Consider the following 110253-nt stretch of genomic DNA (forward strand, 5'->3'; position numbering starts at 1 on the left):
AAGAAGATCGGCGAGGACGCGATCCGCGAGCTGATGGCTGCGGTCGACGCCTACATCCCGACGCCGGTTCGTCCGCTCGACAAGCCGTTCCTGATGCCGATCGAGGACGTGTTCTCGATCTCGGGCCGCGGCACGGTCGTCACCGGCCGCGTCGAGCGCGGCGTGGTCAAGGTCGGCGAGGAACTGGAGATCATCGGCATCCGTCCGACGACCAAGACGACCTGCACGGGCGTGGAAATGTTCCGCAAGCTGCTCGACCAGGGCCAGGCTGGCGACAACATCGGCGCGCTGCTGCGCGGCGTTGATCGTGAAGGTGTCGAGCGCGGCCAGGTTCTGGCCAAGCCGGGCACGGTGAAGCCGCACAAGAAGTTCGTGGCCGAAGCCTACATCCTGACCAAGGACGAAGGTGGCCGTCATACGCCGTTCTTCACCAACTACCGTCCGCAGTTCTACTTCCGCACGACCGACGTGACCGGCATCGTGTCGCTGCCGGAAGGCACCGAGATGGTGATGCCCGGCGACAACATCACGGTCGATGTCGAGCTGATCGTGCCGATCGCCATGGAAGAGAAGCTGCGCTTCGCCATCCGTGAAGGCGGCCGCACCGTCGGTGCCGGCATCGTCGTCACCATCAAAGAGTAATTTGGACTTAAACCGATCTGTCGCGGGCGCCGGAGTAGCCCGCGCCGCGCCAGAACAAGGAAGTGACGCATGAACGGACAGAATATCCGCATCCGCCTGAAGGCGTTTGATCACCGCGTGCTCGACGCCTCGACGAAGGAAATCGTGTCGACGGCCAAGCGCACCGGGGCAAACGTCCGCGGCCCCATTCCGCTGCCGACGCGGATCGAAAAGTTCACGGTCAACCGGTCGCCCCACGTCGACAAGAAGAGCCGCGAGCAGTTCGAGATGCGCACGCACAAGCGTCTGCTCGACATCGTCGATCCGACCCCGCAGACGGTCGATGCTTTGATGAAGCTCGATCTAGCCGCCGGCGTCGACGTCGAGATCAAGCTCTAAGGGAATGAGAGCGCGGTAAGGGGCGGTGCCCCTGGCCCGGAACTCTAAAGGAATTGAACCGATGCGTTCAGGTGTGATTGCAAAGAAGGTGGGAATGACCCGCATCTATAATGATGCCGGGGAACATGTTCCCGTCACCGTTCTCCAGATGGAGAACTGCCAGGTCGTGGCACAGCGCACGCAGGAGAAGAATGGCTACACCGCCGTTCAGCTCGGCGTTGGCCTCGCCAAGGTGAAGAACACGTCGAAGGCGATGCGCGGCCATTTCGCGACCGCCTCCGTCGAGCCGAAGGCGAAGGTCGCCGAGTTCCGCGTCTCCGCCGACAACATGATCGACGTCGGCGCCGAGATCACCGTCGACCATTTTGTCGCCGGCCAGAAGGTCGATGTGACGGGCACGACGATCGGCAAGGGTTTCCAGGGCGTCATCAAGCGCCACCATATGGGTGGTGGCCGCGCGACCCACGGTAACTCGGTCTCGCACCGTACACATGGCTCGACCGGTCAGCGCCAGGACCCGGGCAAGGTGTTCAAGGGCAAGCATATGGCTGGTCACATGGGCGACACCCGCGTGACGACACAGAATGTCGAGGTCGTTTCGACCGATGCCGACCGCGGCCTGATCCTGATCCGCGGTGCGGTTCCCGGATCGAAGGGCGCCTGGATCCTGGTCCGCGACGCGGCCAAGGTGGCACTGCCGGCCAATGCGCCGAAGCCCGCCGCGATCCGCGCCGTTGCGGCAGCTGCTAAGAACGAGGCTCCGGCCACAGAGGGAGCGGAATAATGGATCTCAAGATCACAACGCTCGGCGGCAAAGACGCCGGCAAGGTGGAACTTTCCGACGGAATTTTCGGCCTTGATCCGCGCGAGGACATCCTGCAGCGCGTCGTGCGCTGGCAGCTTGCCAAGAAGCAGCAGGGCACGCACAAGGCCAAGGGCCGCGCCGAAATCGCGCGCACCGGTGCCAAGATGTACAAGCAGAAGGGTACGGGCCGCGCCCGTCACCACTCGGCACGCGCTCCGCAGTTCCGCGGCGGCGGCAAGGCCCACGGCCCGGTCGTTCGCAGCCATGAGCATGAACTGCCCAAGAAGGTTCGTGCGCTCGGCCTCAAGCATGCCCTTTCGGCCAAGGCCAAGAGCGCGTCGATCATCATCATCGACGAGCTGAAGCTGACCGAGGCCAAGACCAAGGCGCTGATCGCGAATTTCGCGACGCTGGGCCTGACCAACGCCCTGGTGATTGGCGGCGCCGAGCTTGACAAGAACTTCAAGCTGGCAGCCACCAACATCCCCAACATCGACGTGCTGCCCATCCAGGGCATCAACGTCTACGACATTCTGCGCCGCGGCACGCTGGTCCTTTCGAAGGCCGCCGTCGAGGCTCTCGAGGAGCGCTTTAAATGACCGACCTTCGTCACTACGACGTGATCGTCTCGCCGGCGATCACTGAAAAGTCGACCATGGCCTCCGAGCAGAACCAGGTCGTCTTCAACGTCGCCAAGAAGGCGTCGAAGCCCGAAATCAAGGCCGCCGTCGAAGCGCTGTTCGGCGTCAAGGTGATGGCCGTGAACACGCTTGTCCGCAAGGGCAAGATCAAGCGCTTCCGCGGCACGATCGGCCGCCAGAGCGACGTCAAGAAGGCGATCGTGACGCTGGCCGACGGCCAGTCGATCGACGTCGCGACGGGTCTCTGAGCAAGGCCGCGAGGACAACAACAATGGCACTGAAAAAATTCAACCCGGTAACGCCGAGCACCCGCCAGCTGGTCATCGTCGACCGCTCGGGCCTCTACAAGGGCAAGCCCGTCAAGGGCCTGACCGAGGGTCTGACTAAGTCGGGCGGCCGCAACAATCACGGCCGTATCACCGCCCGCTTCATTGGTGGTGGCCACAAGCGTTCGTACCGCATCATCGACTTCAAGCGTCGCAAGTTCGACGTTGTCGGCACGGTCGAGCGCATTGAATACGATCCGAACCGCACCGCCTTCATCGCACTGATCAAGTATGATGATGGTGAGCTGTCCTACATCATCGCTCCGCAGCGCCTGGCTCCCGGCGACAAGATCGTGGCTGGCGAAGCGGTCGACGTTAAGCCCGGCAATGCGATGCCGCTGGCCTCGATGCCGGTCGGCACCATCGTCCACAACATCGAGCTGAAGCCGGGCAAGGGCGCCCAGGTCGCCCGGTCGGCAGGTGGTTACGGCCAGTTGGTCGGCCGTGACCAGGGCATGGCGATCCTGCGCCTCAACTCGGGCGAGCAGCGTGTCGTTCACGGCTCCTGCATGGCCACCGTCGGTGCCGTGTCCAATCCGGACCACGGCAACATCAACGACGGCAAGGCCGGCCGCACGGTTTGGCGTGGCAAGCGTCCGCACAATCGCGGCGTGACCATGAACCCGGTCGACCACCCGCATGGCGGTGGTGAAGGCCGCACCTCCGGTGGCCGTCATCCGGTCAGCCCGTGGGGCAAGCCGACCAAGGGCAAGAAGACGCGGTCCAACAAGGCGACCGACAAGTTCATCCTGCGCTCGCGCCATCAGCGCAAGAGCTAAGAAGAGGTAACGCCAAGTGACTCGTTCTATTTGGAAAGGCCCCTTCATCGACGGCTACCTTCTCAAGAAGGTGGACAAGGTTCGTGAAGGCGGTCGCAATGAGGTGATCAAGATGTGGAGCCGTCGCTCCACCATCCTGCCGCAGTTCGTCGGCCTCACCTTCGGTGTCTACAACGGCCAGAAGCATGTTCCCGTTTCGGTGAACGAGGACATGGTCGGTCACAAGTTCGGTGAATTCGCTCCGACCCGGACCTATTACGGTCACGGCGCGGATAAGAAGGCGAAGAGGAAATAATCATGGGCAAGGCCAAAGCTCCGCGCAGGCTTGCTGACAACGAAGCGCGCGCCGTGTTGCGCACGATCCGTATCAGCCCGCAGAAGCTGAACCTGGTTGCCGCGCTGATCCGCGGCAAGAAGGTCGCGACAGCGCTTTCCGATCTCGAATTCTCGGCCAAGCGGATTTCCGGCACGGTCAAGAAGACGCTGGAATCGGCAATCGCCAACGCGGAAAACAACCACGACCTCGATGTCGATGCGCTGGTGGTGGCGGAAGCCTATGTCGGCAAGTCGATCGTCATGAAGCGGTTCCACGCTCGTGGCCGTGGTCGCGCCAGCCGTATCGAGAAGCCGTTCTCGCACCTCACGATCGTCGTTCGTGAAGTCGAAGAAAAAGGGGAGGCCGCATAATGGGCCAGAAAGTCAATCCGATCGGTCTTCGCCTCGGCATCAACCGCACCTGGGATTCGCGCTGGTTCGCGAACACCGGCGAGTACGGCAAGCTGCTGCATGAGGACATCAAGATCCGCAAGTATCTTGAGAAGGAACTCAAGCAGGCCGCGATCTCGAAGGTCGTGATCGAGCGTCCGCACAAGAAGTGCCGCGTCACCATCCATGCCGCGCGCCCGGGTCTGATCATCGGCAAGAAGGGCGCCGACATCGAGAAGCTTCGCAAGAAGCTGATGGAGATGACGAAGTCCGAGACGCACCTCAACATCGTTGAAGTGCGCAAGCCGGAAATCGACGCGACCCTGGTCGCCCAGTCGATTGCCCAGCAGCTCGAGCGCCGTATCGCGTTCCGCCGCGCCATGAAGCGTGCCGTGCAGTCGGCCATGCGCCTCGGTGCCGAAGGCATCCGCATCAACTGCGCCGGCCGTCTTGGCGGCGCCGAGATCGCGCGCATGGAATGGTACCGTGAAGGTCGCGTGCCGCTGCATACGCTGCGCGCCGATGTCGACTACGGCACGGCCGAGGCGAACACGGCGTATGGCATCTGCGGCGTCAAGGTCTGGGTATTCAAGGGCGAGATCCTCGAGCACGATCCGATGGCTTCGGAACGCCGCGCGACCGAGGGTGATGCCGCGCATGGCGGTGGTGGTGATCGCGAACGCGGTCGTCGTCGCGAAAACGCCTGAGACATTTAGGAATTTGGAGTTAGAACGATGCTGCAGCCAAAGCGCACAAAGTTCCGCAAGCAGTTCAAGGGCCGTATCCATGGTACCGCAAAGGGCGGCACCAACCTGGATTTCGGTGGTTTCGGGCTGAAGGCGCTTGAGCCGAACCGCGTCACCGCGCGTGAGATCGAGGCGGCCCGCCGCGCGATCACTCGCGAAATGAAGCGTGCCGGCCGCGTCTGGATCCGCATTTTCCCGGACGTGCCGGTCACTTCGAAGCCGACCGAAGTCCGCATGGGCAAGGGCAAGGGCGCGGTCGATTACTGGGCGGCGCGCGTCAAGCCGGGCCGCATCATGTTCGAGATCGACGGCGTCAATGAAGAAACCGCCCGTGAGGCGCTGCGTCTCGGCGCGGCCAAGCTCTCGGTCAGGACGCGCTTCGTACAGCGCATCGCAGAATAAGGACGGGCTGATCATGAAAGCCGAAGACATCCGGACCAAGACCCAGGACCAGCTGACCGACGACCTGGCCAGCCTGAAGAAGGAGCAGTTCAACCTGCGCTTCCAGAAGGCCACCGGCCAGCTCGAGAAGACCGCGCGCGTGAGGCAGGTCCGCAAGGACATTGCGCGTATCAAGACCATCGCTGCGGAAAAGTCCGCGGCCAAGAAGGCTTAAGGACGAAAACCATGCCAAAGCGCATTCTGCAGGGCACCGTCGTCAGCGACAAGAACGAGAAGACGGTTGTCGTCAAGGTCGAACGGCGCTTCACGCATCCCGTGATGAAGAAGACCGTGCGCATGACCAAGAAGTACAAGGCGCACGACGAGAACAACGCCCACAAGGTCGGCGATCAGGTGTTCATCCAGGAATCGAAGCCGATTTCCAAGGATAAGCGCTGGATCGTCGTATCCTCGGATCAGGCGTAAACAAACGAATTTTGGACAGACCGGGGAGGGGCTTCGAGCCCATCCCGTTAGAAAAGAAGAAGGCGGCCAGTCATGATTCAGATGCAAACAAACCTCGACGTGGCGGATAATTCCGGCGCGCGTCGTGTCATGTGCATCAAGGTGCTGGGCGGCTCGAAGCGGAAATACGCTTCCGTGGGCGACATCATCGTGGTGTCGATCAAGGAAGCCATTCCGCGCGGCCGCGTTAAGAAGGGCGATGTGATGAAGGCGGTCGTGGTTCGCACGGCCAAGGACATCCGCCGCCCGGACGGCAGCGTGATCCGTTTCGACAAGAACGCGGCCGTTCTCGTCGACAACAAGAAAGAGCCGATCGGCACGCGTATCTTCGGACCGGTTCCGCGCGAACTTCGCGCCAAGAACCACATGAAGATCATCTCGCTCGCGCCTGAAGTGCTGTAAGGAGCCGGACCAATGCAAAAGATTAGAAAAGGCGACAAGGTCGTCGTGCTGGCCGGCAAGGACAAGGGCCGTTCGGGCGAAGTCCTCTCGGTTCAGCCGAAGGATGACACCGCGCTGGTGCGCGGCGTCAACATGATCCGTCGTCACCAGAAGCAGTCCCAGTCCCAAGAGGGCGGGATCATCACCAAGGAAGCGCCGATCCAGCTGTCGAACATCGCGCTGGCCGACCCGAAGGATGGCAAGCCGACCCGCGTCGGTTTCGTCTTCCAGAAGGACGGCAAGAAGGTGCGCGTCGCCAAGCGCTCGGGAGAAGTCATCAATGGCTAAGGCTCAAACCAAGCAGGCGACTGCCAACAACACGCCGCGTCTCAAGCAGGTCTACAACGAGACCATCCGCAAGGCGCTGCAGGAGCAGTTCGGCTACGACAACGAGATGCAGGTTCCGCGCCTCGACAAGATCGTGCTGAACATGGGTGTGGGCGAAGCGACCGCCGATTCGAAGAAGCCTTCGGTCGCGGCCGAGGACCTGGCGATGATCGCCGGCCAGAAGGCCGTCGTCACCCGCGCCCGCAATTCGATCGCGGGCTTCAAGGTTCGCGAGAAGATGCCGATCGGCGCCAAGGTCACGCTGCGCAAGGAACGCATGTACGAGTTCCTCGACCGCCTCGTGAACATCGCGCTGCCGCGCGTCCGCGACTTCCGCGGACTGAACCCCAAGAGCTTCGATGGCCGTGGCAACTACGCCATGGGCATCAAGGAGCACATCGTGTTCCCGGAGATCAACTACGACAAGGTTGATCAGATCTGGGGCATGGACGTCATCGTTTGTACGACTGCGAAGACGGACGACGAAGCCAGGGCTTTGCTCAAGGCTTTCAACTTCCCCTTCCGCCAGTAACGGCAGCGAGAAAAGGAAAAATCTGAAATGGCAAAGACCAGCTCAGTCGAGAAGAACAACAGGCGCCGCAAGCTTGCCGACCAGTACGGTCCCAAGCGCGCTGCGCTCAAGGCGATCATCATGGATCAATCCAAGCCGATGGAAGAGCGCTTCCGCGCTCAGCTCAAGCTTGCCGCCATGCCGCGCAACTCGGCCAAAATCCGCATCCGCAACCGCTGCGAAGTCACCGGCCGCCCGCGTGCCTACTATCGCAAGCTCAAAGTATCGCGCATCGCGCTTCGGGACCTCGGCAATAACGGCCAGATCCCGGGCCTGGTCAAGTCGAGCTGGTAAGGAGGACATAACATGTCATTGAGCGATCCTCTCGGCGATATGCTGACCCGCATCCGCAACGCCTATGGCCGCAAGAAGTCGAGTGTCTCGACGCCGGCCTCGCGTCTGCGCACCCGCGTCCTCGACGTGCTGAAGGCTGAAGGCTATATCCGCGATTACAGCCAGACCGATTTCGACAACGGCAAGTCCGAGATCGAAATCGAGCTGAAGTATTTCGACGGTGCCCCGGTCGTGCGCGAAATCGCCCGCGTTTCGAAGCCCGGCCGCCGCGTTTACGTCTCGGCCAAGTCGATTCCGCACGTTGCCAACGGCCTCGGCATTGCCATCCTTTCGACACCGAAGGGCGTGATGGCCGACCATGAAGCACGCGAACAGAACGTCGGCGGCGAGATCCTCTGCCAGATCTTCTGATCCGGCAGCTTACCGCACGTGGAATTCGGTCTTCGGATCGTTCCCGAAGACAGAGACCTGAAACAAGAGAAGTGACGAGGACAACCTAATGTCTCGTATTGGAAAGAAACCCGTTTCGCTGCCGCAGGGCGTGACCGCGACCGTCAATGGCCAGACCGTGACGGCGAAGGGCCCCAAGGGCGAGCTGAAGTTCGTGGTGAACGACGAAGTCCTGGTCAAGATGGAAGGCAGCGAAATCGCTGTCCAGCCGCGCGATCAGACCAAGACCGCCCGCTCCAAGTGGGGCATGTCGCGCACGCAGATCGTCAACATCCTGCAGGGCGTGAAGGACGGTTTCGAGAAGAAGCTCGAGATCACCGGCGTCGGCTATCGCGCCGCCTTGCAGGGCAAGAACCTGCAACTGGCCCTTGGCTTCAGCCATGATGTCGTCTACGAGACGCCGGCCGGCATCACGATCACCGTGCCGAAGCCGACCGAAATCACCGTGGCCGGCATCGATAAGCAGCAGGTCGGCCAGGTCGCGGCGGAGATCCGCGAATACCGCGGTCCCGAGCCCTACAAGGGCAAGGGCGTCCGCTACGCTGGCGAGAAGATCGTCCGCAAGGAAGGCAAGAAGAAGTAATCGGCTTGGCCCTGAAAAGTTGCAGACTTTTCGCACAGGGACCAAGCCACGGAAGTTAACGCCGCGGGGAGCGGTCGCGGGAGGCGCTTCGCCTACCGCATATGGCGGCCCCCGTTTTTTGAAGGCAAGGGACTATCATGGCTATCAAGGAATCCATCCAGCGCCGCGCGCAGCGCGTGCGCCGTCAGATCAAGAAAGTCGCCGGCGAGCGTCCGCGTCTGTCGGTTCATCGCACGTCGAAGAACATCTACGTTCAGGTCATCGACGACGCCAAAGGCCACACCATTGCCGCCGCCTCGACGCTCGAGAAGGACCTCAAGGGGTCGCTCAAGACCGGCGCTGACACTGCTGCCGCCGCTGCGATCGGCAAGCTGATCGCCGAGCGCGCCACTAAGGCTGGCGTCAAGGAAGTCGTCTTCGATCGCGGCGCCTACATCTATCACGGCCGCGTCAAGGCGCTGGCTGAAGCGGCCCGCGAAGGCGGTCTCAGCTTCTAAGCATGACCCCGAAAAGTTGCAGACTTTTCGGATAAGATCATGCAAGGGAAGAAATGATTTTCACCGTCGGCGACCCAAAGCGGCGCCGGCAATCAGCAACCCGTGCTTCCGGAAAAGAACAAGGAACAGGATATGGCACAGGAACGTAGGGATGGCGGCCGCGGCCGCGATCGTGAAGAACGCGATGACGGCATGGTGGACAAGCTTGTCCACATCAACCGGGTCGCCAAGGTCGTCAAGGGCGGCCGTCGCTTTGGTTTTGCCGCGCTCGTCGTCGTCGGCGACCAGAAGGGCCGCGTTGGCTTTGGTCACGGCAAGGCGCGCGAAGTGCCGGAAGCTATCCGCAAGGCAACTGAATCCGCAAAGCGCGACATGATCTTCGTGCCGTTGCGCTCGGGCCGCACGCTGCACCATGACGTCGAGGGACGTTGGGGCGCTGGCCGCGTTCTGCTGCGCGCTGCCAAGCAGGGTACTGGCATCATCGCCGGCGGCCCGATGCGCGCCGTCTTCGAGACGCTCGGCATGCACGACGTGGTTGCCAAGTCGATGGGTTCGTCGAACCCGTACAACATGGTTCGCGCCACCTTCGACGCGCTGAAGAGCCAGATGCATCCCAAGGATGTGGCTGCCGCGCGTGGCATCAAGTATTCGACCCTTCAGGCCCGCCGCGGCACCGCCGTTGCGGCTGAAGAATAGTCGATCTGACCAGGGATTTTGACCATGGCCAAGAAAGCAACCAAGACCATCACCGTTGAGCAGATCGGTTCGCCGATCCGCCGCCCGAAGGAACAGCGCGCAACGCTGGTCGGCCTCGGCCTCAACAAGATGCACAAGCAGCGCACGCTGGAAGATACGCCTTCCGTGCGCGGCATGATCGCTGCCGTCCAGCATCTCGTCCGCGTCGTGGACGAGGGCTGAGCAAGAGCGCAGGAGAACCCAGATGAAACTCAATGATCTGCGTGACAAGGACGGCGCGACGCACTCCAAGAAGCGTCTCGGCCGCGGCATCGGCTCCGGCTCGGGCAAGACCGCCGGTCGCGGCGTCAAGGGCCAGAAGGCGCGCTCCGGCGTCGCAGTCAACGGCTTCGAGGGTGGCCAGATGCCGCTCTACAGGCGTCTGCCGAAGCGTGGCTTCAACAACATCTTCGCCAAGAGCTTCACCGTCGTGTCGCTGGCCCGCATCCAGGAAGCCGTCGATGCCAAGAAGCTTGACGTCAAGGCGACCGTGACGGCCGAGGCGCTTGTCGCCGCCGGCGTCATCCGTCGCGTCAAGGATGGCGTGCGCGTGCTGTCCGATGGCGAACTCAAAGCCAAGCTCGCCTTCGACGTCGCCGGCGCCTCCAAGGCCGCGATCGAGAAGATCGAAAAGGCCGGCGGTTCGGTCAAGCTGCCGGAAAAGGCAGCCGCCGAGTAACGGCAATTTGAAGAGCGGTCGGCAAGAGTGGTATCCGTTTTTGCTTCCGATCGCGCTTTGACCTGCTCAATTTAGCGGCCGCGTCGACGCGGCCGCTTGCATGTTTACAGCCCGGAGCTTATCTCGTGAGCTTCGGTGAAACGCACCGCCTGACCTCACGGGCCATCAAGCGTTACCAAGCGGAGAATCAGGCATGGCTTCGGCTGCTGAACAACTAGCCTCGAATCTGAATTTCTCGGCCTTCGCCAAGGCGGAGGACCTTAAGAAACGCATCTGGTTCACCATCGGCGCGTTGCTCGTCTATCGTCTCGGCACCTACATCCCGCTTCCCGGCATCAATCCCGACGCTTTCGCCCAGGCCTTCTCCTCGCAGAGCAAGGGCGTGCTCGGCATGTTCAACATGTTCGCCGGCGGTGCCGTGCAGCGCATGGCGATCTTTGCACTCGGCATCATGCCCTACATCTCCGCTTCCATCATCATGCAGCTGATGACCTCGGTCATTCCCTCGCTGGAAGCGCTGAAGAAGGAAGGCGAGCAGGGCCGCAAGGTCATCAACCAGTACACGCGCTACGGCACCGTGCTCCTGGCGCTGGTGCAGGCCTATGGCATTTCGGTGGGACTGGAGAACGGCAACGGCATCGTCAGCGATCCCGGCATGTTCTTCCGCATCTCCACCGTCGTCACGCTGGTCGGCGGCACCATGTTCCTGATGTGGCTGGGCGAGCAGATCACCGCGCGCGGCATCGGCAACGGCATTTCGCTGATCATCTTCTCCGGCATCGTCGCCGGCTTGCCGCATGCCATTTCCGGCACACTGGAACTCGGCCGTACCGGCGCCCTGTCGACCGGCCTGATCCTGGCGATCATCGTGCTGGCCATCGTCGTCATAGCGCTTATCGTGTTCTTCGAGCGCGCCCAGCGCCGCCTGCTGATCCAGTATCCGAAGCGCCAGGTCGGCAATCGCATGTTCCAGGGCGATACCTCGCATCTGCCGCTTAAGCTCAACACCTCGGGCGTCATCCCGCCGATCTTCGCGTCGTCGCTGCTTCTGCTGCCGGCCACCGTCGCCGGCTTCTCGCAGACGACCAACATGCCGGCCTGGGCCAGCACGATCCTGGCCTCGCTTGGCCACGGCCAGCCGCTCTACATGGCATTCTATGCGGCGATGATCGTGTTCTTCGCCTTCTTCTACACAGCGATCGTGTTCAACCCGAAGGACACCGCCGACCAGCTCAAGAAGCATTCGGGCTTCATCCCTGGCTATCGTCCGGGCGAGCGCACCGCCGATTACATCGACTACGTTCTCACCCGCATCACCGTCGTCGGCGCCATCTATCTGGTGCTGGTGTGCCTGTTGCCGGAGTTCCTGATCTCGGCCACTGGCGTACCATTCTACCTCGGTGGCACATCGCTTCTGATCGTGGTCAGTGTAACGCTCGATACGGTTGCGCAGATTCAGGGTCACCTGATCGCGCACCAGTATGAAGGCCTGATCAAGAAGTCGAAGCTGCGCGGGGGGAAGAAAGCCAGATGAGGTTGATTTTGCTTGGGCCGCCAGGAGCGGGCAAGGGGACACAAGCACAAAGACTGGTAGAAAAACACGGCATACCCCAGCTCTCGACGGGTGATATGCTGCGCGCCGCCGTTCAGGCCGGTACCGAGGTCGGCAAGCGTGCCAAGGCGGTGATGGATGCCGGCGAGCTGGTGTCCGACGCCATCGTCAACGCCATCGTCGCCGAGCGTATCGATCAGGCTGACTGCGCCAAGGGTTTTATCCTCGACGGCTATCCGCGCACGCTGGTGCAGGCGGATGCGGTTGAATCGATGCTTTCAGCGCGTGGCATTGATCTCGACACCGTCATCGAACTGGTTGTCGACGACAGGGCCCTGGTTGGTCGAATCGTCAAGCGCGCCGATGATGCAAAGGCCGCCGGCCAGCCGGTGCGCAAGGACGACAATCCCGCCGTGTTCGAAGAGCGGCTGCGGGAGTACTACAAAAAGACCGCTCCGCTGACCGGCTACTATTACGCCAAAGGCAAGCTCAAGACTGTGGACGGCATGGCCAGTATCGACGCGGTAACCGCCGAGATTGAAGCCGTTCTCGCGGCGGCCGAGAAGGCGCGGTAAGGGAATTTAAAGATTAAGCTTGACGGAGACGACTTGCTGCGGTATGGCGGCCCGTCTTCCTATCAGATGCGCGCTTTGCCTGTCCGCAAGGGCAGGGCAGTCGCTTTGAACTGGAAACTCCCGCAAGGGCCGGCCTCCACCGGACGCGGGGCAATCTGAATAATGCCGGCTTGTCCGGCCCACATGGAGAAGAGAAGATATGGCTCGTATAGCCGGCGTCAACATTCCGACCAACAAGCGCGTCGTCATCGCGCTTCAGTACATTCACGGCATTGGCAAGAAGTTCGCCCAGGAGATCGTCGACAAGGTCGGCATCCCGGCCGAGCGCCGCGTCAACCAGTTGACCGATGCGGAAGTGCTGCAGATCCGCGAGACCATCGACCGCGACTATCAGGTCGAAGGCGACCTGCGCCGCGAAGTGTCGATGAACATCAAGCGGCTCATGGACCTTGGCTGCTACCGCGGCCTGCGTCACCGCCGCTCGCTACCGGTTCGCGGCCAGCGCACGCACACCAATGCACGTACCCGCAAGGGCCCGGCCAAGTCGATCGCCGGCAAGAAGAAGTAATAAGAGTGAGTGGTTGGTAGTGGGTGGTGAGGACGTCATCGCTACTCATTAATTCACTATTCACTTTTCCAGGTGGAGCCGCTGGCATTACGGCGGTGTAGAGATCAACTGAAAGGACTATCATGGCCAAGGAAGCCGCTCGTGTTCGCCGTCGCGAACGCAAGAACATTTCGTCGGGCGTTGCCCACGTCAATTCGACCTTCAACAACACGATGATCACCATCACCGACGCGCAGGGCAATTCGATTGCCTGGTCGTCGGCCGGTGCCCAGGGCTTCAAGGGTTCGCGCAAGTCGACCCCGTTCGCCGCCCAGATGGCTGCCGAGGACGTTGCCAAGAAGGCCCAGGAACACGGCATGCGCATGCTCGAAGTCGAGGTCTGCGGACCGGGCTCCGGTCGTGAATCGGCGCTGCGCGCCCTGCAGGCGGCCGGCTTCACCATCACCTCGATCCGTGATGTGACGCCAATCCCGCACAATGGCTGCCGCCCGCGCAAGAAGCGCCGCGTCTAAGCAATTTATCGAACGCCGCGTGAGCGCCCAAGGGCGTTCCTCCACGGTATTCCAGGTCGCCCGCCACGATTGGATGGTGGCGGGTCAACGGAAGGAAAGCATCATGATCCAGAAAAATTGGCAGGAACTGATCAAGCCGAACAAGATCGAGTTCTCGTCGAAGAAGAAGACGCTGACCACGCTGGTCGCCGAGCCGCTCGAGCGTGGCTTTGGCCTGACGCTTGGCAACGCGCTGCGCCGCGTGCTTCTGTCTTCGCTGCGCGGGGCGGCCGTCACCGCCGTGCAGATCGACGGTGTTCTGCATGAATTCTCGTCCATCGCCGGCGTGCGCGAGGACGTGACCGACATCGTCCTGAACATCAAGGAAATCGCAATCCGCATGGAAGGCGATGGCCCCAAGCGCATGGTCGTTCGCAAGCAGGGCCCGGGTGCGGTTCTTGCCGGCGACATCCAGACGGTTGGCGACGTCGAGATCCTCAACCCCGACCACGTCATCTGCACGCTGGACGAAGGCGCGGAAATCCGCATGGAATTCACCGTCGACACCGGCAAGGGCTACGTGCCTGCCGAGCGCAACCGCGCCGAGGACGCGCCGATCGGCCTGATCCCGGTCGACAGCCTCTATTCGCCGGTGAAGAAGGTCTCCTACAAGGTCGAGAACACCCGCGAGGGCCAGGTTCTCGACTATGACAAGCTGACCATGACCATCGAGACCGACGGTTCGATCTCGGGCGAGGACGCGGTGGCTTTCGCCGCCCGCATCCTGCAGGACCAGCTTGGCCTGTTCGTCAACTTCGACGAGCCGCAGAAGGAAGTCGCCGCCGAAGCCGTCACCGAGCTCGCCTTCAACCCGGCGCTGCTCAAGAAAGTCGACGAACTCGAGCTTTCGGTGCGTTCGGCCAACTGCCTGAAGAACGACAACATCGTCTATATCGGCGATCTCATCCAGAAGACCGAAGCCGAGATGCTGCGCACCCCGAACTTCGGCCGCAAGTCGCTGAACGAGATCAAGGAAGTGCTGGCGGCGATGGGCCTGCACCTCGGCATGGAAGTGCCGGACTGGCCGCCGGAAAACATCGAAGACCTCGCCAAGCGTTACGAAGACCAATATTGAGCATGAATTCCAAGGATTGGCGGCGTGAGCCGCTCGATCCGACGGTCATGCGGAAAACCCTCGGAGGCCGTGGCCTCTTGAACAACTGAAGAAGGAAAAGAGCCATGCGCCACGGTTTCAAAGGCCGCCGCTTCGCCCGCAGCATAAGCCACCGCAAGTCGATGTTCGCCAACCTGGCGGTGTCGCTGCTCGAGCACGAGCAGATCGTCACCACCTTGCCGAAGGCGAAGGACCTGCGTCCGATCGTCGAGAAGCTGGTGACGCTCGGCAAGCGCGGCGACCTGCACGCGCGCCGCCAGGTGATCGCGCAGATCGGCAATGAGGGCGTCGTCAAGCGCCTGTTCGACACCATCGCCCCGCGCTATGCCACCCGCAACGGCGGCTATCTGCGCATCATGAAGGCCGGCTTCCGTCACGGCGACAATGCCGCGATGGCGGTCATCGAGTTCGTCGATCGCGACACCTCGGCCAAGGGCGCCGGCGACCGCGCCCGCATCGAAGCCGAAGCCACCGACGCGGATGCCGCGGCCGCATAAGGCTCGGTCTTTCCGAATTGAATTGAAGGGGCCTGCGGGCCCCTTTTTGCGTCTGCCGATGTTTTACCGTCCGCTGGCAAGCGCCAGATACTGGCTTCCACTCAACAGCTTCCAATTGAATGCGCCCGGTACCTCTTCAGTCTTCGGGCTGGGGTAAGAATAGATACTGTCGAGGACGGCCCGAGAATCGATCTCCCTCATCGATTGCGACGTGGAGGACGCGCCCAAATACGCTTCGGTGTCCTGATCGCCGATGAAGTCAGTAGCCACATGAAAATGAATCTGAATCAGTCCGGCGCAGATATTCATCCCGATGTCATGGCCAGACGTAGCGTAGAAAACTTTAGCCTGATCTGGAAGCCAAAGGCCGGCCCCCAGGAACTCTGATGGCTTTGTCTTTCCGCTGAGCCCATCTAGAGCAAGCGCAAAGCAATCGGTGACAGTCTCCGACTGGCCTTTGAGATAACCGGCCTCTTCGATTTGAAACCAGTTCATCTGGTGCGGTGGCTCGATATCAAAGGAAATTTCGAGCTTTCCGAACGTCCAATAGTCCGGGTCAGCATGCTCAGGCGTGCCGAGCACCTCGACAATCTCGGCCATTGTCATGTCGGGGCGGATCGGCCCCAAGCTGCCGGTCTTCAAAAAGTCACGGAATGACAGGAGTTGTTTTTTCATGTGAGCTGACGAGCTTTTCGGCTTCAGGTTCAGCTTTAGCTGCTTTTACTGCTTAAAAAATCGGATTTCAGCGGCTTAGCCTTTCATTTTGCACATTCGTCGGGACAATGCGCCCGAACTCGCTTGGAGGATTCGCAATGCGCGCCAAAAGACTGTCCCTTGTTCTGCTCTGCGCCTTCATTGTGTTCGCAGCCGCACCGGCAGTTCGGCAGGCGCAGGCCGAAGACGTCGCCAAGCCCGCCGATCCAGGCCTCTCCGATGTGTTGACGGACTTGCTGCATGGCGTCGAAGGCGAGAATGCCACTTCAGGTCCGGACAAGCGCGTACCTTTCGGCCGCGAGGAGGTCCAGCTTTCATTCGCGCCGCTGGTCAAGCAAACGGCACCCGCGGTGGTCAACGTCTATGCCTCGCAGACCGCCAAGGTGACATCGCCTTTCGAAGGCGATCCGTTCTTCGAGGAATTCTTCGGCCGTGCCCAGCCGCGTGCGCAGTCTTCGCTCGGCTCGGGCGTGCTCGTCGATCCGAGCGGTGTCATCGTCACCAATTTCCACGTCATCAAGGATGCCGACGAGGTCAAGGTAGCGACCGCCGACGGCCGCGAATTCACCAGCAAGGTGATGCTGAAGGACGAAACGCTCGATCTTGCCGTGCTCAAGATCGAGTCCGACAAGCCGTTCCCGGTCATCGCCATCGGGGATTCCGACGCGCTCGAGGTCGGCGACCTGGTGCTGGCCATCGGCAACCCGTTCGGTGTTGGCCAGACCACCACCAGCGGCATCGTTTCCGCGCTTGCCCGCAGCCATATCGGCGTTTCGGATTCGGGTTATTTCATCCAGACAGACGCCGCCATCAACCCCGGCAATTCCGGCGGCGCGCTGATCAACATGGGCGGCCAGCTGGTCGGCATCAACACCGCCATCTACAGCCGCAGCGGCGGCTCGATCGGCATCGGGTTCGCCATCCCCGCCAATATGGTGCGGGCTTTCGCCGATGCCGCCAAGGCCGGTCTCGATTTCTTCGAGCGGCCCTATATCGGCGCCGAATTCGAAGCGGTGACGCCGCAGATCGCCGAATCGCTGGGCATGGAAAAGCCGACCGGGGCGCTGGTCTCCTCGGTCGACGCGACGGGTCCCGCCGGCAAGGCAGGGCTGAAGCCGGGCGATGTCGTGCTGCAGATCAATGGCAAGCCGGTCGAGAGCATCGAGGCGCTCGACTACCGCATGGCGACGCTGTCGATCGGCACCAAGGCGAATTTCGCGATCCTGACCAAGGGCCAGCAAGCGGCGATGGACATTGCGCTGGAGCGCGCGCCGGAGGGGGCAAAAGCCTCGGAAGTGACGCTGCATGGCCGCAGCCCGTTCTCGGGCGCGAAGGTCTCGGAACTGTCGCCGCGGCTTGCCCAGAAGCTTGGCTTGCGTACCGACCTCAAGGGTGTGACGGTGATCGATATCAATCGCGATTCGCCGGCCGCCGATTTCGGCTTTCAGCCAGGCGACATCGTGCGCGAGGTCAACGGCACCACCATCGACACCGCCGCAGTGCTGGCGCAGGTAGCCCAGCAGGATACGCGCTGGTGGCGCTTTACCGTCGAGCGCGGCGGGCAGATACTGCGCCAGGTTTTGCGTTACTGAGTTCGACCCTGAAGGGATCGCGCTCCAAACTTGGAGCAGGTCGGCGTTTCACCAAAACGCCGACCTGCCCTATATCCTTGTTTTGACGCAATCCCGGACGGAAAATGCTTCACACTTTTCCTGGAATTGCTCTGAGGGAGTGCATGGCCGATCTGTTCAGCGTTGACGAACCGGAAAAGGTGCCGCCCGGACGGCCGCTGGCCGACAGGCTGCGTCCGAGGAATCTTGGGGAGGTCGTTGGCCAGGAACATCTGACGGGACCCGATGGCGCGCTGACTCGGCTGATCGGCTCCGGTTCGCTGGGATCGATGATCTTCTGGGGGCCGCCAGGCACCGGCAAGACCACGGTGGCGAGGCTGCTTGCCGGCGAGACCAGCCTTGCATTCGAGCAGATATCGGCGGTCTTTTCCGGCGTCGCCGACCTGAAGAAAGTGTTCGAGGCGGCCAAGCTGCGCCGTGCCAACGGCCGCCAGACGTTGCTTTTCGTCGACGAGATTCATCGCTTCAACCGCGCTCAGCAGGATTCATTCCTTCCCGTCATGGAGGATGGGACGGTCGTGCTGGTGGGCGCCACCACCGAAAACCCGTCCTTCGAACTCAACGCGGCCTTGTTGTCGCGCGCACGGGTCATGGTCTTTCATTCGCTGGGTGAGGACAGCATCGCCAAGCTGATGACGCGGGCGGAAGAGGCGGAGGGCAGGGCGCTGCCGCTTGATGATGAAGCACGCACGATGCTCATTCGTATGAGCGATGGCGACGGACGCGCATCGCTGACCCTGGCGGAAGAGGTCTGGCGCGCGGCCAAGCCGGGCGAGATATTCGATCCCGAAGGGCTTCAGCGCATCGTCCAGCGCCGTGCGCCGATCTACGACAAGGGCCAGGACGGCCATTACAACCTGATCTCGGCGCTGCACAAGTCGGTGCGCGGCTCGGATCCCGATGCCGCCCTCTACTATCTCGCGCGCATGTTCGATGCCGGGGAGGATCCGCTCTATCTCGGCCGCCGGCTGGTTCGCATGGCGATGGAGGACATTGGTCTGGCCGATCCGCAGGCCCTGGTCGTCGCCAACGCGGCCAAGGATGCCTATGACTATCTCGGCTCTCCGGAGGGCGAACTCGCCTTTGCCGAGGCCACCGTCTATCTCGCCACCGCGCCCAAATCCAATGCCGTTTACACTGCCTTCAAGGCTGCCACGCGGGCCGCCAAGGAACATGGCTCGCTGCTGCCGCCGAAGCACATTCTCAACGCGCCGACCAAGCTGATGAAGGAAGAGGATTACGGCGCCGGCTACCGCTACGACCATGATGAGCCAGATGCCTTTTCAGGCCAGGATTATTTTCCGGAAAAGATGGGCCGCCAGACCTTCTACGATCCGCCCGAGCGTGGTTTCGAGCGCGACATCAGGAAGCGGCTCGACTACTGGGCAAAGCTGCGCAAAGAGCGGGAATAGCCGGCTTGCGGAGCCCGGTGGCCTTGTCAGTGCGAAACGAGGCCTCGCCCTGGGGGATTTCCACTTCGGTTCTCCTGCATGGGCTGCTCGCCGCCAGCGTTATGTTGTTACCATCGCCGAAGCGCTCGAGCGGGCCAGAGGAGGAGCGCGTGTCGGTCGCCATCCTGACGCCACGGCAATTCGAGGTTTCGACAAGGCCGCCCGCACCTCCCATCGAGGAGGCACCCCGCGCACCCATGCCCGAGGCACCGGCGCCTGCTCCAAGCGCTCCTCGATTTCCCGCCACGCCCGCCATGATCCGCCCAACGCGGATGCTGTCGGCCAAGACCCTCGCCGATCCGCGCAGCAAGCAGGCCCGCGCCGATCTCAGGACCTTCGCATCCGATGAGCGCATGGTGCAGCTTTGCAATCTGGAGGCCATGGACCAAATCCGCCAATGGCATGCGGATTTCCAGCCGGAGCGGGTGGTGCCCTACGCGACCGCGGAGGAGAAGATCACCGGCACGACGATCGCCGCTAATGGTGCGGCCTTTCGCAGCCGTAAAAACTGGTACAGTCTGAAGTTCAAATGCCAGCTCGCCAAGGACGGCGAAAGCGTCATTGGCTTTGAATTTCTGGTCGGCGATCCCGTGGCCAGGGACAAATGGGACGAGCTTGGCTTGCCGGCAGTGCATTGACGGCCCGGCAAACTCCACCAGGCAACCAGCCCGGCCAGACACCATGGCCGTTGTGCGGTGACCCAAAAAACCTTATCAAGGCGCACGGTCGGGCGGTGGCCGTTGCCATGATTGGGCACCTCATTCGCAACAGGATCGCGCTTCGCGCGTGGAAAAATGACAAAAACCCTTCGCAAATCCCTTCGCAAATTCGCCATTGCCATCCCGCTTCTCGCCCTTGGCTTCTATTTCATCCCCATCCTGACGACGATCTTCATCGTCTGTGGTCTGATCGACGTGTTGCGCAACGACAGGAAGGATTTGGCGCTGTTCAGTGGCTACTTCCTTGGCAACGGGCTCTTCACCTGGTTGCTGTCGCCCTTCAACCTGCTGGTCGATCTCCTGTGCTACAGAAATCCGGGCGTGTGGAAGCTGGAGCAGTTTCCCGCCGACTACCAGCGTGAGGTCAATGAGGTCCTTGATATCTTCAAGGCGCGCAAAGATGAGATCATCGCCGACATCGACGCCAATTTCGGCGCCGGCCGGCGCGGCATGTATGTCTACCAGTGGTACGGCAAGCACAGGATCGACAACGTCGAGGAATTCAACAAGGACTTCAAATACATCAAAACGATTGCCGTTTCCGTCTTCAGCAAGCGCGAATCGACCTCCTGGCATTTCGGACCGCTGCGGCTCAGCCTGCGTATCCTCTACAATCTGATCCCGGTGAAAGCGGAGATTTTCGTCGAATGCGGCAACGTCAAGAACTACTGGTACGACAATCCGCAGTTCATTTTCGACGACACGCTGCTGCATCGCTCGGTCAACGAGTATGATGGCCGCCGCTATTGCGTGTTCATGGATATTATCAGGCCGTCCCCGGTGCCCCGCCTGATCGCCGGCATGCTTGCGGTCGTCTCGGTGAGCGTCGAGCGCATCAACTCGATGTTCTACAAGAACTGGAAGATGATCGGCTCCACAAAGCCAAAGAAGGTCGAAACCACCTAAGTTGAAGATCTGTCGATACTGCCGGCGGAGCCGGCAGTATCCTGAATGTGTCACGGCAGTGATTGCGCTACGTGAGTTGGAAGCCCGGTTCTTGATAGGTCGACTATCTCTGCCATCCCCGAAGCTGCGTCACCTCGCTCAAGGGATTGACGCCGGCGTCCTCGCGGGGGCAGTAACGTTCTATGTTCAATCTGCTTCTCGTAGCCGTCGGCGGCGGCATCGGTGCCGGCATCCGCCATCTGACCAGCATGGGCGCGCTGCGCCTCGTCGGTCCCAACTATCCCTGGGGCACGATGGCGATCAACATCGTCGGCTCGTTTGCGATGGGGCTGTTCATCGCCATCCTTGCGCGTCGCAGCGGGTCCGATGAGGTCAGGCTGTTCGTTGCTACCGGCATTCTCGGAGGCTTCACCACCTTCTCCGCCTTTTCGCTCGACTTCGCCGCCCTGTGGGAACGAGGCTCGACACTGCCGGCATTCGGATATGCGCTTGCCAGCGTCGTTGGCGCGATCATTGCCCTGTTTCTGGGACTTTGGCTCGCAAGAACCGTTTCATAATGTTATTGCCGCGCCAAGCGCAGGCCAAGAGCCCTGCTCGGGAAACGGATAAGCGAAGAAGACATGGCAGGCGTTGAACAGATCACTGTGGAGGCCGGCGAGGCGGGCATGCGGCTCGATCGCTGGTTCAAGACGCATTTCCCGGGCCTTGGCTTCGGCCATCTACAGAAGCTGCTGCGCTCCGGCCAGATCCGCGTAGATGGCGGCCGGGTCAAGGCCGACACCCGCGTCGAGCCGGGGCAGATGGTCCGCGTTCCGCCGCTCGAGGTGGACAAGAAGGGCGAGAGCGCGCTCACCGGCCACTCGATCCGGAACCAGGGCGACGCCGATGTGCTCGCCAAGATGCTGATCCACGAGGACCCAAAGGTCTTCGTCTTCAACAAGCCGGCGGGCCTCGCCGTTCAGGGCGGCTCCGGCGTTACCCGCAATGTCGACGACATGCTGGAAGCCTGGCGCAGCCAGAAAGGCGAGAAGCCGCGGCTGGTGCACCGGCTCGACCGCGACACGTCGGGCGTGCTGGTGGTGGCCCGCACCAGGCTGGCCGCGATGAAGCTTTCAGAGGCGTTCCGGGCGCGGGAAACCAAGAAGACCTACTGGGCGCTGGTCAAGGGCGTGCCGCCCAAGCGCGAGGACAAGATCTCGACCTGGTTGATCAAGGAGGCTACGCCGGACGGCGACCGCGTGCGCATTGCCGCGCATGGCGAAAAAGGCGCCGACCATGCCGTGTCCTATTATCGCATTATCGAGCAGGCGGCGCAGACCATGACCTGGCTGGAGATGGAACCTTATACCGGCCGCACACACCAGCTTCGCGTCCATGCCGCCCATATCGGCTGCCCGATCATCGGCGACCCGAAATACTTCGAGGCCGACACCAACTGGGATTTTCCTGGCGGCATTCAAAACCGCCTGCATCTGCACGCGCGCCGCATCATTATCCCGCACCCGGACAAGGGCGTCATCGACGTCACCGCTCCGATGCCGCCGCATATGCGCCAGAGCTGGAACCTGATCGGCTTCGACGACGCCAGCGCGGAGGACTAACCGTGAGCGGCGCCACCGATGCGCTCGATCGGCGCGACGCGGTCGACATGGCCGCAGCCGCCATCATGGTCGGCCTGACCTTTTCCTGGGGGCTGAACTACGTCGCCGCCAAGATCTCCTATGCAGGCTATGATCCCGTCTTCCTATCGATCGCGCGTTCGGTCATCGGTGGTTTCTGCGTCTTTCTCTGGTGCCGCTGGCGCGGCATTGCGCTGTTCAGCAGGGATGGGACATTGCCGGCGGGCATTGCGGTCGGCGTGCTTTTCGGCGTCGAGTTCCTTTGTCTCTACGTTGGCCTGGAGCATACGACCGTGGCGCGCAATACGCTGCTGGTCAACTCAATGCCGTTCTGGATGCTGATCGGCGGCCATTTCCTGCTCGGCGAACAGATCACCATGCGCAAGTTTCTCGGCCTGCTGTTGGCCTTCGCCGGTCTTGCCACGGTCTTTTCCGACAAGCTCGGCGGTAGCGGAGACATGCTGTTCGGTGATCTCCTGAGCCTCGGTTCGGGGTTTTTCTGGGCCCTGACCAATATCCTTATCAAACGATCAAAACTGGTCGAGGCGAGTGCGGAAAAACTGCTGCTCTATCAACTCGCCGGCGCGGCGATCGTTGGCATGATGGTGCTGCCTCTTGCCGGCCCACCGGTGCGCGATCCGTCCCTGTTGCCGACATTGGCGCTGCTTTTCCAGGCGGTCTATATCGTCGCTTTCACCTATGTGCTCTGGTTCTGGCTGCTGCGCCGCTATCCGGCTTCAGGCTTGTCCAGCTTCACCTTCCTGTCGCCGGTCTTCGGTGTCCTGTGCGGTGCGATCATCTTGAACGAGCCGCTGACCATTCGCATTTTTCTCGCACTTGGCTTGATTGCGGCCGGCCTGATCATCGTCAACCGGCCGGCACGCAAGCTGATACCGGTGTAAGAAAGGCACTTCATGCGTGATATCCTCAACGACCTCGAAGCGGGCAAGTATCTTTCCGATCCGGATCCGGTGCGTCGCGCCCAGATCCAGATGAAGACGCCGCTGCCCAAGCGCTTCTATAAGGAGGTCTCGGTCGCGTCGGCGGAAGGTGGCTTTGCCGTCCATCTCGACGGCAAGCCGGTGCGCACGCCGGGCAAGGCAATGCTGGCGCTGCCGACCGAGGCGGCCGCGACGCTGGTTGCCGGCGAGTTCGCGGAACAGGGCGAGACGATCAATCCGATGACGATGCCGGTGATGCGGCTGGTCAACACCGCAATCGATGGCGTGGCCAGCGATCCGCAGGCGGTGCTGGAAGACATTCTGCGTTTTGCCTCGTCGGATCTGCTCTGTTATCGCGCCGATGCACCGCAAGAGCTGGTCGAGCGCCAGAACGAGCGGTGGGATCCCGTCATCGACTGGGCCCGCGCAGCACTTGGGGCCCGTTTCAAGCTTGCCGAGGGCATCATCCATGTCGAGCAGCCACGCGAAACCATTGCCGTGCTGGGCAGCCATCTGGCGCAACGCGCCGAACCGCTGCGCCTTGCCGCCATCCATGTCATGACATCGTTGACCGGCTCGGCATTGCTGGCGTTGGCGGTCGATTTCGGCGAGCTCGACGGCGAGGAGGCCTGGGCCGCCGGCCATGTCGATGAGGACTGGCAGATCGCACAGTGGGGACAGGACGCCGAAGCCGTCGCGCGCCGCGCCGCTCGCAAACGGGACATGATGGCCGCCGTCAGCTTGCTCGAAGCGCTGCGGGCCTGAGGGCTTCGCTCCGCCTTCGCACTGCACCTAATACGAAAGTCATAATCCCATCGTCGCGGTGCCCTTTCCTCGCCCTTTCTGCCATTTTTCCTGTGTTGGTTGCGTCTTTGAGTCCGCGTTCGGAGGAGAACGCGGACGTCGGCGCACAGCATCGAAGTCTCACGGGAGGATAGCTCTATGGCAATGGCATCGACCGCCGGCGGAACGAGCCGCGGCATGACGCGGGAGGAGAAGAAAGTCATCTTCGCTTCCTCGCTCGGCACTGTTTTCGAATGGTACGATTTCTATCTCTACGGCTCACTGGCGGCTTTCATCGGCTCGACCTTTTTCAGTCCGACCATTCCCGAGGCAACGCGCAACATCTTCGCGCTGCTGGCCTTTGCCGCAGGCTTCCTGGTTCGCCCGTTCGGCGCGCTGCTGTTCGGTCGCATCGGCGACCTCGTCGGCCGCAAATACACGTTCCTGGTCACAATGACGATCATGGGCCTGTCGACCTTCCTGGTCGGTCTGCTGCCCGGCTATGCAACCTTGGGCATCGCGGCTCCGGTGATCCTTATCGTCCTGCGTATGCTGCAGGGTTTGGCGCTGGGCGGCGAATATGGCGGCGCTGCGACCTATGTCGCCGAACATGCACCCGATGACCGCCGTGGCTTCTACACCTCATGGATCCAGACAACAGCGACGCTCGGCCTGTTCCTGTCGCTGATCGTCATCCTGATCGTACAGGGATCGCTGAGCAAGGAGACCTACGCCGCCTGGGGCTGGCGCATTCCGTTCATCGTCTCTTTCCTGCTGCTCGCCGTTTCGATCTGGATCCGGTTGTCACTCTCGGAGTCTCCGACCTTCCAGAAGATGAAGGACGAAGGCAAGGGCTCAAAGGCGCCGCTCTCGGAAGCCTTTGGTCAGTGGAAGAACGCCAAGATCGCGCTCCTGGCGCTGCTCGGCCTCACCGCCGGTCAGGCCGTGGTTTGGTACAATGGCCAGTTCTACGCGCTGTTCTTCCTGCAGAACGTGCTGAAGGTCGACGCGCAGTCGGTCAACATCATGATCGCCATCGCGCTGGCTATCGGCTCGATCTTCTTCGTCGTCTTCGGCTGGCTCTCCGACAGGATCGGCCGCAAGCCGATCATCATGGCTGGCCTTGCGCTGGCCATCGTCTGTACATTCCCGCTGTTCAAGGCGTTGACCTGGGCCGCTAATCCGGCGCTCGCCAAGGCTCAGCAGAGCACTCGGGCAACGGTGACGGCAGCTCCCGGCGACTGCAAGTTCCAGTTCAATCCGGTCGGCACGGCGAAGTTCACGACGTCCTGCGACATCGCGACTTCGTTCCTGACCAAGAACTCGGTTCCCTATGAAGTGGTGTCGACGGCTGCGGCCGGGACGCCTGCGTCAGTCAAGATCGGTACAGAGACAGTGGCGTCCTACGATGCGGTCGCCGCCGGCGATCAGGCCAAGGCTAAGGACGCCGCCTTCGTCAAGGCAGTCAACATGTCCTTGCAGGACGGCGGCTATCCGCTGAAGCGAGCGCCGATCAAGGTCGCGGACCAGAAACTCGATGCCTTCATCGCAGCCAATCCTGAACTTAAGCTCGACGCGGCCGCCATCCGCGGCGGTGAAAAGGCAGCGGTGCCGACCGACCAGGCGGTTAAGGACAAGCTCTTGACCGCCGATGAGGCAGCGGGCGCCCCCGAGGTCACCGTCTACAACATACCGGGCGGCGGTGCCTTTGCCATGTTCGCCGATCCGGCGGCGGTTAACTGGCCGATGACGATCGGCATCCTGTTCATCCTGGTCCTGTTCGTGACCATGGTCTATGGGCCGATCGCGGCGATCCTTGTCGAGATGTTCCCGACTCGCATTCGGTACACGGGCATGTCATTGCCCTACCACATCGGCAATGGCTGGTTCGGCGGCCTGCTGCCGGCGACGGTGTTCGCGCTCAGCGCCTACAAGGGCGACATCTACTACGGCCTTTGGTATCCGGTGGTCATCGCGGCGATGACGCTGATCATCGGCATGATCTTCGTCAAGGACACGCTCGGCACCGACCTGCACGCCAAGGAATAGTCGGTAGGCCAGAACGAAAAGCCCGGCGCGAGCGATCGCGCCGGGCTTTTTTATTCAAGATCGACGTGGAAGGGTTCAGCCCTTCCGCCGCGGGTCTTCTTCCTCGACGGCGGCCTCGTGATACCAGCCATCGAAATCGGCGTGCTCGCCGCGAAGCGCGGCAAGCTCTGCCGCGAATTTGGCCTTGGCGCCTAAATTTAAGGCAGTCCTGCGCGCTGCCAGCGGGAACATCAGGATTTTCGCCGACGGACGCGATTGCGTGACTTGCATTGCCGGTCTCCCTGCTTTTTCAGACGCTCGTTGATTCAGCTTGCATCAAAATAGGTCCTGCGATCCATTTAGGCAATATGCCTATGAAAAGATCATGACTTGCCTATGATTTAAGCAATATTGCCGCCTGGATCATCCGCAAGCATTGCTGATGCGGCTCATTAAAATAATCGCCTGGGCACGATCATTTTGCCGCACCCTGCGAGAGCCGAATGGCACACGAATTGCTTTTTATCCATCGGCAGGCCGGCCTGTTTCGGCCATGCATCGACATCCGCCTGCTTGCGGTGTCCAAGCAACGAGAGGCTCTAGAATGACCAAATACAAGCTCGAGTATATCTGGCTCGATGGATACACCCCGGTCCCGAATCTTCGCGGCAAGACGCAGATCAAGGAATTCGCTGAGTTCCCGACGCTCGAGCAGCTGCCGCTGTGGGGTTTCGACGGATCCTCGACGCAGCAGGCCGAGGGCCACAGCTCCGATTGCGTGCTGAAGCCGGTCGCGGTCTATCCCGATCCGGCCCGCACCAACGGCGTGCTCGTCATGTGCGAAGTCATGATGCCCGACGGTGTTACGCCGCATGCATCCAACAAGCGCGCCACCATCCTCGACGACGAAGGCGCCTGGTTCGGCTTCGAGCAGGAATATTTCTTCTACCAGGACGGCCGTCCGCTCGGCTTCCCCGAGAGCGGCTATCCCGCACCACAGGGGCCGTACTATACCGGCGTCGGCTACTCGAATGTCGGCTCCGTTGCGCGCCAGATCGTCGAGGAACATCTTGATCTCTGCCTCGCGGCCGGCATCAACCATGAAGGCATCAACGCCGAAGTGGCGAAGGGGCAGTGGGAATTCCAGATATTCGGCAAGGGTTCCAAAAAGGCCGCCGACCAGATGTGGATGGCCCGCTATCTGATGCAGCGCTTGACCGAAAAGTACGGCATCGACATCGAATACCACTGCAAGCCCCTCGGCGACACCGACTGGAACGGCTCGGGCATGCATGCCAATTTCTCGACCACCTATATGCGTGAAGTCGGCGGCAAGGCCTATTTCGAAGCGCTGATGGCGGCTTTCGACAAGAACCTGATGGACCACATCGCCGTCTACGGCCCGGACAACGACAAACGTCTGACCGGCAAACACGAGACCGCGCCGTGGAACAGGTTCAGCTACGGCATCGCCGATCGCGGCGCCTCGATCCGCGTCCCGCATTCGTTCGTCAAGAACGATTACAAGGGCTATCTGGAAGACCGCCGTCCGAACTCGCAGGGCGACCCCTACCAGATCGCCTCGCAGATCCTGAAGACGATCGCTTCGGTGCCGGCGAGCGCAGAGATTTCGGCCGCCGCCTGATCCGTTTTGCGGGCGCTTCAATGCGCGGCAGATGGATGTTCTTGCAATAAAGGCCCGGGCGGAAGCGCCCGGGCCTTTCTTTTTACCGACCCGACATGACGCCACGCGCGGTCAGCGTCGTCACCGACTGCCCCGGAGCGGCGAATTCCCCCAAAAAAAGTCAGGTTGAAAAACAACGAGCGGTTTCACCGAAACGAGCGGCTTTGGCTGACGCTCCTTGCCGCTACTCGTCTCGTGCGGTTCCAAGTTTTCATTGAAAAAGCCCGGAAAACAGCCTGTTTCAGCTCGGTTCGTACGCGGCGGTCCTTTATATAAGCCACTGTTCATACATTGAAATCGGCGATTTATGCCTCCGTGTGGCGGCGTTGACAGGCTACGCCGCGGCATGCGTATTCGTGGCCTTGGGGTTACGCCAAGCGATGCTGTTCGAACGGGGCGGGGGTTTCGTGAACGACGGCATTGGCGGGGGCGCCGGACGAGCGGGCATTGCAGCCTGAGGCAGTGTGCCGCTCGCTCCTGGCGATTGATTGCGTCCCCCAAAAAAGCAAGTTGACCATCGTTGTGTGGCTGGCCGCACGCAATCCATCGATGAGCCTTTGGATCAGCAAAAAGCCCTTGAAGGGGGAAAACCTTCAAGGGCCTTAAAACATTATTCGAGCGGAATCCTAGACCGAATAGTACATGTCGTACTCGACCGGATGCGGGGTCATTTCGAAGCGCATCACTTCGGCCATCTTGAGCTCGATATAGCTGTCGATCTGGTCGTCGTCGAAGACGCCGCCGGCCTTCAGGAAGCCGCGGTCCTTGTCGAGGCTCTGGAGCGCTTCGCGCAGCGAACCGCAGACGGTCGGGATCTTCTTCAGTTCCTTCGGCGGCAGGTCATAGAGATCCTTGTCCATCGGCTGTCCCGGATGGATCTTGTTCTTGATGCCGTCGAGACCTGCCATCAGCATGGCGGCGAAAGCGAGGTAGGGGTTCGCGCCCGGATCGGGGAAGCGGACTTCGACGCGCTTGGCCTTTGGTGAGCTGCCGAACGGGATGCGGCAGGAAGCCGAACGGTTGCGCGCCGAATAGGCGAGCAGCACCGGCGCCTCGTAGCCCGGCACCAGGCGCTTGTAGGAGTTGGTCAGCGGGTTGGTGAAGGCGTTGATCGCCTTGGCATGCTTGATGATGCCGCCGATGTAGAACAGGCAGCTCTCCGAAAGACCGGCATATTCATTGCCGGCGAAAGTCGGCTTGCCGCCTTTCCAGATCGACTGGTGAACGTGCATGCCCGAGCCGTTATCGCCGAAGATCGGCTTCGGCATGAAGGTGGCCGTCTTGCCATAGGCATTGGCGACCTGGTGCACGACGTACTTGTAGATCAGCATCTTGTCGGCGTTGCGGACAAGCGTGTCGAACTTGATGCCGAGCTCGTGCTGGGCGGCTGCCACCTCGTGGTGGTGCTTTTCGACGCGCACCCCCATTTCAGCGAGCACCGTCAGCATCTCGGAGCGCATGTCCTGCGCCGAATCGATCGGCGGCACCGGGAAATAGCCACCCTTGATGCGCGGGCGGTGGCCGAGGTTGCCGGTCTCGTAATCGGTGTCATCGTTCGACGGCAGTTCCGTCGAATCGAGCTTGAAGCCGGTGTTATAGGGATCGGCCTTGTATTTCACGTCGTCGAACACGAAGAACTCGGCTTCCGGGCCGACATAGATGGTGTCGCCGATGCCTTCCGACTTCATGTAGGCCTCGGCCTTCTTGGCGGTACCGCGCGGGTCGCGGTTGTAGGATTCGCCCGAGACCGGATCGAGAATGTCGCACAGGATGGCCATGGTCGACTGCGCGAAGAACGGGTCCATGTGGACGGTGTCCGGATCGGGCATCAGCACCATGTCGGACTCGTTGATGGCCTTCCAGCCGGCGATCGAGGAGCCGTCGAACATGACACCGTCGGCGAACATGTCTTCCTCGACCTCGACGACATCCATGGTGACGTGCTGCAGCTTGCCCTTCGGGTCGGTGAAGCGCAGGTCGACGAATTTCACGTCGTTGTCCTTGATCTGCTTCATGATGTCTTTGGCTGTCGTCATGTCATGTAATCCCTGTGTGCTGACGTTTTTTGATGGATGACGTTTCTTAGAGGATGACCGGTTCGGATCAAACCGCGTCCATTCCGGTTTCGCCGGTGCGGATGCGCACCACTTCCTCGATGTTGGAGACGAAGATCTTGCCGTCGCCGATCCGGCCGGTCTGGGCCGCCTTGCGGATAGCCTCGATCGCGCCTTCCACGGCATCGTCGCCGAGCACGACCTCGATTTTCACCTTGGGCAGGAAGTCGACGACATATTCGGCGCCGCGGTAGAGTTCGGTATGACCCTTCTGGCGGCCGAAGCCTTTGGCCTCGGTCACCGTAATGCCTTGCAGTCCGGCCTCCTGAAGCGCTTCCTTCACTTCGTCCAGCTTGAATGGCTTGATGATCGCTTCGATCTTTTTCATGTAAAAAGTGGCCTCCACTGCCAAAAAAACGGGTTGTGAGCCCCCGCTTGCGCCTCAATCAAGCACGAACTGTGCCAGTCGAAGGGAACAGAAGCGGTGTCATACGATTTCAAAGTCATGTCACCCCCATATGCAAATTCGCGTCATTCGCTGCATCGGAACCGGCATAGATGGCTGCAGCCTACCCGGCAGGACTGTGCATGTCTGCCCAATATTCGGGCAAATTGCTCATCCTGCGGGCAGATCGGTGCCTGCAATCTTCGCGCCGATCGACGTGCTCATGACAGCGCCAACTCCTCCCCGTTTGCGTCGAGCCGAAAACTGGACAATGCTTGATCGAATGCGGATCGGCAATCCATGAGCCACGAACTTCTTACCTCCGCCGAGATGGGCGAGGCGGATCGGCTGACAATTGCAGCAGGTCCAACCGACGGCGTTGGATTGATGCGCCGTGCCGGGCAGGCCGTCGCGACCGAAGTGCTCAGCCGCTATCCCTCGGCAGCGCATGTCCATGTGTTATGCGGCCCGGGCAACAATGGCGGCGACGGTTATGTCGTCGCTCGCATTCTGGCCGGCAGCGGTGTCGCCACCACGGTCTGGACGTCTGGCCCGCCGAGGCCGGGTAGCGACGCGGCAGTCGCCGCCGCGGAATGCCCCATCAAGCCCCGACCGCTATCGGACTTTGATCCCGGTCCCCGCTCGATCGTGGTCGATGCGCTTTATGGGGCAGGGCTGTCCAAGCCGCTGTCCGGCGACGCCGCCAGGGCGGTCGATCTGGCCGCCAAGCTGCATTTGCGGGTTGTCGCCGTCGACCTGCCTTCCGGCATTTCCGGTGACAGCGGCAAAGTGCTCGGAACGTCGTTTTCAGCAGACCTCACAGTGACCTTCGCGCGCAAGAAACCCGGCCATCTGCTGCTGCCGGGCCGGGAAAGATGCGGCGAGATCGTGCTTGCCGATATCGGCATAGTGGCGGAGATCATCGCAAGGCTGCAGCCCCGCACGTTCGAGAACGGTCCAGCGCTTTGGTTGCGCGATTTACCGGTGCCGGCAATCGATGCCCACAAATACAAGCGCGGTCATGTCGGCGTCTTTTCCGGCGGGCCGAGCGCCACTGGCGCGGCGCGGCTCTCAGCCCTTGCCGCTGCCCGAAGCGGGGCAGGGGCGGTGACGGTTCTGTCGCCGGGCAACGCCATGCAGGTCAATGCCGCGCACCTGACCTCGATCATGCTGCGCAAGGCCGACGAAGCTGCCGACATAGAAGCATTCGTCGGGGAGCGCCGGCCATCGGCCTTCGTTCTCGGGCCCGGCTTTGGCATCGGCGAAAAAACCCGGGCGTTCGCACTTGCGCTACTCGCGTCGGGCAAGCCGGCCGCGTCCACCGGAATTGACGGCCTGGTCTTCGACGCCGACGCGATCACCTCGTTTCGTGAGGCGCCGGATGTCTTGTTCGAAGCCGCCCGCAGGCCGGACGCGCCCGCGCTGGTGATGACACCGCACGAAGGCGAGTTCGCCAGGCTGTTCGCGGACATCGCCGATGACAATGTCTCGTCCAAGCTGGACAAGGCACGCGTGGCGGCCGCGCGCGCCAATGCCGTCATCGTCTACAAGGGCGCCGACACGGTGATCGCCGCTCCCGATGGCAGAGCGGCGATCAATTCCAACGGCGTGGCCTGGCTTGCCACCGCAGGATCGGGCGATGTGTTGTCCGGCATCACGGCCGGCCTGCTTGCCCAAGGCATGCCGGCTTTCGAAGCGGCCTGCGCGGCGGTCTGGATCCATGCCGAGGCCGGCAGTCGGTTCGGGCCGGGGTTGATCGCCGAGGATTTGCCGCTGGCGATGGTGCCGGTGCTGCGCGAACTGGTGGCTGCCAGAGGAGGGCGCTGATCAACCGCACTTGAGCGATGACCTCGACACCGTTCACAGTGGGATGTTGTCGTGCTTCTTCCAGGGGTTCTGCATATCCTTGTTGCGCAGCATGCGAAGCGCCCGGGCCATGCGGCGGCGGGTCGAATGCGGCATGATCACCTCGTCGACATAGCCGCGCTCGGCGGCCACGAAAGGCGACAGGAAGCGGTCCTCGTAAGCCTTTGTATGAGCCGCGATCTTTTCGGCATCGCCGATGTCCTTGCGGTAGATGATCTCGACCGCGCCTCTCGCCCCCATGACGGCGATCTGCGCCGTCGGCCAGGCATAGTTCATGTCGCCGCGCAGATGTTTTGACGCCATCACATCATAGGCGCCGCCATAGGCCTTGCGGGTGATCACGGTGATCTTCGGCACGGTCGCCTCGGCATAGGCGAAAAGCAGCTTGGCGCCGTGCTTGATCAGCCCGCCATATTCCTGCGCCGTGCCCGGCAAAAAGCCTGGAACATCGACAAAGGTAACGATGGGAATAGAAAAACAGTCGCAGAAGCGCACGAAGCGCGCCGCCTTGCGGCTGGCGTCGGAATCGAGCACGCCGGCCAGCACCATCGGCTGGTTGGCGACAAAGCCAACGGTACGGCCTTCGACCCGGCCGAAACCGGTGACGATGTTCTTGGCAAAACTCTGCTGGATCTCGAAGAAGTCACCTTCGTCGGCGACCTTCAGGATCAATTCCTTGATGTCGTAAGGCTTGTTGGCGTTGTCGGGGATCAGCCGGTCGAGCGACATGTCATGGTCGGTGACCGACTGGAAGCATTCGATCTCGGGGATCTCCGACGTGTTGGAAGCTGGCAACAGGTCGATCAGCCGCCGCATCTGCAGGAGCGCCTCGACGTCATTGTCATAGGCGCCGTCGGCGATCGAGGACTTCGTCGTGTGCACCGACGCGCCGCCGAGGCTCTCGGCGGTCACCGTCTCATTGGTTACGGTCTTCACCACGTCCGGTCCGGTGACGAACATGTAGGAGGTGTCGCGCACCATGAAGATGAAGTCGGTCATGGCGGGCGAATAGACGTCACCGCCGGCGCATGGGCCCATGATGACCGAAATCTGCGGAATGACGCCGGACGCAAGCACGTTGCGCTGAAAGATCTCGGCATAGCCGCCGAGGGCTGCCACGCCCTCCTGGATACGCGCCCCGCCGGCATCGTAGAGGCCGATGATTGGCGCACGGTTGCGCAGCGCCATCTCCTGCACCTTGATGACCTTCTCGGCATGGGCTTCCGACAGCGAACCGCCGAACACGGTGAAATCCTTGGCGAAGAGGTAAACGGGACGGCCATTGACCGTGCCCCAGCCGGTGACGACGCCATCGCCGGCGATCTTTGTCTTCTCCATGCCGAAATCGGTCGAGCGGTGCTCGACATACATGTCGAATTCCTCGAACGAGCCTTCGTCGAGAAACACTTCGATGCGTTCGCGCGCGGTGAGCTTGCCCTTCTTGTGCTGCGCATCGATACGGGCCTGGCCACCACCCATGCGGGCGATGTCGCGCCGCCGCTCGAGTTCCTTCAGCACGTCCTTCATCGTTCGATCCCCAAAATCGGAAGCTGCGTTTGTGGTAATGATGCCGGTCGGGGAGTGCAAGCGTCGGCTTTTTGGCTGGTTTTTGCTGCACCGCAACATTGCGCCCCTTGCATTCCAGGCCGAACTCAGCCATATGCAGCCCATAGGCGCTTGGGCCGGGAGATTCCGGCCTTCTCGACAAATGAGACTGGTTGCGTCTGTTTTCCCTCTTTCCGGTATATCGGCCCTCTTCCGATACATCACAAAGTGGCGAAAAAGCCCCGTGGCATGATGCCTGCGGGCACGACAGCGCAGCCGAGTGGACGCACGCGTCCGCCCGCCTTGTCGTTTCATATAAAATTTTCGACGGCAGGTTGCGCCCTGCCGCCATTGACGTTTGCGGCCAGAGGCCGCGTGAAAGAAGATTATTTTGACCAACGAAAACACATTGCCCGGCAACGACACCGCGGAACTCTCCGGTTTCGCGGCGCTGGGAATTACCGGTGCGCTGCTCAAGGCCACCCACAATGCCGGCTTCGCCGAACCGAAGCCGATCCAGATGCAGGCGATCCCGCCGCAGCTGGAAGGCCGTGACATTTTCGGCATCGCCCAGACCGGCTCCGGCAAGACCGCTGCCTTCGCGCTGCCGATCCTGTCGAAGATCATCGCACTCGGCACCAAGCGGCGCGCCAAGACGACCCGCGCGCTCATCCTGGCGCCGACCCGCGAACTCGCGGTGCAAATCGAGGACACCATCAAGATCCTCGCCAAGGGCGCGCATGTCTCGACGGCACTCGTGCTGGGCGGTGTCTCGCGCTTCAGCCAGGTGAAGAAGGTTGCTCCCGGCGTCGATATCCTCATCGCCACGCCCGGCCGGTTGACCGACCTGGTGCGCGAGGGCGACCTCATCCTCTCCGACACCAAATGGCTGGTGCTGGACGAGGGCGACCGCATGCTCGACATGGGCTTCATCAACGACGTCAAGCGCATCGCCAAGGCGACCGCGCCCGATCGTCAGACGGCGCTGTTCTCGGCCACCATGCCGGACGAGATCGCCGAACTCGCCAAGGGCCTCCTGAAGAACCCGGTCCGCATCGAGGTCTCGCCGCAAAGCACCGCGGCGGCCGAGATCGTGCAGGGCGTCGTCTTCGCCCGCACCAAGCAGAAGCGCCAGGTGCTGTCGACGATGCTCGCCGACGAAGCGATGAAGTCCGTCATCATCTTCTCGCGCACCAAGCATGGCGCGGACCGGGTGACCAAGGACCTGGAACGCGACGGCTTCAAGGCCGCCGTCATTCATGGCAACAAGTCGCAGAATGCCCGTCAGAAGGCACTGAATGATTTCCGTGATGGATCGGTGCGCATTCTGGTCGCGACCGACATCGCCGCGCGCGGCATCGACGTGCCCGGCATCAGCCATGTCGTGAATTTCGACCTGCCGGACGAAGCCGAAAGCTATGTCCACCGTATCGGCCGCACCGGCCGCAACGGTATGGATGGCATCGCGATCACGCTCTGCGATCCTTCGGAGAACAGCAAGCTGCGTCAGGTCGAGCGCATCATCCGCACCAAGCTGCCAATCGTTGCCGACCATCTCGGCAGCCCCGATCCCGCACGCAATCCTGCGGAAAAAAACGAGCGCTTCGAACCTGCCAACGATCGCGACCGCAATGGCCGTCGCGACGGCAGGCGGCCGGGCGGCGAGAAGAAGCCGAACAACGGCTTCGGCAAGAAGCGTTTCGGCGACAAGCCGGCCTTTGCCGGTGAGCGCAAGCCGGAAGGTGCAAAACCCTTCAAGGGCAACAACAAGCGCCGCTTCGGCGGCAAGCGTCCGGCCGCACGGGCTGCCTAACGAAACCTCGCGGCAACCGGCCAGTTCCTAACGGTTGCCTGGTGCCGACTACGAATGAAACGGCGGCTGAACATTGCTTCAGCCGCCGTTTTGTCTTCCAACCTCACTTCGCCACCGCTTCGATCCAGACGGCAATCCGTTGCGCCAGGAATGCGGTGGTGGATGGCGATAGCGCGTCGCCGGCAATGACATGGTTGTCTGGATCGCCAGTGCTTTCGATGGGCACCAGCTCATGCGCGGCACCCCAGCGCGCGGCGATCTCACGCGTGCGGTCGGGTCGCACGACCCTGTCTATATCCGAGAAGATGAACAGGGCGGGAATGGTCGCCTTCTCCACCGGCGCGCCATAGGCAAGGTCGGTCAGCGCCTGCATCGGCATCGTCGCGGCGATCGGATATCTGGTGGTCCAGAATTTCTCATGCAGCGCGTTGCGCGGCGCGAAGCTGCGTTCCTTGCCGGCGACGAGTTCCGCGATCTGCTTGCCCCAGGGCATGGTCAGGATCTCGGCGCCGGATGCTTTCACGCCGAAATTGGGCGAGATGAATGCAATGGCCGCCACACCCTCGGACGCCCCGGGCTGCGTCGCCGCCCAGGCCGCCAGCGCGCCGCCGGTCGATGTCGAGATGACGATCACCTTGTCGCCGATTGCCCGGCCGATGGCGAGCGCCTCCTCATAATCGTTGATCCAGGCGTTGACGCTGCCTTGCGTCATCGCCGCGCCGTCCTGCCCGTGGCCGGTGAGGCGGGTGTAGAACAGGTTGGCGTCGAGCTGGTCGGCCACGTCGTCGGGCAAGGGTCGGATCTCGCCCTTCGATGCGGAAAAGCCGTGGATGTAGACGATCGACAGCGGTGTCTTTGCGTGCACCATTGGGTTGGCCCAGACGATCTCCTTCTCCAGCCCGTCGCGGATACCGGGTACGGCAGCCTCCACTTTTGCCACATAGGCCTGTGGGTCGTCGCCGATGGCGGAAGGATCGAAATGGATCGTGGTGTCGACGAGTACGCGTGGACCCAGTAGGAAGGTCAGTGCAAGGACGGCGATCAGGCCCAGCACAGCAAGCACGATCCGTCGCCCCATCGCAGACTCCACGCAACAACATTCAAACTATGGTGGTGGCCATGAACAGGCAACGGCCGTTCAGGCGGCCAAGCCACCAATCCTGTGGGCATTATTTGTTGGGCGGTTTGCGCTCATAATGCAGCGGGCGCGCTTTCCAGCTGGTCGTCAGGCTGATCACCCATCGGCATAGCGGCCTTGGCAGCATGCCGAGAATTTTCAACGGCCAGCTCGTTCTGTACGGGAACGTCACTTCGAAGCCGCCGGATTTGATTCCCCGCACCATGCGGCGCGTCGCGCGGCCGACCGGCATCAGGCCAGGCATCGGCAGCATGTTCTTTTCGGTCAATGGCGTGTCGACAAAACCGGGGTTAATCACCTGGACGCGGATGTTCATCTTGTCGAAATCATATTTCAGCGACTCGGCCAGAATGTTGATAGCCGCCTTGGTACCGCCATAGGCCGCCGTGGTCGGCCAGCCGAAATAGGCGGTCACCGAGCCGACCAGAACGACATGCCCACGCGCGCGCACCCGCATATGCTCGACGACAGGCACCAGCCCATTGATGATGCCGAAATAGTTGACTTCGAAGGAGCGGCGGAAATCCTTGACGACGAGGGACTCTCCGGGTGTCGAGATGTAATTTCCGGCATTGAAGATGGCGAGCACGATCGGCCCGAGGTCGTTCTCGATCGCCGCCACCGTTCTTGCCATGCGCGGCTCGTCGGTGACGTCGCAGGGAAAGGACACGACCTTGCCCGGCATCTGCGCGGTCTCGACGATGAGCGTGTCGATCGGATCGTCGTCCAGCGCTGTCACAGCCACCGCATAGCCTTGTGACGCCAGATCCCTGGCCAGCGAGCGGCCAATGCCGCTGCTGCCGCCGGTGACCCAGGCTACGCCGTGTTTCGGATCGGCCCGATAGAGTGTCATGCTGCGCCCTGCCGAGTTGTTATGTCTTGCTCTAGCGGTGGAGAAATCGAATGAAAAGAGTGCTTCTCGACGCCGGGTGCAAATGAACTGTCCGGTGTCCACCGGTCCCCGGCGACATCCATACACCGCAGCGCCGGAAATGCGACTGGACCAGACGAATTCTTGCCTTGAAACCGAAGCGTTGGGTTTCTAGGGTTTCGGCGCACGCATACAAGGAATCCCGAATGCCCCGTTCAGTGATCGACGCGATCGGCAACACGCCCCTGATCCGCCTCAATAAGGCTTCCGAAGAAACCGGCTGCGAGATCCTGGGCAAGGCCGAGTTCATGAATCCGGGGCAGTCGGTTAAGGATCGCGCCGGCCTGTTCATCATCCGTGATGCCGAACAACGCGGCCTGTTGCAGCCGGGCGGTGTCATCGTCGAGGGAACCGCCGGCAACACCGGCATCGGGCTGACGCTCGTCGCCAAGGCGCTGGGCTATCGCACTGTCATCGTCATTCCGGATACGCAGAGTCAGGAAAAGAAGGACACGATCAGGCTGCTCGGCGCCGAGCTGATCGAAGTGCCGGCCGTGCCTTACAGGAATCCCAACAACTACGTGAAACTGTCGGGACGGCTGGCGGAGCAGATGGCCAGGAGCGAACCGAACGGCGCGATCTGGGCCAACCAGTTCGACAATGTCGCCAACCGCGATGGCCATATCCGCACCACGGCCGAGGAAATCTGGGCCCAGACCGGCGGCAAGGTCGACGGTTTTGTCTCGGCGGTGGGGTCGGGCGGAACGCTGGCCGGTGTCGGGCTCGGATTGAAGGCCAAGAGCAAGAACGTCAAGATCGCGCTCGCCGACCCTCTCGGCGCCGCGCTCTACAGTTTCTACACCAGCGGCGAGCTGAAGTCAGAAGGCAGTTCGATTACCGAAGGCATCGGGCAGGGGCGCATCACCGCCAACCTCGAAGGCTTCACGCCTGACTTCTCCTACCAGATCAGGGATGAGGACGCGCTGCCGATCGTCTTTGACCTGATCCAGGAGGAAGGCCTGTGCGTCGGCGGCTCGACCGGCATCAACATCGCCGGCGCGGTGCGGCTGGCTGCGGAATTGGGTCCGGGCCACACCATCGTGACGATCCTTTGCGACTACGGGACGCGCTACCAGTCGAAGCTATTCAACCCCGAATTCCTGCGCGAAAAGCAACTGCCGGTACCAGGCTGGATGGAATTGCAGAGCAAGATTTCAGTGCCCTTCGAGAAGGTCACGTGATGGCGCACCGGACCGAAGCGCTGTTTCGCGACGACGCCTATCTCCGCACGGCGGATGCCACGGTCGTCGCCATCAATGAGCGCGGCGGCATCATCCTCGACCGGACGATCTTCTATGCCACTTCCGGCGGCCAGCCGGGCGATAGCGGCACGTTGGAGCGTGCCGACGGCAGCCGCGTCGCAATTGCCGCCACGATCACTGGCGAGACCAAGGACGAGATCATCCATGTGCCGTCACCGGAGCAGGCCTTGCCGGAGGTGGGCGAGACGGTGAAGCTCGCCATCGACTGGGAGCGCCGGCATCTGCTGATGCGCATGCACGCGGCTTGCCACCTGCTCACCGTTGTCTGCCCGTTCCCGATCACCGGGGCGGCGGTTTCCGAGGACGACAGCCGTGTCGATTTTGACATTCCAGACGCCAGCTTCATCAAGGAAGAGGTGACCGCCGGCATGATGGATCTGGTGCGGGCCGATCATCCCATCTTCACCAGGCTGATCAGCGACGAGGAATTGGCCGCGAATCCTGGCTTGGTGAAGTCCAAGAACGTCCGACCGCCTGTTGGCACCGGCAAGATCCGTCTGGTCTGCATCGGTGACAATGCCTCGGTGGACAGCCAGCCCTGCGGCGGCACCCATGTGAGGAGCACCGGCGAAATCGGCGAAATCCACATCGGCAAGATCGAAAAGAAGGGCCGGGAGAACAGGCGCTTCCGCATCCGCTTCGGCCCGATGCCGGCGAACTGAACAGACAGACACCATCAAAAGGCGGCAGGAGAAAAGAATGGCCGAAGACAGTCCTTTTACCGTCGATGCGGACTGGCTGCAGGAACGCCTCGGCCAGCCGGGCCTGACGATCATTGACGCCTCCTGGTATCTGCCTGCACAAAGGCGCGACGCGCGCGCCGAGTATGATGCGGCTCACATTCCTGGCGCCCGTTTCCTGGACCAGGACGCGGTTTCGGATCCTGACGCTGCCTTGCCGCATACACTGCCATCCCCGCAGCATTTCGCCCAATATGTCGGCGCGATGGGCGTTTCGGCCGATGATACCATCGTCGTCTATGATGGCCCGGGCTTTTTCTCCGCACCGCGGGCATGGTGGATGTTCCGGATCATGGGTGTCTTCCAGACCTATATTCTGGACGGCGGCTTTGATGGCTGGAAGGCGACCGGCCGGCCGGTAACGGCCGAGCCGACGAAGATCGCGCCAAGCGTCTTTCATGCCGATTTCGACGCCGGTCGCGTCGTCGGTCTGGCCGATATGCGCCGGATTGTCGATACAAAGACAGCACAGATCGCCGATGCCCGTGGGCCGGGCCGCTTCACCGGCAGCGAACCCGAGCCCCGCGCTGGCATCCGCTCCGGCCACATGCCGGGCGCGCGCAATGTGCCGTACTCCGCACTGTCGGAAAACGGCAGGCTGCTGCCGAAGGACCGTTTGCGCAAGGTGATAGAGGACGCCGGTATCGACCTATCCAAACCCGTGGTCACATCCTGCGGCTCCGGCGTCACCGCCGCGGTGGTCACGCTGGCGCTGGAGACGCTTGGCCATACCGACAACAGGCTTTATGACGGCTCATGGACCGAGTGGGGCGGATTGCCCAATACACCAGTCGTGACCGGCCCAGCAACGACCGGCAAGGAATGAATTGATGGAAAACGGCGTGCTGCAGGACATTGAGGTCACGGTGACTTTTCTCGAAATGCATGCCCCACCGCCCGTCTCGCCGCCGGTACCCTACAACCGTCAGGTCGCACTTCTGAAGACCAGGGACATTCCCTTGCATTTCTATCGCTACCTGATGGACCGGGTGGGACGCAAATGGCACTGGGTGAATGTTCTGAGGCTGAATGACGATGAGCTGTCAGCCGGAATCCACCGCGAGGATCGCGACATCAGGGTGCTCTATCTCGACGGTGCGCCGGCCGGCTTCTTCGATCTCAAGCCGCATCTGCCCGAGGAAGTCGAACTCGCCTATTTCGGCATGATGGAACATGCCACCGGTCAAGGCATCGGTCGCTGGTTCCTTGGTTCGGCGATTGCCGCAGCATGGTCGTATGGGCCGAAAAGGGTGACGGTGCAGACCTGCACGCTCGACCACCCGGCCGCGCTACCGCTCTACCAGAAGCTCGGTTTCAAGCCGGTGGCGCAGAAGAAGGAAGTCGTGCATCCCCTGCCTTTCGCCGAGCGCTCGGCCAGCGTCATGCGGCCGTAAGTTCAGCCGGAATCCGCCGCCGCTTCGATGATTCATCAAGGGATTGTCGAACTGATTAGCCGATTAACGATTTCGGTAGCCCTCCCGGAGCTCGAAGGGAGGATCCGACATCGGATCGGCTCATGCACGCTTGGCAGGAATCGGGTGGGAAGCACGGCGGCGAGCGCATAGTTTCCGGTCGCCAGTACCGGAGATCTTACGATGACCATCCAATTCACAGCTCTGCCGACCGAAAATGTCAGGGCGCTGCAGCGCGGCGGCCCCGATGCCTATGGCCGTACGCCCGAGCGGAAAATCTCTGACGGCGACGGGATGCCTTGCCGTCATTGTCTCAGGAATATCGCCGCCGGCGATGTCTATCTCATCCTCGCCTACCGGCCATTTCCAGACCCTCAGCCCTATGCAGAAGCCGGGCCGATCTTCCTGCATGCCCAGGAATGCGAGCGTGCCGTCGGGACAAGGGAGCCGCCGGAGATCCTCGACAGCCCGGACTATATCGTGCGCGGCTATGGCGGCGATGATCGCATCGTCTACGGCAGCGGTGGCATCATCCCGACCGGAGCAATTGCCGCACGAGCCGAGACTTTGTTGGAGCGTGAGGACATTGCCTATGTGCATGTCCGCTCGGCGCGCAACAATTGCTATCAGTGCCGCATCGAGCGCGCATAAGATCAAGGGATTGGCGGCAGAAAGTCTCTGTCGCACTGCTGTCGCATAGACGCGCTAGAAAGCCAGTGTCGATCGATTGGCCGACCGCGGATGAACCGGCGGCAATCTCGATATCGAGGAAGCGGGGCTTTGGCTCCGCTTTTTTGTTGTCCGCGTTCGGCCCTAACGTCTTTCGCCGCAAAAAAGCCCGCCGGCATGGCCGACGGGCTTCGACTGTTTGCCTGGAGGGGCTTAGTTGAACTTGTACTTCGCGCCGATACGCACGGTATGGAAGGAAGCCTTGGAAGTGATGGAGTCGTCGGGGAGGCCGAGATCCGACGAGAAATCCTTCTTGGCAAACTGCGAATAGCGGTATTCCAGACCGAGCGTGACGTTGCTCGACACTGCCGTTTCCAGGCCACCACCGACTGAGAAGCCGCTGGAACCCCAGTCGATGATATCACCGACCGGATCGGAAGCGTTCAGATCGAAATGCTGCCAGCTATAGCCAGCCAGTGCATAGGCAAGGGTCGATTCGTTCATCTTCATGCCGACGCGGCCCAGCACATCGAAGCCGTAGTCCGTATCCAGATTGATCGAGCCGCCTGGGATGTCGAGCTGGCTGGTCATGCCCGAATAACGAGCATCGACCATGACACCCGCAACCCAGCTGCCGAAGTCATGATCATAGCCGACGTTCAACTCGCCAAGCACGCCTTCACCACCAAGGCCGTTGAACTTGGCACCGAGAAGCGGCGGGATTTCGAGCTGGTGCACCGATGCGCCGGCGCCCAAGCCACCACCGATATAGAAGCCGGTCCAGTTGTAGGCGGGTGTTTCAAACGAAGCGGCGGCTCCGTTCTGCGCACCGAAGCGATAGCTGGCGGCAACCTGGAATGTGTGACGCGACGTGTCGAGATTGAGTGCGCCGTCCGGCGAAGGAATGCCAGCTTCGGAAAGGAGATCGTCCTTGGTGCCGAAGCGGGTGTAGCGGTATTCTGTTTTGATCGTCCAGTTGCTGTTGATCGCGGTTTCGAGACCACCCCCGACGAAATATCCGCTCTGGTCCCAATCGAAGCCGAAACCGGCATTGGTATCGAGCTTGTACTTCTGCCAGGAATAGCCGCCCATGACGTAGCCCAGCGTAGTCGGCGTGATCAGGTAACCAGCACGCAAACCGGCATCGAAGCCGTATGTCTCCTGAATAGACGCGTCGAAAGGGCCGACATCCAGCGACGTTTCAATGTTGCCAACATGGACATCGACAAGCCCACCCAGAAGGAAGCGGGGCGACACCATATAGTCGTAACCAGCGGTAAGTTCGCCGTAGACCCCTTCACCGCCGATGCCATCCAAAGACAGACCGGGGATGAAATCGCTGCTGAGCTTGTGCGAGTTGGCTCCGGCGCCGATACCGAAGCCGACATAAACGCCACTCCAGTTAAAACCGGATGCCTCGACCGGTTGCACAACATCAGCGGCATGCGCGACCGACATAATTGCCACCGCCGATACTGCACTAAGAAGAATAGATTTCGCTGAAACGCGAAGAAACATAGCCCGTACCCCTAATCAATAAGCCCAAGATGTTCCTAGCAGGGAGTCGGCCAAGAAGGGTATGACAAAAATGCAACAATAGGGGGTAAAGTGCCCTTACGGCACACGCTTCGATGGTCCTCTGGGAAGCGGGTTTGGCGCATCATTGCCCAAAGCAAAAGCCCGCCGGAGTGAACCGGCGGGCAAGAGTGTGAGTTGACTTTTTCTGGGTATATTCCGGGTATATTAAGCCGCCAGCACTGCTTTCGGCTCGACCAGTTCGTAGCCGAGCGCTTCGGCGACCGCGCGGTTGGTGATCTTGCCCTTGTGGACATTGAGGCCGTTGCGCAGGTGATGGTCATCGACCAGTGCCTTCAGGCCCTTGTCCGCGAGTTGCAGACCATAGTGCAGCGTCGCGTTGTTGAGCGCGTGGGCCGAGGTGACCGGCACGGCACCTGGCATATTGGCAACGCAGTAGTGGATCACGCCGTCGACCTCGTAGGTGGGCTCGGCATGGGTGGTGGCGTGCGAGGTCTCGAAGCAGCCGCCCTGGTCGATGGCGACATCGACCAGTACCGAGCCCTTCTTCATGCCGGACAGCATTTCGCGGCTGACGAGCTTCGGTGCGGCGGCGCCCGGGATGAGCACGGCGCCGACGACGATGTCGGCCGAGAAGCATTCTTCCTCGAGCGCCTCGACGGTCGAGTAACGGGTGTGGACCCGGCCGGCGAAGAGGTCGTCAAGCTGGCGCAGGCGCGGGATCGAGCGGTCGATGATGGTGACATCGGCGCCAAGGCCGGCGGCCATACGGGCCGCGTGCAGGCCAACGACGCCGCCGCCAAGCACGGTGACCTTGCCCGGCAGCACGCCGGGTACGCCGCCGAGCAGCACGCCGCGGCCGCCATTGGCCTTCTGCAGCGCCGTGGCGCCGGCCTGGATCGACAAGCGGCCGGCGACTTCCGACATCGGGGCCAGCAGCGGCAGGCCGCCACGATCGTCGGTCACGGTTTCGTAGGCGATCGCCGTCACGCCCGAGGCGAGCAGGCCCTTGGTCTGCTCCGGATCCGGAGCCAAATGGAGATAAGTGTACAGGATCTGGCCTTCGCGCAGCTGTGCCCATTCATTGGGCTGCGGCTCCTTGACCTTGACGATCATGTCCGACTTGGCGAACACGTCGGCGGCCGCCTTGGCGATGATGGCGCCGGCGGCGCGGTAGGCGTTGTCATCGGCGCCGATGCCGGCGCCCGCGCCGGTCTCGACCAGCACTTCATGGCCATGGGCGACATATTCGCGTACCGAGCCCGGCGTCAGGCCGACACGGTATTCGTGGTTCTTGATTTCCTTGGGGCTGCCGATGCGCATTTTCTTCTCCTGATCCGGGCCCTTTTGGGCTCACTCCCTGTAGTGCTGGAGTGAACCATGAATCGGCGTGCAGGTGTTTGCGAATGCGCTTGCGTGGACAGGCCAGTTTCGATATTCGTTGCAAAAAATATACGGATTTTCGAAGGAATCACGAAAAATGCCGCTCGACAGGATTGATATCGCCATTCTTGAGACTTTGCAGAAGGACGGGCGGATGCCGAACGCGGCCCTTGCCGAGAAGGTTGGCCTGTCGCAGTCGGCCTGCTCGCGGCGGCTCGACAATTTGGAGAAGTCCGGAACCATCCGCGGCTATCACGCCCGGCTGTCCAACGCGGCCCTTGGCCATCAGATGACGGCGATCGTTCACATATCGCTCTCCGGCCAGTTCGAAAAGACGCTGTCGGATTTCGAGGCGGCGATCAAACGCTGCCCCAACGTGCTGTCGTGCCACCTGATGTCGGGCGAGTACGACTATATCCTGAGGATCGCGGCCAAGGATCTCGTCGACTACGAGCGCATCCACAAGGAATGGCTGTCGGCGATGCCGCATGTGACGAAGATCAATTCGTCCTTCGCCCTGCGCGAAATCGTCGACCGGACGGCAATGGGTCTGAAGCCGGAGATGGCCTAGAGCCCTATACCGTGGCCGTCTCCGTCACGATCCGATCCATCGGGATGTCGTGCGGCTGCGGATAAATGGTGGCGATGCGCTGCAATTCGTAGCCGACACCGATGACCAGTGGCTTGAACGGCATGGCGGCCAGCGTACGGTCGAAGAAGCCGCCGCCATAGCCCAGGCGATAGCTTGCCGGATCAATGCCGACAATGGGCGAGATGACGATGTCCGGCAGCACCGGATCACCCTCTGCCGGAATCGGGATGTTCCAGACGCCCTTTTCCAACCGGTCGCCCGGTTTGTAGGCGCGGAAGATCAGCGGTTGCCCTTTCTCGACAACGATGGGCAGCGCGGTGCGACCGCCACGCTCATTGACGGACGCCATCCAGGGCCGCAGATCCGGCTCGCCGCGAAACGGCCAGTAAAGGCTGACCATGCGGCCCGCGATCTCGCCGACAAGTGCATCCAGCCCGCCGGCGATGCGTTGCGACATTGCTGTTCGGGCGTCGGCGGAAACTTCAAGCCGGGCGGCGATTAGCCTTTCGCGCTCGGCTTTGCGCCAACGCCGCACGTCGGTCCAGTCGCTGAGTGGTGCCTGGAACGCAGGGTCGAGCTCGTGCATGAAGCAGGGCGGCGAAGAGTATTGCGCCGGGCCCTGGTTGTCATGATCGTTAGCCATGCCTCACCTCATCTCATGTTCGATGACGCTATACCTCGCGATACGATAGAACATGTGCATTCACGACATGGAACGACGAGTCTCAAGCACTGTCCTGATATTGTTGCATTGCACAAGATACCTACATCTAGGGCAGGCAATCTTGCCCATCAGGGGTGAATCAAATGAGCGATGCCAGACATCATGTCGTCGTCGTCGGTGCCGGGTTCGGCGGTCTCGAATTCACCCGCGCACTGGCCGGTGCACCGGTGCGCATTACCATGATCGACAAGCGCAACCATCATCTGTTCCAGCCGCTGCTCTATCAGGTGGCAACCACGGCGCTGGCAACCTCGGAGGTTGCCTGGCCGATCCGCCATCTCCTGCGCAAGCGCAAGGATGTGACGACACTGCTCGCCAATGTCACGGGTGTCGACCGGTCCGGCAAACGCGTTCTGCTCGACGACGGCAGCGCCGTCGCCTACGACACGCTGGTGCTCGCCACCGGCGCGCGCCATGCCTATTTCGGCCATGACGAATGGGAGCCTTTCGCGCCGGGCCTGAAGACTTTGGAGGATGCCACCACCATTCGGCGCCGCATTCTTCTGGCCTTCGAGCAGGCGGAGCGGGAATCTGACCCTGCCAGGCGCCAGGCGCTGCTGACCATTGTCATCGTCGGCGGCGGGCCGACCGGGGTCGAACTCGCCGGAACCATTGCCGAACTGGCACATGACACGCTGCGCGGCGAATTCCGCAACATCGATACGCGCCAGACGCGGGTGGTGCTGATCGAGGCCGGCGACCGCATTCTGGCCAATTTCGCGCCAAAGCTCTCCGACTACGCTCGGAAGGCGCTGGAACGGCTTGGCGTTTCGGTCGAGCTCGGCCGGGCCGTTACGCGCTGCGATGCCGACGGCGTGGTTTTTGGCGACACGATTCTGCCGGCCCGCACGATCCTGTGGGCAGCCGGCGTTGCCGCTTCGCCAGCCGCCGAATGGCTGGAAGCGAAGGCGGATCGGGCGGGCAGGGTGTTGGTCGAGCCTGATCTCAGCGTGCCCGGCAGCCCGGAGATTTTTGTCATCGGCGACGCCGCCCACGTGCTGCGGCCCGACGGGCGGCCCGTGCCCGGCGTCGCGCCTTCCGCCAAGCAGGAGGGACGGCATGTTGCCGCGACCGTCAAGGCCAGGCTTGCCGGCGACACCAGCCCGCGGCCTTTCCACTACAAGCACGCCGGCGATCTGGCGACGATCGGCAAGCGCGCCGCCGCCATTGATTTCGGCTGGATCAAGCTCACCGGTTGGCTTGCGTGGTGGCTTTGGGGCATTGCACATATCTATTTCCTGATCGGTTTTCGCAATCGGCTTGCGGTTTCGCTGAGCTGGCTATGGATCTACGTCACAGGCCAGCGCAGCGCCCGGCTGATCACCCAGGGCGACGACGACAAGACCTGACTTTCTTCACCGCGCCTTTCATCCGGCCGTCATCTGTTGCTGATGGATTGGCGTGCCAATGCGCGCGACTTCTTGAGTGGACTTGAGCTGATTTCAGCGCGAAGTTCGCTTCGGGGCAGGACTCGTCAGGTCGTTGAAGAAGGAGAAAACATGTCGCAACTGCTCCATCCCGTCTCTCGCCGTGGTCTCCTAGCCGGGGCCGCCGCCACAGGGGCGCTGATCGTGCTTCATCCCTTCTCCGCCCGGGCGCAGGCCAACCAGGCGCATCTAAGGATCATGGAAACCACCGATATCCATGTGAACGTGCTGCCTTATGACTACTACGCCGACAAAGCCAATGACACGATGGGCCTGTCGCGCACGGCCTCCCTCATCGACGCGGTGCGCAAGGAAGCCGCCAATTCGATGCTGATCGACAATGGCGACCTTTTGCAGGGCAACCCGATGGGCGACTACATCGCCTATGAGAAGGGCCTGAAGGAGGGCGATCTCCATCCGATCATGAAAGGCATGAACCTGCTCGGCTACGAGTGTTCGACACTGGGCAATCACGAATTCAACTATGGCCTGTCCTTTTTGGACAAGGTGCTGGCCGGCGCCAATTTCCCGTTCGTCTGCGCCAACCTGATCCGGGGTACCGAGCTTGCCGCCAACCCGCGCGACGACAAGCTCTACCTCAAGCCTTACGTAATCCTGGACAAGAAGATCAAGGACGGGTCAGGCTCGGAACAGCCGATCAGGGTCGGCATCATCGGTTTCGTGCCGCCGCAGATCATGGTCTGGGACCTCAAGAACCTCGAAGGCAACGTCAAGACACGCGACATTGTCGAAGCGGCGAGGGCGTGGGTGCCGCGGATGAAGGAGGAGGGCGCCGACATCGTCATCGCGCTCTCGCATTCCGGCATCGACGTCAAGCAGGGTGACATGATGGAGAATGCCTCGTTCTTCGTCGCCGGCGTCGAAGGCATCGACGCGGTCTTCACCGGCCACCAGCATCTGGTCTTCCCCGGCAAGAAAGATTTCCAGGCGCTCGAGGGCGTCGACGCACAGAAGGGGACGCTGCAAGGCAAGCCCGCCGTCATGGGCGGGTTCTGGGGCTCACATATGGGCCTGATCGACCTGATGCTGGAGCGCGACGGGTCGAAGTGGAAAGTGGTCTCGGCGACATCGGAGGCACGGCCGATCTTCGAGCGTGTCGACAACAAGAACAAGCCGACCGTCCCGGACGACAAGCGCATCATCGCCGCTCTCGAGCAGGACCACCAGGCGACGCTCGCCTATGTGCGCCGCCCTGTCGGCAAGACGTCCGCGCCGCTCTATTCCTATTTCGCGCTGGTCGCTGACGACCCGTCGGTGCAGGTCGTCAGCCAGGCGCAAACCTGGTACCTGAAGGACATATTGAAAAGCACACAGTGGAAGGACGTGCCGTTGCTGTCGGCGGCGGCCCCGTTCAAAGCCGGTGGACGCAACGGCGCCGATTACTATACCGATGTGCCGGCGGGCGACATCGCCATCAAGAACGTCGCCGACCTCTACCTCTATCCCAACACGGTGCGCGCCGTGGAAATCACCGGGGCTCAGGTCAAGGAATGGCTGGAAATGTCGGCCGGCATCTTCAACAAGATCGAGGCCGGGAAGGCCGACCAGGTCCTGATCAACACTGATTTTCCGTCCTACAATTTCGACGTCATCGACGGCGTCACCTACAGGATAGATCTGTCGCAGCCGCCGAAATACGATGCCAAGGGCGGCGTCGTCAATGCCGGTTCCAATCGCATTGTTGAGCTTATGTTCGACGGAAAACCGATTGATCCGGCAGCGAAATTCGTTGTCGCGACCAACAATTACCGGGCTGGCGGCGGTGGCAATTTCCCCGACATCAATGCCGCGAAGATCATCTACGAGGCGCCGGACACCAACCGCGACGTCATCGTCCGCTACATCGTCAGCCAGGGCACCATCAACCCGTCGGCCGACGACAACTGGTCGTTCGCGCCGTTGCCGGGAACCAGCGTCGTCTTCGACACCGGCGTCAAGGCAAAGGACGTCATCGCCGATGTGAAGTCGCTGAAGATCGAACCTGCCGGCGAGGGCGAAGCTGGCTTTGCCCGATATCGCATCCTTCTCTGATCAGCCGTCAAAGCTGGATGCGGTCAGCCTTGGAGGGGCCGGCGGCACGAATCGCCTGGCATGACAAGATCCAGCGCATCGATGGAAATGCCGCCCGCAAAAGGAAGTCGACGTGCGTACCCAGCTACGCCTTGTAGACCACCTGGCGCACATCGATGTAGCTGGCTCGGAAGCCGGCTTCGCAATAGTGCAGGTAGAACTCCCAGAGTTTCTTGAAACGATCGTCGAAACCGAGCGGTACGATTTTCTCCCAGGACCCTCGGAAACGCTGGCGCCATTCGGCAAGCGTACGGGCATAGTCCTCGGGGAAAACGCGTTCGCGCAGATGGGCAAGGCCGTGCGCGGCGCCAAGTGATTTCAAGATGGACGGCGTCGGCAGCATGCCGCCCGGGAAGACGTAGCGCTGGATGAAATCCGGCCTGGCGCGATAGGTGTCGTAGGCGGCTTCGTTGATGGTGATGATCTGCAGCCCAGCCATGCCGCCGGGCTTTAGGCAGTCCTTCATCTTGGAGAAGAACACCGGCCAGTATTTCTCGCCGACCGCCTCGAACATCTCGATCGAGGCGATGCGATCGTAGGTGCCCGTTTCGTCGCGGTAATCCTGCAACTTGATGTCGACCTTTTCGGTAAGGCCGGCCTTGGCGATGCGCGCCTTGGCGAAGTCGTGCTGCTCGCGGCTGATGGTCAATCCGGTAACCCGGCAACCGATTTCGCGTGCCGCGAATTCGGCAAAGCCGCCCCAGCCGCAGCCAATCTCCAGCACATGATCTTTCCCGCCTATGCCGGTGTCCCTGGCCAGCGCCCGGTATTTGGCGGCCTGGGCGCTCTCGAGATCGTTGACGCCATTGGCGTAAAGCGCCGAGGAATAGGTCATGCTCGGGTCAAGCCATTCCTTGTAGAAGGCGTTGCCGAGATCGTAGTGCGCCGAGATATTACGCTTCGATCCGGTGCGTGTGTTCTCGTTGAACCAGTGACGGATGCGCTGGACTGTGTTGATGAGCCAGCTGGCGCCGCCGGCAACCCTTTCACCGAAGGCGGAGTTGACCACGAATAATTCCAGGAAGCTGGTGACGTCAGGGCTTTCCCAATCGCCGTCCATATAGGATTCGGCAACACCAATTGTGCCGCCGGAAAAGGCGCGGCCCGGCAGGCGCCAGTTCTTGAGCACCAGTTCGGCATCGGGCCCCGGCGCCTTTCCGCCGACGAGAACGGCGCGGCCGTCCGGCATCCAGACTTTCAGCGAGCCGCGCGGCAGGTTCATCGCCGCCGACAGCACCATGCGCGCCTTGGCCGGCAGGCCCTTGACGATCTCGGCGAAATTGAACTCGTCGAGCCTGACCGCGTCGCCCGGCGCTATGCCATGATGTTCCCCGTGTGTCATTCCAAGCCCCTGGATCTCCGTGGTGCCGGCGCGATCGCCGAGCCGCGGTTCTCTTGGTTCATCCGCCGGGTTCGAACGCCATTGCCTGGTCCCGGTAGCTTGCGGATCCGGCGACAGGCGGGCTCGAACGAAGCGCGCGCCCCTTAGCCAGAGCTTCAGCGCTTCCCGATGAATGCCTGCGCCAATCTTCCACGCCATGAGGCGGAACTTCAAGAGGCATGCCAAGAGCTGGACTGTGCCACGCGGGCGGCTGGCATCCGCCGCCTTGCGGCAGGCTGCTGCCCGAAATCGAAAACGTCTATGGCAGCCGCGGCGCTAGTGCGATAGCTTTAGCCATGCGTTATGTGATTGTCATTGCCGCCATCGCGTTCTTCCTGATCTGGGACGGTCTCTACAATCAGGGCCGGTATCTCGACGTCACGGTCAGGGAACTCTCCCATGTCGTGCGCTACGTCACCGGAAAAGCCTGATATCCCCTCTTGAGATAGCAGCCTGGCGCCTCATTTGAGGTGCTCACCGGTGTGAGACGAGGTCCAGCCCGATCGAGGCGCGTCGCAAGGACGCGTGGCGCCATGACCGGTTGACGCAAAGAGACCGCCGTCACAAAAGACCCCGACATTTCAGATCGAGGAGGCGGGATTGATCCGGCATATCGTTTTCTTCAGCGCGCGCCGCAAGGAAGATGTGGAAGCAGTTCGCACCGGACTGCTGGCGCTTGGGGACATTCCTCATTCCAGTCTCTTCGAGGTCACGTTGAACACCAAGGTCGACCCGCTGTCGGATGAAGTGGATGTCGTCGTCTACGCGGAATTTGCCGATGACGCGGCGCTGGCAGCCTACAAGTCGCATCCGCTCTATGCGCAGACCACCAGCAAGGTCAAACCATTGCGCGAGCTGCGCTATTCCGCTGATGTCGTGGCTGGAAGCTGATCCCGTGCCGGGATAGCCTCATGTCAAGTCCAGTTGCGGCGGAAGGGAAAGTCCACGACTGTTTCAGGTGGTTGTTGCGGGGCCGCCGCCGGCGGCATTGCGATCAAGTCTTGAACCGATCTTCCGAATGATGCACATCGCGCTTCCATGACCTCGTCAGGCATTCATCCGCTCGATCATCTGGTTCTGCCGACGCAGAGCCTCGATGTGGCGCGTGCCCGGCTCAACGCCCTTGGCTTCGTCGTCGCTCCGACCGGCATCCATCCGTTTGGCACGGAAAACTGCTGCGTTTTCCTCGCCGATGGCACCTATCTGGAGCCGCTTGCGATCGGCCGTGAACAGGCTGCGACAGAGGCGGCTGCCGAGGGCAATGTCTTCGTTGCGCGCGATCGCCTCTATCGCGAAAGTCGTGGCAACGAGGGATTTTCCGCGGTGGTGCTTGGCACGGACAATGCCGATGACGACCATGAACGCTATGTCGAAGCGGGTCTGTCGGCGGGAGACAAGCTGAGCTTCTCCCGAGCCTTCACCGACACGGCGGGCAAAAGCGATACGGCGTCATTCAAGCTCGCCTTTGCCGCGGCTCCCGGCCAAACGGACGCATTTCTTTTTGCCTGTCAGCGCATCAACGCGCCGAGAGTAGACCGAGGAGCCTTGCAGGCTCACCCCAATGGGGTCGACGGAATTGTCGAGGTGGTTGCAATCAGCAGCGCTTCCGCCGAGCAGCATCGGCTGATTTCAGTGGCGGTCAATGATCAGGCCGCCGATGCGCACGACGGCGTTTTTCATCTGCCGAACGCGGTCTTGACCGTGCTGGACACCGCCGCTTTCACGGCGAGATTCGGCATACCGGCCGGTACGCCATCAGAATTGCACTTCGCCGCCGTGGTTTTTTCGATCCGCGACATTGGCGCCACCGCAGGTCTGCTTGCGGCCAATGCCGTCCAGCACGATATGTCGGGCAATGACATCATCGTGCGGCCGGCATCTGGGCAGGGCGCAGCCTTCATCTTTCGGGAGATCCCATGAGCAACCCCCTGGCGCCCAATTCGTCAGTAACCGTCGGCAACGTCGTCTTCGACAATGCGGGACCCCTGGCGCTGATCGCCGGCCCTTGCCAGTTCGAATCGCGCCAGCATGCCTTCGACATGGCCGGCACGCTGAAGGAGCTGACCGGCAGGCTCGGCATCGGCCTCGTCTACAAGACGAGTTACGACAAGGCCAATCGCACCTCGCTGTCGGCAACGCGGGGTGCTGGCATGGACGCCGCGCTTCCCGTCTTCGACGAGTTGCGCAAGGAATTCTCGCTTCCCGTGCTGACCGATGTCCACACCGAGGAACAGTGCGCGATCGTGGCGCCGCATGTCGACGTGCTGCAGATTCCGGCCTTCCTGTCGCGCCAGACCGATATGCTGGTCGCCGCCGCGAGGACGGGCAAGGTCATCAATGTGAAGAAGGGGCAGTTCCTCGCGCCCTGGGACATGAAGAACGTCGTCGCCAAGATCACCGGCTCAGGCAATGCCAATGTGCTGACCACCGAGCGCGGCGCTTCTTTCGGCTACAACACGCTGGTGTCGGATATGCGGGCGCTGCCTGTCATGGCCGAGATCGGCGCCCCGGTGATCTTCGACGCCACCCATTCGGTGCAGCAGCCGGGCGGGCAGGGCGGATCGTCTGGCGGGGAGCGCCGCTTTGTCGAGACGCTGGCCCGCGCGGCCGTTGCCGTCGGCGTTGCCGGCGTCTTCATCGAGACCCACCAGGACCCCGACAATTCGACTTCCTCCGACGGTCCCAACATGCTGCCGCTGAAGGATATGCCGGCACTGCTGGAAAGGCTGATAGCCTTCGACAGGATTGCAAAGGGCTGAAAAGCCAATGTCCTGTAGCGGATAAGCCCCGGTTGTAGGCTCGTCCGGCAAATGAGCGCTTTGGCAGGAGGAAGCCAATGTCCGTCGCTCGCGTCACAGAAATCACCTCGTCGTCCAGGAAAAGCTTTCAAGACGCCATCGAGAAGGGAATTGCGCGCGCCGCGAAGACCCTGAAGAACGTCGAAGGCGCCTGGATCCAGGACCAGAAGATCGTCGTCGAGGATGGCAAGATCGCAGCCTATCGCGTCAATATGAAGGTGACTTTCATCCTCGCGGAGTGATTGGGCAGCCCGCCAAAAAAGTCGGGAACTTTCGCCCGCGCCCCTCATTGTCAAAGTGCGGATTAACGACAACGAGGAGCAAACAATGACGACGCAAACAGGCCACACCGAAGCCATTGCCGCTTCGCGAGTCATCGGCACGACCGTCTACAACACCCAAGGCGACAGCATCGGCAGCATCGAGGACGTCATGCTCGACAAGACGTCGAACGGCATCATGTTCGCGGTGATTGGATTTGGCGGCTTTCTCGGCATTGGCGAGAAGTACCACGCCATCCCCTGGGCAAGCCTCGACTATGATGAGGCAAGGGGCGGCTATGTCATACCCTTCTCCAAGGAACAGCTGAAGGCAGCGCCTGCCCATTCCATCAACGAACTGGCCGGCGCGGATGGCGAGAGCGCGCGCGACGAGTCATACGAATATTACAAGGTCGCGCCCTACTGGCATTGACGCCACAATCGAAAAAAGGGGGTCGTTTCCACGGCCCCCTTTTTGATTCAAACGCAACGCTACTCGCTGATGTGCAAAGCCGGCAAAGACGCAATGGCCTTTGGCGGCGACTGCTGGTTGTCGCATGACGTCAGGAACGCCGCGGCGATCAGGAACAGACTGACAATACCGCTCAACTCAGACATGGCGAACCCCTCCTGTTTCGCCCCACGATAACATTCCTAACCCGAAATGCGCGTCCGGTGGCATGACTTATGATGACAGGAAATTGCGCTTCGTGAATCGGGCGGGCGGCACTATTCGATCAGGCCCCGATTGCCTTTTGCGTCGCTTTGGCTAAGACGGGCGCGACGTTTTCTCCAGATCAATCGAGGACATCGCAATGACCGCCATCATCGACATTGTCGGGCGTGAAATCCTGGACAGCCGTGGAAACCCGACCGTCGAGGTCGATGTTGTTCTCGAAGACGGTTCGATGGGCCGCGCCGCGGTGCCGTCGGGTGCCTCCACCGGCGCCCACGAAGCCGTCGAGCTTCGCGATGGCGGCGCCCGCTACCTTGGCAAGGGCGTGCTCAGGGCCGTCGAGGCGGTCAATGGCGAATTGTTCGAGGCGATCGGCGGCATGGAAGCCGAAAACCAGATCCATATCGATCAGACCATGATTGAGCTTGATGGCACGCCCAACAAGAGCCGGCTCGGCGCCAACGCCATCTTGGGCGTTTCGCTGGCGGTCGCGAAGGCCGCGGCCGATGCCGCCGGCCTGCCGCTCTACCGCTATGTCGGCGGCACCAAGGCGCATGTCCTGCCCGTGCCGATGATGAACATCATCAATGGTGGCGCGCATGCCGACAATCCGATCGACTTCCAGGAATTCATGATCCTGCCGGTCGGTGCGCCGACGCTGCGCGAAGGCGTGCGCTGGGGCTCGGAAATCTTCCACACGCTGCGCAAGAAGCTGAAGGATGCCGGCCACAACACCAATGTCGGCGACGAGGGCGGCTTCGCCCCGAACCTGAAGAGCGCGCCGGTGGCGCTCGACTTCATCATGGAATCGATCGAGAAGGCCGGATTCAAACCAGGTGAAGAGATCGCGCTCGGCCTCGATTGCGCCGCGACCGAGTTCTTCAAGGACGGCAACTATGTCTATGAGGGCGAGAAGAAGACGCGCGATCCCAAGGCGCAAGCCAAGTACCTCGCCAAGCTCGCGGCCGACTATCCGATCATCTCGATCGAGGATGGCCTTGCCGAGGACGATTGGGAAGGCTGGAAGTACCTGACCGACCTGATCGGCAAGAATACGCAGCTCGTTGGTGACGATCTCTTCGTCACCAACACGGCGCGCCTGCGCGACGGCATCCGCATGGGCGTCGCCAACTCGATCCTGGTCAAGGTCAACCAGATCGGCTCGCTGACCGAGACGCTGGATGCGGTCGAGACCGCGCACAAGGCTGCCTACACCGCCGTCATGTCGCACCGTTCGGGCGAAACCGAGGATTCGACCATCGCCGATCTCGCCGTCGCCACCAATTGCGGGCAGATCAAGACCGGCTCGCTGTCGCGCTCCGACCGCATGGCCAAATACAACCAGCTGATCCGCATCGAGGAAGAACTCGGCAAGCAGGCGCATTATGCCGGCAAGTCCGTGATCAAGGGCTGATCCGGCCGCACATCGTTGATACGGAGAGGGCGGGACATCCCGCCCTTTTTCATTTCAGGCCGGCATGGCGGTCTCCCGTAACCGTCCGTTAAGCACAATCAGGCGAAAAGACTTCGAGCCGTTTGAGTTCGCGGCACGGGGAATCGGTTATGTGGACGCGTCAGCACAAGCAGAGAAACACCGGCCGGCTGATCATTCCCTCGCTGTGCGTGCTGTTCCTGGCTTATTTCGGCTTCCATGCCTATCACGGTGAATTCGGCATCAATTCGAAATACAAGCTTGAGGCCGAGACGGTTGCGTTGCAGGGTCAGCTCGATGCGATCAAGGCACGCAGGATGGAACTCGAGCGGCGCGTCAAGCTCATGCATGACGGCACGCTGGAGAAGGACATGCTGGACGAGCAGGCGCGCAAGGCACTCAATCTGTCGCAGGCCGACGAGATCACCATCATGCTGCCGGCTCCGGCGAAGTAACCAATTTCAGGTTAATCACCAATATTTTCAATGATTTTAATTGCTTAGGCGCATGCCAGCTATGCAATTTCGACATGGCGGAACGCCTTTCTACGTGTTAGCCTCCCATAAATCGAAGGGGAGGGCGATCTCCCCGGAGCAGTTTGATCTTGCTCCAGTGTCCGCAAAGAGACGCCAACAGGGAGTGATGCATGGCCACCGCAGCCAGAAAAGCGCCTGCCAAATCGAAATCCGACGGCAAATCCGGTCTATCAGCACCCAAGCCTGTTGACTTCACCAAGGACGAAGAGCTTGCCGCCTACCGGCATATGCTGCTCATCCGTCGCTTCGAGGAGAAGGCCGGCCAGCTCTACGGCATGGGCTTCATTGGCGGTTTCTGTCACCTCTATATCGGCCAGGAAGCGGTCGTCACCGGCATGAAGATGGCGCTGATCGACGGCGACCAGATGATCACGGCCTATCGCGATCACGGCCACATGTTGGCGATGGAGCTGTCGCCGCGTGGCGTGATGGCCGAGCTGACCGGACGCCGCGGCGGCTTGTCCAGGGGCAAGGGCGGCTCCATGCACATGTTCTCCAAGGAGAAGCATTTCTATGGCGGTCACGGCATTGTCGGTGCGCAGGTGTCGCTTGGAACAGGTCTGGCTTTTGCCAACCGCTACCGCGACAACAACAATGTCTCGCTGACCTATTTCGGCGACGGTGCCGCCAACCAGGGCCAGGTCTACGAAAGCTTCAACATGGCCTCGCTGTGGAAGCTGCCGGTGATCTACATCATCGAGAACAACCGCTACGCCATGGGCACCTCGGTGTCGCGCTCTTCGGCGGAAACCAATTTTTCGCATCGTGGCGCGTCGTTCAAGATTCCGGGCATCCAGGTCGACGGCATGGATGTGCGTGCGGTGAAGGCGGCTGGCGATCTGGCTACCGAGTGGTGCCGTGCCGGCAATGGGCCGATCATTCTCGAAATGCAGACTTATCGCTATCGCGGCCACTCGATGTCTGACCCGGCGAAATATCGCTCCAAGGAAGAAGTCCAGAAGATGCGCTCCGATCATGATCCGATCGAGCAGGTCAAGGCGCGGCTCATCGAGAAGAAGTGGGCGACCGAGGACGAACTCAAGACCGTCGACAAGGAGGTTCGCGACATCGTCGCCGACGCCGCCGAATTTGCCCAGCACGACGCGGAGCCGGATCCGTCCGAGCTCTGGACCGATATCGTATTGTAAGGGAGGGCCAGGACATGCCGATCGAAATTCTCATGCCCGCCCTCTCGCCGACCATGGAAGAGGGCAATCTTTCCAAGTGGTTGAAGAACGAGGGCGACAAGGTCGTCGCCGGCGACGTCATTGCCGAGATCGAAACCGACAAGGCGACGATGGAAGTCGAAGCCGTCGACGAAGGTACGCTGGGCAAGATCCTGATCGCCGCCGGCACCGAAGGCGTCAAGGTCAACACGCCGATCGCCGTTCTGCTGCAGGATGGCGAAAGTTCTGGCGACATCGACAAGGCCTCCAAGGCGGCTCCCGCCTCGACGCAAGACGCGGTGTCAACTGGTGGGCAGCGCGCCGACGCGGCCGAGGAAGGCTCGCAGCGGGCGCCGCAGGATGCTGGAGAGGCGCCGAAAGCCTCCGTCCCCGCCGCCCCGGTGGTCAACCTCGCTGCCGATCCGGACATTCCTCCCGGCACCGAAATGGTCTCGACCACGGTGCGCGAGGCGCTGCGTGATGCCATGGCCGAGGAAATGCGCCGCGACGGCGATGTCTTCGTCATGGGTGAGGAAGTCGCCGAATACCAGGGCGCCTACAAGATCACACAGGGCTTGCTGCAGGAATTTGGGCCGCGTCGCGTCGTCGACACGCCGATTACCGAGCATGGTTTTGCCGGCGTTGGTGTCGGTGCGGCGATGGCTGGGCTGAAGCCGATCGTCGAGTTCATGACCTTCAACTTCGCCATGCAGGCGATCGACCAGATCATCAACTCCGCCGCCAAGACGCTCTATATGTCGGGCGGCCAGATGGGCGCGCCGATCGTGTTCCGCGGGCCAAATGGCGCGGCGGCCCGCGTCGCGGCGCAGCACTCGCAGTGCTATGCCGCTTGGTACAGCCACATTCCAGGCTTGAAGGTCGTGATGCCGTATACGGCCGCCGACGCCAAGGGCCTGCTCAAGGCAGCGATCCGCGATCCGAACCCGGTCATCTTCCTCGAGAATGAAATTCTCTACGGCCAGTCCTTCGACGTTCCGAAGCTGGACGACTTCGTGCTGCCGATCGGCAAGGCGCGCATCCACAAGGCAGGCAAGGATGTCACCATCGTCTCCTTCGGCATCGGCATGACCTATGCGGTCAAGGCTGAAGCCGAGCTGCGCGGCATGGGGATCGACGCCGAGATCATCGACCTCAGGACTATCCGTCCGCTCGATCTCGACACCGTCATCGCCTCGGTCAAGAAGACCAACCGGCTGGTCGTGGTCGAAGAAGGCTACCCGCAGAATTCGGTTGGCGACCACATCGCCAACCAGGTCTCGCAGCGCGCCTTCGATTTCCTCGACGCACCGGTCATCACCATTGCCGGCAAGGACGTGCCGATGCCTTATGCGGCGAACCTCGAAAAACTGGCTTTGCCGAATGTCGGCGAGGTCATCGAGGCCGTCAAAGCCGTCGCATATCGCTGAACCGGGTGGGAGGACAATATGCCAATCAACATCACCATGCCGGCGCTCTCGCCCACTATGGAAGAGGGCAATCTTTCCAAGTGGCTGGTCAAGGAAGGCGACAAGGTTTCGCCCGGCGACGTGATCGCCGAGATCGAAACCGACAAGGCGACGATGGAGGTCGAAGCCGTCGATGAGGGCACGGTTGCCAAGCTCGTCGTGCCGGCCGGAACCGAAGGGGTCAAGGTCAACGCGCTGATCGCGGTGCTTGCGGCGGAAGGCGAAGATGCCGGCGCCGCGGCGAAAAGCGGCGCCGCCACACCGGCGAAAGCCGAAGCTCCGAAAGCGGATGCGCCTAAAGCCGAAGCGCCGAATGCTGAAGCGCCAAAGGCCGAGGTCGAGGCCCCAAAGGCGCAGGCGGCTCCGGCCGCCAATGGCAACGCGGCTGGCGACCGCACCTTTGCATCGCCGCTTGCCCGCCGTATCGCCAAGGACGCCGGCGTCGACGTCTCTGCGGTCACCGGCACCGGCCCGCACGGCCGCGTGGTCAAGGCTGACGTAGATGCCGCGATTGCCGGTGGTGGCGCCAAGGCGGCACCGGCTGCCAAGGCTCCGGCCGGCGCGCCTGCCTCCGCCCCGGCGGTAAAGGCGATGTCGGACGAGCAGGTGCTGAAACTGTTCGAGGAAGGCTCCTACGAACTCGTCCCGCACGACAATATGCGCAAGACCATCGCGCGGCGCCTGGTCGAAGCAAAAACCACCATCCCGCATTTCTATCTGACGCTCGACTGCGAACTCGACGCGCTGCTGGCTTTACGCACTCAGCTCAATGCCGCGGCACCGGTGAAGAAGACCGACAAGGGCGAGGCTCCCGCCTACAAGCTGTCGGTCAACGACATGGTGATCAAGGCGATGGCGATGGCGCTGAAGGCGGTGCCGGATGCCAATGCCTCATGGACGGAGAGCGCCATGGTCAAGCACAAGCATGCCGATGTCGGCGTCGCCGTTTCGATCCCCGGTGGCCTGATCACGCCGATCATCCGGCATGCCGACGAAAAGACGCTGTCGGTCATCTCCAACGAGATGAAGGACCTGGCCAGCCGCGCCCGCAGCCGCAAGCTGAAGCCGGAAGAATATCAAGGCGGCACGACGGCCGTTTCCAATCTCGGCATGTTCGGCATCAAGGACTTTGCCGCCGTCATCAACCCGCCGCATGCGACGATCCTGGCGGTCGGCGCCGGCGAGGAGCGGGCGGTGGTCAGGAACGGCGAGATCAGAATAGCCACCGTGATGTCGGTGACGCTGTCGACTGACCATCGTGCGGTTGATGGCGCGCTGGGAGCCGAACTGCTGGTCGCCTTCAAGAAGCTGATCGAGAATCCGATGGGCATGCTGGTCTAGGAAAGGGAAAGGCTGTGCGGATATTCTTCACCAGCCTTTTCGCCTTTTTGATTTCCGGCTTGGCCGGCGGCCTTATCGCGCAATGGTTGGCTGTCGCCACCGGCGCCGAGGAAGAATACATCATCGTCTTCATGTTCTCGGTGTTGGTGACTTTTGTCGCCACCTTCATCTTCTTCGTTGCGCAATTGACGAACGATCCGGTCGCGGCCGTTGCCAGGGCGGGCAAGTGGACGCTGATTGCCTTTGTGGCGCTTCTCGTCCTGCTGGTCGCGCTGATCCTCTACAGCGACAGCAGCGCCGCGGTGGTCAGGAAAGACATACCGATGGTTGCCGGTCTCGGTCTGCCGGGCCTGGTGACGATCGTCATCCATTGGTTGTTCGTACGCTGGCGCGTGAAGCGCGACGTGGCCGACACAAAGGCAGGTTGAACGGATGAAGACGGTGCTTTGTTACGGCGACTCGCTGACCTGGGGCTACAATGCCGAGGGCGGCCGTCATGGGCTCGGGGATCGCTGGCCAAGCGTCCTGCAAGCAGGCCTCGGCGGAGGCGTTCAAGTCGTCGCCGAGGGGCTCAATGGCCGCACCACCGCCTTCGACGATCATCTGGCCGGAGCCGATCGCAACGGCGCGCGGCTGCTGCCGACAGTGTTGACGACGCATGCGCCGATCGACCTGATCGTCATCATGCTCGGCGCCAATGACATGAAGCCATGGATCCATGGCAACCCGGTTGCCGCCAAGCAAGGCATCCAGCGGCTGATCGATATCGTGCGTGGCCACGACTATCCGTTCGACTGGCCGGCACCGCAGATACTGATCGTTTCGCCGCCTCTTGTCAGCCGCACCGAAAATGCCGACTTCAGGGAGATGTTCGCCGGCGGCGATGAGGCCTCGAAGCAGCTTGCGCCGCAATACGCCGCACTCGCCGACGAGGTCGGCTGCGGCTTCTTCGACGCTGGCACGGTGGCGCAAACAACACCTCTCGATGGCGTCCACCTCGATGCCGAGAATACGCGAAACATTGGCGAGGCGCTGACGCCGGTCGTGCGCGTCATGCTGGAATTGTGATTGAAGGAGAAAACCCGTGGCTGAGAACTATGACGTCATCATCATCGGCTCCGGTCCCGGCGGCTATGTCACCGCGGTGCGCTCCGCCCAGCTCGGCTTCAAGACGGCGATCGTCGAGCGCGAGCATCTAGGCGGCATCTGTCTGAATTGGGGCTGTATTCCGACCAAGGCGCTGCTGCGGTCGGCCGAGATCATGCATTATTCCGATCATCTGAAGGATTACGGCCTGAAGCTCGATGGCGGCAAGATCAGTGCCGATACCGCTGCCGTCGTCGATCGGTCGCGAAAAGTGTCGCTCAGGCTCAATGGCGGCGTCGCCTTCCTGATGAAGAAGAACAAGGTCGACGTCATCTGGGGCGAGGCCAAACTATCCAAGCCCGGTGAGATCGTGGTTTCTAAGACGGCCAAGAAGCCGATGGAGCCGCAGCCGCCGGTACCGAAAGGCGTCAAGGGCGAGGGCACCTACACCGCCAAGCACATCATCCTGGCGACCGGCGCCCGGCCGCGCGCTCTGCCCGGCATAGAGCCGGACGGCAAGCTGATCTGGACCTATTTCGAAGCCATGGTGCCGAAGGAGATGCCGAAGTCGCTGCTGGTGATGGGCTCAGGCGCCATCGGCATCGAATTCGCCTCCTTCTATCGCACAATGGGCGCCGACGTCACGGTCGTCGAGCTGCTGCCGGCGGTGATGCCGGTCGAGGACGCAGAGGTCTCGAAATTCGCGCAAAAGCAGTTCGAGAAGCAAGGCATGAAGATCATCCTCGAGGCCAAGGTGACCAAGGTCGAGAAGGGGGCGAACTCGATTACCGCGCATGTCGAGATGAAGGACGGCAAGGTCGAGAAGATCACCGCCGACCGCATGATCTCGGCCGTTGGCGTCCAGGGCAATATCGAGAACCTCGGACTTGAAGCACTTGGTGTTAAGACCGAGCGCGGTTGCGTGGTCATCGACGGGTATGGCAAGACCAATGTGCCTGGCATCTACGCCATCGGCGATGTCGCCGGTCCGCCCATGCTTGCTCACAAGGCCGAGCACGAGGGCGTCGTGTGCGTCGAGAAGATCGCGAACTTCCCCGGTGTTCACGCCACGGACAAGCTCAAGATCCCTGGTTGCACCTACTGCAATCCGCAGGTCGCCTCGGTTGGACTGACGGAAGCAAAAGCCAAGGCCGAGGGCAAGGATATCCGCGTCGGCCGGTTCCAGTTCGGAGCCAACGGCAAAGCCATTGCGCTTGGGGAAGACCAGGGCTTCATCAAGACCATCTTCGACAAGAAGACCGGTCAGTTGCTCGGCGCACACATGGTCGGCGCCGAAGTCACGGAACTGATCCAGGGTTTTGTCGTGGCGATGAACCTCGAAACCACCGAGGAAGAGCTGATGCACACCATCTTCCCGCATCCGACGCTATCCGAGATGATGAAGGAAAGCGTGCTAGACGCCTATGGCCGCGCCTTGAACGCATGATAGATTCCCCGCGGGAGACTCAGCTGTCGAAGCCGTGGGATCTCGACGGCGAGGCAGTTCGTTTCCCAATGCATTTTTACTGGCGCAAGGAGAAGGCATATGCACTTGAACGGCGTGGGCTGGATCGCAGCAATCATCATCGGCGGCCTGGCAGGCTGGTTGGCCGAAATGGTCATGAAGAGCAACACCGGCATATTCATGAACATTATCATGGGCATCGTTGGCGCGGTGGTGCTGAATGCAGTCCTGCAGGCCCTCAACATCGGCGTATTCGGCGTCGGCTGGACCGCTTATCTGATCACCGGATTCATCGGTGCCTGCCTGCTGATCTGGGTAGGTCGCCTGGTGCGCCGTTAGTCGATATCGTTTTCGGCTATGCGAAAACGGTTGTAGCGGCATGCGCCGCTGCAGCCTTTTTCTTTGTCCCGAAAAGTCCTAGATGACGTTAAAGTGACGATCGCCGACGGGCGGTCGCAAGAAAGGCCAGGGTTCAGATGGTCACTGTCCTCGACACGATCGCCAACGCGCCGCGGCTGCGGCATCCCGAGAAGGCCCACAAGCCCGACCAGGAGGTATTGCGTAAGCCGGACTGGATCCGCGTCAAGGCGCCGGTGTCGAAGGGATATGCCGAGACACGGGAGATCGTGAAATCGCACAAGCTGGTGACCGTATGCGAAGAGGCCGGTTGCCCGAACATCGGCGAGTGCTGGGAAAAGAAGCACGCCACCTTCATGATCATGGGCGAGATCTGCACGCGCGCCTGCGCCTTCTGCAATGTCGCCACTGGCATCCCGACCGCGCTCGACTCCGACGAGCCCGCGCGTGTCGCGCATGCCGTCAAGCAAATGGGCCTCAGCCACGTCGTCATCACCTCCGTTGACCGCGACGATCTCGACGATGGCGGTGCTCAGCACTTCGCCGATGTCATCCGTGCGATCCGGGCGGCAACGCCTCTGACGACGATCGAAATCCTGACGCCCGATTTCCTGCGCAAGGAAGGCGCGCTGGAGATCGTCGTGGCGGCCAGGCCCGATGTCTTCAACCACAACCTCGAAACCGTGCCGTCGAATTATCTCAAGGTCCGGCCGGGCGCCCGCTATTTCCACTCGATCCGGCTGCTGCAGCGGGTCAAGGAACTCGATCCGTCGATTTTCACCAAGTCCGGCATCATGGTCGGCCTTGGCGAGGAGCGGAACGAAATCCTGCAATTAATGGACGATCTGCGTTCGGCCAATGTCGACTTCATGACCATCGGCCAATACCTGCAGCCGTCGAAGAAGCACCACCCGGTGATCCGCTTCGTCACGCCGGAGGAATTCAAGTCCTTCGAGACGATCGGCAAGACCAAGGGTTTCCTGCTGGTGGCATCGAGCCCGCTGACACGCTCTTCGCACCATGCCGGCGACGATTTCGCCCGGCTGCGCGCCGCGCGCGAAGCGCAGCTCCAGAAATTGATCTAACGCCGGTTTCATGCCGAAATTCGAAGCCACCCGACGCGTCGCCCACACGCCTGAGCAGATGTTCGCGCTGGTCGCCGACATCGAAACTTACCCGCAATTCCTGCCGCTTTGCGAAGCGTTGGCGGTCCGCTCGCGCAAGGAGCGTGACGGCCGCACCATCCTCGTGGCCGACATGAGCATCGGCTATAAGGCGATCCGGGAGACTTTCACGACGCAGGTACTGCTCAAGCCCGACGAACACGCCATCGACGTGAAGTATATTGACGGCCCGTTCAAATATCTGAGCAATGTCTGGCGGTTCGAGCCGGATGGTGCCGGTTGTGCCGTGCGCTTCTTCATCGACTATGAATTCAAGAGCCGCATCCTGGGTGCGCTGATGGGCACGATGTTCGATCGTGCCTTCCGCATGTTCGCCGAAGCTTTTGAAAAGCGCGCCGACATCATCTACGGCAAGAAACCGGCGGCCTGACTCTCGCCAAGCGCCTGCAAGCCGATCTCAAGTGAATGATGGACCGTTTCCCGGCGGATGAAGTCACGGCCATTGCCGGCAAACAGCTTGCGTTCAGCCGTCACGGGTCGGCCGTTCACCGCAACGCCAAACCAGACCAGCCCGACCGGCTTTTCCCTGGAACCGCCACCCGGACCGGCAATGCCGGTGACGGCCAGCGCCAGCCCGGCACGCGAACGGGCGAGCGCTCCTGCGGCCATCTCGATGGCTGTCTCGCGGGAGACCGCACCATGCACGTCGAGCGTGGCGGCGCGAACGCCGAGCATGTCCATCTTGGCTTCATTGGAATAGGTGATGAAGCCGCGATCGACCACGGCGGAAGAACCGGCAATGTCGGTCAGCGCGGCGATGATCATCCCGCCGGTACAGCTTTCCGCGGTCGCCAGCATGATGCCGCGCTCCCGGCACGCCTCAAACAGGGCGGTTGCCAGTTCGCTGTTGGTCATTCCGGAACCTCGCCTGGAAACACCACACTGGCGGTGGCGATCGCCGCGATACCTTCCTCGCGGCCGACAAAGCCGAGCTTCTCGTTGGTTGTCGCCTTGACCGAGATGCGGTCGGCGGAAATGCCCAGCATCAGCGAAAGGACTGATGTCATCGCCTCGCGGTGCGGGCCGACGCGCGGCGCCTCGCAGATCAGCGTGATATCGGCATTGGCGATGCGTCCGCCGCGCTCGCGCACCAGTCTTGCCGCATGTTCGACGAATATCCGCGATGCAGCGCCTTTCCACTGCGGATCGGACGGAGGAAAGTGCGTGCCGATGTCGCCGGCCCCGCAGGTCGCCAGCAGCGCGTCGGTCAGGGCGTGCAGGCCGACATCCGCGTCGGAATGGCCCGACAATTTCCTGTCATGCGGGATGGCGACGCCACAAAGCGTAACATGGTCGCCGGGCTCGAAGGCGTGGACATCATAGCCATTGCCGGTGCGGATGTCGGGAAAGTGTGTCCGCTCGCTGGAAAGTCGCTGGTGCGCCATGGCGATGTCCCGTGCCCATGTGAGTTTGACATTGTCGGGCGATCCAGGAACGAGCTTCACCGGCATTTGCATCCATTCGGCGATCGACGCGTCGTCGGTAAAGTCGGATTTGCCGCTGTTATAGGCTTGCTCATGCATCGTCATGATCGCGAGGAAGGGAAAGCCTTGCGGCGTTTGCGCCGCGTGCAGCCCGCTCCGTGGCACCGTTTCGCCGACCATGCCGGTCGCCGATTCGCGTTTCAGTGTGTCGGCGACCGGCAGGGCGGGAAGCGCGCCTTCACGTTCGCCGATGGCCGCGATGGTGCGGTCGATCAGATCCATGTCGACAAAGGGGCGCGCGGCGTCGTGGATGAGGACCTTGTCCGGCGCGTAGCTTCTCAGCGCCTGTAGCCCGAGCCGAACCGAATCCTGCCTGGTGGCGCCTCCGGCAATTGCCGTTACCCGATCCGCATCGGTTCCGACGGCTTGCTGAAAAAGCTCGCGGTCTTCGGCATGGATGGCCACGACGACCCGGCCGATGAGCGGGTGCGCCAGAAAAATGTCTATGACACGAGCGATGACGGCGCGTCCGCCAATTCGTTGATACTGCTTAGGACCATCGGCTTGTCCGGCGCGCGCGCCGCGACCGGCCGCGACGATAACCACCGCGACTTTGCCACCCGGATCCGGAGCCTGATTTTCGGTTGCGCCAGTCATGCAGTCCGGTCCTAGTCGCGGCCAAGGCCGAAGGCCAGCATTTTCCCAATTGCGCCTTAATGTGGCGTCATTCCGCGTTGCACATTTCTCTCGATCTGGCTAGAGAATGTGCAACGAATGGACGTGCTTGGTTTTTGTGCATGGTTAACTTGACCGGATTGGCCCAGTCTCTCGACGTCGGCGGCGTCAGAATACGCAACCGCGTCTTCCTCGCGCCAATGTCGGGGATCACGGACGAGGCGTTCAGGCAGCGCGCCCATGGGCATGGCGCAGGCCTGGTCGTGTCCGAAATGGTGGCCAGCGGCGAACTCGCCAAGGGCAGGGCGGGTTGTGGCCTGCGGATACGCCACTCCGGACTGCCCGTCCATATGGTGCAGCTTGCCGGGCGCGAGGCCATGCATATGGCCGAAGGCGCGCGGATCGCCGCCGGCGAGGGCGCCGACATCATCGACATCAACATGGGCTGCCCGGCCAAGAAGGTCACCGGTGGCTATGCCGGTTCGGCATTGATGCTGGATCTCGACCACGCGCTCTCGCTGATCGAGGCCGTGGTAGGCGTGGTCAAGGTGCCGGTGACGGTCAAGATGCGGCTGGGTTGGGACGAAGGCGCGCTCAACGCTCCTATCCTGGCGCGCCGGGCCGAGCAGGCGGGCGTCAGAATGGTTACGGTCCATGGCCGCACACGCTGCCAGTTCTACCAGGGCAAGGCGGACTGGCGCGCCATCGCTCGCGTCAAGGAGGCTGTCTCCATTCCGGTCGTCGCCAATGGCGATGTCTGCTCCCCAAGCGAGGCAGCCGCCGTTCTCGAACAGTCCGGCGCCGATGCGTTGATGGTCGGCCGCGCCCATTATGGCGCGCCGTGGGTCGCCGGCGGCATCGCTGCGGCTGCCACCGGGACATTTTCGCCCGGCATTCCCGAGACCCCGCAAGCGCTTACCGATTATGTCGTCGCCCACTACGAGGACATGCTGGCGCTTTACGGCATCGAGAGCGGCCTGCGCCAGGCGCGTAAGCATCTGGGCTGGTATCTCGACCGACATGCCGAGGGTGTCGCTGGCGAGAGTAGGAAAGCGATATTGACCGCGTCCGAACCGGCCCGCGTCATTGCCTTGCTGCGTGACGTGTTTTCGCGCGATCCGCAAACCTTGAACCTGCGGAGCGCCGCATGACCGCAACCCCTGGCCAAGGCGTTGAAATGGCGGATGCTGCCCAGATCGTACTAAACACGATCCGCCGCCCGGTGATCATGATCAGCGAGGAAGGCTTCATCACCTTCGCCAATGCCGATGCCGAGGACTTCTTTCGCTCCAGCGCGACCATGCTGGCGCGCAACACCCTGTCCAAGCTCATACCCTTCGGCAGTCCGCTGCTGACACTGGTCGACCAGGTGCGCGAGCGCCGCGCGCCCGTCAACGAATATCGGGTCGACGTTTCGTCGCCGCGCCTCGGCATCGAAAAGGTCGTCGATCTCTATGTCGCGCCGGTGCCGGAGTTTCCGGGCTCCGTCGTGGTCATGTTCCAGGAGCGGTCGATGGCCGACAAGATCGACCGGCAGATGACGCATCGCGGCGCCGCGCGCTCGGTGACCGGTCTGGCGGCGATGCTGGCGCATGAGATCAAGAACCCGCTCTCCGGTATCAGGGGGGCGGCTCAGCTGCTCGAGCTGTCCGCTTCCGATGAGGATCGCGCGCTGACGCGGCTGATCACCGACGAGACGGACCGTATCGTATCGCTGGTCGACCGCATGGAGGTGTTTTCCGACGAGCGGCCGATCGACCGCTATCCCGTCAACATCCATGTGGTGCTCGATCACGTGAAAGCGATCGCAAAGAACGGTTTCGCTAGGAAAATCAAGATACTGGAGGACTATGATCCATCATTGCCTCCGGTATTTGCCAATCGCGACCAGCTGATCCAGGTGTTCCTCAATCTAATCAAGAACGCCGCCGAGGCAATCGGCAGCGACCCCCAGGGCGAGATCGTGCTGTCCACCGCCTTCCGGCCCGGCATTCGCGTCTCGGTCCCGGGGACGCAGGACCGCGTGTCGCTGCCGCTGGAGTTCTGCGTGCGCGACAATGGTTCCGGCGTGTCGGAGGATATCCTGCCGATCCTGTTCGATCCCTTCATCACCACCAAGCCGAACGGCTCGGGGCTCGGGCTGGCGCTGGTCGCCAAGATCGTCGGTGAACATGGCGGCATCATCGAATGCGATTCGACGCCGCGCGCGACAACATTCCGGGTTCTGATGCCGGCCTGGAAGGAAACGGCGCTTGGCGCTGATCAAGACGGTGAAGGAGACCGCAAATGACCGTTCGCGGCAATATTCTGGTCGCCGACGACGACGCTGCGATCCGCACCGTTCTCAATCAGGCCCTGTCGCGTGTCGGTCACGAGGTGCGCGTCACCTCCAACGCGTCGACTCTGTGGCGCTGGGTGGCGGCCGGCGAGGGTGATCTCGTCATCACCGACGTCGTGATGCCGGACGAGAACGCTTTCGACATGCTGCCGCGCATCAAGAAGGCGCGGCCGGAACTGCCTGTCATCGTCATGAGCGCCCAGAATACCTTCATGACGGCGATCCGCGCTTCCGAAACGGGCGCCTATGAATATCTGCCGAAGCCTTTCGATCTGACCGAACTCCTCAACATCGTCAACCGCGCTTTGTCCGAGCCCCGGCGGCCGAAGATCGATGCCAGGCAAGAAGAGCCGCCCGAAACGATGCCGCTGGTCGGCCGTTCGGCAGCCATGCAGGACATCTACCGCATGCTGGCGCGCATGATGCAGACCGACCTGACGGTGATGATTTCGGGCGAATCGGGCACCGGCAAGGAACTGGTGGCGCGCGCGCTGCATGAATATGGGCGCCGTCGTGGCGGCCCGTTCGTTGCCATCAACATGGCGGCTATCCCGCGCGATCTCATTGAATCGGAACTGTTCGGTCACGAGAAGGGCGCCTTCACCGGCGCGCAGAGCCGCTCGACCGGTCGCTTCGAGCAGGCGGAGGGCGGCACGCTGTTCCTCGACGAGATCGGCGACATGCCGATGGAGGCGCAGACGCGCTTGCTGCGCGTCCTGCAGCAGGGCGAGTACACGACCGTCGGCGGCCGCACGCCGATCAAGACCGATGTGCGCATTGTCGCCGCCACCAACAAGGACCTGCGTACGCTGATCAACCAGGGCCTCTTCCGCGAGGATCTTTTCTACCGTCTCAATGTCGTGCCGCTCAGGTTGCCGGCCCTGCGCGAACGCTCCGAGGATGTGCCCGATCTGGTGCGCCATTTCTTCAAGCTCGGCGAAATGGAGGGGCTGCAGACCAAGCGCATCTCTTCCGGCGGCATCGAACTGATGAAGCGCTATCCCTGGCCAGGCAATGTGCGCGAGCTGGAAAACCTGGTCCGCAGGCTCGCCGCGCTTTATTCGCAGGACGAGATTTCCGCCGAGATCATCGAGACGGAGCTCAAGACAGGCGAACGCCCCGTGGTACCAGGCGGCGGCAACCTCATTCCCGACGATCTTTCCATCGGGCAGGCGGTGGAGCACTTCCTGCAGCGCTATTTCGCCTCCTTTGCAGGCGAATTGCCGCCTGCCGGTCTGTACGAGCGCATCCTGTCCGAAGTCGAATATCCGTTGGTGCTGGCTTCGATGACGGCAACCCGCGGCAACCAGATCAAGGCCGCGGAGCTCCTGGGACTCAACCGCAACACCCTGCGCAAGAAGATTCGCGAGTTGGGCGTCAACGTTTACAAGTCCTCCCGCCAGACCTGAGCCCGCGCTGCATACAGGATCTTTTCAGGGGACCGGCCGGGGAAAGAGTCCTGTAGTTGTCACACTTGTTGCATAATCGCCACAATGCGTTGCATAGATCGGACGCAATCACTGGCTCTAGACGGCGACATGGCTCCGCAGACACCTGTACTCAACAAACCGCTCTTCAGCGAACCTGGCGCGCGCGACGGGCGCCGGCTGCTGGCACTGCCCGGCGTGGTGGCGGTCGTCGGTGCCTTGGTCATGGCGGCTATTTCGTTCGCCATCCTGGTCGGTGCGACACCGATTGCGCCTGACGCCAAAACGACCTGGGCGCTGATTGCTCTCAATGCCGCCTTCGTGCTCTTCCTCATCGCGCTGGTTGGACGCGAGGTGCATCGCATCGTCATGGCGCGCCGGCATGGCAAAGCGGCTTCTCGGCTGCATGTGCGCATCGTTGCCATGTTCGCTCTCGTCGCCGCCATTCCCGCCATCATGGTGGCGATCATCGCCTCGATCACGCTCGATATCGGCCTTGATCGCTGGTTCGAAATTCGCACCAAGACGATCGTCAATTCGTCCCTGTCGATCGCCGACGCCTATGTGCAGGAGAACGCGCGCAACCTGCAGGGTACGACGTTGTCGATGGCCTACGATCTCGATGCGTCGCGAACGCTCTACGGCCTCGATCGCACCGGCTTTCTCGATCTTATGAACAAGGAAGCCGTGGGCCGCTCGCTGGCGCATGCCGCGCTGATCAAGCCCGATGGCTCCTTCGTCATGAGCGCCAAGACCGATGCCGATTTCGCCATGCCGGAACCGCCGGAAGGAGCGGTGGCCACCGCCACCGACGGCAAGCCGGTGCTGATCGAGCCGCGCACGCGCAACATTATGGGCGCCATCGTCAAGCTGCGCGAGATCGATGGCCTCTATCTCTACACCATCCGTCTGGTCGACCCCGAGGTGATCAAGGCGCGGCAGATCGTCAGGTCCAACACCGACGAGTATCGCAATCTCGAGGATAACAGGCGTACCTCGCAAGTGGCGTTTGCGCTGCCCTATCTGTCGCTGACCCTGATCATCATCCTATCGGCAATCTGGACCGGCATAGCTGTTGCCGACCGGCTCGTGCGGCCGATCCGTCAGCTGATCGGCGCTGCCGACGAAGTCGCGACCGGCAATCTCGACGTCGCGGTGCCGGTGCGGCCATCCGATGGCGATGTCGCCTCGCTCGGCGACACGTTCAACAAGATGCTGCTGGAGCTCAAATCACAACGCAACGAGATCCTGTCGGCGAAGGACCTGATCGATGAGAGGCGGCGTTTTTCCGAAGCCGTGCTTGCCGGCGTCACCGCCGGCGTCATCGGCGTCGACCCTTACGGCATCATCACCATCGTCAATCGTTCTGCCGAATCGATGCTGGCCGTTTCCGCCAGCGCGGCACTTGGGCAGAATCTTTCCGCGATCCTGCCGCATGTCGGCCGCGTCTTCGAGATCGGTCGTAAATCCGGCAAGCCGGTCTACCGCGAACAGGTGACCTTCTATCGCGCCGGCGCCGAGCGGACCTTCAATGTGCAGGTCACCATCGAGGCAGGCGACGACGGCTCGGAGGAAAAATCCTATGTCGTGACCGTCGACGACATCACCGATCTGGTTCAGGCCCAGCGCTCATCCGCTTGGGCCGACGTGGCGCGGCGCATCGCCCACGAGATCAAGAATCCGCTGACGCCGATCCAGCTTTCCGCCGAACGCATCAAGCGCCGCTACGGCAAGGTCATCACCGAAGACCGCGAGGTTTTCGACCAGTGCACCGACACCATTATCCGGCAGGTGGAGGATATCGGCCGCATGGTCGACGAGTTCTCGGCTTTCGCGCGCATGCCAAAGCCCGAGATGAAGGCCATCGACCTGCGCGAATCGCTGCGCGAGGCTTCCTTCCTGGTCGAAGTCAGCCGCGCCGACATCACCTTCGAGCGGATATTCGGGAACGAGCCGCTCAAGGGCACGTTCGACAGCCGGCTGATGGCCCAGGCTTTCGGCAATGTGATCAAGAATGCCGCCGAGGCGATCGACGGACTGGAACATAAGGACGGTTCGCACGGCATAATCCGGATTCAAGCCGGCCGTCAGAATGGCGCGATTCGCATCGATGTCATCGACAATGGCAAAGGCCTGCCGCGCGAGAATCGCCAACGGTTGCTGGAGCCCTATATGACCACGCGTGAAAAGGGCACCGGGCTTGGTCTCGCTATCGTCAAGAAGATCGTGGAGGACCATGGCGGCAGGCTGGAACTCCATGACGCGCCTGCGGATTTCCACGGCGGGCGCGGCGCGATGATCAGCATCATCCTGCCACCTGCGACCAGCGCGCTGCCGCGCGGCGAAACCAAGGCGGACCACGAAAGAGAAACTGAAAAGGTCGATAATGGCGTCTGATATTCTCATCGTCGATGACGAGGAAGACATCCGCGAACTCGTCGCGGGCATCCTGAGTGACGAGGGTCACGAAACCCGTACGGCATTCGATGCCGACAGCGCACTGGCGGCTATCGCCGACCGAGCGCCGAGGCTGATCTTCCTGGATATCTGGCTGCAGGGCTCGCGTCTGGACGGCTTGGCGTTGCTCGACGAGATCAAGACCATGCACCCGAACCTGCCCGTGGTGATGATTTCAGGCCACGGCAACATCGAAACGGCGGTTTCCGCCATCCGTCGCGGCGCCTATGATTTCATCGAAAAACCGTTCAAGGCCGACAGGCTGATCCTCATTGCCGAACGCGCACTCGAGACCTCGAAACTGCGCCGCGAAGTTTCCGACCTCAAGCTGCGCAGCGGCGAGACTTTCGATTTGATCGGCATGTCCTCGGCGATGAGCCAGTTGCGCCAGACCATCGAGCGTGTCGCGCCGACCAACAGCCGGGTGATGATCGTTGGCCCTTCCGGATCGGGCAAGGAACTGGCCGCCCGCGCCATTCATACGCTGTCGACGCGCAAGGGCGGGCCGTTCGTGACACTGAGCGCCGCCAATATCACGCCTGAACGCATGGAGATCGAACTGTTCGGCACCGAATCGAACGGGGTCGAACGCAAGGTGGGGGCGCTGGAGGAGGCCCATCGCGGCATTCTCTACATCGACGAAGTGGCCGACATGCCGCGCGAGACGCAGAACAAGATTTTGCGCGTCCTGGTCGAACAGCAATTCGAGCGGGTGGGCGGTACTAAGCGGGTCAAGGTCGACGTCCGCATCATTTCCTCGACCTCCCAGAACCTTGAGGCGATGATCGCCGATGGGCGTTTCCGCGAGGATCTCTACCACCGGCTCGCCGTGGTTCCGGTCATGGTGCCGGGACTGGCCGAGCGGCGCGAGGACATTCCCTATCTCGTCGACAACTTCATGAAGCAGATCGCCCGCCAGGCTGGCATCAAGCCACGCCGTATCGGCGACGACGCGCTGGCCGTGCTGCAGGCGCACAACTGGCCCGGCAACGTGCGCCAGTTGCGCAACAACGTCGAGCGACTGATGATCCTGGCGCGCGGCGAGGACGTGGACGCGCCGATCACCGCGGATCTGCTGCCGTCCGAAATCGGGGACGTCATGCCGCGCACGCCGAACCAGTCGGACCAGCATATAATGGCGCTGCCGCTGCGCGAGGCACGCGAACAGTTCGAAAAGGACTATCTGATCGCCCAGATCAACCGGTTCGGCGGCAACATTTCGAAGACAGCCGAGTTCATCGGCATGGAGCGTTCCGCCTTGCACCGCAAGCTGAAGTCGCTGGGCGTCTGACCCAATCCTCGGTGGCCCACGCGATTGTCCGTTACCTGCACGGCGGAATCGCTTAAACAGGCCGAACCAAATCTCCCGAGGTGACCATGCCGCGCATTGCCTATGTGAACGGGCGCTACATCACTCATGCCGATGCCGCCGTGCATATCGAGGATCGCGGCTACCAGTTCGCCGACGGCGTCTACGAGGTCTGCGAGGTGGCGCGCGGCTTCATCGTCGACATGCCGCGCCACCTTGCCCGGCTGAACCGCTCGCTGACCGAACTGTCGATCGCCTGGCCGGTGACACGCAATGTGTTGCCGCTGATCCTGCGCGAAGTGGTCAACCGCAATCATGTCGTCAACGGCCTGGTCTATGTTCAGGTGACGCGCGGTGTCGCCAGCCGGGAATTTGTCTTCCCATCGGCGAACGTCAAGCCCGCGCTGGTGGTGACAGCCAGGAAGGCCGACCCTGCCGCGGGAGCCAAGCGAGCCGAGACCGGTATCGCCGTCATCACCGTGCCGGAGAACCGGTGGGACCGCGTCGACATCAAGACCGTCGGGCTGCTGCCCAATGTATTGGCCAAGCAGAAGGCCAAGGAAGCGGGCGCGCAGGAGGCGTGGTTCGTGGATGCCGACGGCAACGTCAAGGAAGGCGGGTCGTCGAATGCCTGGATCGTTACCAAGGATGGCGTTCTGGTCACCCGGCCGGCCGAACATGGCATTCTGCGCGGCATCACGCGCACCACCATGTTCGAAGTCGCGGCAAGGCTCGGCCTGAAGATCGAGGAACGGGAATTTTCCGTCGCCGAGGCCAAAGCGGCCCGCGAAGCATTCATCAGTTCCGCGACGACTATTGCCATGCCGATCGTGGCCATTGACGGCGATCCCATAGCCAATGGCCACCCCGGCTCAATAACACTTTCGTTGCGGCATGCCTTTTTTGACATTGCGGAAAAAAGTCCAGCCTGATAACCGCACAGGTGGAATGAACATCAATATATCTCGTTCTGCTTGTCGTTACTGACGGCAAGAGGGTGTTTGCGCGCTTGACATGTGCCCGCTAATTTGGCGCATTGGCTGCAAACCGAAGGGGATCGGCGAAAGACAAAAACAATGGCGGAACGATCGCAAAACCTTCAGGACCTGTTCCTGAATTCAGTTCGCAAGAGCAAGAACCCACTCACCATCTTTCTTATCAACGGCGTGAAGCTGACCGGCGTGGTCACTTCTTTCGATAATTTCTGCGTCCTGCTGCGCCGCGACGGTCACTCCCAACTCGTCTACAAGCACGCCATTTCCACGATCATGCCGAGCCAGCCGGTTCAGATGTTCGATGGCGAGGAAAGCCAGGGCGCCTGATTGGCACGTGAGAAGGACGCGGACGGCACGGTTCGCGGAAAACCAGCGCATCATCCCGGGACGGAAGCCAAGGGTCCGACCCGGGCCGTTGTCATTGTGCCTGTGCTTACCCGCCAACCGCGTAACGACGATGACACGAACCGTCCGCGGCTGACGCGCTCGGCCGAGGCGCGCCACGACGAAGCAGTCGGCCTTGCCCGCGCCATCGACCTTGATCTGATCCATACGGCGGTCGTGACCGTCAACGACCCGCGCCCGGCGACGTTGCTGGGCAGCGGCAAGGTCGAGGAGTTCGCCGGGATCGTCAGGGAAGGGCACGCGGAAGTGGTCATCGTCGACCATCCGCTGACGCCGGTGCAGCAGCGCAATCTCGAGAAGCAATTCAACGCCAAGGTGCTGGATCGCACCGGGCTGATCCTGGAGATCTTCGGCGAGCGGGCGCGCACCAAGGAAGGCACGCTGCAGGTCGAGCTTGCCCATCTCAACTACCAGAAGGGCCGCCTGGTGCGCAGCTGGACCCACCTGGAGCGTCAGCGTGGCGGTGCAGGCTTCCTCGGTGGCCCCGGTGAAACGCAGATCGAATCCGATCGGCGGCAGCTGCAGGAAAAGATCATAAAGCTGAAGCACGAGCTGGAAACCGTGCGCCGCACCCGCGACCTGCACCGCGCCAAGCGCAAGAAGGTGCCGTTTCCAGTGGTGGCGATCGTCGGCTACACCAACGCTGGCAAGTCGACGCTGTTCAACAAGCTGACCGGAGCAGGGGTGCTGGCGCAGGACATGCTGTTCGCCACGCTGGATCCGACACTGCGCCGCGTGCGGCTGCCGCATGGCACGCCGATCATTCTTTCCGACACGGTGGGCTTCATTTCGGACCTGCCGACGCATCTGATCGCAGCGTTCCGGGCGACCTTGGAAGAGGTGGTCGAGGCCGATCTCGTCATCCATCTGCGCGACATTTCCGACCCCGACACGGCGGCGCAGGCCGAGGATGTCGAGCGCATCCTCGCCGATCTCGGCGTCGACGCCAGCGACACCAGGCGCGTGATCGAAGTCTGGAACAAGATCGACCTGCTGGACGAAGGCAACAGGCAGCGGCTGCTCGCCGATAGCACCGACGGTTCCAAGGAGCCGCCGATTGCCGTATCGGCGGTGTCAGGCGAAGGCATCGATGCGCTGAAAGCGGTTATCGAAACGCGGATGGCCGGCGAACTGCAAGACCTGACGGTGACCATCGAGCCGGCACAATTCGGCCTGGTCGACTGGCTTTATCGCAATGGCGATGTCGTTTCGCGAACCGACAATGACGATGGAAGCGCCACCGTTTCGCTGAAGGCCACGCAAAGCGCCCGAGAAGAGATTGAAAGCCGATTGCGTCGCAAAAACAACGGCTAACGCGCAGAAATTCCAGGATAAGTATCGCGCTTTCCGTCCGGAATTGCCGGAGCTATAGAGGCTTACCTTGCAGTCTTTGCTTCCTGCCAGAGCGCTTCCATCTCCTCCAGGCTAGCTTCCTCCAGCGAGCCGCCTGATTTTTCCAGGGCCTGCTCGACATAGTGGAAGCGTGAGCGGAATTTCTCGTTGGTGCCGCTGAGCGCCGCCTCCGAATCGAGCTTCAGGTGACGGCCGAGATTGACGACGGCAAACAACATGTCGCCGAACTCGTCCTTGATCGAGGCCGTCTCACCCCTGGCCAAAGCCTCGCGCAACTCCCCGATCTCTTCCTCGATCTTGTCCAGGATGGGAGCAGCCTCGCTCCAGTCGAAGCCGACGCGGGCGGCTTTTTCCTGAAGCTTCAGCGCTCGCGTCAAGGCGGGCAGGGCGACCGGAACGCTGTCCAGGAACCCCTTGCCGTTGTCCTCCGGGTCAAGACCGCGCGCGAGCCGGGCTTGTCGCTTCTCGGCCTTCTCCTGCGCCTTGATCTTCTCCCACATGCCCTTGGCCATGCCGGCGCTGCGGGCCTTCTCGTCGCCAAAGACGTGCGGATGGCGGCGGATCATCTTGGTGGTGATGGCCTGGACAACGTCAGGGAAGGCGAATTCGCCGGCTTCCTGCGCCATTTGGGCATGGTAGACGACCTGCAGCAGGAGGTCACCGAGTTCGTCGCGCAAATCGTCGAGATCGCCGCGCGCGATGGCATCCGCCACCTCGTAGGCCTCCTCGATCGTGTAGGGCGCGATGGTGGAGAAGTCCTGCTCGATGTCCCACGGGCAGCCGGTCTTCGGCGCGCGCAACGCCGCCATGATCTCGATCAGGCGTGAAATGTCTTTCGATGGCGTCATGGTGCGGATGCTATCGCGCGAACCGCCACTCGGCCAACGCTGTCAGCCGGCGAGGGGACCTTGTCCACAGGCGCACCGTACCCGCCTCGTCAGTCCAGCACGGAAACGATCGCCTTGGCGAGGTCATCCATGCCGTCCTCGGGCAGGCCGGCGACGTTGATGCGGCTGTCGCCGACCATGTAGACGGCGTGCTCGGCGCGCAGCCTTTCGACCTGCGCTTCCGTGAGGCCGAGCCGCGAGAACATGCCACGATGGCTGGCAACGAAGTCGAAGCGGTCGGAATTGGATTGCCGGCGCAGCGCCTCGGCGAATGCGACCCTAAGCCTCAGCATACGAAGACGCATCTCTTCCAGTTCTGCTTCCCAGTCGGCACGCAGCGCGGCGTCTTCCAGGACGATGCGCACTGCCGCGGCACCATGGTCGGGTGGCATCGAATACATGGCGCGCGCCGCCGACAGCATCTGGCTCATCGCGACGTCGGCCTGCGCGCCGTCCCTGGCCAGGACCATCGCCGCGCCGACCCGGTCGCGGTACACCGCGAAATTCTTCGAGCAGCTCGACGCGACAACCATTTCCGGAACTTTCGCGGCCAGCAGCCGCAAGCCGAGGGCATCGGCCTCCAGGCCGTCGCCAAAGCCTTGATAGGCGATGTCGACAAATGGCAGCAGGCCGCGCTCGACGACGAGATCGGCGATGGCCTCCCACTGGGCCGCATCCAGATTGGCGCCGGTCGGATTGTGGCAGCAGCCATGCAGCAGCACCACGTCGCCGCTGTTGGCCGACCGCAGCGTCGCCAGCATGTCGTCGAAACGAACCGCTCCCGAGGCCGCATCGAAATAGGGATATTCGCGAATCTGCAGGCCGGCGGAACGCATCACCGGCATATGGTTCGGCCAGGTCGGGTCGGAGACCCAGACCGTGGCATCCGAACGCGTCCGCTTGAGCAGTTCTGCCACCAGCCGCAGCGCGCCGGAGCCACCGGGCGCCTGTGCCGCCCGGATGCGCGACAGGTCCGCGCCCTGACCGAAGGCGAGCTTGGCCATCATAGTGTTGAACCCGGTATCGCCGGCAAGGCCGAGATAGGTCTTGGTATCCTGGCTCTGCAGCAGCCGCTTCTCGGCCTCGCGCACGGCCCGCATAACCGGCGTCTTGCCGTCGCGATCCTTGTAGACGCCGACACCGAGATCGACCTTGCCAGGGCGTGGATCGGCGCGATAGAGGCCGATCAGCGCAAGAATCTTGTCGGCGGCAGCTGGCTGCAGGTCTTCGAACATCATTATGGTTCCGTTGGCGCGGCGGAGTGATACGCAAATTGGCCACGTTTCACCAGCGGTTTTAATCGCGCCGGCGCGAAAGGCGGCACCTGCCGGTGCTGCTTTTCAACCACTTCAGAGAAGGCATGCCATGCTCGTCCGTCTGACCATGATCTGCGCCGGTGCCACGGCGGCGACCCGGAAAGGGCGGTTTCCCTCGGATGAACCGCTGGAGCCACGATCGCTGACATTGGCAAAGGCGATGCGCGGGACGCTGCGTCGCGCCGACCGTGTGTGGACAGCGCCGGCGCTTCGCGCCTGTCAGACCGCCGAGGCGCTGTCGCTGAACGCGTCCGTCGATCCGATGCTGGCCGACCAGAATTACGGACGATGGGCAGGCAAGAGCTTTGAAGAGGTGCAGGCGCGACAGCCTGAAGAAATCGCCGCATGGCTCATGGATCCGAATGCAGCCCCGCATGGTGGTGAGCCGCTGGCCGACGTTGCCCGACGGACCGCCGGATTGATGGATCGATTGATCGCCGAACGTGGCCATACCATCGCCGTGACGCATGCCAGCGTCATCCGCGCCGCGATCCTGCATGTTCTCGGGGCGCCGCTTGCCGCCAGCTCGAAGATCGACGTCGAGCCACTGAGCATCACCGATTTGCGCAGCGACGGCCGCCGGTGGGTGTTGCGCGCTTGCGGTGTCACGGTTCCCAAACCGGCAAAACCACTTGGACCTAAGGGCGCTCACGGCACCTAGGCGAGACGAGATACCTGCAGCCGATATATTTTCCCGCGAAGAAAAAACGGCACGGCCGGGATTAAAATCCCCACATGCTCCGTAAACAGGGCATGAAACGGTCGATGCCACGCTTTGACATCATTGGACAACTCGGGTCGCTGCGGCGCTACGCCCGTTCGCTGACGCGCGACGGCGTCGAGGCCGAGGATCTCGTCCACGACGCGCTGGTGCGCGCCTATGAGCGGCGCGGCACGTTCCGCTCGGGCGGAAACCTGCGCGCCTGGCTGCTGTCGATCGTCCACAACACCTTCATCGACCGCGTGCGCTCGCGCCACTCGGAAGCGGCACGCCTCGAACAGGCCCGATATCTGGCCGACGGCAGCACCCCGGCGCCGCAGGACCATTCCGTGCGCCTGGCGCAGGTTCGCGAAGCCTTTTTCAGCCTGCCGGAAGAGCAGCGCTCGGCGCTGCATCTGGTCGCTATAGAAGGGCTCTCCTACCAGCAGGCCGCCAACGCCAGCGGCGTGCCGCTGGGCACGCTGATGTCGCGTATCGCCCGGGCGCGCACAGCCTTGCGGCAGATGGAAGAGGCGCCCGCCCGGGGCAAAAATCATCTCAGGATCGTGGGAGGTGACTCATGACCGCTCTTGTCGACCCGGTTACGGACGCCGATCTCGACGCCTATATCGACGACCAGCTCGACGTCAGCCGCCGCATCGAGGTCGAAGCCTTCCTGTCGGCGCGTCCGGACACGGCCGCGCGTGTGATGTCGGATCTGCGCACCCGCGACGAACTGCGCGTGGCGCTGGCCGGCTCCGAAGGCATGGCGCGGCCGGCGACGGCCGATGCCGCGCGGCGGCTGGAGAGGGGGCTTGGCCGGGGCCACATCTTCGGTGTGCTGCAACGCGCGGCAGCGGTCGCCGCTTTCGTTGCCGCCGGTTGGCTGGCCAACGGCATCGTCGGGCCGATGTCGGTGACCAAGGTCGTCGCTTCACCGCAGCCGCCCGCCTATGTCGACGAGGCGGTACAGGCACACAGGACCACGCTGCTGCGCGAAAACATGCCCTCGCAGACCGAGGCGCCTAATTACAATGCCGGCGAGATCCGCGCCGCCACCGCCGTCGTCATGCCGGCACTGCCGAAGGACTGGAAGGTCCGCGACGTGCAGATCTATCCGTCGCGCTTCGGCCCGAGTGTCGAGATTGCGGTCGACACCAAGGAGATGGGCCTGGTTTCGCTGTTTGCGATCCGGCCGGGCACTTTCGATGTGGTCAAGCCGACCATGGCGCCCTCGGGCGACATCTCCTCGGCCTATTTCCAGATCGGCGATGTCGCCTACGCTCTCGTCGCCAAGAGCGAGGTTCATGATCTCGACCGCGCCGCCGAAACGCTCGCCAGAACGCTTTACTGACCAATCCACAAAGGAGAGCTCGAATGAATACGCCCAATCTTGGATACCGCGTGGGCACAGGCGCCCGGACTGGAGCCGTCTATGACGAGGGCCTGCGCCAGCACATGCTGCGCGTCTACAATTATATGGGCCTTGGCCTGGTGGTTACCGGCCTTGTCGCCTTCCTGGTGTCGTCGACGCCGGCGCTTTATGTGCCGATCTTTTCCAGCCCGCTGAAATGGGTGGTGATGCTGGCGCCGCTCGCCTTCGTGGTCCTGTTCTCGTTCAAGATGCAGACCATGTCCGCGGCAAGCGCGCAGGCGATGTTTTGGGCCTTCTGTGCCGTCATGGGCCTGTCGCTGGCTTCGGTGTTCCTCGTCTTCACCGGCACCAGCATCGCGCGCACCTTCTTCATCGCCGCCACCATGTTCGGCGCCACCAGCCTCTATGGCTACACGACAAGGCGCGACCTGACGCAGTTCTCGTCCTTCCTGATCATGGGCCTGATCGGCGTGGTGATCGCCAGCATCGTCAACATCTTCCTCGGCTCGACCGCGCTGCAGTTCGCCATCTCGGTCATCGGCATCGCCGTGTTCATCGGCCTGACGGCCTGGGACACGCAGACGATCAAGGAGCAATACGCGGAGAATTTCGATGCGGAGTCGCGCCAGAAGCTCGCCGTCTTCGGTGCCTTCTCGCTCTACCTGAACTTCATCAACATCTTCCAGCTGCTGCTGAATTTTACCGGCGAGCGGGAATAGTCCGGACCGTAGCAGGCAACAGCTTTGAGTCTTGGCTGGCCGGAGGGAAACCTCCGGCCATCTTCTTTCGAAAGGGGCGCCTGGCCCACCATCAAGGTTCATCGTGATCGCGTGAAATGCAAATGCCGTCCGCCACCTTGAGTTCACGCCCGGCCATTTGCTAGCCTGCCGGCCACGCCGGACGAACCGCGAGGACATATGGAACAGGACAGTCTGACGCTTCATGGCGATGGCATATCGGCAACCATCATCGCCCACGGCGCAGAGTTGGCTTCCCTGCGGGATGCACGAGGATTTGAGTTCCTGTGGCAGGCTGGACCGGCCTGGCGGCGCCATTCGCCGGTGCTGTTTCCGATCGTCGGCCGGCTGAAGGGCGATCACCTGCACCATCGCGGCCAGACCTATCCGATGACGCAGCACGGCTTCGCCCGCGACAAGCCTTTTATGTGGGCGGAGAGGGGGCCTCGATCCTGCACGCTGGTGCTCACCGACGACGCGGAAACCCGAACGCACTACCCGTTCGCATTTCGACTGGCCGTGACCTATACGCTGGGCGAGGCGCAACTCGACATAGAATTCGAGATTACCAACCCGGGCGACGAACCGATGCCGGCGTCGATCGGGGCGCATCCGGCGTTCAACTGGCCGGTTCTGCCCGATATGGCCAAGGACGCCTATCGCCTGACGTTTGCCCAGGCAGAGCCAGCGCCGATCCGCCGGCTGAAGGATGGCCTGCTCATCGCAACGCCGCAGCCAACGCCGGTCAAAGGCACTGTGCTCGAGCTGTCCGAACGGCTGTTTGACGACGACGCTGTGATCCTGGACCGGCCGGCCAGCAACAGCGTTCGCTATGGCGCCGATGACGGTCCGGCGATCGAGGTCTCATGGCAGGGATTTCAGGAAGTGGGCATCTGGTCCAAACCCGGTGGCGCACCGTTCCTGTGCATCGAGCCCTGGCACGGCATTGCCAGTCCGTTGGATTTCGATGGCGAGTTCACCGACAAGCCCGGCCTGATGCTGATCGCGCCGGGCGCGAAGCGTTCGCTGAGTTACCGGATCAGCCTGGAGCAGGGGCCTCGGTAAAAGGTTTCCTGTAAGCCATGAAGCGGGCGCAAAGGCGGACCGGGGCCGTATTCCACCTCAGGTCGGGTCTCAGACCTGCCTGACCAGGGCGCCGATAACATTGATAAGAAGGCGCGCGGCGGTGAGCGCCGACAGGCCGTCAATGTCGGCTGGCGGATAGAGCTCCACAAGATCGAATCCGGCAATCCTCGCGTCGCTTGCCCAGGCTCGCGATGAGATCGATGACCTGCGTATAGGTAAGGCCGCCGGGCGTACGCGCGGCCACGCCCGGCATGATGCCGGGGTCGAGACTGTCGCAGTCGAGGGTAACGACGACTCGCGCGCCTTCCGGAATATGGCCGAGCGCCGCTTCGACACCCAGGGCGTGGACCTCGCGAGCGGTGACGAAACGGCTGCCATAGCGCCGCGACGCTTCGATTTCCGTGAGGCGTGCGCTGCCGACGCTGCGCAGTCCGACCTGCACCATGCCGGCGACATGCGCCATCTCGCTCGCGCGGCGCATCGGGCTGGAGTAGCCATGGCGTTCGCCATGCACCTCGTCTCGCCAGTCGATATGGGCGTTGATCTGCAGGATCCAGACAGGCCCGTGATCCGCGAAGCCGGCGAGGAAGGGACTGACCACGGAATCGTCTCCGCCGAGCAGGATGGGCACGGCCGGCAAGGACAGGGATCTCGCGCGTCTTCGCCTCGATCCGGGCGCGGTTGCCGGCATTGTCATGCATGATGGTCAGGATGTCGCCGACGTCGACGCAGCAGACGGGCTTGCCGTCGAACAGCGGGCCGCCGAGATCGAAATCCCAATGCTCGACGAGCGCGGCATCACCCTGGCTCGCAACGCGGATGGCATCGGCGGCCAAGGCATGACCGCTGCTGTCCTTGCCGGGATAGGTGCTGCCGTGCCCGGCGCCGAAGATCACCGCGCGGGGGGCCGTGTCATCGGCGAGGCGATCGGGCAAGCCGAGAGAGGAAGATCGTGTGGTCATTCTTGATAAGCCTTTGAGTCCAGCCGAGGCGTGATGGATTGAAGCTAGCGTAGTTGCTGGGATGGTCGAATTCCATTGCCGAAATCGCCGTCCAGAAGTTCCGTCGGTTCCAAGCTGGAGGCGGCCCTGAGACGGGGACATTGAGCTTGCTAAAGTGGGTAAACGTTGCAGATTACTGGAACTGCGATAAAGCGAATGGACCGACCGAGGAAAATCCGCATGATCTATCTTTGTTGTCGAGTGCCGCGGTTCTTATGGCTGAACGCATCCGCATAGATGTGGTTGATGGGGAAGGGAATGACATTGCCAAAGTTCTCATGGCAGGCAGGTCTCCTTTTCGGCCTATGCGCTACTCCCGTTGCCTTCCTGCTGGCACTCTTTTCGGCCGGAGCTGGGCATGGCGACTATGTGCTAGCCCGCATTCTCTATCCAATCCCCATGTTGGCAACTCTTTTGACCGACAACACGATTACCAGCCTTTCCCTAGGGTTGGCTGTGGCACAGTTTCCTGCCTATGGGGCATTTGTTGCTCAAGCCGGCCGCGCCGGTTGGTTGGCGCTTGGCCTCGTCCACGTCATTGCAATAGCAACTGCTTTCAGCGGGGTGCTCGACAATTTTTAGGAACGCCTACGACGCGCCTCGCTGCCGCTACGCGCAACGGAATCAGTCTGCAGGTACCGCTGCGCTGGCAGCTATATGCTAACGTCAAAGTGACCTGGAGACGCGACATCGCCAGCTTCGTCGGCAGGATTCCATTGCCAAAATGGTCAGGTCCCGGCCGTCCCGCACCGGTTGATCCTCCGATGTCTCTTGACGTTATTTGTCCCGGAACCTTCCAGCGCGAGCATCGTAAACGAGGAGAGGCATTGGAAGGCCAATGCCAGGGTCCACCATCTCGACCGCGACCCGGAGTTCCTGATCGAATTGCCGGAGCGAATCCAGATCCACCGCATCCTGCTCGACCGGCGGAGGCTGCCCTGATGCGACCGGTCGCGATGTAGGAACAGATGGAAAGCGTCGCGCGCCGCCGCCGCGTCATCTGGCATGATATGCTTGGTACGGGCGTCCGCCAAACCGGACGCGATGTCTCGAGCGACGTGCCGGTGTCGGCGGCGCCGGGTCAGGAGGTCGGGTGAAAATCTATAGTCCGCGTGTAGTGGAGGGACAGGAATGGGTTCTTCCCCAACAAGCCGAGGACTACCAGCTATTCGCGAGCCTCGGCGACCCAGGCCAGAAGCGATGGCGTCCGCCGCGGATGAAATTCCTGCGCGAGCAAGAAGACGGAACACCCCGGCTATATTCGGATTTTCCTTGGCTCGGCGAGCACGTGCTCATTCTGAGGAGCACGGCGTTGAAGTTGCTACGGCCGATTCTAGAACCGTATGGTGACTTCCTGCCGCTTCGTGCTGACGAACCCATATCGCTGTTCAACGTCACCAATGTGGTCGATGCGATGGACGAAGAACGTTCAAGAACCGTCCGGTTTGACGATGGCGGTATCATGACGATCGAAAATCTCGTCCTTCGGCCGGAGGCCATCGGCGGGGCCGAGATATTCAAGTTGCCGGAGCGGCCCGATGGCGTGCGACTATCCGATATCTATCTGCAAGAGACCATCGTGCGTCAGATCGGCGAGCTCGGATTCAAAGGCATCGCCTTTGAATTGGTCTGGAATGACGAAGCGGTCGGTCGCGACAGGATCGAATACCGCGGCATGGAGCGGCGTGCGCTAGTTTCATTCGCGAGTTTGAGACGCTTTTGGTCCGGTCTGCTTCGGAAGCCCGGGCTGTGAAGCAGGGCTGTGAGATGGATTCGAGATGCTTTTCACGTTATGATAAAAGTCGCATAAGATAGATTATGGAACTTGCGCACGTAGCGCGGCCGGGGAATTGCTGCGGTTCTGACCGCTGCCGGCAATCATCGTGAATGCGCGCCACCGGCACTTCACGACCTCGAACCCATGGTCGAGCGTTCAAACGACGACTTGAAACGCCAACTGAGCAGCAGCCTCTAGCGGTTTGACTGGTATGGGATTTCGATCACCATGCCATCATAGGCTGGTTCGACATTGTCGGGCGTCTCGGCCATCACGGCGGTGTAATCGAGCGGCACGTGCATGTGCGTCAGCACGGCGCTCCCAGGCGAAAGCGCCTCGATCCAGTCCAGCGCCTGGCCAAGCGAAAGATGGCTTGGATGCGTGTTGTATTGCAAAGCGTCGATGACCAGCATGTCGAGACCTCGCAGCCGTTCTGCGGTGGTCTTGGGAAAGTCGCTGACATCGGGACAGTAGGCGAGCCCACCGATGCGGAAACCCAGCGAAATGATGTCGCCATGGATCTGGGGCAGCGGCTCGAAGGTGAGGGCACCCCCCTCTCCTTCGATCACGACCGGCCTGGTATGATCGATGATGCGGGCGTCGACGATCGGCGGATAGGAACTGCCTGCCGGCGTCTGGAAGCAATAGCCGAACGCCTCGCGCAGCCGCAGCATGGTCGGCTCGTCGGCATGGATGCCGATGCGATGCCGTTGTTCCAGCACATAGCCGCGCAGGTCATCGATGCCGTGGATGTGGTCGGCATGCGGATGCGTGTAGATCACCCCGTCGATGCGCCTGACTGAAGCCATCAGCATCTGCTCGCGGAAATCGGGGCCGGTGTCGATGACGACCGTGGTGCGGCCGCCATTGGCGGCAATGCGCTCGACAAGCGCCGCCGTGCGCATGCGCCGGTTCCTGGGATTGGTGGGATCGCAATTGCCCCAGTCGCCGGTGATGCGCGGCGTGCCTGGGGATGACCCGCAGCCGAGAATTGTCAGGCGCAGCCGGTCGCTCATGTCTCGAGCGCCTGCTGGCGAGGCATTTTTCCAAACAGCCGAAAGAAATTATCGGTCGTCACCGCCGCGATCTCAGCCTCGCTGACGCCGATTGTCTCGGCCAGCGCCTTCGCGGTTTGCGCGACGTAAGCCGGCTCGTTGCGCTTGCCGCGAAACGGCACCGGCGCCAGATATGGCGCGTCGGTCTCGACCAGCAGCCGGTCACGCGGCAAATCGGCGGCGATGGCGCGCAATTCGATCGAGTTCTTGAAGGTCAGGATGCCCGAGAACGACACATAGCCGCCAAACGACACGCCGACCTCCGCGAGCCGCCGTCCCGACGAAAAGCAATGCAGGATGAACGGGAAGGCGCCCTTCCCTGTCTCGTCCTCGAGAATGGCGGCCATGTCGTCGTCGGCATCGCGTGAATGGATGACGAGAGGCAGCCCGGTCTCGCGGGCGGCGGCGATATGAGCGCGAAAACCCTGCGCCTGCGCATCGCGCGGTGCCTTGTCGTAGAAATAATCGAGACCTGCTTCACCGATCGCCACCACCTTTGGGTGAGTGGACAGGCGGACAAGGTCGGCGGTGGTGACGTCGAGCTCCTCGGCGGCATTGTGCGGGTGAGTGCCGACCGAGCAATAGACTTCGTCGAAAGTTTCCGCGATCTCAAGAACTTGCTGAAACCGCTTCACGCGCGTGGAGATCGTCACCATGCGGCCGATTCCGGCCGCCTTGGCGCGGGCGACAATGGCCGCCCGCTCCTCGGCGAAGTCCGGAAAGTCCAGATGACAATGGCTGTCGACGAGCATCAGGCGTTCGCGTCCGTCTGTTCGACATAGCGCGGAAACACGCCCTCCGGCGCAGGCAGCGCCGTCCCGGAAACAAGCGCATGGTCGGCGTGGACATGCACGAACTCGCGATTGTCCGCCGGCACCGCCAGCAGGTCGAGCAGCTTGCCGGCCGAGCCCGGAATGAAGGGCTGGCATAGAACCGCCACGCGCCGGACCACTTCGGCCGTCGTCCACAGCACCGTTTCCATGCGCTCGGGATTGGTTTTCTTGAGCGCCCAGGGTTCCTGTCCGGCGAAATACCGGTCGGCTTCCGTAACCACGCCGAAGATCGCCGCCAGTGCCAGATGGATGCCCTGTTCCGCCATTGCCTTGCGCGCGGTGGCGAGAGCGTCGATCGCTTGATCCAGGATCACCTTGTCGGCTTCCGCCAGGTCGCCGCGCTTCGGTACCACGCCGCCGCAATTCTTGGCGATCATCGACAGCGAGCGCTGCGCCAGATTGCCGAGACCGTTGGCCAGATCGGCGTTGGTGCGGTTGACGATCGCTTCATGGCTGTAGCTGCCGTCCTGGCCGAACGGCACTTCGCGCAGGAAGAAGTAGCGTACCTGGTCGAGGCCATAATGCTCGATCATGGTGAACGGGTCGATGACGTTGCCGACCGATTTCGACATCTTCTCGCCGCGGTTGAACAGAAAGCCGTGGCCGAAGACGCGCTTCGGCAGCGGGATGCCGGCCGACATCAGGAAGGCCGGCCAATAAACCGCGTGGAAGCGCACGATGTCCTTGCCGATGATGTGCGCATCGGCTGGCCAGAACTTCCATTTCTCATCTTTTTCATCGGGATAGCCGACGCCGGTGATGTAGTTGGTCAGCGCGTCGACCCACACATACATGACATGCTTTTCGTCGCCGGGTACCGGCACGCCCCAGTCAAATGTGGTGCGCGAGATCGACAGGTCCTTCAGTCCCGACTTGACGAAGCTCATCACCTCGTTGCGGCGCTCGGCCGGACCTATGAAGTCGGGCTGGCCTTCATAAAGCGCGACGAGCTTGTCCTGATAGGCCGACAGGCGGAAGAAGTAGCTCTCTTCCTCGACCCATTCGACCGGCGTTCCCTGCGGCCCGTAGCGGACATTGTCGGGACGGACCTCGGTCTCCTCCTCGCCGTAATAGGCTTCGTCGCGCACCGAGTACCAGCCGGCATAGCCGCCCTTATAGACGTCGCCATTGGCGGCCATCGCCTTCCAGATCGCCTGCGAAGCAGCGTAATGGCGCTCCTCGGTGGTCCGGATGAAATCGTCGTTGGAGGCGTTGAGCGCGGTCGCCATGCGCTTGAACTCGGCTGAATTGCGGTCGGCCAGTTCGCGCGCAGAAATGCCTTCGCGCTTGGCTGTCTGCAGCATCTTGATGCCGTGCTCGTCGGTGCCGGTAAGGAAGAAGACCTGCCTGCCGTCGAGCCGCTGGAAGCGGGCAAGAGCATCGGTGGCGATCAGCTCGTAGGCATGGCCGATATGCGGCTTGCCGTTCGGATAGGAAATCGCGGTCGTGATGTAGAATGTGTCGCGTGACATGAATGAACCGTCATGAATGTCTGAATGGAGGCCGTGGCGGTGGATATCGCATCGGAATGGCGATTGCCATCCCGAGACCAGTGCATGCCGCCCAAAAGTGGCCCCGGTTTAAGGGGCAACGGCATGCACCAAAAAAGCCCGTCACATTCGCATTGCAGAATTCAGGCGGTCGATCATGGTCAGGGCGTGCTGCTTTTTGTCGAGATTGTAGGTGTCCGTCTCAGATATAGCGTCCAGCGCCTCATGCCAACTGTCCGACAGCGCTTTGGCCCGCTTGAGATCGCCAGCCCGCGCCGCCTGGCTTGCCGCATCCGACAGAAGGTCCAGCGCCCGGCGATTGAAGATGTCGAACTGTATCGCCTGGTCCTTGCCCGCGACCGCCTCGGCCAGGCGATAGGCGCCGCCAATATCGCTCTTTCCCGTCGCCACCAGTCCATCCAGCGTCCGCGCGATCTCCAGCCCGCCATACTGCGTCAACAGGATCGCGTTGCGGGCGCTGCCCCCTGCCCGCTCGACCAATGCAGGCCTCGCGGCCGGATCGTCGGGCGGCGGCGGCTCCGCTGTCTCCAGCACCGCCATCAGTTCGTTGGCGTCGAGCGGTGTCAGCCGCACCACCTGGCAGCGCGAGCGGATCGTCGGCAGCAGACTGCCGGGTGCATGGACGATGAGAATGAACAGGGTCCGTGCCGGTGGTTCCTCGAGATTCTTCAGCAAGGCATTGGCCGCATTGGCATTCATGTCGTCGGCCGGATCGACGATCACCACCCGGTAGCTGCCGTCATGCGAAGTCAGCGACAGAAAGCGGCTGACCTTGCGGATTTCGTCGACGGTGACGACGGTCTTGAAACTCTTGGTCTTGTCGTTCAACGGGCGGGTCAGATGCAGTACGCCGGGATGCGCGCCGGTTGCGATCTGGCGAAACAGCGGCGAGGCCGGATCTGGAACTGCTAGGTTGCCAGGCGCCTGGTCGAAGGCCGGATGCTTCAAAAGGTGGTGGGCGAGATGGAAGGCGAGCGTCGCCTTGCCGATCCCGACCGGACCGGCGAAGATAAGCGCATGAGGCAGCTTTCCCGCACGATAGGCGGCGGCAAGCATGGTGACGGCCTGCCCGTGTCCGACCAGACGCGGTGTTTCGGAGGGTTCCGGCACACCGTCCAGCGTATCATGCTGTTCCGGCGCGATGCGTTCGAAGATCATACGGGTGCGACCTGCCTGTTGCGCTCGGACGCCCTTGCCTCCAGTGCCGCGAACACGGTCGCCGTGACGACATCCTCCACCGTGTCCGGATCGGCGGACGCATCGACGACGATGCAGCGTTCCGGCTCTGCCGCGGCGATCGCCAGGAACGCTTCGCGGCGGGCCTGGTGGATGGCCAGCGTCTCTTTTTCGAAGCGGTCGGCTGTGGCATCGCTGCCACGCCGCAATGTCGCGCGCTTCAAACCCTCGGCCGGGTCGATATCGAAGATCAGCGTCATGTCGGGCATCATGCCGTTGACGGCGACCTGTTCCAACATGGCCATGAATGCCGGATCGATCCCACCCGTAACGCCTTGATAGACACGCGAGGAATCCAGGAAGCGGTCACAAAGCACGATGGAGCCGCGTTCGACCGCCGGACGGATGACCTGCTCGACGTGGTCGGAACGCGCGGCTGCGAAGAGCAGCGCTTCCATCTTGGGCCCGAACGGTTCGGCGGCACCCGAAAGCAGCACATGCCTGACCGCTTCGGCGCCCGGCGAGCCGCCCGGCTCGCGTGTCCGTACGACATCATACTTCTTGGCGCGCATCTTGGTGGCCAGCCGCTCGATCTGTGTCGACTTGCCTGCGCCTTCGCCGCCTTCGAAGGTGATGAAAAAACCGCGCGCCAACCGAGGGCCTTTGTTCGTGTTCGAGTGGATTGTTGGGCTGTAGATAGTCCGCGTTCGGGAAAACGTCCATGCCGTCGGCGCTATCGAAGCCAGCCGATCGCCAGTTCCTTGACGGCATCGAGAGCGCGTTGCGGCAACGTGCCGACGCTGATCGACTCGGCGGCGAACAACGGTGTCTCCTGGCTCAGCGTGTCGCCGATCCAGACGCGCAGTGCGCCCACCGGCTGCCCCTCCTCCACCGGTGCCGCGACCGGGCCGGTGTAGATGATCCTGGCCGTCAGCTTGTCGCGGTTGGTGATCGGCAGGAAGATGTCGATCGGACCTTTTGCCTTGAGCGTCACGCCGGATTTCATGCCGCCAAAAACCTGGGCCTCTCCGACCACCTCGTCCTTGGCGAAGATTTCGGTCTTCTCGAACGAGCGAACGCCCCAATCGAGCAGTTTGCGTGCCTCTTCTGCGCGCTCCTTGTCATTTGCCAGCCCGCTCATCGCCGCGATCACCCTCGTGCCGTTGTGGCTGACCGAAGCCACGATGCCGAAACCGGATGTCTCGCTTGCGCCGACAGCCAGGCCGTCGGCGCCGATGTCCATCGCCAGCAACGGGTTGCGGTTCCTCTGCGAGATCTTGTTCCAGGTGAAATCCTTCAACCCGTAATACCGGTAGAAATCGGGGTATTCGCGCCATAGGTGCAGGGCGAGCTGCGCCAATTCGCGCACGTTTGTCTGTTGGCCGTCGGCCGGCAGGCCAGTGGAGTTCACGAAAGTCGACGTCTTGAGGCCGATCTGGCGCGCACGTTCGGTCATCTCTCCGGCAAAATTGTCCTCGGATCCGGCCATGCCTTCGGCGATGACGATACAGCCGTCATTGGCGGCCTGCACGGTCACCCCCTGGATCAGGTCCTCGAGCCGGATCGCCGATTTGAGCTTGGCGAACATCGTCGAGGTTCCCGACGGCGCGCCACCTTTGCGCCAGGCGTTTTCGCTGACCACGAACGTATCGTCGAGTTTGAGGCGCCCGGATTTGAGGGCGTTGAAAACCACTTCCATCGTCATCAGCTTGGCCATCGAAGCCGGCGGAATGGGTTTATCGGCATCTTTCGAAAACAGCACCGTGCCGGTATCGGCATCGATCATGAAGGCTTGCGCGGCCTTGGTCTCGAAAAGCTGCGCTTGGGCCGGCGAAAGCGTAAGCAGGAGGCTGAGGAGAAAAAAAACGGCGAAAGGCTGTAGCAAGCGAAACTGCATGAAAATCGACCCGTTGGCCGGCCCCTCCGGCGTCCCGAAACTATCGGGCTTTTTCGGTGAGGGATCAACTGCCGGGCGCAACCGGCGCTGGATCAGTCGCGCACGACCAGCGCGTCGGGCGCGCCATGAGACCACGCCGCCTTCAGCAACTCGTCCAGACCGCCATGGCCGTCCGGATAGAGGTTGACCGCATACCAGTCATTGCCGTCGAGATCGGAGCGCTGGATTTCTATTCTGCCGAAGGGCTTTAGTGCCGAGGCCACACGTGTGGCTTCGGTGGCGTCGTCGAACGTGCCGGCGGCGACATAGTCGGCACTGGATGGCGCCGCTTGGCGGCCGGTGTTTTTCCACGACCGCAGGATGTCTGCGGGCGACATGCCGCTGTCGTCCAGAGCGGCAAAGACATCCGCGCGATGGACGCGTTCATCCGCATAGGACAGCGACGCCATGGCGAACGGCGATTGCGGCGGCAGGCTGATCTGCGGCCGTTCCGGCACGATCGGTCCAAAATCGGGCAGCGCCGGATCGCCGAAGGCCGGCTGCGCGGCCATCCGTCCCTGCATCGGTGCCGCGGCATCCGTCAGCTGACCTGGAAACGGCACGGCGGCCGCGCCGACCGGAAGGCTCGGCGAAGGCCCGTTCATGGCCACCATGACGCCGGTCGGCAGGCCATCCGATGGGTCCGGTATGCGGTTGCCTGGATGGTAAGAGGCCATCAGGTACTGATCGTCATTGCCGTCGAGCGGCGCGCGGCCGACATATTCGACCTTCACCTTCGCGGTACCGACCTTGTCGTAGTCCAGCATCTGCGCGGCTCGCTCCGAGACGTCGATGATGCGGCCCTCATGGTAGGGGCCGCGGTCATTGACGCGCACGATGACCGAACTGCCGGTTTCGAGGTTGGTGACGCGGGCATAGCTGGGCAGCGGCATGGTCGGATGCGCCGCCGTCAGATGCGCCATGTCGTAGACTTCGCCATTGGCGGTCAGCCGGCCATGGAAGGCGTCGCCATACCATGATGCCAGACCCACCATGGCGTACTTCTTGTCTTCCTTGGGATAATACCACTTGCCGCGCACCTGATAGGGCTTGCCAAGCTGGTCGCGACCGCCGCCGCGCCGCATGAAGGCAGCGCGCGGACTGGCCTTCACCCCATATTCGGTCTCGGCGAAATATTCCTTGGAGCGGGTCTTCTTGTAGACCATCCCTTTCGGCTCGGGCTGCGACGCGCAAGCGGCGAGCAATGCAGCCGACGCTGCAAGCAACGCAACCGTGGCAACGCGACGAAGACGCGGGTGCGTCACAGCCTGCATTCTTGATTGCCCCCTAAATCTCATGAAGACGTCGCATCCGACCATCAGAGGAGCCAAAGCACTCACTCGACAATGCCAACGACGCCTCGAACCCCGATCCTTTGTGCGCAGGAATTGTTTATCACGGTATTAACCGATTGTGGCCGGAACCGGGCAAGATTGTGACGCCGCCTGTCCTGTCCTAGGCTCAGGGAGCGACCTGCTCATGCAAGCCGGTTGACAGGCCTTTGCCGGGCACACTAGAGCAGTGGCCGGCAGTCGCTGGAGGGATGGCCGAGCGGTTTAAGGCACCGGTCTTGAAAACCGGCGTGGGCGCAAGTTCACCGTGGGTTCGAATCCCACTCCCTCCGCCATAACGTCTATGAATCAGATAGGGACCCCACCGCTATCCCCTGCCCGCTTGGCTGCGGTGGTGCCGCAACATCTTCACCAATCATCCGCGGGTGCCATGGTCGAGTTCGACACGGGCATCTGGGGTCGCCGATTTGAGAGCCGATAAGGGGTGACTGCAAGCGCCGTAAAGCGTCTCGTAGTTACCATTCACGATGATTTTGGGCATGGTGGGCACAGGGAACCGGTAGCTATCCACCGCGTTCTCTCGGCATGCTCAAGAAAATCGCCTTTGCCGCCGTGCTTGTTCAAGTTGCAGCCTTGTCAGCCCTCCTGACGCAAACATTCCTCCTTGCATCCACGCCTACCCAAGCGGCCAGTGTGCAAGGCGAGCCCGTGGTGGCCGTTACGGCATCGGAATGCGCCAAGGCGACATGGCCTAATATTCCCGTTCAGTGCCTTGAGAGGGTTGAGGCGAGAGCGCAATAAAACTGGAGAAACGCAAGCCGGCGGGCCGCCTCCGACACACGGAATTGTTCCATTGCGTCCAAGGCGATCATTGCCATCGTCGAAAGCTACAGATTACTGCTGACGCCCGACCGGCGAAACTGTCACGATTAACGAATCATTGACCGCGCTGTCCTATTCTGAGACAGCGCGGTCAAATCCCAACCGGACTGCGCAGGCGGCTCCGGCAACCCAGCCCCCGCCGCACTGTCGGAGCCGCCACCATAAATGGAATACCAGCAATGGTTGAATCAACCGTTACTGCAGTTGTTGCAACTAGAACGAACGATTCCACTGTTCCGCATCATTCCACCTAGCGCGCCCGGTTCAAAAAACCGCAGGACGTCATAGGAGCCAAAAAAAGCCCGCCGGGCGGAGCCAGTCCGCTCAGCGTGACTAACAGGAGACTGATAGCGAATCCGTTTCGATTTAATGCTCTGAGCATGGAATGCGCCTTCGATGACATCGCCAGCGCCCAGACAGCCCGCAAACGGCAATGGGTAGCGCTATAGCAGCGAGTCCCGCTCTAGCTCCCTCTCGCAAGGCGTGGGCCGTGCCACAGCCGGCTGACACTCTACAGAAGAGCCGAGCAGTCTACCTGATCGCGCATCGAGGCTAGATCGTCGCGAACGAGCCATTCCGAGTAAGCCCTCAGTCGCCTGAGGCCAGCGGTCTTGGCGTCTCGCTCGGTTCGCTCGGTTTCCAGCGTTGCTGACGCTGGGAGCCACGCGATGCATTTAGGCTTCGGATGGTACCGAAGTGATCCGACAATTTGATCCTTCACCGGCCATTCCCCTCATACGCCCTGTGAAGCTTTCACATGTGGCGGGGTAAGTCGTCCGTCATTGTGATGATGTCACGGCCAACTGCGATTCAAAGGGGAACCGACAACAGGGCAAGCGGACCAGTCCCGAACCTTCATGACCGGCACATATTTTCCAACCCACCCAGCAAAAGGCCCGCCAGCTGGGAACCGGCGGGCAAGTTCTGGAGTGCTGGGATCAACCAGCATAGGTCAACGATGGGCGGCGAAGTTGGTTGCGGGGGCGACCCAACCGTAGACGGCTATTTCGACTCCACGCCCGGCTCAGGCTGAATGTCGATCGTGTCGCCATCTCCATGCACGGCATCACGGTCCCAGTCATTGGTCTTGTCAGGTGTTTTGGCAACCGCTTTTCGGGTGTTCCTTCCTCGGTCCTTGCGGGGTTCTGGACCTGGCAGTTCGCGTGATGACTTCGGCTCCACATGCGCCTCCTGTTCTCTACCAAAACAAAGTCGGGGGGCTCGGGTTCCAACAAAGCAAAGCCCGCCGCCTCCGGGAGGAGCGCAGCGGGCCATTCGGCTAGGATTGAGGGGACATCTCCACGCTGCCAAAACAACAGATCGGCAGCGGATTGGTTCCCTGATGACGGGACCGTGAGATAGCGTGTTAGCCCAACAGCCGCCGCAACCGCTCCGCCCCGGCAAACGATCGGCGTTTGCTATTTGGCTTTTAGCCGGAGACATGTCAGCCAGATTTTTTGGCTCGGTCGCTTTTCGCTGCGCGTTCGTCTGGTGGCCCCGACGCTTGGTGCAACCCGACCGTCTCCCGCCGTTTGAATGATGCCGTTTCTGGAAGCTGGCGTATTAACGGTCAAGCTGGCGGGTAATCATCCCAACCCAACACCGCTGGTCAGGCCCGGCGGCGTCCCACCCCTCCTCGCCGGGCCGCCCGCATGTTGCACAAAGGCGAAGGTCGCCACCTTGCTCAGTCGGACTGCTGTGTGCGCTCCGCGATGGCAAACGCCTGCAGGTTCCTGGCCTTGCCGATGTCCCGGTCGGCGTTCGCGATGATCGAAAAGAAGGCTGCTCTGGCGATATCCTTCTTGGAGGCCTTGGGGTGCGCTTTCCGGGCAGCCTTGACGAGCTGCTTGGGAGACATGTCGGGCGTGACGATCCTCATGAGGGTATCGCCGATCGCACTCATTTCGCTTGCATCCATGATGGGCGTCCCTGCTGACCGCAATGCCACAATAGCAAGGACAACTCGCGACCGACAATATGGTTCTGAAAATGAGAAACCCCGCCGGCAGGGACCGGAGGGGTTAGTCCTGGAAGGACGCGCGTTGCGCTGCGTTCGACAAGCGCGCATTGTCCAGATATCGCGCGGTTGCGACACCGATGTGACACAAGGACAGATGGCTGCGTACGCCCTTCGCAAGGACGATCGGTACGCGTCTCGCGGTCTTGCGACATCGGTGGCGATCACATGCCGGCCATAAGCATTATCGGAGATCCCTTCAGCCTTTGGAAAGGGAGATGTGGTTCTGCTGAGGAGTTGAAGCGCTGGCGGCGTGCCGGCGACAGGCTGGGCGATAGATGGACATCTTTGGCATCAAGGCGCTTTTGATCTGTGCGCTGATCTTCATTCCGTTCGAACATCTGTTTGCCGAGCAGCCGCAGAAGGTCCTCCGCAAAGGCTTGGATGTCGATCTGATTTATGTGCTGTTCAACACCTTTGTCATAAAGGCAGCCATGGCCATGATGGCGCTCGGCACCCTCGAAGCCGCCGCGATCCTTGTCCCGCAATCGGTAACGCGGGCCGTCAGCGGCCAGCCCATCTGGCTGCAGGTTGCGGAAATGATCCTGATCACCGATATCGGCGTCTATTGGGCGCATCGGGCCTTCCATAAAATCCCCGCTCTCTGGAAATTCCATGCGATACACCATGGCATTGAGGAGCTGGACTGGCTCGGCGCTTTCCATTCCCACCCGGTCGACGCGATCGTCACAAAGGCAATATCGTTGACGCCGATCTACCTCCTTGGCTTCTCCGACGCCTCACTCGCCGTCTTTTCGCTTATCTACTTCGGCCACACGATGCTTGTTCATTCAAACCTGCGGATTGCGTTCGGCCCCTTCAAGTGGTTGATCGCCAGCCCGCAGTTCCATCGCTGGCACCATGCCAACCAGCGCACAGCCTACGACAAGAACTTCGCCGGCCAATTGCCGTTCCTCGACGTGATATTCGGCACCTACAATGCCACCGGCAACAAGCTGCCCGAGAAATACGGCGTCGATGATCCCATCCCCTCCAGCTATTTCGGCCAGCTCGGCTATCCGTTCTTGCCTCACAGGAAGCCGTCGAAACGGGCAGCGCCGAGCGTCGAAGCAGGCTGGTTGCCGGACACGCCGGGCATCGAGCATGTCGACAGATGAGTTCGGGGCCACGGTGCCGAGGCCTTTCATGGCGAATCGGCTAAGCCTCGAGGCATGAACGAGACCTCACTCTACGCGCCGGTGAAGCGCTTCCTCGAAAACCTCGACTTCGTCGTGAAAGGGGAAATCGGCGGTTGCGACATCGTCGCGCTGCGCGAGGGAGAGCCGCCGATCGTCGTCATCTGCGAGCTGAAGCTGCAGTTCAATCTCGAACTGGTTCTGCAGGGCGTCGACCGTGCGGCTGCTTGCGATGAAGTTTGGCTGGCAGCGCGCATGTCGGCGCGGGGCAAGGGGCGCGAAAGCGATGCCAGGTTCCGCAATCTCTGCCGTCGGCTTGGCTTCGGGCTGCTCGCGGTGACCGCCAATGACAGGGTCGAAGTGCTTCTCAGTCCGGTCGCCCAGGCACCGCGCAAAAATGCGCGACGGCGTTCTCGCCTTGTCGATGAGCATCAGCGCCGCCGCGGCGATCCTGTCGCTGGCGGCGGATCGCGCACTCCGATCATGACCGCCTACCGGCAGAGCGCCCTCGCCTGCGCCGCCGCGCTTGCGGACGGCCCCAAACGGCCGCGCGATCTGAAAGCCTTGACGTCGATCGCGCCGAAGATTCTTCAGCACAATGTCTATGGCTGGTTCGCAAGGGTCGAGCGTGGTCTCTATGATCTCACGGATGCCGGCCGAGCTTCGCTGGTTCGTTGGCCGCAGGTCGCGCACGATGAAGCCCGACACGAGATTTTGATTGCGCCGGACCTCTGAATGCCGGGGTTTGCCGAGCATGAACCGCCGCTATTGGTTGATTTTTCAGACAAAACATGTTGCTTGTCCCGCCCATGAAGACACTCTGCATGATGGCCATTGCGTCCCTGACGCTGGCCTTTCCGGCCAGTGCGATGGACAACGCTTTGCGCGCCGGGCTGATGAAACTTGATCCGCAAACCCGCCTCGAACAGCGTTGCGATGCCGAAATCCTGGACCGGATCACCCACGATGATCGCAAGTTCAAGGCCGACCGCGTCGTCGCTTACGCCTTCGCGACGCCGGAGATGAGCGCCGACGCAATCCGGAGTCCCGGTGCGGCGTTCCGCAGCAAGGGGCAATGGTACCGGCTGAAATTCAAATGCCAGACGGGACCGGACCATATGGAAGTTCTCCAGCTCCGCTATCGGATCGGGGACGAGATTCCGGAAGCCGACTGGGCGAAATACAATCTCTACGATTAGGTTCTCGCGGGCTTGCGCCCGCCTCCGGCTTGTGCCGGCGGCTGTCGAGAACCTCCCGCAATTCCACCGCCACGAAAATGGTTTTCCAGCGTTGCCCGTTGCCGCACTTGACGCCAGCGGACCATGCCTTTAGGCCCGTTCGGACGATCGACGACGAACACTCGACGAAGGGCTTCCAGGTCGATGGAAATATTTACCGCCGCGGGCTTTTCGGCTCTCCTTCAGGTCATCGCCATCGACCTTGCGCTCGCGGGCGACAATGCCATCGTTATCGGCCTTGCCGCTGCCGGCCTGCCGGCCAGCCAGCGCCAGCGAGCCATTCTTGTCGGCATCGCGGCGGCCACCGTTCTTCGCATTTTCTTCGCCCTGATCACGCAATGGCTGCTGACCATTGGTCCCATGCTGCTTATCGGCGGCGGCCTGCTTTTGCTGTGGGTTTGCTGGAAGATGTGGCGCGAATTGCGTGTCAGCCACGACGATGAGCGCGACGCCACCGAAGCGCTGTCGAACGGCGACTTCGACAAGGATGGCGTCATTGGCGGCAAGGGGCCGAGCAAAACCTTCTCGCAGGCCGCTTGGCAGATCGTCATTGCCGACGTCTCGATGTCGCTCGACAATGTTCTGGCCGTCGCGGGAGCGGCTATGAACCATCCGACGGTGCTGATTGTCGGGCTGGCGCTGTCGATCGCTTTGATGGGCTTTGCCGCGTCATTCGTCGCGCGCTTGCTGCACAAATACCGCTGGATTGCCTATATCGGCCTGGTCATCATTCTCTATGTCGCGGTCAAGATGCTGCTGGACGGAGCCGTGCAGCAATTCCCCGATCATTTCGCTTTCCTGTCACCCTGGTTCGGGTCGAACGGGCACTGACGCACATGCCGGGCCGCAGGGCTCCGTTTGCCTGATTGAGCAAGCCGTGCTATTGCGCCGCCCAAATTGAGCTCCTGCCAGGAGCCATGCAAGCCATCATATGTTGAGACTGCGGGCCGGATCGGTGTTTCCGGTTCGCGTCCATTGGAAAATTGCCCATGTCCGCCCCACGCGTCAGCTTCGTCAGTCTCGGATGTCCCAAGGCCCTTGTCGATTCCGAGCGCATCATCACGCGTCTGCGGGCCGAGGGTTATGAGATCGCCCGCAAGCATGACGGCGCCGATCTCGTTGTCGTCAACACCTGTGGTTTTCTCGACTCCGCCCGCGACGAGTCGCTTAACGCCATCGGCTCGGCACTGTCGGAAAACGGCAGGGTCATCGTCACCGGCTGTCTGGGCGCCGAGCCGGACGTGATCCGCGAGAAGCACCCCAACGTGCTGGCGATCACCGGTCCGCAGGCCTATGAGAGCGTGATGGCCGCCGTCCATGAGGCAGCCCCTCCCGCACACGATCCCTACATCGACCTGCTGCCGCCGCAAGGCGTCAAGCTGACGCCGCGCCATTACGCCTATTTGAAGATTTCGGAAGGCTGCAACAACCGTTGCACCTTCTGCATCATTCCGGCACTGCGCGGCGATCTCGTCTCGCGGCCGGCCGCCGATGTGCTGCGCGAAGCCGAGAAACTGGCCAAGGCCGGCGTCAAGGAACTGCTCGTCATCTCGCAGGATACCAGCGCCTACGGCATCGACATCAAGTACCAGACGTCCATGTTCGGCGACCGCGAAGTGCGGGCGAAATTCCTTGATCTCTCGGAGGAGTTGGGCAAGCTCGGCATCTGGGTGCGCATGCATTATGTCTACCCCTATCCGCACGTCGCCGACGTCATCCCGCTGATGGCCGAAGGAAAAATCCTTCCCTACCTGGACATCCCCTTCCAGCATGCCTCGCCACAGGTGCTGAAGAACATGCGCCGGCCCGCTCATGGCGAGAAGACGCTCGAGCGCATTCGCGGCTGGCGCGACGTGTGCCCGGATCTCGCCATCCGCTCGACCTTCATCGTCGGCTTCCCCGGCGAAACGGATGACGACTTCGAGATGCTGCTCGATTGGCTGGATGAAGCGAAAATCGATCGCGCCGGCTGCTTCAAATACGAGCCGGTCAGAGGCGCCCGCTCCAACGAGCTCGGGCTTGAGCAGGTGCCGCAGGAGATCAAGGAAGCGCGCTGGCATCGCTTCATGCAGCGCCAGCAGAAGATCTCGGCAGCGCAGCTGGCCAGGAAGGTCGGCAAGCGTCTGCCGGTGCTGATCGACGAGGCGCACGGCACTTCGGCAAAGGGTCGCACCAAATATGATGCGCCCGAGATCGATGGTTCGGTCCACATCCAGTCGCGCCGCCCGATGCGCGCCGGCGACATCGTCACCGTCAAGATCGAGCGCGCGGACGCTTACGATCTCTACGGCTCGGCTGTCTGAGCCTTCCATCAAGTTCACCATCCAAATGAAAAAGGGCGCCTCGCGGCGCCCTTCCCATAGAGACGTGGCGTGCTGCTTATTGCGGCAACTTGTCGTCGACGCCCTTGACGTAGAAATTCATGCCGAGCAGCGTGCCGTCGTCGGCGACCTCGCCGTCCTTCAGCCATGCAGAGCCGTCCTGCTTGGCGATCGGCCCGGTGAAGGGATTCCAGCCTCCGGCGATCTTCTTTTCGGTCGCTTCGGCCATCGCCTTCACGTCGTCGGGCATGTTGGTGTAGGGCGCGAGCTTGACCGCGCCGTCCTTGATGCCGAGCCAGACATTGTCCGGCTTCCAGGTGCCGTCGATGGCCGCCTGCACGCGGCTGATATAGTACGGACCCCATTCGTCCGTCAGCGAGGTCAGCTGCGCGTGGGGCGCGAACTTGATCATGTCGGACGACTGGCCGAAGCCGTGCAGCTTGCGCTCCTCGGCCACCTGCAGGGCCGCGGTCGAGTCGGTGTGCTGGACGATGATGTCGGCGCCCTGGTCGAACAGCGCCTTGGCGGCGTCGGCTTCCTTGCCCGGATCGAACCACGAATTGACCCAGACGATCTTGGCCTTGAAGTTCGGATTGATCGACTGCGCGCCGAGCATGAAGGAGTTGATCCCCATCACCACTTCCGGGATCGGGAAGGAGACGATGTAGCCGGCGACGCCGGACTTCGATTCCTTGGCGGCGATCTGGCCGAGCACATAGCGGCCTTCATAGAAGCGGGCATTGTAGATGCCGAGATTGTCCCCGGTCTTGTAGCCGGTGGCGTGCTCGAACATCACCTTGGGAAACTTCTTGGCCACCTTCACTTCGGCGTCCATGAAGCCGAACGAGGTACCGAAGATGATCTTGCAGCCTTCGCGCGCCAGGCGCTCGAAAGCACGGTCAGCATCGGGGCCTTCGGAGACGTTTTCCAGGTAAGCAGTCTCGACCTTGTCGCCGAGCGCCTTCTCGACCTCGAGGCGGCCCTGGTCGTGCTGGTAGGAATAGCCGAAATCGCCGATCGGGCCGGTGTAGACCCAGCAGGCCTTCAACTTGTCGGCGGCCTCCGCGGACACGGCCAGCGACAAAGCCGCTGTCGTCGTCATCAGGGCAATAAGCAGTTTTTTCATTGTGTTACCTCTCTGAGTTAAGCCTTGGAGCTTCCCGTCTTGTTCTTGTTGTCAACGATCCGGAACGAATGGCTGCCCCAGGGATGCCGGCGTGTTCATCATCGTCAGACGCTTGTTGCGCGAGATTAGAACGAGAACCACGACGGTTGCCAGATAGGGCAGAGAAGAAAGCATCTGCGAGGGCACTGGAATGCCAAAAGCCTGTGCATGAAGCTGGCCGATCCACACCGCGCCGAAGATGTAGGCGCCGGCCAGTACCCGCCATGGCCGCCAGGACGCGAACACCACCAGTGCGAGTGCGATCCAGCCTCGGCCCGCGGACATGTTCTCGACCCACTGTGGCGTATAGACGAGCGACAGATGCCCACCGGCAAGACCGGCGCAGGCACCGCCGAAGATGACCGAGAGATAGCGGTAACGGATGACCTTGATGCCGAGCGCATGCGCCGAGGCATGGCTGTCGCCGATCGAGCGCAGCGTGAGGCCGGTACGCGTCTTGAACAGGAACCACATCACCGCCGCCGTCAGGGCGATCGAAATGTAGAAGATCGGATCCTGGCCAAAAAGAAGCCTGCCCACGACCGGTATGGAACTGAGGCCGGGAATATCGAGATTGGGCAGCCTGACGCCGGGCTGGCCGACGAAGCTTGTTCCCATCATGCCGGAAAGGCCGAGACCAAGCAGCGTCAGTGACAGGCCTGTTGCCACCTGGTTGGTGGCCAGCGACAGCGTCATCACGGCAAAAAGCAAGGAGAACAGCGCGCCCACGACGATCGCCGCCAGAAGGCCGATCCAGGGCGATCCCGTCAGATAGCCGGCCCCGAAGCCGCCGACGGCGCCCATGACCATCATGCCTTCGACACCGAGGTTGAGCACGCCGGAACGTTCGACCACCAGTTCGCCTATCGCCGCGATCAAAAGCGGCGTCGCCGCCGTGGCGATGGTCAGGAGGATGTTGACGGTGATGTCCATCAGCGGGCTTCCTTCAACTTTGGTGCGGCCTCGAGCTTCGCGGGCGTTTCCTGTTTCGTCAGCGCCAGACCGATCAAGCGGATGCGGTAATGAATGAGCGTGTCGCAGCCGAGCACGAAGAACAGCAGCATGCCCTGGAACACCCTCGCCACCTTGTCGGAAATGCCGAGTGCGCTTTGCACGGCCTCGCCGCCGAGATAGGTCAGGGCCAGCACCAGGCCCGCGGCGACGATGCCGAGCGGATTGAGGCGGCCGAGGAACGCCACGATGATGGCCGTGAAGCCATACCCGGGCGAAATCACGGGCTGAAGTTGCCCGATGGCGCCGGAAACTTCGGAGATGCCGGCAAGGCCGGCCAGCGCTCCCGATAGCAGGAAGGCAAAGAACACCATCCGGTTGAGGCCGAAGCCGGCGAAGCGCCCTGCCCTTGGGCTGGAGCCCAGCACGCGGACCTCGAAGCCCTTGAGCATGCGGCCCATCAGGATCCAGATCAGCACCGCGGCCACCAGGGCGAACACAAACCCCCAATTGGCGCGCCCGGCATCGGGCATCAGTTCCGGCAGCACGGCCGCGTCGCCGAACTGGATCGTCTGCGGAAAGCCGTGGCCCTGCGGATCGCGCCAGGGACCCCGCACCAGCCAGTCGAGGAAGAGCTGCGCGACATAGACCAGCATGAGGCTGGTCAGGATCTCGTTGGTATTGAACCGGGTCTTCAGCAAGGCCGGGATCGCTGCGTAGGCCGCACCGCCGAGCATGCCGAGCAGAAGCATCAGCGGCAGCACCAGCGGGCCATCGAATTGCGGGAACAGCACGGGAATGATCGAGCCGAAGATTGCGCCGAAGATGAACTGGCCTTCGGCGCCGATGTTCCAGATGTTGGCCTTGTAGCAGACCGACAGGCCGACAGCGATCAGGATCAGCGGCGCTGCCTTGATCGCCAGCTCATGCAACTGCCAGACCTGGCTGATCGGCTCGATGAAATAGATATGGAAGGCATTCAGCGGGTTGACGCCGAGCAGCGCGAACAGAACCGCGCCGGCAATGATGGTCAGCGCGAAGGCGATGAACGGCGACAGCATCGAAAACAGCGCCGAGCGCTGCGGGCGTTTGACAAGTTCGAGGCGCATCATGCCGTCTCCAGCGTATGTTCGGCGTGGCCGGGCTCGGCGCCACCCATCAGCAAGCCGACCTTCTCGAAAGTCGCTTCGGCGATCGGCATCGGCCTGGACAATTCTCCATTGTGCATGACGGCGATCGCGTCCGATATTTCGAACAGCTCGTCGAGATCCTGGCTGATCACCAGCACCGCCGATCCGCTGCGAGAGAGCTCGATCAAGGCCTGACGGATGTGCGCTGCGGCTCCTGCGTCGACACCCCATGTCGGCTGGTTCACCACCATCACGCTTGGGCGGCGGTCGAGTTCGCGGCCGACGATGAATTTCTGCAGATTGCCGCCCGAAAGTGCTGCCGCTTCGGGATCCGGCGCGCTCTTGCGCACATCCATCGCCTCGATGATGCGCTGCGAGGCGGCATAGACGGCGCCGCTTTTGACCATGCCGCCGGTGCCGACAAAAGCCTTGCCGTCCGTGGCATGGCGCGACAGCAGGAGGTTTTCCGAGAGCTTCATGCGCGGCGCGGCGCCATGGCCGAGACGCTCCTCCGGCACGAACGCGGCCCCCAACAGGCGCCGCCCGGTAATGGTGAGGCTGCCGGCGTTCTTGCCGCGGATGCGCACCGAAGCGGCATCCTGCTGCAAAACCTCGCCGGAGACGGATTCGAAGAACTCGCCCTGGCCGTTGCCGGCGACACCGGCAATGCCGATCACCTCGCCAGCGCGGACATTGAGGCTGATGTTCTTGAGCGGAATGGAAAACGGCGTTGCCGGCTTGCGGTTGAGGTTGAGGATTTCGAGCAGCGGCTGCGCGGTTTCGATCCCCTCGACCGGCGCGCGCACCACGGCCTGCACTTCGTTGCCGACCATCATGCGGGCGAGCGATGAGGCTGTCTCCTCGCGCGGGTTGCAGTGACCGACCACCTTGCCGTGCCGCAGCACCGTGGCGCGGTCGCAGATGCGTTTGACCTCTTCGAGCCGGTGCGAAATGTAGAGGATCGATTTGCCTTCCGCGCGCAAGCGTTCCAGCGTCTCGAACAACTTGTCCGCTTCCTGCGGCGTCAGCACCGATGTCGGCTCGTCCAGGATGATGAGCTGCGGCGTCTGCAGCAGGCAGCGGATGATCTCGATGCGCTGGCGCTCGCCGACGGACAGATCGCCGACCAGCGATTCCGGATCGAGCGGCAGGCCGTAGCTGTAGGAAAGGGCCCTCGCCTTGGCCGCGATGCTGCCGATCGGCGAGCCGTCATCCAGCGACAGCGCGATGTTCTCGGCGGCCGTCAGGGCTTCGAACAGCGAGAAATGCTGGAAAACCATGCCGATGCCGAGCTTTTTGGCAACGCCTGGACTGGTGATCCGCACTGCCTGGCCGTTCCAGAAAATCTCGCCGGAATTGGGTTCCAGCGAGCCGAACAGCATCTTGACCAGTGTCGATTTGCCGGCGCCGTTCTCACCGAGCAAAGCGTGGATTTCACCTTTGGCGATGTTGAGATCGATATGATCGCACGCTGTCAGCGTGCCGAATATCTTGGTCAGGCCCCGAACCTCGAGCAGGTTCGCCCCATCATGATTTGCACTCACAGTGCCTCCCGTCCGGATTACCGGACATGTTCTGTGTTCCCGCAAGCATCGTATGCGCGGCCGGCTCTCGTGCGAAAGCAGCACCCAACTTGAAAGAGCTTCAAGAATTTCAGCGGAAACTCAAGGGCAAAGATCAGCCTTCCTTCGCACAAGCATATGGCGGGCCGGCTTTTCGGGCAAACCATGCTCGCGGCTGCGGCAGCGCGCTGAAAACCCAGGCAGATTGCCTTCAGGGAACCAGGATGGTCGTACCTGTCGTTCTGCGGCCTTCAAGGTCCGCATGTGCCTTGCCGGCATCCTTCAGTGCGTAGCGCTGATTGATCTTGATCTCGACGGCGCCGCTGAGCACGACCTCGAACAGTGCGGCGGCGGAGGCATCGAGGTCCTCACGTCTGGCATTGTAGACGAACAGCGTCGGCCTGGTTGCGAACAGCGAGCCCTTCTGCGCCAGCAGCGACATCGAGAACGGCGGGATGGGTCCCGAGGACTGGCCGAAGCTGACGAACATGCCGAGCGGCTTCAGGCAGTCGAGCGAGGCCGGAAATGTGTCGTTACCCACCGAATCGTAGACGACATCGCACTTCTTGCCGCCGGTGATGGCGGCTACGCCGGCGACGAAATCCTGCTCCTTGTAGTTGATGACATGGTCGAAGCCGTGCGCCTTGGCGAGTTCGATCTTGTCGGTGGAACTGGCGGTGCCGATGACCGTCGCGCCGAGATGCTTCGCCCATTGGCCGAGGATCAGGCCGACCCCGCCGGCCGCGGCATGAAACAGGATGGTGTCGCCCGCCTTCACCTTGAAGGTGCGGCGCAGAAGATATTCCGCGGTCATGCCTTTCAGCATCATGGCGGCGGCCTGCTCGTCGCTGATGCCGTCCGGTACCTTGACGACCTTGCTGGCATCGATGACGCGCTCTTGCGCGTAAGCGCCGGTCGTCACGGCATAGGCAATCCGGTCGCCCGACTTCAGCCAGTCGATGCCCCCGCCGACTTCCAGCACCACGCCGGCGGCTTCGCTGCCCGGAACGAGCGGAAATCCGCCGGGCGGCGGATAAAGACCCGAGCGATGATAGACGTCGATGAAATTGAGACCGATCGCGGTATGCCTGATCAGGATCTGCCCCGAACCCGGCTGGCCAGGATCGGTGTCCTCATGGATCAGGACTTCCGGACCGCCATTGGCGTGGATGCGGATGGCTTTGGACATGGAGAGGATTCCTTGAAGAGCGGCTGGTCAGGCCTTTTTGGCGCCGAGGTTCGGAAAGAACTGCATGAGGCCACCAATGGTTGCGAGATAGAGCCCGGTAACGGTGATTCCGATCTTGGTGAAAGTGCCGACTTGCTCGCCCAGCACGCCGATCTGGTCGTAGAAAGCGGCGAGTGCGGCCTGCGCAAGCGCGAGCGCGCCGAAAGCACACCACAACAGCGTCATGCCGAGATTGATCGGCCGCAGCCGCTTCACCCGCACCGGATGGATGAAGTTTATTGGGACAAAAGTCAGAATGCCGGCCACCACCACCACCGCGAACGAGACCCATTGTCCCGGTTCGATGACAAACAGCGTGAACACGACCATGTTCCAGACCACCGGGAATCCCTTGAAGAAATTCTCCTTCGTCTTCATGCCGGTGTCGGCATAGTAGATCGCGCTGGAGACGACGATGATCGCCGCCGAAAGGAACGACAGGCCCTCGCCCATGAAGCCCCGTTGGTAGAGCGCGAAGGCCGGGATCAGCACGTAGGTCACGTAGTCGATGATGTTGTCGAGGAGTTCGCCGGACCAGGTCGGCAGGATTTCCTTGACCTCCAGCTTTCGGGCGATCGGCCCGTCGATGCCATCGACGAACAGCGCCAGGCCTAGCCACCAGAACATGGCCGTCCAGCGCTCCTCGCTCGCCGCCACCAGCGACAGGAAAGCCAGGAACGAACCGGAGGCGGTCAGCAGATGCACCGAAAACGCACGCGCCTGCGGCCAGGTGACCTTCTTCTTCGGCCGCGGAATCCGGTCGGTGATCTTCCCGGCGATCTTGCGGGCTTTTGTGTTCTTGCTCACGGGCCCCGCCAATCAAGCTTGCAGATCTCGGCCGAGCGGCCGGCGAAATTCCAGTTGCGGCCAAAGGCGCGCATCTTGCTCTTGTCGGACCTTGCCACGATGATCTCCGGCGCGATCCAGTATTCCGAGTTCGTGATCACCGTATCCTTGTCGCGGTCCTTGCCCGCGATTGGCGTGACCGCCCCGTCGATGATCTTCGGAATCTGGAAGATACGCGTCTTGTCCCGTGTCTCGTAGGTGATCGGCACCTGTTCTACGCCCAGGAATTTGCCGACGAGGATCGAGAGCAGCGACGTGGTCCCGCCGGCCTTGCCGGTGAAGATCCTGGTCAACGCCTTGACCGCGTAAACCGAGGCTCTGATGTCGATGAACAGGCCCGCGGTCCAATTGCCGCGGCTCATGTAACCGGGGATTTCCATGATCAGCCCAAGGTTGAGGCCGGAGAGGTCGACTTCGCCGAAGTGACCCGCATCGATACGGAAACCCGCCCATGTCTGGCAATAGCCTTCTGTTGGTGGGTGACTGCCGAGCGACAAGACGCAAGGGCAAAAAACCGTGCAATTGCAGGAGAGTACGAGCTCTCCTTTCATTGCCCAGCCCGGGTCAGTCATCGAATTCCCCCCAATCACAGTGAGACTACTAGCAGCACGGCTGCCCAGACAAGCAGTATCGCACCGGCCAGCCGGGTTGGAAGACTGCCCATCGTTTGTTTTTCAATTAGGGTGAACACGCCGATCAGCGCCATCCAGAAGACGTTCATGACGCCGACGGCGAACATCACCAGCATCAATGCCCAGCAGCATCCCAGGCACCAGATACCTTGCACGATGCCCAGCCGAAAGATGCGGAAGGTCTCGGCACTCCAGTTTGAAAACAAGGTCGAGAATGGGTTCCGGCATTTCGTCAGGCAGGCCTCCTTGAGGCCGCTGAACTGGTAGAGGCCGGCAACCAGCAAGGCCAGCCCACCAGCAACGCCAAGCACCGGATCGAATACCCCCGCGGACGCGGCGACTGCGTGGACGGCAAGTGTCAGTGCCGCAAACAGCAGCGATGCGGCGAGCCAGGCGCAGAGGTAGCCGGCAACCAGCACCAGCGGATGGACGACCGGCGCCCGCTTGATCCGCGCCGTATCGGCGATCTCGCAATAGGTGCGGATCATCGGTGCCGCCGACGGCAGCATCGCGGCGATCGCCATCAGGAACCACATGAGGATGAGTGCCAAAGCACGCGGGCCGATGCTTGCGTCCAGCGGCGCTGGCGAAAGGCAAAGAACGAAAAAATGGTCCAGGAAATCGGGCAGCGGCAGCTGTGGCAGGTTGCGCAGGAGAGCGTCACCCGGCGCGCTGATCCGCGCCTCGGCGCCGCGTATCGCCATCGCGGCAAGCAGCAGCCAGGCCAACGCGATGCTTGCACAGACGACGACGTTGACCGTCAAACGCGGGTCGCGCGCGACATTTGCCGTGGCGCGGCCGGCGCGGTCGAGATGGCTGAAGTCGTCCTGTTGGCCGGTCATGACATCCGAATGGGCCGAATCGCCGCGTTGATCAAGCCGCATGATCTGCCCTATATGCCTGTTTGGACTGGCAGGTCTGGTGGCCGCCTCTCAACTGCAGACCGGAAGCCGATCTTGGAGCATCAGGAAACAGCGCGGATACTGATTGCGGGCACGGGGCCGGCGGGGTTGATCGCCGCGCTTGCCTTGGCCGATGCCGGCTTTCCGGTGACGATTGCCGGGCCGGAAACCTCGGCTCCCGACGGTCGCACCACGGCGCTCATGACGCCTGCCCTGAAGGTGCTCGAAGGGCTGGGCGTGCTCGAGGACATCAGGTCCAAGGGCGCGCCTTTGAAGGTGATGCGCATTGCCGATGCGACCGGCCGGCTGATCCGCAGCCCCGTCGTCACCTTCCGCGCCAGCGAGATCGGCGAGGAACAGTTCGGCCTGAACCTGCCCAACGGCGTCCTTGGCCCGGCGCTTGCCAGCAAGGTGGCCGCGCATTCCGGCATCGAGTGGCGCAGATCCATGGTGAAGGCATGGCATCTCGGCGCCGGCAAAGCGCATGCCACGCTGGCTGATGGCAGCGAGATCGATGCGTCCCTTGCGGTCGCCGCCGACGGCCGCCTGTCGCCGGCCCGCGAG

At 62.0% G+C, this 110253-nt stretch carries 118 protein-coding genes, 1 tRNA gene and 1 pseudogene (1 of these 120 only partly in view); 87 read left to right on the forward strand and 33 right to left on the reverse strand.

All coding sequences use genetic code 11. The features are described from left to right. The 28 genes from FJ950_RS25405 to rplQ all read left to right on the forward strand — a co-directional run. A partial coding sequence (locus FJ950_RS25405) for an EF-Tu/IF-2/RF-3 family GTPase (protein WP_246681371.1) occupies positions 1 to 642 on the forward strand: 642 nt, incomplete at its 5' end. Positions 643 to 711: 69 nt separating this feature from the next. After that, on the forward strand, positions 712 to 1020 hold the full coding sequence (gene rpsJ, locus FJ950_RS25410; protein WP_010909272.1) for a 30S ribosomal protein S10: 309 nt from the start codon (positions 712 to 714) through the stop codon (positions 1018 to 1020). Positions 1021 to 1081: 61 nt separating this feature from the next. Next, positions 1082 to 1804, forward strand: coding sequence for a 50S ribosomal protein L3 (gene rplC / locus FJ950_RS25415; protein WP_015317985.1), 723 nt, complete (start codon positions 1082 to 1084; stop codon positions 1802 to 1804). Next, positions 1804 to 2424: a 50S ribosomal protein L4 gene (gene rplD / locus FJ950_RS25420; protein ID WP_015317984.1), complete on the forward strand. Its 621-nt coding sequence runs from the start codon at positions 1804 to 1806 to the stop codon at positions 2422 to 2424. The genes rplC and rplD overlap by 1 nt, the downstream gene beginning before the upstream one ends. Beyond that, a complete protein-coding gene (locus tag FJ950_RS25425; protein ID WP_010909275.1) occupies positions 2421 to 2714 on the forward strand; it encodes a 50S ribosomal protein L23 in 294 nt (97 codons plus the stop codon). Before rplD ends, FJ950_RS25425 begins: the two co-directional genes overlap by 4 nt. 23 nt (positions 2715 to 2737) lie before the next feature. Further along, on the forward strand, positions 2738 to 3571 hold the full coding sequence (rplB, locus tag FJ950_RS25430) for a 50S ribosomal protein L2 (RefSeq protein WP_015317983.1): 834 nt from the start codon (positions 2738 to 2740) through the stop codon (positions 3569 to 3571). A gap of 16 nt (positions 3572 to 3587) precedes the next feature. After that, the gene (gene rpsS, locus FJ950_RS25435; RefSeq protein ID WP_015317982.1) at positions 3588 to 3866 is read left to right on the forward strand and encodes a 30S ribosomal protein S19; all 279 of its coding nucleotides are present in this window, start codon (positions 3588 to 3590) and stop codon (positions 3864 to 3866) included. Between the two features lie 2 nt (positions 3867 to 3868). Next, the gene (rplV, locus tag FJ950_RS25440; RefSeq protein WP_010909277.1) at positions 3869 to 4258 is read left to right on the forward strand and encodes a 50S ribosomal protein L22; all 390 of its coding nucleotides are present in this window, start codon (positions 3869 to 3871) and stop codon (positions 4256 to 4258) included. Continuing rightward, complete coding sequence (gene rpsC / locus FJ950_RS25445) at positions 4258 to 4983, forward strand: 30S ribosomal protein S3 (protein ID WP_013895697.1); 726 nt, start codon at positions 4258 to 4260, stop codon at positions 4981 to 4983. Before rplV ends, rpsC begins: the two co-directional genes overlap by 1 nt. A gap of 27 nt (positions 4984 to 5010) precedes the next feature. Further along, complete coding sequence (rplP, locus tag FJ950_RS25450; protein ID WP_006205460.1) at positions 5011 to 5424, forward strand: 50S ribosomal protein L16; 414 nt, start codon at positions 5011 to 5013, stop codon at positions 5422 to 5424. Positions 5425 to 5437: 13 nt separating this feature from the next. Beyond that, entirely contained in the window at positions 5438 to 5638 is a 201-nt protein-coding gene (rpmC, locus tag FJ950_RS25455; protein ID WP_006205459.1) for a 50S ribosomal protein L29, read from the forward strand. A gap of 11 nt (positions 5639 to 5649) precedes the next feature. After that, positions 5650 to 5889: a 30S ribosomal protein S17 gene (gene rpsQ / locus FJ950_RS25460; RefSeq protein ID WP_010909280.1), complete on the forward strand. Its 240-nt coding sequence runs from the start codon at positions 5650 to 5652 to the stop codon at positions 5887 to 5889. A gap of 72 nt (positions 5890 to 5961) precedes the next feature. Then, entirely contained in the window at positions 5962 to 6330 is a 369-nt protein-coding gene (gene rplN, locus FJ950_RS25465; RefSeq protein WP_006205457.1) for a 50S ribosomal protein L14, read from the forward strand. 12 nt (positions 6331 to 6342) lie between these two features. Beyond that, a complete protein-coding gene (gene rplX / locus FJ950_RS25470; protein ID WP_015317981.1) occupies positions 6343 to 6657 on the forward strand; it encodes a 50S ribosomal protein L24 in 315 nt (104 codons plus the stop codon). Then, on the forward strand, positions 6650 to 7228 hold the full coding sequence (rplE, locus tag FJ950_RS25475) for a 50S ribosomal protein L5 (RefSeq protein ID WP_023773630.1): 579 nt from the start codon (positions 6650 to 6652) through the stop codon (positions 7226 to 7228). Before rplX ends, rplE begins: the two co-directional genes overlap by 8 nt. Before the next feature lie 27 nt (positions 7229 to 7255). Next, entirely contained in the window at positions 7256 to 7561 is a 306-nt protein-coding gene (rpsN, locus tag FJ950_RS25480; protein WP_013895695.1) for a 30S ribosomal protein S14, read from the forward strand. A gap of 12 nt (positions 7562 to 7573) precedes the next feature. Beyond that, the gene (gene rpsH, locus FJ950_RS25485) at positions 7574 to 7972 is read left to right on the forward strand and encodes a 30S ribosomal protein S8 (RefSeq protein WP_006205453.1); all 399 of its coding nucleotides are present in this window, start codon (positions 7574 to 7576) and stop codon (positions 7970 to 7972) included. Between the two features lie 88 nt (positions 7973 to 8060). After that, entirely contained in the window at positions 8061 to 8594 is a 534-nt protein-coding gene (rplF, locus tag FJ950_RS25490; protein ID WP_013895694.1) for a 50S ribosomal protein L6, read from the forward strand. Positions 8595 to 8731: 137 nt separating this feature from the next. Then, on the forward strand, positions 8732 to 9091 hold the full coding sequence (gene rplR / locus FJ950_RS25495; RefSeq protein ID WP_015317978.1) for a 50S ribosomal protein L18: 360 nt from the start codon (positions 8732 to 8734) through the stop codon (positions 9089 to 9091). A gap of 132 nt (positions 9092 to 9223) precedes the next feature. Then, entirely contained in the window at positions 9224 to 9787 is a 564-nt protein-coding gene (gene rpsE, locus FJ950_RS25500; protein ID WP_006333394.1) for a 30S ribosomal protein S5, read from the forward strand. Positions 9788 to 9811: 24 nt separating this feature from the next. Next, positions 9812 to 10009, forward strand: coding sequence for a 50S ribosomal protein L30 (rpmD, locus tag FJ950_RS25505; protein WP_006205449.1), 198 nt, complete (start codon positions 9812 to 9814; stop codon positions 10007 to 10009). Positions 10010 to 10031: 22 nt separating this feature from the next. Further along, positions 10032 to 10505 carry a 50S ribosomal protein L15 gene (rplO, locus tag FJ950_RS25510; RefSeq protein ID WP_015317977.1) on the forward strand — a complete coding sequence of 158 codons (474 nt, stop codon included), beginning with the start codon at positions 10032 to 10034 and terminating at the stop codon, positions 10503 to 10505. Between the two features lie 193 nt (positions 10506 to 10698). Further along, on the forward strand, positions 10699 to 12039 hold the full coding sequence (gene secY / locus FJ950_RS25515; protein ID WP_015317976.1) for a preprotein translocase subunit SecY: 1341 nt from the start codon (positions 10699 to 10701) through the stop codon (positions 12037 to 12039). Continuing rightward, a complete protein-coding gene (locus FJ950_RS25520; RefSeq protein WP_140619537.1) occupies positions 12036 to 12632 on the forward strand; it encodes an adenylate kinase in 597 nt (198 codons plus the stop codon). The genes secY and FJ950_RS25520 overlap by 4 nt, the downstream gene beginning before the upstream one ends. Positions 12633 to 12831: 199 nt before the next feature. Further along, the gene (gene rpsM / locus FJ950_RS25525; RefSeq protein ID WP_006205445.1) at positions 12832 to 13200 is read left to right on the forward strand and encodes a 30S ribosomal protein S13; all 369 of its coding nucleotides are present in this window, start codon (positions 12832 to 12834) and stop codon (positions 13198 to 13200) included. Positions 13201 to 13322: 122 nt separating this feature from the next. After that, complete coding sequence (rpsK, locus tag FJ950_RS25530) at positions 13323 to 13712, forward strand: 30S ribosomal protein S11 (protein WP_006205444.1); 390 nt, start codon at positions 13323 to 13325, stop codon at positions 13710 to 13712. Between the two features lie 103 nt (positions 13713 to 13815). Beyond that, positions 13816 to 14826, forward strand: a complete 1011-nt coding sequence (locus tag FJ950_RS25535) for a DNA-directed RNA polymerase subunit alpha (protein ID WP_006205443.1) — start codon at positions 13816 to 13818, stop codon at positions 14824 to 14826. Between the two features lie 104 nt (positions 14827 to 14930). Continuing rightward, positions 14931 to 15362 carry a 50S ribosomal protein L17 gene (gene rplQ / locus FJ950_RS25540; protein ID WP_015317974.1) on the forward strand — a complete coding sequence of 144 codons (432 nt, stop codon included), beginning with the start codon at positions 14931 to 14933 and terminating at the stop codon, positions 15360 to 15362. Positions 15363 to 15425: 63 nt separating this feature from the next. Here rplQ and FJ950_RS25545 read toward each other — a convergent pair whose 3' ends face one another. Continuing rightward, on the reverse strand, positions 15426 to 16037 hold the full coding sequence (locus tag FJ950_RS25545) for a hypothetical protein (RefSeq protein ID WP_140619538.1): 612 nt from the start codon (positions 16035 to 16037) through the stop codon (positions 15426 to 15428). Between the two features lie 137 nt (positions 16038 to 16174). On the opposite strand from FJ950_RS25545, the gene FJ950_RS25550 reads away from it, so the two are divergent. The 9 genes from FJ950_RS25550 to FJ950_RS25595 all read left to right on the forward strand — a co-directional run bounded on the left by FJ950_RS25550 (position 16175) and on the right by FJ950_RS25595 (position 26175). Next, on the forward strand, positions 16175 to 17668 hold the full coding sequence (locus FJ950_RS25550) for a DegQ family serine endoprotease (protein WP_140619541.1): 1494 nt from the start codon (positions 16175 to 16177) through the stop codon (positions 17666 to 17668). Between the two features lie 143 nt (positions 17669 to 17811). Then, a complete protein-coding gene (locus FJ950_RS25555) occupies positions 17812 to 19119 on the forward strand; it encodes a replication-associated recombination protein A (protein ID WP_140619543.1) in 1308 nt (435 codons plus the stop codon). Positions 19120 to 19148: 29 nt separating this feature from the next. Next, a complete protein-coding gene (locus FJ950_RS29935) occupies positions 19149 to 19796 on the forward strand; it encodes a DUF930 domain-containing protein (RefSeq protein WP_246681374.1) in 648 nt (215 codons plus the stop codon). Between the two features lie 156 nt (positions 19797 to 19952). Further along, on the forward strand, positions 19953 to 20783 hold the full coding sequence (locus FJ950_RS25565) for an aspartyl/asparaginyl beta-hydroxylase domain-containing protein (RefSeq protein ID WP_140619545.1): 831 nt from the start codon (positions 19953 to 19955) through the stop codon (positions 20781 to 20783). A gap of 182 nt (positions 20784 to 20965) precedes the next feature. After that, on the forward strand, positions 20966 to 21340 hold the full coding sequence (crcB, locus tag FJ950_RS25575) for a fluoride efflux transporter CrcB (protein WP_015317968.1): 375 nt from the start codon (positions 20966 to 20968) through the stop codon (positions 21338 to 21340). Positions 21341 to 21403: 63 nt separating this feature from the next. Beyond that, on the forward strand, positions 21404 to 22384 hold the full coding sequence (locus FJ950_RS25580) for an RluA family pseudouridine synthase (RefSeq protein WP_015317967.1): 981 nt from the start codon (positions 21404 to 21406) through the stop codon (positions 22382 to 22384). A 47-nt stretch (positions 22385 to 22431) separates the two neighbouring features. Next, entirely contained in the window at positions 22432 to 23304 is an 873-nt protein-coding gene (locus tag FJ950_RS25585) for a DMT family transporter (RefSeq protein WP_051041371.1), read from the forward strand. Between the two features lie 12 nt (positions 23305 to 23316). Then, positions 23317 to 24108 (forward strand): ATP12 family chaperone protein, encoded by a 792-nt coding sequence (locus FJ950_RS25590; protein WP_140619547.1) that lies wholly within the window; start codon positions 23317 to 23319, stop codon positions 24106 to 24108. 177 nt (positions 24109 to 24285) lie between these two features. Further along, positions 24286 to 26175 carry an MFS transporter gene (locus tag FJ950_RS25595; protein ID WP_140619549.1) on the forward strand — a complete coding sequence of 630 codons (1890 nt, stop codon included), beginning with the start codon at positions 24286 to 24288 and terminating at the stop codon, positions 26173 to 26175. 75 nt (positions 26176 to 26250) lie between these two features. On the opposite strand, the gene FJ950_RS25600 is transcribed toward FJ950_RS25595, so the two are convergent. Continuing rightward, positions 26251 to 26445 (reverse strand): DUF2735 domain-containing protein, encoded by a 195-nt coding sequence (locus FJ950_RS25600; RefSeq protein WP_140619551.1) that lies wholly within the window; start codon positions 26443 to 26445, stop codon positions 26251 to 26253. Between the two features lie 313 nt (positions 26446 to 26758). Between FJ950_RS25600 and FJ950_RS25605 the strand changes: the two genes are divergently transcribed. Then, a complete protein-coding gene (locus tag FJ950_RS25605) occupies positions 26759 to 27799 on the forward strand; it encodes a glutamine synthetase beta-grasp domain-containing protein (RefSeq protein WP_140619553.1) in 1041 nt (346 codons plus the stop codon). Positions 27800 to 28464: 665 nt separating this feature from the next. Here FJ950_RS25605 and glnA read toward each other — a convergent pair. Both glnA and FJ950_RS25615 read right to left on the reverse strand, forming a co-directional pair. Beyond that, positions 28465 to 29874: a type I glutamate--ammonia ligase gene (glnA, locus tag FJ950_RS25610; protein ID WP_140619555.1), complete on the reverse strand. Its 1410-nt coding sequence runs from the start codon at positions 29872 to 29874 to the stop codon at positions 28465 to 28467. A 67-nt stretch (positions 29875 to 29941) separates the two neighbouring features. Beyond that, a complete protein-coding gene (locus tag FJ950_RS25615; RefSeq protein WP_006205430.1) occupies positions 29942 to 30280 on the reverse strand; it encodes a P-II family nitrogen regulator in 339 nt (112 codons plus the stop codon). Positions 30281 to 30637: 357 nt separating this feature from the next. On the opposite strand from FJ950_RS25615, the gene FJ950_RS25620 reads away from it, so the two are divergent. Continuing rightward, positions 30638 to 32164: an NAD(P)H-hydrate dehydratase gene (locus FJ950_RS25620; protein ID WP_140619557.1), complete on the forward strand. Its 1527-nt coding sequence runs from the start codon at positions 30638 to 30640 to the stop codon at positions 32162 to 32164. A gap of 33 nt (positions 32165 to 32197) precedes the next feature. On the opposite strand, the gene FJ950_RS25625 is transcribed toward FJ950_RS25620, so the two are convergent. Continuing rightward, positions 32198 to 33730: an acyl-CoA carboxylase subunit beta gene (locus tag FJ950_RS25625; RefSeq protein WP_140619559.1), complete on the reverse strand. Its 1533-nt coding sequence runs from the start codon at positions 33728 to 33730 to the stop codon at positions 32198 to 32200. 409 nt (positions 33731 to 34139) lie between these two features. Between FJ950_RS25625 and FJ950_RS25630 the strand changes: the two genes are divergently transcribed. After that, complete coding sequence (locus FJ950_RS25630; RefSeq protein WP_015317958.1) at positions 34140 to 35561, forward strand: DEAD/DEAH box helicase; 1422 nt, start codon at positions 34140 to 34142, stop codon at positions 35559 to 35561. Between the two features lie 103 nt (positions 35562 to 35664). On the opposite strand, the gene FJ950_RS25635 is transcribed toward FJ950_RS25630, so the two are convergent. Next, positions 35665 to 36639, reverse strand: coding sequence for an alpha/beta fold hydrolase (locus FJ950_RS25635; RefSeq protein WP_140619560.1), 975 nt, complete (start codon positions 36637 to 36639; stop codon positions 35665 to 35667). A 91-nt stretch (positions 36640 to 36730) separates the two neighbouring features. After that, positions 36731 to 37552 (reverse strand): SDR family oxidoreductase, encoded by an 822-nt coding sequence (locus FJ950_RS25640; protein ID WP_140619562.1) that lies wholly within the window; start codon positions 37550 to 37552, stop codon positions 36731 to 36733. Between the two features lie 224 nt (positions 37553 to 37776). Here FJ950_RS25640 and FJ950_RS25645 point away from each other — a divergent pair, with 224 nt between their 5' ends. The 5 genes from FJ950_RS25645 (at position 37777) to FJ950_RS25665 (ending at position 41695) form a co-directional block, all read left to right on the forward strand. Further along, positions 37777 to 38811: a cysteine synthase A gene (locus FJ950_RS25645; protein ID WP_140619563.1), complete on the forward strand. Its 1035-nt coding sequence runs from the start codon at positions 37777 to 37779 to the stop codon at positions 38809 to 38811. Continuing rightward, the gene (locus FJ950_RS25650) at positions 38811 to 39554 is read left to right on the forward strand and encodes an alanyl-tRNA editing protein (RefSeq protein WP_015317954.1); all 744 of its coding nucleotides are present in this window, start codon (positions 38811 to 38813) and stop codon (positions 39552 to 39554) included. Before FJ950_RS25645 ends, FJ950_RS25650 begins: the two co-directional genes overlap by 1 nt. A gap of 37 nt (positions 39555 to 39591) precedes the next feature. Further along, positions 39592 to 40458 (forward strand): 3-mercaptopyruvate sulfurtransferase, encoded by an 867-nt coding sequence (gene sseA / locus FJ950_RS25655; RefSeq protein ID WP_140619565.1) that lies wholly within the window; start codon positions 39592 to 39594, stop codon positions 40456 to 40458. A gap of 4 nt (positions 40459 to 40462) precedes the next feature. Then, positions 40463 to 41026: a GNAT family N-acetyltransferase gene (locus FJ950_RS25660; protein ID WP_015317952.1), complete on the forward strand. Its 564-nt coding sequence runs from the start codon at positions 40463 to 40465 to the stop codon at positions 41024 to 41026. Between the two features lie 201 nt (positions 41027 to 41227). Further along, entirely contained in the window at positions 41228 to 41695 is a 468-nt protein-coding gene (locus FJ950_RS25665; RefSeq protein WP_140619567.1) for a DUF1203 domain-containing protein, read from the forward strand. 231 nt (positions 41696 to 41926) lie between these two features. On the opposite strand, the gene FJ950_RS25670 is transcribed toward FJ950_RS25665, so the two are convergent. Continuing rightward, a complete protein-coding gene (locus tag FJ950_RS25670; RefSeq protein ID WP_140619569.1) occupies positions 41927 to 43231 on the reverse strand; it encodes an outer membrane beta-barrel protein in 1305 nt (434 codons plus the stop codon). 225 nt (positions 43232 to 43456) lie between these two features. Continuing rightward, positions 43457 to 44572 (reverse strand): alanine dehydrogenase, encoded by a 1116-nt coding sequence (gene ald / locus FJ950_RS25675; protein WP_140619570.1) that lies wholly within the window; start codon positions 44570 to 44572, stop codon positions 43457 to 43459. A 157-nt stretch (positions 44573 to 44729) separates the two neighbouring features. On the opposite strand from ald, the gene FJ950_RS25680 reads away from it, so the two are divergent. Further along, positions 44730 to 45203, forward strand: a complete 474-nt coding sequence (locus FJ950_RS25680; RefSeq protein ID WP_015317948.1) for an Lrp/AsnC family transcriptional regulator — start codon at positions 44730 to 44732, stop codon at positions 45201 to 45203. Positions 45204 to 45207: 4 nt separating this feature from the next. On the opposite strand, the gene FJ950_RS25685 is transcribed toward FJ950_RS25680, so the two are convergent. Beyond that, positions 45208 to 45867, reverse strand: a complete 660-nt coding sequence (locus FJ950_RS25685) for a 5-formyltetrahydrofolate cyclo-ligase (RefSeq protein ID WP_140619572.1) — start codon at positions 45865 to 45867, stop codon at positions 45208 to 45210. Between the two features lie 164 nt (positions 45868 to 46031). Between FJ950_RS25685 and FJ950_RS25690 the strand changes: the two genes are divergently transcribed. Both FJ950_RS25690 and FJ950_RS25695 read left to right on the forward strand, forming a co-directional pair. Further along, entirely contained in the window at positions 46032 to 47297 is a 1266-nt protein-coding gene (locus FJ950_RS25690; RefSeq protein ID WP_140619574.1) for an NAD(P)/FAD-dependent oxidoreductase, read from the forward strand. A 150-nt stretch (positions 47298 to 47447) separates the two neighbouring features. After that, complete coding sequence (locus FJ950_RS25695; RefSeq protein ID WP_140619576.1) at positions 47448 to 49427, forward strand: bifunctional 2',3'-cyclic-nucleotide 2'-phosphodiesterase/3'-nucleotidase; 1980 nt, start codon at positions 47448 to 47450, stop codon at positions 49425 to 49427. A gap of 124 nt (positions 49428 to 49551) precedes the next feature. On the opposite strand, the gene FJ950_RS25700 is transcribed toward FJ950_RS25695, so the two are convergent. Then, entirely contained in the window at positions 49552 to 50808 is a 1257-nt protein-coding gene (locus tag FJ950_RS25700; protein ID WP_140619578.1) for a cyclopropane-fatty-acyl-phospholipid synthase family protein, read from the reverse strand. A gap of 335 nt (positions 50809 to 51143) precedes the next feature. Between FJ950_RS25700 and FJ950_RS30135 the strand changes: the two genes are divergently transcribed. From FJ950_RS30135 to FJ950_RS25725, 6 genes are all read left to right on the forward strand, one after another. Continuing rightward, on the forward strand, positions 51144 to 51278 hold the full coding sequence (locus tag FJ950_RS30135; RefSeq protein ID WP_023773660.1) for a hypothetical protein: 135 nt from the start codon (positions 51144 to 51146) through the stop codon (positions 51276 to 51278). A gap of 169 nt (positions 51279 to 51447) precedes the next feature. Further along, positions 51448 to 51738 (forward strand): Dabb family protein, encoded by a 291-nt coding sequence (locus FJ950_RS25705; protein WP_015317942.1) that lies wholly within the window; start codon positions 51448 to 51450, stop codon positions 51736 to 51738. Between the two features lie 147 nt (positions 51739 to 51885). Beyond that, positions 51886 to 52767, forward strand: coding sequence for a VOC family protein (locus FJ950_RS25710; RefSeq protein WP_140619580.1), 882 nt, complete (start codon positions 51886 to 51888; stop codon positions 52765 to 52767). Then, positions 52764 to 53606: a 3-deoxy-8-phosphooctulonate synthase gene (gene kdsA / locus FJ950_RS25715; protein ID WP_140619582.1), complete on the forward strand. Its 843-nt coding sequence runs from the start codon at positions 52764 to 52766 to the stop codon at positions 53604 to 53606. Before FJ950_RS25710 ends, kdsA begins: the two co-directional genes overlap by 4 nt. Before the next feature lie 77 nt (positions 53607 to 53683). Further along, positions 53684 to 53887, forward strand: a complete 204-nt coding sequence (locus FJ950_RS25720) for a dodecin family protein (protein WP_015317939.1) — start codon at positions 53684 to 53686, stop codon at positions 53885 to 53887. Positions 53888 to 53972: 85 nt separating this feature from the next. Then, on the forward strand, positions 53973 to 54338 hold the full coding sequence (locus FJ950_RS25725) for a PRC-barrel domain-containing protein (protein WP_015317938.1): 366 nt from the start codon (positions 53973 to 53975) through the stop codon (positions 54336 to 54338). A 59-nt stretch (positions 54339 to 54397) separates the two neighbouring features. On the opposite strand, the gene FJ950_RS30140 is transcribed toward FJ950_RS25725, so the two are convergent. Next, positions 54398 to 54523 carry a hypothetical protein gene (locus FJ950_RS30140; protein WP_140619584.1) on the reverse strand — a complete coding sequence of 42 codons (126 nt, stop codon included), beginning with the start codon at positions 54521 to 54523 and terminating at the stop codon, positions 54398 to 54400. Between the two features lie 197 nt (positions 54524 to 54720). Between FJ950_RS30140 and eno the strand changes: the two genes are divergently transcribed. The 11 genes from eno to FJ950_RS25785 all read left to right on the forward strand — a co-directional run bounded on the left by eno (position 54721) and on the right by FJ950_RS25785 (position 64984). Further along, positions 54721 to 55995: a phosphopyruvate hydratase gene (gene eno, locus FJ950_RS25735; protein WP_140619586.1), complete on the forward strand. Its 1275-nt coding sequence runs from the start codon at positions 54721 to 54723 to the stop codon at positions 55993 to 55995. A gap of 149 nt (positions 55996 to 56144) precedes the next feature. Then, a complete protein-coding gene (locus FJ950_RS25740; protein ID WP_140619588.1) occupies positions 56145 to 56468 on the forward strand; it encodes a septum formation initiator family protein in 324 nt (107 codons plus the stop codon). 191 nt (positions 56469 to 56659) lie between these two features. Then, a complete protein-coding gene (gene pdhA, locus FJ950_RS25745; protein WP_140619590.1) occupies positions 56660 to 57697 on the forward strand; it encodes a pyruvate dehydrogenase (acetyl-transferring) E1 component subunit alpha in 1038 nt (345 codons plus the stop codon). 14 nt (positions 57698 to 57711) lie between these two features. Next, positions 57712 to 59142: a pyruvate dehydrogenase complex E1 component subunit beta gene (locus FJ950_RS25750; protein ID WP_140619592.1), complete on the forward strand. Its 1431-nt coding sequence runs from the start codon at positions 57712 to 57714 to the stop codon at positions 59140 to 59142. Between the two features lie 18 nt (positions 59143 to 59160). Beyond that, positions 59161 to 60522: a pyruvate dehydrogenase complex dihydrolipoamide acetyltransferase gene (locus FJ950_RS25755; protein ID WP_140619594.1), complete on the forward strand. Its 1362-nt coding sequence runs from the start codon at positions 59161 to 59163 to the stop codon at positions 60520 to 60522. A gap of 14 nt (positions 60523 to 60536) precedes the next feature. Then, on the forward strand, positions 60537 to 60950 hold the full coding sequence (locus FJ950_RS25760) for a hypothetical protein (protein ID WP_140619596.1): 414 nt from the start codon (positions 60537 to 60539) through the stop codon (positions 60948 to 60950). Positions 60951 to 60954: 4 nt separating this feature from the next. Further along, positions 60955 to 61590: an SGNH/GDSL hydrolase family protein gene (locus tag FJ950_RS25765; protein WP_140619598.1), complete on the forward strand. Its 636-nt coding sequence runs from the start codon at positions 60955 to 60957 to the stop codon at positions 61588 to 61590. A 16-nt stretch (positions 61591 to 61606) separates the two neighbouring features. After that, entirely contained in the window at positions 61607 to 63055 is a 1449-nt protein-coding gene (gene lpdA / locus FJ950_RS25770) for a dihydrolipoyl dehydrogenase (protein ID WP_015317929.1), read from the forward strand. A gap of 99 nt (positions 63056 to 63154) precedes the next feature. Beyond that, positions 63155 to 63412, forward strand: coding sequence for a GlsB/YeaQ/YmgE family stress response membrane protein (locus FJ950_RS25775; protein ID WP_140619600.1), 258 nt, complete (start codon positions 63155 to 63157; stop codon positions 63410 to 63412). 137 nt (positions 63413 to 63549) lie between these two features. Continuing rightward, a complete protein-coding gene (gene lipA / locus FJ950_RS25780) occupies positions 63550 to 64515 on the forward strand; it encodes a lipoyl synthase (RefSeq protein WP_015317927.1) in 966 nt (321 codons plus the stop codon). Positions 64516 to 64525: 10 nt separating this feature from the next. Next, a complete protein-coding gene (locus tag FJ950_RS25785) occupies positions 64526 to 64984 on the forward strand; it encodes a type II toxin-antitoxin system RatA family toxin (RefSeq protein ID WP_015317926.1) in 459 nt (152 codons plus the stop codon). On the opposite strand, the gene FJ950_RS25790 is transcribed toward FJ950_RS25785, so the two are convergent. Together FJ950_RS25790 and FJ950_RS25795 are read right to left on the reverse strand one after the other, a co-directional pair. Then, complete coding sequence (locus FJ950_RS25790; protein WP_140619602.1) at positions 64960 to 65469, reverse strand: CinA family protein; 510 nt, start codon at positions 65467 to 65469, stop codon at positions 64960 to 64962. The genes FJ950_RS25785 and FJ950_RS25790 overlap by 25 nt on opposite strands. Next, complete coding sequence (locus FJ950_RS25795; protein WP_140619604.1) at positions 65466 to 66695, reverse strand: bifunctional 2-C-methyl-D-erythritol 4-phosphate cytidylyltransferase/2-C-methyl-D-erythritol 2,4-cyclodiphosphate synthase; 1230 nt, start codon at positions 66693 to 66695, stop codon at positions 65466 to 65468. Before FJ950_RS25795 ends, FJ950_RS25790 begins: the two co-directional genes overlap by 4 nt. A 140-nt stretch (positions 66696 to 66835) precedes the next feature. Between FJ950_RS25795 and dusB the strand changes: the two genes are divergently transcribed. The 8 genes from dusB (at position 66836) to hflX (ending at position 76958) form a co-directional block, all read left to right on the forward strand. Further along, complete coding sequence (dusB, locus tag FJ950_RS25800) at positions 66836 to 67864, forward strand: tRNA dihydrouridine synthase DusB (protein ID WP_140619606.1); 1029 nt, start codon at positions 66836 to 66838, stop codon at positions 67862 to 67864. Beyond that, complete coding sequence (locus FJ950_RS25805; RefSeq protein WP_140619608.1) at positions 67861 to 69003, forward strand: nitrogen regulation protein NR(II); 1143 nt, start codon at positions 67861 to 67863, stop codon at positions 69001 to 69003. Before dusB ends, FJ950_RS25805 begins: the two co-directional genes overlap by 4 nt. Next, positions 69000 to 70460 (forward strand): nitrogen regulation protein NR(I), encoded by a 1461-nt coding sequence (ntrC, locus tag FJ950_RS25810; protein WP_023783973.1) that lies wholly within the window; start codon positions 69000 to 69002, stop codon positions 70458 to 70460. The genes FJ950_RS25805 and ntrC overlap by 4 nt, the downstream gene beginning before the upstream one ends. A 129-nt stretch (positions 70461 to 70589) precedes the next feature. Continuing rightward, positions 70590 to 72875 carry a PAS domain-containing sensor histidine kinase gene (locus FJ950_RS25815; protein ID WP_181166495.1) on the forward strand — a complete coding sequence of 762 codons (2286 nt, stop codon included), beginning with the start codon at positions 70590 to 70592 and terminating at the stop codon, positions 72873 to 72875. Further along, entirely contained in the window at positions 72865 to 74226 is a 1362-nt protein-coding gene (locus FJ950_RS25820) for a sigma-54 dependent transcriptional regulator (RefSeq protein ID WP_015317919.1), read from the forward strand. Before FJ950_RS25815 ends, FJ950_RS25820 begins: the two co-directional genes overlap by 11 nt. 86 nt (positions 74227 to 74312) lie before the next feature. Next, positions 74313 to 75176, forward strand: coding sequence for a D-amino-acid transaminase (locus FJ950_RS25825; RefSeq protein WP_140619610.1), 864 nt, complete (start codon positions 74313 to 74315; stop codon positions 75174 to 75176). A gap of 144 nt (positions 75177 to 75320) precedes the next feature. After that, on the forward strand, positions 75321 to 75566 hold the full coding sequence (gene hfq / locus FJ950_RS25830; protein WP_006202172.1) for an RNA chaperone Hfq: 246 nt from the start codon (positions 75321 to 75323) through the stop codon (positions 75564 to 75566). Next, entirely contained in the window at positions 75567 to 76958 is a 1392-nt protein-coding gene (hflX, locus tag FJ950_RS25835; protein ID WP_015317917.1) for a GTPase HflX, read from the forward strand. It begins immediately after the preceding gene. Between the two features lie 62 nt (positions 76959 to 77020). Here hflX and mazG read toward each other — a convergent pair whose 3' ends face one another. Together mazG and FJ950_RS25845 are read right to left on the reverse strand one after the other, a co-directional pair. Continuing rightward, on the reverse strand, positions 77021 to 77845 hold the full coding sequence (gene mazG / locus FJ950_RS25840; protein ID WP_015317916.1) for a nucleoside triphosphate pyrophosphohydrolase: 825 nt from the start codon (positions 77843 to 77845) through the stop codon (positions 77021 to 77023). A gap of 89 nt (positions 77846 to 77934) precedes the next feature. Beyond that, positions 77935 to 79119 carry an amino acid aminotransferase gene (locus tag FJ950_RS25845; RefSeq protein ID WP_140619612.1) on the reverse strand — a complete coding sequence of 395 codons (1185 nt, stop codon included), beginning with the start codon at positions 79117 to 79119 and terminating at the stop codon, positions 77935 to 77937. Between the two features lie 130 nt (positions 79120 to 79249). Here FJ950_RS25845 and FJ950_RS25850 point away from each other — a divergent pair, with 130 nt between their 5' ends. The 5 genes from FJ950_RS25850 (at position 79250) to FJ950_RS25870 (ending at position 83077) form a co-directional block, all read left to right on the forward strand. Beyond that, positions 79250 to 79861 (forward strand): histidine phosphatase family protein, encoded by a 612-nt coding sequence (locus tag FJ950_RS25850; protein ID WP_140619614.1) that lies wholly within the window; start codon positions 79250 to 79252, stop codon positions 79859 to 79861. 104 nt (positions 79862 to 79965) lie between these two features. Next, entirely contained in the window at positions 79966 to 80484 is a 519-nt protein-coding gene (locus tag FJ950_RS25855; protein WP_246681372.1) for a sigma-70 family RNA polymerase sigma factor, read from the forward strand. Beyond that, positions 80481 to 81254 carry an anti-sigma factor gene (locus FJ950_RS25860; protein WP_140619618.1) on the forward strand — a complete coding sequence of 258 codons (774 nt, stop codon included), beginning with the start codon at positions 80481 to 80483 and terminating at the stop codon, positions 81252 to 81254. The genes FJ950_RS25855 and FJ950_RS25860 overlap by 4 nt, the downstream gene beginning before the upstream one ends. Positions 81255 to 81277: 23 nt before the next feature. Continuing rightward, complete coding sequence (locus tag FJ950_RS25865) at positions 81278 to 81994, forward strand: Bax inhibitor-1/YccA family protein (protein WP_140619620.1); 717 nt, start codon at positions 81278 to 81280, stop codon at positions 81992 to 81994. A 198-nt stretch (positions 81995 to 82192) separates the two neighbouring features. Beyond that, positions 82193 to 83077, forward strand: a complete 885-nt coding sequence (locus FJ950_RS25870; protein ID WP_140619622.1) for an aldose 1-epimerase family protein — start codon at positions 82193 to 82195, stop codon at positions 83075 to 83077. A gap of 69 nt (positions 83078 to 83146) precedes the next feature. Here the strand turns inward: FJ950_RS25870 and FJ950_RS25875 are convergent. Beyond that, a pseudogene (locus FJ950_RS25875) lies at positions 83147 to 84060 on the reverse strand (agmatinase). A gap of 297 nt (positions 84061 to 84357) precedes the next feature. On the opposite strand from FJ950_RS25875, the gene FJ950_RS25880 reads away from it, so the two are divergent. Together FJ950_RS25880 and FJ950_RS25885 are read left to right on the forward strand one after the other, a co-directional pair. Beyond that, positions 84358 to 84681, forward strand: coding sequence for a hypothetical protein (locus FJ950_RS25880; protein WP_140619624.1), 324 nt, complete (start codon positions 84358 to 84360; stop codon positions 84679 to 84681). A gap of 511 nt (positions 84682 to 85192) precedes the next feature. Then, complete coding sequence (locus FJ950_RS25885) at positions 85193 to 85852, forward strand: DUF1629 domain-containing protein (RefSeq protein ID WP_140619626.1); 660 nt, start codon at positions 85193 to 85195, stop codon at positions 85850 to 85852. A gap of 218 nt (positions 85853 to 86070) precedes the next feature. On the opposite strand, the gene FJ950_RS25890 is transcribed toward FJ950_RS25885, so the two are convergent. From FJ950_RS25890 to FJ950_RS25920, 7 genes are all read right to left on the reverse strand, one after another. Continuing rightward, positions 86071 to 86892, reverse strand: coding sequence for an MBL fold metallo-hydrolase (locus FJ950_RS25890; protein ID WP_015317904.1), 822 nt, complete (start codon positions 86890 to 86892; stop codon positions 86071 to 86073). Further along, positions 86889 to 87683 carry a TatD family hydrolase gene (locus FJ950_RS25895; RefSeq protein ID WP_140619628.1) on the reverse strand — a complete coding sequence of 265 codons (795 nt, stop codon included), beginning with the start codon at positions 87681 to 87683 and terminating at the stop codon, positions 86889 to 86891. The genes FJ950_RS25890 and FJ950_RS25895 overlap by 4 nt, the downstream gene beginning before the upstream one ends. Continuing rightward, complete coding sequence (gene metG / locus FJ950_RS25900; RefSeq protein ID WP_140619630.1) at positions 87683 to 89236, reverse strand: methionine--tRNA ligase; 1554 nt, start codon at positions 89234 to 89236, stop codon at positions 87683 to 87685. The genes FJ950_RS25895 and metG overlap by 1 nt, the downstream gene beginning before the upstream one ends. 141 nt (positions 89237 to 89377) lie before the next feature. Continuing rightward, a complete protein-coding gene (locus FJ950_RS25905) occupies positions 89378 to 90433 on the reverse strand; it encodes a DNA polymerase III subunit delta' (RefSeq protein WP_140619632.1) in 1056 nt (351 codons plus the stop codon). Continuing rightward, entirely contained in the window at positions 90430 to 91104 is a 675-nt protein-coding gene (tmk, locus tag FJ950_RS25910) for a dTMP kinase (protein WP_140619634.1), read from the reverse strand. The genes FJ950_RS25905 and tmk overlap by 4 nt, the downstream gene beginning before the upstream one ends. An 80-nt stretch (positions 91105 to 91184) precedes the next feature. Next, positions 91185 to 92348, reverse strand: a complete 1164-nt coding sequence (locus FJ950_RS25915; RefSeq protein ID WP_140619636.1) for a D-alanyl-D-alanine carboxypeptidase family protein — start codon at positions 92346 to 92348, stop codon at positions 91185 to 91187. Positions 92349 to 92440: 92 nt separating this feature from the next. Next, entirely contained in the window at positions 92441 to 93661 is a 1221-nt protein-coding gene (locus FJ950_RS25920) for a septal ring lytic transglycosylase RlpA family protein (RefSeq protein WP_140619638.1), read from the reverse strand. Positions 93662 to 93924: 263 nt separating this feature from the next. Here FJ950_RS25920 and FJ950_RS25925 point away from each other — a divergent pair. Then, a tRNA-Ser gene (locus tag FJ950_RS25925) sits at positions 93925 to 94014 on the forward strand. Positions 94015 to 96245: 2231 nt separating this feature from the next. Here FJ950_RS25925 and FJ950_RS25935 read toward each other — a convergent pair. Next, positions 96246 to 96479 carry a hypothetical protein gene (locus FJ950_RS25935; protein WP_023784107.1) on the reverse strand — a complete coding sequence of 78 codons (234 nt, stop codon included), beginning with the start codon at positions 96477 to 96479 and terminating at the stop codon, positions 96246 to 96248. Between the two features lie 377 nt (positions 96480 to 96856). Here FJ950_RS25935 and FJ950_RS25940 point away from each other — a divergent pair, with 377 nt between their 5' ends. The 5 genes from FJ950_RS25940 to rimO all read left to right on the forward strand — a co-directional run bounded on the left by FJ950_RS25940 (position 96857) and on the right by rimO (position 101255). Continuing rightward, positions 96857 to 97696, forward strand: a complete 840-nt coding sequence (locus FJ950_RS25940) for a sterol desaturase family protein (protein ID WP_015317896.1) — start codon at positions 96857 to 96859, stop codon at positions 97694 to 97696. A gap of 54 nt (positions 97697 to 97750) precedes the next feature. Next, a complete protein-coding gene (locus FJ950_RS25945; protein ID WP_015317895.1) occupies positions 97751 to 98449 on the forward strand; it encodes a DUF2161 family putative PD-(D/E)XK-type phosphodiesterase in 699 nt (232 codons plus the stop codon). A gap of 56 nt (positions 98450 to 98505) precedes the next feature. Continuing rightward, positions 98506 to 98913, forward strand: a complete 408-nt coding sequence (locus FJ950_RS25950) for a DUF930 domain-containing protein (RefSeq protein WP_041163455.1) — start codon at positions 98506 to 98508, stop codon at positions 98911 to 98913. 183 nt (positions 98914 to 99096) lie between these two features. Then, a complete protein-coding gene (locus tag FJ950_RS25955; RefSeq protein WP_015317893.1) occupies positions 99097 to 99783 on the forward strand; it encodes a TerC family protein in 687 nt (228 codons plus the stop codon). A 158-nt stretch (positions 99784 to 99941) separates the two neighbouring features. Further along, positions 99942 to 101255: a 30S ribosomal protein S12 methylthiotransferase RimO gene (rimO, locus tag FJ950_RS25960; RefSeq protein WP_015317892.1), complete on the forward strand. Its 1314-nt coding sequence runs from the start codon at positions 99942 to 99944 to the stop codon at positions 101253 to 101255. Positions 101256 to 101331: 76 nt separating this feature from the next. Here rimO and FJ950_RS25965 read toward each other — a convergent pair whose 3' ends face one another. From FJ950_RS25965 to FJ950_RS26000, 8 genes are all read right to left on the reverse strand, one after another. Then, on the reverse strand, positions 101332 to 102399 hold the full coding sequence (locus FJ950_RS25965; RefSeq protein ID WP_140619640.1) for a BMP family ABC transporter substrate-binding protein: 1068 nt from the start codon (positions 102397 to 102399) through the stop codon (positions 101332 to 101334). A gap of 51 nt (positions 102400 to 102450) precedes the next feature. Continuing rightward, positions 102451 to 103371, reverse strand: coding sequence for an ABC transporter permease (locus tag FJ950_RS25970; protein ID WP_015317890.1), 921 nt, complete (start codon positions 103369 to 103371; stop codon positions 102451 to 102453). Further along, entirely contained in the window at positions 103371 to 104501 is a 1131-nt protein-coding gene (locus FJ950_RS25975) for an ABC transporter permease (protein ID WP_140619642.1), read from the reverse strand. Before FJ950_RS25975 ends, FJ950_RS25970 begins: the two co-directional genes overlap by 1 nt. Beyond that, positions 104498 to 106063, reverse strand: coding sequence for an ABC transporter ATP-binding protein (locus FJ950_RS25980; protein ID WP_140619644.1), 1566 nt, complete (start codon positions 106061 to 106063; stop codon positions 104498 to 104500). The genes FJ950_RS25975 and FJ950_RS25980 overlap by 4 nt, the downstream gene beginning before the upstream one ends. 229 nt (positions 106064 to 106292) lie before the next feature. After that, positions 106293 to 107270, reverse strand: coding sequence for a quinone oxidoreductase (locus FJ950_RS25985; RefSeq protein ID WP_140619646.1), 978 nt, complete (start codon positions 107268 to 107270; stop codon positions 106293 to 106295). A 27-nt stretch (positions 107271 to 107297) separates the two neighbouring features. After that, complete coding sequence (gene pcsA, locus FJ950_RS25990; RefSeq protein ID WP_015317886.1) at positions 107298 to 108116, reverse strand: phosphatidylcholine synthase; 819 nt, start codon at positions 108114 to 108116, stop codon at positions 107298 to 107300. Next, positions 108113 to 108727 carry a DUF1326 domain-containing protein gene (locus FJ950_RS25995; RefSeq protein ID WP_023795157.1) on the reverse strand — a complete coding sequence of 205 codons (615 nt, stop codon included), beginning with the start codon at positions 108725 to 108727 and terminating at the stop codon, positions 108113 to 108115. The genes pcsA and FJ950_RS25995 overlap by 4 nt, the downstream gene beginning before the upstream one ends. Positions 108728 to 108741: 14 nt before the next feature. Continuing rightward, entirely contained in the window at positions 108742 to 109671 is a 930-nt protein-coding gene (locus FJ950_RS26000; RefSeq protein WP_140619648.1) for a DUF2182 domain-containing protein, read from the reverse strand. Positions 109672 to 109743: 72 nt separating this feature from the next. Between FJ950_RS26000 and FJ950_RS26005 the strand changes: the two genes are divergently transcribed. Then, positions 109744 to 110253 carry the 5' end (the start) of a UbiH/UbiF family hydroxylase gene (locus FJ950_RS26005; RefSeq protein WP_140619650.1) on the forward strand. The gene runs 705 nt beyond the window's last position, so 510 of the gene's 1215 nt are visible here — the first part of the coding sequence; its start codon is at positions 109744 to 109746; its stop codon lies off the right edge, out of view.

It is taken from the genome of Mesorhizobium sp. B2-3-14 (assembly GCF_006442175.1).
GTDB classification, from domain to species: domain Bacteria; phylum Pseudomonadota; class Alphaproteobacteria; order Rhizobiales; family Rhizobiaceae; genus Mesorhizobium; species Mesorhizobium australicum.

Excerpts from the sequence above, each read along its gene's own strand:
- rpsJ (WP_010909272.1), top strand. The coding sequence starts at position 712 with ATGAACGGACAGAATATCCGCATCCGCCTGAAGGCGTTTGATCACCGC.
- rplC (WP_015317985.1), top strand. The coding sequence starts at position 1,082 with ATGCGTTCAGGTGTGATTGCAAAGAAGGTGGGAATGACCCGCATCTAT.
- rplD (WP_015317984.1), top strand. The coding sequence starts at position 1,804 with ATGGATCTCAAGATCACAACGCTCGGCGGCAAAGACGCCGGCAAGGTG.
- FJ950_RS25425 (WP_010909275.1), top strand. The coding sequence starts at position 2,421 with ATGACCGACCTTCGTCACTACGACGTGATCGTCTCGCCGGCGATCACT.
- rplB (WP_015317983.1), top strand. The coding sequence starts at position 2,738 with ATGGCACTGAAAAAATTCAACCCGGTAACGCCGAGCACCCGCCAGCTG.
- rplV (WP_010909277.1), top strand. The coding sequence starts at position 3,869 with ATGGGCAAGGCCAAAGCTCCGCGCAGGCTTGCTGACAACGAAGCGCGC.
- rpsC (WP_013895697.1), top strand. The coding sequence starts at position 4,258 with ATGGGCCAGAAAGTCAATCCGATCGGTCTTCGCCTCGGCATCAACCGC.
- rplP (WP_006205460.1), top strand. The coding sequence starts at position 5,011 with ATGCTGCAGCCAAAGCGCACAAAGTTCCGCAAGCAGTTCAAGGGCCGT.
- rpmC (WP_006205459.1), top strand. The coding sequence starts at position 5,438 with ATGAAAGCCGAAGACATCCGGACCAAGACCCAGGACCAGCTGACCGAC.
- rpsQ (WP_010909280.1), top strand. The coding sequence starts at position 5,650 with ATGCCAAAGCGCATTCTGCAGGGCACCGTCGTCAGCGACAAGAACGAG.
- rplN (WP_006205457.1), top strand. The coding sequence starts at position 5,962 with ATGATTCAGATGCAAACAAACCTCGACGTGGCGGATAATTCCGGCGCG.
- rplX (WP_015317981.1), top strand. The coding sequence starts at position 6,343 with ATGCAAAAGATTAGAAAAGGCGACAAGGTCGTCGTGCTGGCCGGCAAG.
- rplE (WP_023773630.1), top strand. The coding sequence starts at position 6,650 with ATGGCTAAGGCTCAAACCAAGCAGGCGACTGCCAACAACACGCCGCGT.
- rpsN (WP_013895695.1), top strand. The coding sequence starts at position 7,256 with ATGGCAAAGACCAGCTCAGTCGAGAAGAACAACAGGCGCCGCAAGCTT.
- rpsH (WP_006205453.1), top strand. The coding sequence starts at position 7,574 with ATGTCATTGAGCGATCCTCTCGGCGATATGCTGACCCGCATCCGCAAC.
- rplF (WP_013895694.1), top strand. The coding sequence starts at position 8,061 with ATGTCTCGTATTGGAAAGAAACCCGTTTCGCTGCCGCAGGGCGTGACC.
- rplR (WP_015317978.1), top strand. The coding sequence starts at position 8,732 with ATGGCTATCAAGGAATCCATCCAGCGCCGCGCGCAGCGCGTGCGCCGT.
- rpsE (WP_006333394.1), top strand. The coding sequence starts at position 9,224 with ATGGCACAGGAACGTAGGGATGGCGGCCGCGGCCGCGATCGTGAAGAA.
- rpmD (WP_006205449.1), top strand. The coding sequence starts at position 9,812 with ATGGCCAAGAAAGCAACCAAGACCATCACCGTTGAGCAGATCGGTTCG.
- rplO (WP_015317977.1), top strand. The coding sequence starts at position 10,032 with ATGAAACTCAATGATCTGCGTGACAAGGACGGCGCGACGCACTCCAAG.
- secY (WP_015317976.1), top strand. The coding sequence starts at position 10,699 with ATGGCTTCGGCTGCTGAACAACTAGCCTCGAATCTGAATTTCTCGGCC.
- FJ950_RS25520 (WP_140619537.1), top strand. The coding sequence starts at position 12,036 with ATGAGGTTGATTTTGCTTGGGCCGCCAGGAGCGGGCAAGGGGACACAA.
- rpsM (WP_006205445.1), top strand. The coding sequence starts at position 12,832 with ATGGCTCGTATAGCCGGCGTCAACATTCCGACCAACAAGCGCGTCGTC.
- rpsK (WP_006205444.1), top strand. The coding sequence starts at position 13,323 with ATGGCCAAGGAAGCCGCTCGTGTTCGCCGTCGCGAACGCAAGAACATT.
- FJ950_RS25535 (WP_006205443.1), top strand. The coding sequence starts at position 13,816 with ATGATCCAGAAAAATTGGCAGGAACTGATCAAGCCGAACAAGATCGAG.
- rplQ (WP_015317974.1), top strand. The coding sequence starts at position 14,931 with ATGCGCCACGGTTTCAAAGGCCGCCGCTTCGCCCGCAGCATAAGCCAC.
- FJ950_RS25545 (WP_140619538.1), bottom strand. The coding sequence starts at position 16,037 with ATGAAAAAACAACTCCTGTCATTCCGTGACTTTTTGAAGACCGGCAGC.
- FJ950_RS25550 (WP_140619541.1), top strand. The coding sequence starts at position 16,175 with ATGCGCGCCAAAAGACTGTCCCTTGTTCTGCTCTGCGCCTTCATTGTG.
- FJ950_RS25555 (WP_140619543.1), top strand. The coding sequence starts at position 17,812 with ATGGCCGATCTGTTCAGCGTTGACGAACCGGAAAAGGTGCCGCCCGGA.
- FJ950_RS25565 (WP_140619545.1), top strand. The coding sequence starts at position 19,953 with ATGACAAAAACCCTTCGCAAATCCCTTCGCAAATTCGCCATTGCCATC.
- crcB (WP_015317968.1), top strand. The coding sequence starts at position 20,966 with ATGTTCAATCTGCTTCTCGTAGCCGTCGGCGGCGGCATCGGTGCCGGC.
- FJ950_RS25580 (WP_015317967.1), top strand. The coding sequence starts at position 21,404 with ATGGCAGGCGTTGAACAGATCACTGTGGAGGCCGGCGAGGCGGGCATG.
- FJ950_RS25585 (WP_051041371.1), top strand. The coding sequence starts at position 22,432 with ATGGCCGCAGCCGCCATCATGGTCGGCCTGACCTTTTCCTGGGGGCTG.
- FJ950_RS25590 (WP_140619547.1), top strand. The coding sequence starts at position 23,317 with ATGCGTGATATCCTCAACGACCTCGAAGCGGGCAAGTATCTTTCCGAT.
- FJ950_RS25595 (WP_140619549.1), top strand. The coding sequence starts at position 24,286 with ATGGCAATGGCATCGACCGCCGGCGGAACGAGCCGCGGCATGACGCGG.
- FJ950_RS25600 (WP_140619551.1), bottom strand. The coding sequence starts at position 26,445 with ATGCAAGTCACGCAATCGCGTCCGTCGGCGAAAATCCTGATGTTCCCG.
- FJ950_RS25605 (WP_140619553.1), top strand. The coding sequence starts at position 26,759 with ATGACCAAATACAAGCTCGAGTATATCTGGCTCGATGGATACACCCCG.
- glnA (WP_140619555.1), bottom strand. The coding sequence starts at position 29,874 with ATGACGACAGCCAAAGACATCATGAAGCAGATCAAGGACAACGACGTG.
- FJ950_RS25615 (WP_006205430.1), bottom strand. The coding sequence starts at position 30,280 with ATGAAAAAGATCGAAGCGATCATCAAGCCATTCAAGCTGGACGAAGTG.
- FJ950_RS25620 (WP_140619557.1), top strand. The coding sequence starts at position 30,638 with ATGAGCCACGAACTTCTTACCTCCGCCGAGATGGGCGAGGCGGATCGG.
- FJ950_RS25625 (WP_140619559.1), bottom strand. The coding sequence starts at position 33,730 with ATGAAGGACGTGCTGAAGGAACTCGAGCGGCGGCGCGACATCGCCCGC.
- FJ950_RS25635 (WP_140619560.1), bottom strand. The coding sequence starts at position 36,639 with ATGGGGCGACGGATCGTGCTTGCTGTGCTGGGCCTGATCGCCGTCCTT.
- FJ950_RS25640 (WP_140619562.1), bottom strand. The coding sequence starts at position 37,552 with ATGACACTCTATCGGGCCGATCCGAAACACGGCGTAGCCTGGGTCACC.
- FJ950_RS25645 (WP_140619563.1), top strand. The coding sequence starts at position 37,777 with ATGCCCCGTTCAGTGATCGACGCGATCGGCAACACGCCCCTGATCCGC.
- FJ950_RS25650 (WP_015317954.1), top strand. The coding sequence starts at position 38,811 with ATGGCGCACCGGACCGAAGCGCTGTTTCGCGACGACGCCTATCTCCGC.
- sseA (WP_140619565.1), top strand. The coding sequence starts at position 39,592 with ATGGCCGAAGACAGTCCTTTTACCGTCGATGCGGACTGGCTGCAGGAA.
- FJ950_RS25660 (WP_015317952.1), top strand. The coding sequence starts at position 40,463 with ATGGAAAACGGCGTGCTGCAGGACATTGAGGTCACGGTGACTTTTCTC.
- FJ950_RS25665 (WP_140619567.1), top strand. The coding sequence starts at position 41,228 with ATGACCATCCAATTCACAGCTCTGCCGACCGAAAATGTCAGGGCGCTG.
- FJ950_RS25670 (WP_140619569.1), bottom strand. The coding sequence starts at position 43,231 with ATGTTTCTTCGCGTTTCAGCGAAATCTATTCTTCTTAGTGCAGTATCG.
- ald (WP_140619570.1), bottom strand. The coding sequence starts at position 44,572 with ATGCGCATCGGCAGCCCCAAGGAAATCAAGAACCACGAATACCGTGTC.
- FJ950_RS25680 (WP_015317948.1), top strand. The coding sequence starts at position 44,730 with ATGCCGCTCGACAGGATTGATATCGCCATTCTTGAGACTTTGCAGAAG.
- FJ950_RS25685 (WP_140619572.1), bottom strand. The coding sequence starts at position 45,867 with ATGGCTAACGATCATGACAACCAGGGCCCGGCGCAATACTCTTCGCCG.
- FJ950_RS25690 (WP_140619574.1), top strand. The coding sequence starts at position 46,032 with ATGAGCGATGCCAGACATCATGTCGTCGTCGTCGGTGCCGGGTTCGGC.
- FJ950_RS25695 (WP_140619576.1), top strand. The coding sequence starts at position 47,448 with ATGTCGCAACTGCTCCATCCCGTCTCTCGCCGTGGTCTCCTAGCCGGG.
- FJ950_RS25700 (WP_140619578.1), bottom strand. The coding sequence starts at position 50,808 with ATGACACACGGGGAACATCATGGCATAGCGCCGGGCGACGCGGTCAGG.
- FJ950_RS30135 (WP_023773660.1), top strand. The coding sequence starts at position 51,144 with ATGCGTTATGTGATTGTCATTGCCGCCATCGCGTTCTTCCTGATCTGG.
- FJ950_RS25710 (WP_140619580.1), top strand. The coding sequence starts at position 51,886 with ATGACCTCGTCAGGCATTCATCCGCTCGATCATCTGGTTCTGCCGACG.
- kdsA (WP_140619582.1), top strand. The coding sequence starts at position 52,764 with ATGAGCAACCCCCTGGCGCCCAATTCGTCAGTAACCGTCGGCAACGTC.
- FJ950_RS25720 (WP_015317939.1), top strand. The coding sequence starts at position 53,684 with ATGTCCGTCGCTCGCGTCACAGAAATCACCTCGTCGTCCAGGAAAAGC.
- FJ950_RS25725 (WP_015317938.1), top strand. The coding sequence starts at position 53,973 with ATGACGACGCAAACAGGCCACACCGAAGCCATTGCCGCTTCGCGAGTC.
- FJ950_RS30140 (WP_140619584.1), bottom strand. The coding sequence starts at position 54,523 with ATGTCTGAGTTGAGCGGTATTGTCAGTCTGTTCCTGATCGCCGCGGCG.
- eno (WP_140619586.1), top strand. The coding sequence starts at position 54,721 with ATGACCGCCATCATCGACATTGTCGGGCGTGAAATCCTGGACAGCCGT.
- FJ950_RS25740 (WP_140619588.1), top strand. The coding sequence starts at position 56,145 with ATGTGGACGCGTCAGCACAAGCAGAGAAACACCGGCCGGCTGATCATT.
- pdhA (WP_140619590.1), top strand. The coding sequence starts at position 56,660 with ATGGCCACCGCAGCCAGAAAAGCGCCTGCCAAATCGAAATCCGACGGC.
- FJ950_RS25750 (WP_140619592.1), top strand. The coding sequence starts at position 57,712 with ATGCCGATCGAAATTCTCATGCCCGCCCTCTCGCCGACCATGGAAGAG.
- FJ950_RS25755 (WP_140619594.1), top strand. The coding sequence starts at position 59,161 with ATGCCAATCAACATCACCATGCCGGCGCTCTCGCCCACTATGGAAGAG.
- FJ950_RS25765 (WP_140619598.1), top strand. The coding sequence starts at position 60,955 with ATGAAGACGGTGCTTTGTTACGGCGACTCGCTGACCTGGGGCTACAAT.
- FJ950_RS25775 (WP_140619600.1), top strand. The coding sequence starts at position 63,155 with ATGCACTTGAACGGCGTGGGCTGGATCGCAGCAATCATCATCGGCGGC.
- lipA (WP_015317927.1), top strand. The coding sequence starts at position 63,550 with ATGGTCACTGTCCTCGACACGATCGCCAACGCGCCGCGGCTGCGGCAT.
- FJ950_RS25785 (WP_015317926.1), top strand. The coding sequence starts at position 64,526 with ATGCCGAAATTCGAAGCCACCCGACGCGTCGCCCACACGCCTGAGCAG.
- FJ950_RS25790 (WP_140619602.1), bottom strand. The coding sequence starts at position 65,469 with ATGACCAACAGCGAACTGGCAACCGCCCTGTTTGAGGCGTGCCGGGAG.
- FJ950_RS25795 (WP_140619604.1), bottom strand. The coding sequence starts at position 66,695 with ATGACTGGCGCAACCGAAAATCAGGCTCCGGATCCGGGTGGCAAAGTC.
- dusB (WP_140619606.1), top strand. The coding sequence starts at position 66,836 with ATGGTTAACTTGACCGGATTGGCCCAGTCTCTCGACGTCGGCGGCGTC.
- FJ950_RS25805 (WP_140619608.1), top strand. The coding sequence starts at position 67,861 with ATGACCGCAACCCCTGGCCAAGGCGTTGAAATGGCGGATGCTGCCCAG.
- ntrC (WP_023783973.1), top strand. The coding sequence starts at position 69,000 with ATGACCGTTCGCGGCAATATTCTGGTCGCCGACGACGACGCTGCGATC.
- FJ950_RS25815 (WP_181166495.1), top strand. The coding sequence starts at position 70,590 with ATGGCTCCGCAGACACCTGTACTCAACAAACCGCTCTTCAGCGAACCT.
- FJ950_RS25820 (WP_015317919.1), top strand. The coding sequence starts at position 72,865 with ATGGCGTCTGATATTCTCATCGTCGATGACGAGGAAGACATCCGCGAA.
- FJ950_RS25825 (WP_140619610.1), top strand. The coding sequence starts at position 74,313 with ATGCCGCGCATTGCCTATGTGAACGGGCGCTACATCACTCATGCCGAT.
- hfq (WP_006202172.1), top strand. The coding sequence starts at position 75,321 with ATGGCGGAACGATCGCAAAACCTTCAGGACCTGTTCCTGAATTCAGTT.
- mazG (WP_015317916.1), bottom strand. The coding sequence starts at position 77,845 with ATGACGCCATCGAAAGACATTTCACGCCTGATCGAGATCATGGCGGCG.
- FJ950_RS25845 (WP_140619612.1), bottom strand. The coding sequence starts at position 79,119 with ATGTTCGAAGACCTGCAGCCAGCTGCCGCCGACAAGATTCTTGCGCTG.
- FJ950_RS25850 (WP_140619614.1), top strand. The coding sequence starts at position 79,250 with ATGCTCGTCCGTCTGACCATGATCTGCGCCGGTGCCACGGCGGCGACC.
- FJ950_RS25855 (WP_246681372.1), top strand. The coding sequence starts at position 79,966 with ATGCCACGCTTTGACATCATTGGACAACTCGGGTCGCTGCGGCGCTAC.
- FJ950_RS25860 (WP_140619618.1), top strand. The coding sequence starts at position 80,481 with ATGACCGCTCTTGTCGACCCGGTTACGGACGCCGATCTCGACGCCTAT.
- FJ950_RS25865 (WP_140619620.1), top strand. The coding sequence starts at position 81,278 with ATGAATACGCCCAATCTTGGATACCGCGTGGGCACAGGCGCCCGGACT.
- FJ950_RS25870 (WP_140619622.1), top strand. The coding sequence starts at position 82,193 with ATGGAACAGGACAGTCTGACGCTTCATGGCGATGGCATATCGGCAACC.
- FJ950_RS25880 (WP_140619624.1), top strand. The coding sequence starts at position 84,358 with ATGACATTGCCAAAGTTCTCATGGCAGGCAGGTCTCCTTTTCGGCCTA.
- FJ950_RS25890 (WP_015317904.1), bottom strand. The coding sequence starts at position 86,892 with ATGAGCGACCGGCTGCGCCTGACAATTCTCGGCTGCGGGTCATCCCCA.
- FJ950_RS25895 (WP_140619628.1), bottom strand. The coding sequence starts at position 87,683 with ATGCTCGTCGACAGCCATTGTCATCTGGACTTTCCGGACTTCGCCGAG.
- metG (WP_140619630.1), bottom strand. The coding sequence starts at position 89,236 with ATGTCACGCGACACATTCTACATCACGACCGCGATTTCCTATCCGAAC.
- FJ950_RS25905 (WP_140619632.1), bottom strand. The coding sequence starts at position 90,433 with ATGATCTTCGAACGCATCGCGCCGGAACAGCATGATACGCTGGACGGT.
- FJ950_RS25915 (WP_140619636.1), bottom strand. The coding sequence starts at position 92,348 with ATGCAGTTTCGCTTGCTACAGCCTTTCGCCGTTTTTTTTCTCCTCAGC.
- FJ950_RS25920 (WP_140619638.1), bottom strand. The coding sequence starts at position 93,661 with ATGCAGGCTGTGACGCACCCGCGTCTTCGTCGCGTTGCCACGGTTGCG.
- FJ950_RS25935 (WP_023784107.1), bottom strand. The coding sequence starts at position 96,479 with ATGGATGCAAGCGAAATGAGTGCGATCGGCGATACCCTCATGAGGATC.
- FJ950_RS25940 (WP_015317896.1), top strand. The coding sequence starts at position 96,857 with ATGGACATCTTTGGCATCAAGGCGCTTTTGATCTGTGCGCTGATCTTC.
- FJ950_RS25945 (WP_015317895.1), top strand. The coding sequence starts at position 97,751 with ATGAACGAGACCTCACTCTACGCGCCGGTGAAGCGCTTCCTCGAAAAC.
- FJ950_RS25950 (WP_041163455.1), top strand. The coding sequence starts at position 98,506 with ATGTTGCTTGTCCCGCCCATGAAGACACTCTGCATGATGGCCATTGCG.
- FJ950_RS25955 (WP_015317893.1), top strand. The coding sequence starts at position 99,097 with ATGGAAATATTTACCGCCGCGGGCTTTTCGGCTCTCCTTCAGGTCATC.
- rimO (WP_015317892.1), top strand. The coding sequence starts at position 99,942 with ATGTCCGCCCCACGCGTCAGCTTCGTCAGTCTCGGATGTCCCAAGGCC.
- FJ950_RS25965 (WP_140619640.1), bottom strand. The coding sequence starts at position 102,399 with ATGAAAAAACTGCTTATTGCCCTGATGACGACGACAGCGGCTTTGTCG.
- FJ950_RS25970 (WP_015317890.1), bottom strand. The coding sequence starts at position 103,371 with ATGGACATCACCGTCAACATCCTCCTGACCATCGCCACGGCGGCGACG.
- FJ950_RS25975 (WP_140619642.1), bottom strand. The coding sequence starts at position 104,501 with ATGATGCGCCTCGAACTTGTCAAACGCCCGCAGCGCTCGGCGCTGTTT.
- FJ950_RS25985 (WP_140619646.1), bottom strand. The coding sequence starts at position 107,270 with ATGTCCAAAGCCATCCGCATCCACGCCAATGGCGGTCCGGAAGTCCTG.
- FJ950_RS25995 (WP_023795157.1), bottom strand. The coding sequence starts at position 108,727 with ATGACTGACCCGGGCTGGGCAATGAAAGGAGAGCTCGTACTCTCCTGC.
- FJ950_RS26000 (WP_140619648.1), bottom strand. The coding sequence starts at position 109,671 with ATGCGGCTTGATCAACGCGGCGATTCGGCCCATTCGGATGTCATGACC.